The sequence below is a fragment of the Microbacterium sp. MAH-37 genome, assembly GCF_009758255.1.
Taxonomy (GTDB): domain Bacteria; phylum Actinomycetota; class Actinomycetes; order Actinomycetales; family Microbacteriaceae; genus Microbacterium.
This window is the reverse complement of record NZ_WSEN01000009.1, coordinates 341232-423242: the sequence shown is the minus strand read 5'-3', so window position 1 is coordinate 423242 and position 82011 is coordinate 341232. Positions and strand designations below refer to the sequence as shown.

The following is an 82011-nucleotide window of genomic DNA, read 5'->3' as shown; positions in this document are numbered from 1 at the left end:
CCCTACAAGCGGGACGACTCCCGCGGAGGTGACCGTCCTTATCGCAACGACCGCCCGCAGCGTGATGACCGTCGCCGCGACGACCGGGGCGGCGACCGTCGCTCGCACACTCCGCAGCGTGGTGGTGCCGAGCGGGAGTACAACCCGTACGCACCGGTGCGTGAGCGCGTCCCGGAGCCGCCGCTGCCCGACGACGTCACGCCTCGCGACCTGCACCCTGCGGCGCGCAACGAGCTGAAGACCCTCAGCATGGAGAACGCCGAGCGGGTGGCACGCCTCCTCGCCATGTCGGCGCGTCTGATCGACGAGGACCCAGAGCTCGCGCACGAGTACGCCCTCGCCGCGTCGCGCCGCGCCGGCCGCATCCCGGTCGTGCGCGAGTCCGTCGCGATCACGGCCTATGCCATCGGTGACTTCGCCCTGGCGCTGCGTGAACTGCGCACCTACCGCCGCATCTCCGGCCGTGAGGACCAGATCGCTCTGATCGTCGACAGCGAGCGCGGTGTCGGCCGTCCCGATCGCGCGCTCGAGGAGGGGCGCGGAGTGGATCGCTCCGCTCTGCCGACCGAGGTGCGCGTGGCCCTCGCGATCGCGATGTCCGGCGCTCGCATGGACCGTGGCGAGCTCGAGCTCGCTCTCGGCGAGCTGGAGATCCCCGAGCTCGACCCTGATCGCGCCTTCGAGTGGAGCCCCGCGCTGTTCGCTGCTCGCGCCGCGGTGCTCGAAGACCTCGGGCGCATCGACGAGGCCGAGTTCTGGGCCGAGCGCGCCGAGACCGCCGCTGACGCCCTCGTCGCCGCATCCGCGGAGCACGACGAGGTCATCGTCGAGGACGGCCTGATCGAGGACTTCGACGACGAGTACGACGAGGATGCCGCCGGCGAGCTCGACGACGCCGTGGCCGACGTCGATGACGTCGCCGATGAGATCGATGAGGCCGACGTCGATGACGCGGCCGATGAGGTCGACGATGCCGAAAGCGAGATCGACGACGCCGCGGGCGAGCCCGACGCCGCCGACGACTCAGCGGACGACCTCGCGGACGCCCCCGAGCCCAAGGCCGACGACGTCGCCGCCGAGGCCGCGGAGATCCTCGTGGAAGCAGGCATCGACGAGGCCGACCCCGCCGACGAGGGCAAGGCCTGATGGGCTTCTTCCGCAAGTCCGCGCCCGCTCCCGCAACTCCTCTCGACGGCCGTGACGCCGTGCTCGCCGACCTCGACGGTGTCGTGTACGCCGGCCCTGGCCCGCTCCCGCACGCGATCGACAGCCTGAACCGCGCAGCGGCCGGCATCCGACTCGGGTACATCACGAACAACGCGTCCCGCACGGACACGGATGTCGCTGCGCACCTGCGCGACCTCGGTCTCGATGTGCGTCCGGACGACGTCGTCACGAGCCCCCAGGCCGCGATGCGTCTGCTCACGACGATGGTGCCGCCGCCCGCGACGATCCTCATCGTCGGGGGAGAGGGGCTCGTCGTCGAGGCGGAGAAGGCCGGCTACGCGGTCACCCGCAGCGCCGAGGACGCACCGAGCGCGGTCGTGCAGGGGTTCGCCCCCGAGGTGGCGTGGACCGATCTCGCCGAGGCGGCCTTCGCGCTGAAGGTCCCAGAGGACGAGGGCGGCATCCCGTGGATCTCGACGAACACCGACTGGACGATCCCGCGCGAGCGCGGCGTCGCACCGGGCAACGGCACGCTCGTCTCCGCGGTGCACACGGCGATCGGCCGGCTGTCGACTGTCGCCGGCAAGCCCGAGACTCCGATCTTCGAAGAGGCGCTCGCGCGGTTCGGCGCGAGCAACGCGCTGTTCCTTGGCGACCGGCTCGACACCGACATCCTCGGGGCCAACCGTGCCGGCATCGACTCGGCACTGGTCCTCACCGGCATCGACCGCCCCAAGCACGTGCTCGCGGCGCCCGAGGGGTCGCGGCCGACCTTCATCCTCAGCGACCTGCGCGAGCTGCACGAGCCGTACCCGCAGACCGTGCAGAAGGACGGCGTCTTCCACGTGAACGGCGCTGCCGTGCGTGTGGTGGGTGCGAACGTCGAGATCCTCGCCGAGGGCGAGCGCCAGATCGACCTGCTGCGCGCCGGTGCAGCCGCGATCTGGGGCAGCGGCGCGGCGATCTACGTGTTCGAGGTGCCGGAACGCCTTTACGCGGACCCGTTCCACCGTCCCTGACTGTCCACACTTCCGAGCGCCGCCAGTTCGCCGTCCGCGCCCCGCGTTAGGGTGGGGCTATGCAGGATCCCGCCGAGCACCTCCGGTCAGACGAGCCGGCCGACGCGCTCTGGAGCAGGCTGCGTCTGATCGAGGGCCAGCCGCTCGCCGACCGTGCAGAGGCCTACTCCGGCCTGCACAGCGAGCTCATGAAACGGCTCGACAGCGCACCGAAGACCGAGCAGCGGCCGAACCCCGCCGGGGAACGGTGACCCGCCTCGACGCGGCGCTGGCCGCACGAGGACTGGCGCGTTCGCGCTCGCACGCCGCAACGCTCATCAGCGAGGGCAGAGTGCGGATCGACGGGCGCCCCGTCGTGAAGGCGTCGACCCCCGTCCCGGATGAGGCGGAGATCACCGTCGACGGCGCGGACGACTACGTCAGCCGAGGCGCGCACAAGCTCATCGCCGCGCTCGACGGCTTCGGCATCGCGGTGCAGGGCCGGCTCGCGCTCGACATGGGTGCATCGACCGGCGGGTTCACGCAGGTGCTCCGAGAGCGGGGCGCACGTCGCGTGCTGGCAGTCGACGTCGGCCACGGGCAGCTCGCCCCGTCCATCGCCGCCGACCCCGGCGTCACATCGGTCGAGGGCTACAACGTGCGGTACATGACGCGGGAGAACCTCGTCGAGGCGACGGGTGAACCCGATGCCCCCGACCTCATCACCGGTGACCTGTCCTTCATCTCGCTCGAGCACGTGCTTCCCTCCGTCGCCGCGGTCGCTGCGCCTGGAGCCGACATCGTGCTGCTCATCAAGCCGCAGTTCGAGGTCGGTCGCACCGCGGTCCGTGGCGGGCTGGTCACCGACCCCACGACACGCGTCGACGCGGTGGAGCGGACGGCGTGGGACGCCTGGGACGCCGGACTCGGCATCCGCGGCATCCTGCCCTCGCCGATCCTCGGCACGCACGGCAATGCGGAGTACCTCGTGCACCTCGGCGCAGGCGGCGAGGATCCGACACAATGGACGAAGCGCATCGCGGAACTGGCAGGAGGACGATGAACGAGCGGAACATCCTGGTCGTCGCTCACGCGCACCGGGAGGACACGGTCGCCGCCGCGATGCGCGTGATCGAGGCGCTGCGCGACGCGGGTGCCAGGCCCGTCCTCGCGGCGGAGGACCACGGCGAGCTCACCGCCGTCGACCCGAGGTTCGCCGAGGTGGCCACCGTCGGCGCCGACGTCGACGTGAGCGATCTCGAACTCGCGATCGTGCTCGGCGGAGACGGCACCATCCTGCGCGCCGCCGAGCTGGTGCGCGACGCCGGTGCCCCGGTGCTCGGCATCAACATGGGTCACGTCGGCTTCCTCGCCGAGATCGAGCGCGACGACATGGATGACGCCGTGCGCCGAGTGATCGACCGCGATTACCAGGTCGAGGAGCGCCTCGCCCTCTCGGTCCGCGTGAAGGATGCCGCAGGCGAGGTCGTCTACGACACGTGGGCGCTGAACGAGGCGACCGTCGAGAAGGCCAGCCGCGAGCGGATGATCGAGGTCGTCGTCGAGATCGACGGCCGCCCGCTGACGAGTTACGGATGCGACGGCATGGTGGTCGCCACTCCGACCGGATCGACGGCCTACAACTTCTCCGCCGGAGGCCCGGTGATCTGGCCCGGCGTCGAGGCGATCGCCGTCGTACCGCTCTCCGCGCACGCCCTGTTCGCGCGTGCCCTGGTGGTCAGCCCCCAGGCGTCCGTCGCGATCGAGATGCTCGAGTCCACCTCGGGGACCGGGATCCTGTGGTGCGACGGCCGGCGCTCCCACGAGCTTCCGCCCGGTGCGCGCGTCGTCGTCCGCCGGTCCTCCAGGCCGGTGCGCCTCGCCCGCCTGCATCCGATCCCGTTCACCGATCGGCTGGTGCGCAAGTTCCAGCTGCCGGTCGCCGGATGGCGGGGAGGCAGCCGATGATCGAGGAGATGCGCATCCGCGGCCTCGGCGTCATCGACGACGCCGTGCTGCCGCTCGGCCCGGGATTCACCGCGATCACCGGCGAGACCGGCGCCGGAAAGACCATGGTCGTCACCGGGCTGGGTCTGCTGCTCGGCGCCAGGGCCGACTCCGGCGCCGTGCGCGCCGGAGCATCGCAGGCCTCCGTCGCCGGCGTGTGGATCGTGCCGCAGGACGGCCCCGTCGCCGACATCGTCGCGGATGCCGGGGGAGAGCTCGAGCCGGCGGGAGATTCCGCAGAGCTCTACGTGTCGCGCAGCCTGAGCGCGGAGGGTCGCAGCCGTGCCAGCGTCGGCGGCCGGGCCGCTCCTGCGGGCGTGCTGTCCTCGCTGGCCGAGGAGCTCGTCGTCGTGCACGGCCAGTCCGACCAGCTGCGGCTGCGTTCCGCCGCCGCGCAGCGCGACGCGCTGGACCGCTTCGGCGGCGACGCGATCGCCGACGCGCTGAGCACCTACGGCGCGGTCTTCGCCCGCTGGCGGGCGCTGGATGCCGAGATCACCGATCTCACCGAGAACCGCGACCGCCGCGCCGAAGAGGCTGCCCGGCTGCGCGAGGATCTCGCCCAGATCGAGGCTCTGGACCCGCAGCCCGGTGAGGACCGCGAGCTGAACGAGCGCGCCGAGCGCCTCGCGAACGCCGAGGAGCTCCGCGTCGCGGCATCCGTCGCCCGCGGCGCGATCTCCAGCGAGGAGGGCGAAGCGGATGTCTCGGCGCTGATCTCCGAGGCCAGGCGCGCACTCGAGCGCGTGTCGGACCCGCAGCTCGCCGAGATCGGCACGGCGCTCGAGGATCTCGGCTATCGGGCCGCGGATCTCGCGCTGCAGCTGTCCGAGTACCTCGCGGATCTCGACGAGACCGGTCCGCACGAGCTCGCCGCCGTCGAGGAGCGCCGTGCCGCGCTCAGCGCTCTCATCCGCCAGCACGGATCGCTCGACGAGGCGCTGGCGCTGTGGGGGAGCGGCTCCGCGCGGCTCGCCGAACTCGATGACGACGGCGACCGGATCGAACGACTCCAGGCCGAGGCCGCTCAGGCACGCGCAGACGTGGATGCTGCGGCCGACGCACTGACCGGTCTGCGCACCGCCGCGGCGGAGCGGCTGTCCACCGCAGTCAGCGAGGAGCTGCACGCCCTCGCCATGCCCGACGCCCGCCTGGTCGTCGAGGTGGCGCCGGGTGCCGAGAGCACGCATGGCCGTGACGATGTGGGCATCCTGCTCGCCCCTCATCCGGGTGCCGAGCCGCGTCCGGTCTCGAAGGGCGCCTCAGGTGGTGAGCTGTCCCGCGTGATGCTCGCGATCGAGGTCGTGATCGCCGGGGTCGACCCGGTGCCGACGTTCGTCTTCGACGAGGTGGATGCCGGCATCGGCGGCGCCGCTGCGATCGAGGTCGGCCGCCGTCTCGCGCGGCTCGCCGAACGGGCGCAGGTCATCGCGGTCACGCACCTGGCGCAGGTCGCCGCGTTCGCGACGAATCACCTGACGGTCGTGAAGGCGTCCGGCGGTGCTGTCACGGCCTCCAGCGTCCGCCGCTTGGACGGCGGGGAGCGCGAGGCCGAGATGGCCCGGCTGCTGTCGGGCCTGCCCGACTCCGACGCCGCCCTCACTCACGCTCGGGAACTTCTCGGTCTGAGCACCGCACCGAACTGATAGGATAAAAGCCCGTGATGCAGAACTCAGCCGCGCGGTCCGACGACACCACTTTCACGACGAAGCACATCTTCGTGACGGGCGGTGTCGTTTCTTCTTTGGGCAAGGGCCTCACCGCAGCCAGCCTGGGCAATCTCCTCACGGCCCGCGGTCTGCGCGTCGTGATGCAGAAGCTCGACCCCTATCTCAACGTCGACCCGGGCACGATGAACCCGTTCCAGCACGGCGAGGTCTTCGTGACCGACGACGGTGCCGAGACCGACCTCGACATCGGCCACTACGAGCGCTTCCTCGACATCAACCTGTCGCAGGCCGCGAACGTGACCACCGGCCAGATCTACTCCCAGGTGATCGCCCGCGAGCGCCGTGGCGAGTACCTCGGCGACACCGTGCAGGTCATCCCGCACATCACCGACGAGATCAAGCGCCGCATGCGTCTGCAGGCCACCGAGGAGCCGCAGCCCGACGTGATCATCACCGAGGTCGGCGGCACGGTCGGCGACATCGAGTCGCAGCCGTTCCTCGAGGCCGCACGTCAGCTGCGCCACGAGCTCGGTCGCGACAACGTGTTCTTCGTGCACGTCTCGCTGGTGCCGTTCATGGGCGCCTCCGGCGAGCAGAAGACCAAGCCCACCCAGCACTCCGTCGCCGCCCTGCGCCAGCTCGGCGTGCAGCCCGACGCGCTGGTGCTGCGCAGCGACCGCCCGGTCAGCGAGAGCAACCGCAACAAGATCGCGCTGATGTGCGACGTCGATATCGACGGCGTCATCAACACGGTCGACCTGCCCAGCATCTACGACATCCCCTCCACGCTGAACGACCAGGGGCTGGACTCGTACATCGTCCGTCGCCTCGGGCTGCAGGCCGCCGACGTGGACTGGTCGCGCTGGCAGAAGGTGCTCCAGGCGGTGCACAACCCCAAGCACGAGGTCACGATCGGCCTGGTCGGCAAATACATCGACCTGCCCGACGCCTACCTCTCGGTGACCGAGGCGCTGCGCGCCGGCGGCTTCGCCCACGAGGCGCACGTCAACATCCGCTGGATCCCCTCGGACTCCTGCGAGACGCCCGAGGGCGCCGCGAAGGCCCTCGGCGACCTGGACGGCATCTGCATCCCCGGCGGCTTCGGCATCCGCGGCATCGAAGGCAAGGTGGGCGCGCTGAAGTTCGCCCGCGAGCAGGGCATCCCCACGCTCGGCCTGTGCCTCGGCCTGCAGTGCATGGTGATCGAGTTCGGCCGCCACGTCGCCGGCATCCCCGGCGCGTCATCGACCGAGTTCGACCCCGAGACCTCCGAGCCGATCATCGCGACGATGGCCGAGCAGGTCGAGATCCTCGACGGCGGAGACCTCGGCGGCACCATGCGCCTCGGACTCTACAAGGCTGCTCTCGGCGACGGGACGCTGGCCGCGGAGCTGTACGGCTCGGACGAGGCCTCCGAGCGGCACCGCCACCGCTACGAGGTCAACAACTCCTACCGCGACCGCCTCGCCGACGCCGGCCTGGTCTTCTCGGGGCTGAACCCCGAGCTCGACCTCGTCGAGTACGTCGAGCTGCCGCGCGACGTGCACCCGTTCTACATCGCCACCCAGGCGCACCCCGAGCTGCGCTCGCGCCCGACCTCGCCGCATCCGCTGTTCCGCGGTCTGATCGGCGCGGCCATCGAGCGCCACCGCTCGAGCGAGCTGTTCGGCGATGACGACGCCTGACCCGTCCTCCCGTCCGGTTCCTGAGCGCCCTTCGTCTCGCTTCGCTCGCTCAGGACCCGCGGAGCGAGACGAAGGGCTCACCGACGAGCCCTTCGAACCCGAGGTGCTGCAGAGCGACCTCGTGTACGAGGGGTACGTCTGGGACGTGCGCTCCGACCGCGTGCGCTACGGCGACGGTGAGATCGTGCGGCAGTACGTCGCGCACACCGGCGCCGTGGCCGTCGTCGCACTCGACGACCAGGGGCGTGTGCTGCTGATCCAGCAGTACCGGCATCCGATCCGGCACCGCGACTGGGAGCTGCCCGCAGGTCTCCTGGACGTCGCGGGCGAGGAGCCCCTCGCCGCCGCGCAGCGGGAGCTCGCCGAGGAGGCCGACCTCACGGCGGAGCACTGGCAGCACCTCGTGTCGTCGTGGACGACGCCTGGTGGGAACGACGAGATGATCCACGTGTTCCTCGCCACCGGCGTCGAGCGCGCGGCCGCCGCGCATGCCCGCGAGGACGAGGAAGCCGACATCCGCGTCGCCTGGGTCCCGCTGTCGGATGCCGCGAACGCGGTGCTCTCCGGGCGGATGCACAACGGCATCCTGCAGATCGGTGTGCTCGCGGCCGAGCGGATGCTGCGCCGGCAGGAACCCGCCGGGCAGTAGCCGTGCAGCTCGACCGGGCGATCGACGCGTACCTGCGGCACGTGACGATCGAGCGCGGCCTGTCGGAGCATTCGATCGCGGCCTACCGCCGTGATCTCGCCGGTTACCGGGAGTGGCTGGGGGAACAGGGGATCGGCGACACCGCCGAGATCACTCCCGCCGTGGTGCAGGCGTTCGTCGCCGCGCGCGCCGGCGCGGAGCCGCCGCCTGCGGCGACCAGCCTGGCCCGGCTGCAGTCGTCGGTGCGCAGCTGGCACCGCTTCCTCGCCAGGGAGGAGATCGAGCCGGATGACCCGACTGGCCGGCTCCGCCCTCCGAAGATGCCGCGCCGGCTGCCGAAGGCGCTCACGATCGACCAGGTGGAGCGCCTGCTCGGCGCCCCGAGCGCGGACGAGCCGCTCGGCCTGCGTGACCGGGCGCTGCTCGAGCTGCTGTACGCCACCGGCGCCCGCATCTCGGAAGCCGTCTCTCTCGACGTCGACGACCTGTCGCACGGCGATGTGCTGCGCCTGCGCGGCAAGGGCGACAAGGAGCGGATCGTGCCGCTCGGCTCCTACGCGCGTGCTGCCGTCGACGCCTACCTGACCAGGGTCCGCCCTGAGTTGTCGGCCAAGGGACGGGCATCCGCTCGGCTGTTCCTCGGCGCGCGCGGCGCGCCGCTGTCGCGGCAGAGTGCCTGGCTGATCATCCGGGCCGCCGCGCAGGGCGCGCAGATCACCGCCGAGGTGTCGCCGCACACCCTGCGGCACTCCTTCGCCACCCACCTGCTGCAGGGCGGCGCCGACGTGCGCGTCGTGCAGGAGCTGCTCGGGCACGCGTCGGTGGCGACCACGCAGATCTACACGCACGTCTCGGTGGACACCCTGCGCGACATCTACGCGACGTCGCACCCCCGCGCGCGCTGAGCGGCCGCGCGCGGCGGTGCGCGCCGACCTGGGCGCGCCGGGATGAGTGAGGGGAGCGGTATCGATACAATCGACCGAGCACGAGGAGCAGGAGAACCGGTGGCGAAGAAGACCAAGGACGACATCCCGATGGGACCGACCGGTCGTCCCTACCACGGGTTCGACATCCCCGCACCGCTCACCTCGCACGGTCCGGCGCGCATCATCGCCCTCTGCAACCAGAAGGGCGGGGTCGGCAAGACCACCACGTCCATCAACCTCGCTGCGGCACTGGCCGAGTACGGACGCAAGGTGCTCGCGGTCGACTTCGACCCGCAGGGCGCGCTCTCGGCGGGCCTGGGCATCCAGACCCACGACATCCCCACGATCTACGACCTGCTGCTCGACCACAAGCGCGACGCGCACGACGTGATCGTGCACTCGGCCGTCGAGGGGCTCGACGTGCTGCCCGCGAACATCGACCTCTCTGCCGCCGAGGTGCACCTCGTCAACGAGGTCGCCCGTGAGACGATCCTGTCGCGCGTGCTGCGACAGGTCGCGGGGGAGTACGACGTCATCCTCATCGACTGCCAGCCCTCGCTGGGCCTGCTCACCGTGAATGCGCTCACCGCCGCCCACGGAGTGCTCATCCCGCTGGAGTGCGAGTTCTTCGCGCTGCGCGGTGTCGCCCTGCTGATCGAGACGATCGACAAGGTGCGCGACCGGCTGAACCCGGCGATCGAGCTCGACGGTGTGCTGGCGACGATGTACGACCCGCGCACGCTGCACTCCCGCGAGGTGCTGGAGCGCGTCGTGGAGGCGTTCGGCGACGACGTGCTCGAGACCGTGATCGGCCGCACCGTGAAGTTCCCCGACGCGTCGGTGTCGGGCGTCCCCATCACCGAGTTCGCGCCCGAGCATCCCGCCGCCCAGGCGTACCTGCGACTGGCGCGGGAGCTTGTGTCCCGTGGCGCCGTCGCCTGAGGACGTCCAGAATCAGGATGCCGAGGCGTCCGGCTTCAGAGTCTCGCTGTCCAACTTCGACGGACCCTTCGACCTGCTGCTGAACCTCATCTCGCAGCATCAGCTCGACATCACAGAGGTGTCGCTGAGCAAGGTCACGGACGAGTTCATCTCGTATCTGAAGGATCTCGACGGCGACGACGAGCTGGATCAGGCATCCGAGTTCCTCGTCGTCGCAGCGACGCTGCTCGACATGAAGGTCGCGGGGCTCCTGCCGCAGGGCGAACTGGTCGACGCGGAATCCGTCGCGCTGCTCGAGGCGCGGGACCTGCTCTTCGCGCGGCTGCTGCAGTACCGGGCGTTCAAGGAGGTCTCAGCATGGTTCTCGCGCTGCCTGCAGCGCGAGGAGCGCCGTCATGTGCGCGCCGTGCCGATCGAGGAGAAGCACCGGAAGAAGACCCCGGAGCTGGTGTGGACCCTCAGCGCCGACGACTTCGCCGCGCTCGCGCTGCTGGCCTTCGCGCCCAAGGAGATCCCCTCGGTGGGGCTCGATCATCTGCACGCGCCGCTGGTCAGCATCCGTGAGCAGGCGGCTATCGTCGTGACGCTGCTGCGCGGGTCGCCGTCGCTGACGTTCCGCGAACTGGTCGCCGGTTCCACGGAGCCCGGTGTCGTGGTCGCGCGGTTCATCTCGGTGCTGGAGCTGTACCGGCATGCCGCGCTGTCCTTCGAGCAGCTGGAGCCGCTGGGCGAATTGACCCTGCGCTGGTCCGCCGAGAGCTGGTCCGACGAGATGCTGGCGACGTTGGGAGCCGACTATGACCGATGACGTGCGCGAGACCGATGACGTGCGCGAGACCGATGACGTGCGCGAGACCGATGAGATGATCGACGCGGAGAGTGTCCTCGAGACCCCGCTCACCGAGCGCCTGGAGGCGATCCTGCTGATCGTCGACGAGCCGATCGGACTGGTCGCGCTGGCCGCCGCCGTCGGGTCGCCCGTGCCCGCCGTGCGGCAGTCGCTCGAAACGCTCGTCGACGACTACGACGGCCGCGGCGCCGGCCGGCGGCGCGGGTTCGAGCTGCGCGAGGTCGGCGGCGGCTGGCGGATGTACGTGCGTGACGACCACGACGACCTCGTCGCGGAGTTCATCGGCGGTCAGGCGCCGGCCCGCCTGTCGCAGGCGGCGCTCGAGACGCTCGCCGTGATCGCCTACAAGCAGCCGGTCACGCGAGGCCAGGTGGCATCCATCCGCGCGGTGAACGTCGACTCGGTGGTCCGCACGCTGCTGGCTCGCGGGCTCATCACCGAGATGTTCGCCGACTCCGAGACCGGCGCCATCAACTACGGCACCACCGACCAGCTGCTGCAGCACCTCGGCATCAACTCGCTCGACGAGCTGCCGCCGATCTCGCCGCTGCTCGACGACGGTGCAGACGGATTCGACGAAGGAATTGGTTCATGACTGACGAAGCACCCGAGGGCGTCCGCCTGCAGAAGGCTCTCGCGAACGCGGGCGTCGCCTCGCGGCGCGTGATCGAGCAGTACATCGTGGAGGGACGCATCCGGGTGAACGGGCACACCGTCACCGAGCTCGGCAGGCGCATCGACCCCGAGAACGACCTGATCGACGTGGACGGCACGGCCGTGCAGCTCGATGTCTCGAAGCGCTACGTGATGCTCAACAAGCCGACGGGCGTGGTGAGCTCGATGAAGGACGAGAAGGGGCGCCCCGACCTGCGCCGCTTCACGAAGGACTACGACGAGCGGCTGTACAACGTCGGCCGGCTGGATGCCGAGACCAGCGGCCTGCTCGTCCTCACCAATGACGGCGAACTGGCGCACGTGCTCGCGCACCCGTCGTTCGGGGTGACGAAGGTCTACATCGCCAAGGTGCAGGGCGCCGTCACGGCGCAGACCATCGCGAGACTGACCAAGGGCTTCGAGCTCGAGGACGGCTTCATCAAGGCCGACAAGGCGCGGCTTCTGGACACCTCGCGGAACACCAGTCTCGTCGAGCTGACCCTGCACTCCGGGCGCAACCGCATCGTCCGCCGGATGATGGCCGAGGTGGGGCATCCCGTCATCGATCTGGTGCGCCGGCAGTTCGGCCCGCTGCACCTGGGAACGCTCCCTGCCGGGAAGAGCCGCGAACTGACTAAAATCGAACTCGGCGCGCTGTTGACTCTGTCGCGCGAGGAGACCCCTGCCGATCAGGCGCCGGGAGACGTGCAGGAGAAGCAGTGACCGAACCAGGCCATGGTGCCGCGACGCAGTCGCGCGTATCCGGCACCGTGCGCATCGTCGGCTCAGGCCTGCTCGGTGCCAGCATCGGTCACGCGCTGCGCGCGAAGGGCGTGGACGTCGCCCTCGCCGACGCCTCGCCGGCGCAGCTGCGCCTCGCCATCGACTATGGCGCGGGCCGCGCGGCCTCCGTCGACGACCGCCCTGCGCTGATCGTCGTCGCCGTGCCGCCGGACGTCACGGCGGACGTGATCGAGTCCGAGCTGGCGCGCTTCCCGGATGCTGTGGTGACAGATGTCGCGAGCGTGAAGCTCGAGCCCTACCGTGCGCTGCGCGACCGTGGCGTCGACCTGACCCGTTACATCGGCTCCCACCCGCTCGCCGGTCGCGAGCGCGGGGGAGCGATCTCGGCACGCGCCGACCTGTTCATCGGACGCCCCTGGGTGGTGTGCCGCGACGAGGAGACGCGCGCGGCCGACCTGTCGCTGGTCGAGGCGCTCGCGCTCGACGTCGGGGCGATGCCGCTCGAGATGACTCCCGAGGAGCACGACCGCTCGGTCGCGCTGACCTCGCACGTGCCGCAGGTCGTCGCGAGCCTGCTCGCGGCACGCCTGGCGGATGCCGAGGAGGGCGCACTGCGCCTGGCCGGCCCCGGTGTGCGCGACACGACCCGCATCGCGGCATCCGCTCCCGAGCTGTGGGTGCAGATCCTCGGGGCGAATGCGGCGCCGGTGGTCGACATCCTGGACGCCCTCGCCGAGGATCTGCGCGAGGTCTCGTCCGCGCTGCGCGATCCGGATGCCCCCGGCTCGCGGCGCACGGTGGCGGACGCCATCCGGCACGGCAACGAGGGCGTCGAGCGGCTCCCGGGCAAGCACGGTCAGAACCGCCGGTTCGAGCAGCTCGTCGTCATGGTCGACGACACCCCGGGTCAGCTGGGTCGCCTGTTCGGCGAGCTCGGCGAGCTGGAGGTCAACGTCGAGGACCTGCGACTCGAGCACTCGCCCGGTGCGCAGTTCGGTCTGGCCGAGATCAGCGTCGCGCCCGCCGCGCTGCGCGGCGCGATCGAGGGGCTCGAGTCACGCGGATGGCGGATCGCAGGGAGCACGAATGACTGACATCACCTCTACGACGGATGCCGCGAAGTTCATCGCGATCGACGGCCCGGCTGGCTCGGGCAAGTCGAGCGTCTCGAAGGAGATCGCCCGGCGGCAGGGGTTCGGCTACCTCGACACCGGCGCCGCGTACCGGGCACTGGCCTGGTACGTGCTCGAGCGCGGTGCGGACACCGCGGACGAGCAGGCCGTCCTGGCGGCGGCATCCGACTTCCCGCTGCAGCAGGGACTGGACGCCGACGACCGTCGCGTGGCGGTCGGCGACGTGGACGTGACCGATGCGATCCGCGACCCGCGCGTCTCGGCGGCCGTGAGCGGCGTGGCGCGCGTGCCGGCGGTGCGCGCGCAGGTGAACGACGTGTTCCGGCGCCTGGTCGCCGAGGCGCCGTACCCGGCCGTCGTCGTCGAGGGACGCGACATCACGACCGTGGTGGCACCGGATGCGCCGGTGCGCATCCTGCTGACCGCGGCACCAGAAGTGCGCGCCGCCCGGCGCGCCGCAGAGCTCGGCGGCGAGAACGCCGCCGCTGTCGCGGAGGCGCTGCACAAGCGCGACCGCAGCGACAGCGCGGTGGTGGACTTCCTCACCGCCGCACCCGGGGTGGACGTCGTCGACTCCACCGAACTGGACTATCAGCAGACCGTCGACGCCGTGCTCGCGGTGATCGGCGAACGGCTAGGAGAACGAAATGGCTGACCCTACGAACGACTCAGGGCAGGCGGAGTACGAGGGCGCGCCCGACCAGCTCGCCGAGAAGATGGCTGCGCTGGACGAGGAGCTCGCCGACCAGCGTGCCGAGGTGCTGCGCGCCTCGCTGTCGGACTACGAGCTGGAGGACGAGGACGACGCACTGCTCGCCGGCGTCACGCTCGGCGAGGACGGCATCGAGTACCTGCCGGCGCTGCCGGTGGTCGCGATCGTCGGCCGGCCGAACGTCGGCAAGTCGGCGCTTGTGAACCGCATCCTCGGCCGCCGCGAGGCCGTCGTCGAGGACACCCCCGGCGTCACCCGCGACCGCGTCACGTACAAGGCCGAGTGGCTCGACCGCCGCTTCACGCTGGTCGACACCGGCGGCTGGGAACCGGATGCCAAGGGCATCGACCGGTCGGTGGCCGCGCAGGCCGAGGTCGCGATCGATCTCTCCGACGTCGTGCTGTTCGTCGTCGACGCGATGGTCGGCGCCACGTCGACCGACGAGCACGTCGTCCGTCTGCTGCGCAAGAGCGGCAAGCCGGTGTTCCTCGTTGCGAACAAGATCGACGACGCCCGCCAGGAGCCGGAGGCCGCCGCGCTGTGGAACCTCGGTCTCGGCGAGCCGCATCCGGTCTCCGCGATCCACGGCCGCGGTGTGGCTGACCTGCTCGACGCGATCATGGAGAAGCTGCCCGACGTGTCGGCGGTGGCCAAGGCCGAGATCGGCGGACCGCGCCGCGTGGCCATCCTGGGCCGCCCGAACGTGGGCAAGTCCTCGCTGCTGAACAAGGCCGCGGGCGAGGAGCGGGTGGTCGTCAACGACCTCGCCGGCACCACGCGCGACCCGGTGGACGAGATCGTCGAGCTGGGCGGCAAGCTCTGGCGCCTGGTCGACACCGCCGGCATCCGCCGCCGTGTGCACCTGCAGCAGGGCGCGGACTTCTACGCGTCGCTGCGCACCTCGGCCGCGCTGGAGAAGGCCGAGGTCGCGGTGGTCGTCCTCGACGTCAGTCAGCCGATCAGCGTGCAGGACCTGAACATCATCGACATGGTGCTCGAGTCTGGCCGCGCGCTGGTGCTCGCCTTCAACAAGTGGGACCGCCTCTTCGATGACGACATGGAGAACATCGACCGTCGCCGGTACCTGGAGCGGGAGATCGAGCAGGACCTCGCGCACGTCGCGTGGGCTCCGCGCGTGAACATCTCGGCGAAGACCGGACGCCACTTCGACAAGCTCGTGCCCGCGCTCGAGCTGGCACTGGAGAACTGGGACCGCCGCATCCCGACCGGCAAGTTCAACGCGTTCATCACCGAGCTCGTCGCCGCGCACCCGCACCCGCTGCGTGGAGGCAAGCAGCCGCGCATCCTGTTCGGCACCCAGGCATCGACCCGCCCGCCGACATTCGTGCTGTTCACGACCGGATTCCTCGACCCGGGCTACCGCCGGTTCATCCAGCGCCGCCTGCGCGAGCTGTACGAGTTCGAGGGCACGCCGATCGTCATCAACATGCGGGTCAGGGAGCGGCGCCAGAGGTAGTCATGACCGACGGGACCTGTGTCTTCTGCGCGATCGTGCGCGGACAGGAGGCGGCGAGCATCGTCTACGAGGACGAGACGGTCGTCGCCTTCATGGACAGGTTCCCGGTCACGCGCGGGCACCTGCTCGTCGTTCCCCGCGCGCATGCCGTCGGGCTCGAGGATCTCGATGCCGTCGACGGCGTGCGCGTCTGGGAGACCGGGCGGGAGCTCGCCCGCGCGCTGCGGCGCTCCGGCATTCCCTGCGACGGGATCAACCTGCTGCTGTGCGATGGGGAAGCGGCGAATCAGAGCGTCTTCCACGTCCATCTGCACGTCATTCCGCGGTCGGTGGGAGACGGATGGTCCGACCTGACGCATCACGCCCCGGAGCGCGAGCGTGCCCTGCTCGACGCTGACTCCGAGGTGATCAGGCGCGCGCTCGCGATGGACTGCGGCTGAGGCGGAACGCCTACGATGGCAGGTGGATGCCACCACTCCCGGCATCCGCTTGACTGCGCCCACGAGGCCCGCCGAAAGAGGATGCGATGACGCACACCCTGCCCCTGCCAGACTTCACCCACGAGCGCGTGGAGGTGATCACCGGGCCGCGGAGCGGGCTGTTCATCGCCGTCGCGCTGCACTCCTCGGTGCTCGGCTCCGCCCTCGGCGGTGCGCGTCTGTGGACCTACCCGCACTGGAGCGACGCCCTCGGCGACGCGCTGCGGTTGTCTGCCGCGATGACGTTGAAGAACGCCGCGGCGGGCCTGGATGCCGGTGGAGGCAAGTCCGTCATCCGGCTCGAGCCCGGCGAGACGCTGGATGCGGATCGGCGTCGCGCGGCGTTCCTCGACCTCGGCGACGCCGTCGAGCTGCTCGGCGGGGCGTACCGCACGGCCGAGGATGTGGGCTCGACGACCGACGACATGCTGACGGTCAGTGAGCGCACCGCGCACGTGGTCGGTCTGCCCTCGACCGTCGGCGGTTCGGGTGAGCCCGCCGGGCCGACCAGCCTCGGCGTGTACTCGTCGCTGCAGGCCGTGCTGTCCAAGCTCACCGGCTCGCCGTCCGCGGCCGGTCGCCGCGTGACGATCTCGGGCCTCGGCCAGGTCGGCGGGCGCCTCGCGCAGCGGTTGGCCGACGAGGGAGCGGTGCTGACCGTCACCGACATCAACGCCGCGCGCCGTGAGTTCGCGGCGTCGATCGGCGCGACCTGGGCGGAGCCCGGGACCGAGCACCTGGTGCCCGGTGACGTGTTCGTGCCCGCCGGCATCGGCGGCATCCTCACCGACGACGTCATCGACGCACTCGACGTGAAGGCGGTCTGCGGACCTGCGAACAACCCGCTGGCCGACCACTCCGGAGCGGACCGGCTCGCGGGTCGCGGCATCCTGTACGCGCCCGACTTCGTCGTGAACGCGGGCGGCGTGATCTATCTCGACCTCGAGGCGAAGCAGCTCGGCACCAGCGAGGAGATCATGGCGCGGGTGGCCGGCATCGGCGACACCGTGCGCACGATCCTGGACGACGCCGAGGTGCGCGGTATCACGCCGCTGGCCGCCGCGGAGGAGCTCGCGGCGTCGCGGCTGCGCGCGGGAGCGGCGGTCTGACGTGAGCGGCGCGGGCATCGAGGTCGAGATCCTCACGGCGATCGGTGATTCCGAGGCCGAGGATCTGGCTTCGCTGCTCGCGCAGCTCTCGACGACGGCGATCTTCGACCGGGAACGGTTCGACGCGATCATCGCGCACGACGCGACGGACCTGATCGTCGCTCGCGCCGACGGCAGGATCGTCGGCATGGCGACCTTCGTCTCACTGCCGCTGCCCTCCGGGCTGCGCGGGCATGTCGAGGACGTCGCCGTCGACGCATCGATGCGCGGGCGCGGGATCGCCCGGATGCTGCTCACCCGCATGACCTCGATCGCCACGGAGCGCGGGTTGCGGACGCTCGACCTGACGTCGCGCCCGTCGCGCGAGTCCGCGCTGCGGCTGTACGAGTCGGCGGGTTTCGTGCCGCGGGAGACGAACGTGCTGCGGTTCACGCCCGAAGCGCACATCGTGGAGGAAGGACGCAGATGACGGTGACCGTGAAGCCGTATGCGACGGAGTGGCCGGGTTTCTTCGACCGGATCTCTCATGAACTCCGGGCCGCGCTGGCGGAAGTTCCGATCGTGGCGATCGAGCACGTCGGTTCGACCTCGGTGCCGGGCCTGGCGGCGAAACCGACCATCGATGTCGACGTCATCGTGCGGCGCGAGGCGGTGCCCGACGCGATCCGCGCGCTTGAAGCCGCGGGGTACACGCACCGTGGGAACCTCGGGTTGGTCGACCGTGAGGCGTTCCTCGCGCCGGAGGACGGGGTTCCGCGGCACGTGTACGTGTGCGTGGAGGGGACGCTGCAGGTGCGTGCGCACGTCGCGGTGCGGGATGCGCTGCGGGCGGATGCCGGACTGCGCAACAGGTACGCCGCGGTGAAGACCGCGCTGGCGGACGACCCGTCGATGGACATCGACAGGTACATCGCGGGGAAGTCTGAGGTGCTGCAGGAGGTTCTCGCCGTGTCGGCGCTCACGGACGACGAGAAGCGCGAGCTGTACGAACTGAACACCGGGACGTGAGATCGTCACAGACCGTCGCGTCCGTGCCCGGGCGGCCGTGCTGTGAAAGGGTGGACGGGTGACGATCGTTCCTCCTGAGCCCGGCGAACCGCGGCGGCCGCTGGGCCCGCTCAACCCAGGGGATGCCTGGGTCGTGGCCGACTCGGGGGAGCGGTACTGGGGCCGCTTCGGCGCCGCGGGAGTGCTGGCGGTGGATGCGGAGCGCGGCGTGCTGCTGCAGCACCGGGTCGGTTGGAGTCATTTCGGTGGCACCTGGGGGATACCCGGTGGCGCGCGGCATCAGGACGAGTCGGCGCTGGACGGTGCGCTGCGCGAGGCGCGCGAAGAGGCCGGCATCCCGTACGGGGCGCTGCGCCCGAGGTTCTCGAATGTGCTGGATCTGTCGATCTGGACGTACACGACGGTCGTCGCGGATGTCGTGGAGCCCTTCGACCCTGTGATCAGCGACCCCGAGAGCGTGGCGCTGGAGTGGGTTCCGGTCGCGGAGGTGGCGCAGCGCGAGCTGCATCCGGGATTCGCGGATTCGTGGGGGCGTCTGTCGGCGTTGCTGGACGTGCGTCCGGCGATCGTGGTGGATGCCGCGAACGTGGTGGGTTCTGTGCCCGACGGATGGTGGAAGGACCGGGTGGGCGCGGCCGAGAGGCTGCACGCCCGTGTGTCGGCATGGGCCGCGGACGGCGTCGCGGCGTCGGCTCTCGGACTTCCGGCGGAGCGCTGGCATCCGGTGGTGTCTTTCGTCGTCGAGGGCGAGGCCCGGGCGATGGCTGACGGCGACGGCGTGGTGGCTGTCGTGCGTGCACCGGGCAGCGGCGATGACGCGATCGTCGCAGAGGCGACGCGCCTGGTCGAGACCGGCATGGCGGTGACGGTCGTGACGAGCGACCGCGGACTGCGGGAGCGCGCCGAGGCCGCAGGCGCCCGCCTCGAGTCGGCAGGGTGGCTGCTGGGCCAGCTTCCCGAACCCTGAGCAAGGCGGCTCGCTCTACCCTCCGGGTCCTGAGCGAGCGAAGCGAGACGAAGGGCGCTCCGGCTTCTTCGACCCCTCGGGAGAGCGGCGCACTCCACCCTCCGGGTCCTGAGCGAGCGAAGCGAGACGAAGGGCGCTCTCGCGGTACCTCAGCAGCCAGGTGCGGTGGGAGTCTCGTTACACGTGTGTGCGACCAGCGCCGTGTGTGCTTCGAAGATGCGGATCTGCTGGTCGGCGCCGGTGGTGTTGAGCGTCCCCGTGATCGGGAACCACCCGGCGCCGAGGTCGATCTCGGCGGTGTAGGCGACGTCGACCCGAGCGGTGTAGGTGCCGCGCGCCGCGTAGGTGTGGCTGGTGTCGGTGGGCGTGAACTGCGCCTGGCGGAGGTCGGCCCAGCTGGCCCCTCCGGTGGTCGCTTTGGTGGTGCTGTCGTCGCCGTTGACGAAGGTGAAGGTGGCGGGCGTGAAACGGACGGCGATGGGGAAGTTGAAGAGCGTGCCCGTTTCGGTGTGGACGGCGGCGTCGGTGACCATGTTGGTTGGCAGCCCCGCGACACCGAGGTTCTCAGGCTCGCCGGTGAGCGTGGCTGCTGCAGGGGCGAAGCTGGCGAGATCGGTGATCGTGATGGCGGGGATGCCAGGCGTCGGGACCGGAGTGGTCGGCGCTTCGGCCTCAGCGGGATCGTGCTCGCAACCGTGATAGTTCGTCCAGTTGAGTCTGCACTTGGTCATCGGATCGGGGACCGGCGCTTCCGGAACGCCCTTATCATCCGAAGCATGACCGGGGCGATGATGTTTGGGTTGGGATTCACTCGTGCCTGGCTTGGTCTGGTTTGACGTGACCTCTACGTGGTTGCCAGAGATTCCCTGCTTTGGACATCCCATTTCGGCGGCGGCGCCGCAGGAGGTGCCAGTGCGCTCGACCGCGTGAGCAGCGCCGGAGCCGGCAAATAGGAACACGGCTAAGAGGACGACTGTGATGATCAGGCGTCGCATGAGTCAAGATCCTCGGTCGGCGAAGATTCTGTGACCAGAATCCTGTCCTCATCGATCTCGAAGACCACCGCCATTCTGTATGCGTTCGGTCGATCCGGAGAGACCACGGAAGCGCCGTCTTCGTCCACGATGTCTACATCGCTGACATCGATGCATGTGGTTGCGTGGATGGTGCCCTCGCTGGCGGCGTAGCTGTCACCTTCGAACGATCCGACCACGGTGGAACCCGTTCTCGAGTAACTTTCTGCGTGCATGCTTGAAAGGTATTCACGGTCCGAAGCATTGAGTTCGCCTCGGGAAAGCTCGAAAGCGTGAGTAAACGTCGTGGGGTCCTCGAACTTTACGTTGTTTAGTGCCCCGATGTAATCCTGGTAGGTCTCCTCCGCCGCCGCGAATGCCTCCTCGTCCGACGCGAACGCCGCCGTCTTGGTCGGCTTCGGCTCGGGCGTGGGCGCGCATCCTGCGAGCAGGCCGAGGGCGAGTACGCCGGTGGCGAGGACGGGAAGGATGCGAGAGGACGTCACCCGGCTACGGTAACCGAGATCCCGCAACAGCCGCGGAAGTTATCCACAGGGCTCAGTCGAGGGGTTCCCGCCCGCGCAGTCGATCGATGTCACGGCGCTCCCGCTTCGTCGGGCGTCCTGCACCGCGGTCGCGGACTGCGTTCATCGCCATCGGCTCGCGCGGGGGAGTGCGGTCGTCATACGCCGCGGCTGCGAGGGGTGCGCCGACGCGCTTGGTCAGTGTCTGCCGCACCACGAGGATGCGGTCGAACCCGGAGATCCGAACGCGCAGCTCGTCACCAGGCTTCACGGACTGCGCGGCCTTGACCTTGTCGCCGTTCAGCCGGACATGCCCCGCACGGCATGCAGTCGTCGCCGCCGAGCGGGTCTTGTAGATCCGGACCGCCCAGAGCCAGCTGTCTACGCGTGCCGTGCCCTCGCTCATGATTCCCTCCGAGAGCGTGCGGCGATGAGTGCGCCGGCGACGATCAGACCTTGGCCGAGCGTGTAGGTGAGCATGACGGCCGGGCTGGTCCACTGCGGCATCGCGTCGGGCAGGAAGAGTCGGAACGCGAGGATCGAGTCGCTGGTGAGGAAGAACACTCCGCCGACGGTGATCAGACGATGGCAGCGCGCCGCCATCGTCGCGGTCCCGGCGAGCACCAGTCCGTAGGCCGCGACCGCGAAGATGAGCGCGCCGATCGACGGGCCGAGGATCACGAGCATCCCGACCCACCAGACCGCGTAGATCAGCGTCCACCACGGGATGCGACGGACTCGCAGATACTTCGCAAACAGCACGATGTAGGCCACGTGTGCGATGCCGAAGAACAGCAGCATCAGCGGCAGCTCGGGCCCCCACGGGAAGAAGGCACCGGCCTCGTCACCGAACCACGAGAACAGCAGAGCTGCCAGCAGAAGGGCCAGCACCGATCGCGGTCGCAGCCGCGGGGCCTCGAACAGCACGGGCAGTGCGAGAAGAGGCATCAGCGTCATCTTCGTCGGAGCGGCGAGGTCGCTCTCCGTCGCCAGCGCGATCACGTGGATGACGGAGAGAGCGATGTAGGGCACCCAGATCAGCAGGCGGGCGGCGGTGCGTCGCGGCATCCTTCCATCGTATTGCCGTGCCGTCAGTGCGAGAACTCGCGCGTGACCAGCGGGCGGCCGGGTTTCAGCTCACCTACCTGGTGGAATCCTGCGTCGAGGAACGTCGTCAGCACGCCGTGGAAGAGGTCGTTGCTGCGTCCCTTCGCTCCGCCGGTGTCGACCGGGTACGCCTCGACCAGGCGTGCGCCGGATTCCTTGGCGTATGTGACGGCCGCGTCGAGCAGCGCGGCGTTCACGCCCTTGTTGCGATGCTCGCGGCGCACGACGAAGCAGCTCACCGCCCAGACACTGTCATCGTCGAACGGCTCGGATGTCGCGGCGACGATCGCCTTCGTATGGGCCAGGCGCACCTGGCGAGTGCGCGGGCCGATGCGGATCCATCCGGCCGGTTCTCCGTCGACATAGGCGACGATGCCGGGCGGCGGGCCATCCGCGATCTCGTCGTGGAGCATGTCGCGGCGCTGATCGAGGTTCGTCGCGTCCCAGTCCTTGTTGCGCAGCATCGGCCAGATGCACTGACAGGATGCTCCGTCGCCGCCGCCCGTGAGGGAGTGCTGCACGTCGTCCCACCGTTCGACCGTCGCGCGTTCCGTGGTGATCGTGACCATGTCAGCACGCTACGCCGGGTCACGGACATCGGCCACCACGCCCGGGCCGGCGGTGGTTCGCGATGGCCGTTCGGGTCGGCTAGGATAATGGAGTTGCCCGCGCGGAAGCGCGGTCGTCCACGGGCTGTGGCGCAGCTTGGTAGCGCACTTGACTGGGGGTCAAGGGGTCGCAGGTTCAAATCCTGTCAGCCCGACCACTACAGGCTTATTCGAACCTTTGGACTGAGTAAGTCGGTACAGGTCTGAAGAGAGCCTTCCGCGAGATCGCGGGAGGCTCTCTTCGTTTTGGTGGGCGTGGGTCTGGGCGCTGAGCCGATTGTGCGTGCGCCAGTCATGTAGGACTTCGTTGAGTTCAGTGCGTTGCGAGTCGACCGTGACGTCGCGATCGGTGACACGGACATCCAATCGGCCGAAGAACGCTGAGCGAAGTTGGCTGGGGATGTTGTCGGGCGGCTGCATGTAGAGCGCGCACGGGTCTTCGAGCAGATAGACGAAGGCGTACGCCTCGTCGACGCCTTGCTGGTTGGTCGCGTACTGTTCGAACGCCCAAATAGTCAGCGTGCACGGGCCGGATCGACATCGATGGTGTTGACCAGACGTCCGCCGAAGTCCTTGCGCACATTGAGGTAGCCGAGCTCGGCGCGTCCGACGCTCCCGCCTCGTTCCTCATTGTGCTTCCATTGCGTCGCCCAGCTGCTTCTTCTTGGGGGCGTCAACGCCTGAGGAGACGGCTCAAGGCGGAGACATTGGATTCCGCTCATCTTGTTGCTGTGGTTGAGTTCCAGGTCGGCTACTGATTGATCCTGTTCACTGTCTGCGCGCGTACGCTCGGGGGATGCGGACACAGCGTGCGGCGGTCGTGTACAACCCGGTCAAAGTGCCTCTTGACCAGATCCGCCGCGCCGTTGGCGAGCAGGAGCGTGCGCACGGCTGGGAGCCGTCTCGCTGGTATGAGACGAGCAGCGAGGATTCCGGGGTTCGTGCTGCCGAGGACGCGCTTGCCGGCGACCCGACGTTGATGATCGTCGCCGGCGGAGACGGCACCGTGCGGACGGTCGCCGAGGTTGTGCACGGGACTGGTACGCCGATGGCGCTGCTGCCCGCCGGAACCGGGAATCTCCTGGCCCGAAACCTCGGACTTCCGTTGAATGACGTCGATGACGCAGTCGCTGCGGCGTTCTCGGGAGCGACCAGAGCGATAGACGTCGGCGTGGTCGAGCTCGAGAAGGAGACCGGAGAGCGGCGCACGCATCTGTTCCTGGTCATGGCCGGTATCGGACTCGATGCGGAGATGGCTGAGAACACGACCGTGCTGGCGAAGAAACGCCTGGGATGGATGGCGTATGTGGCGCCGATTGCACGATCGGTCATCGCGAACCGTCTGTTCCAGCTGGACTATCGCGTCGACGCTGGACATGTGCGGTCGACGCGTGCGCATACGGTGATCGTCGGCAACTGCGGGACTCTTACGGGCAACATGCTGTTGATCCCGAATGCGAAGGTCGATGACGGACTGTTGGATGTGGTGATGTTCCGTCCGAAGGGTCGACTGGGGTGGGCGGGGATCGGAACCCGCCTGACCCTTCACGGCCTCGCGGGCCGATCTCGGTTCGGACGGAACATGCTCGGCCTCGCACCGGACCTGAGGGCGCTGGAGTACGCGCAAGGCACGCGGTTCGACGCCCGGTTCGAGGCTCCGCGGGGGATCGAACTGGACGGCGATAGTTTCGGGCTGGTCAAGCGCGCGCGGATCACCGTCAGAGCAGCAGCTCTCGACATCTGCACTCTGGCAGATGCTGCCTGACGAGACTCAGGCTGCCGTGCGCTTGGCCCGTTGACGGAGGATTCCGAAGATGAGCGTGCCGACGAAGAGCACGATTCCGATGATGGCCAGCCACAGCAGACCCTGGAAAACGAATCCGACGACTGACAGCACCACCCATGCCACAAGCAGGATCACGAGTACTGTCCACATGGTCCCCACCATACGCGTCATCCCAGGCGAACGGCGAGAACCGGACAGATTCACGGCAAGAGGGTCTCCGCCCGTCTCGAACCTGTGAGCGCGTACATGTCGGACGCGTACGGTCAGCAAATGAACAGTAAGAGTTTGTCTGAAGAGGATGCCGACCGCGAAACGACCACACACACGAGCGACGGCGGAGTCGAGCGCCGTCCGCGCGCCCCCAGTGAGGGGGACACCAGCTGGGATCATGCCGTGGGGTTGCACTGGCACCCGTACTCGGCAACCGCGGAGACCGCGGCGCGCGCGGATCTCGAGGATCGGGTACGGGCGTCAAAACCGAAACACATCGCCTCGCAGCGCCCTGATGAGCGCGGCTGAGAGAAAGACTATCGGCGAAGCAGCGACCGGTGTAGTGTCGCGAATGAGCCACCGATTCTCGCGAGGATCTGGTGGCTCATTGTGGAGTGAGAGCTCTCACCGTGATGACGGTCAATGGGGACGCGCGCGATCCGGTGAGGGCTCTTCGACATCTCCCGCCGGTAATGCTGCCTGTGAGCGCACACATGTTCGAGGCGTACCGTCGGTTCATGAACACACAAGTGAAGATCGCAGGGAAAGACCCTGGACTGCTGGGACTGGGTTCCGTCCTCGTCGGCTCGCTCCCGGCGACGCTTCTCACAGACGAGGCGCCGGACCGCTACACCGTGGAAGCGGTGTTCACGCGCAAGACGGATCGAGACGAGGTCGCGGCGATCCAAGGAAACGAGACGCGCGCGTACCTGGCAGCGAACGGATTCCCGACCGTCGAACTGCACGTCGCTGATCGGCGACTTGAGATCGCGAATACCAACCTGGAAGAACTCCGGGACGGGCTCGGCGCGGTGCTCGCCACTCTGCTCGGCGAGATCAGCGCCGGCCTTCAATCCGAGCGGATGATCGCAGCCCACCGGCACCAGGACGCCTCGGACCGCGAACAGGAGCGCGCGGCGGCCGTCGCCGCCCTCGCCGATTCCATCACTTTCGCCAGTCGCTCGGTTGAGGCTCCGTCCGATGACGACGCGCGCATCGCCGATTGGTTCGAAGAAGGAGGCGCCGTCCGCACTTAGGACGACGCCGGAGAGAAGCCATCATGGACGGCATCCGTCCGACGATCCGCACGCGACCCCGCGAAAGCGGGACGCGCGGATCGAGCACGTTCACCGAGCTGGCCCAGCAGATCCGCGCCCGCGGGCTGCTGCGCCGGCGCTACGGCTACTACTGGTCGAAACTCGTCGGCGCACCACTCGTGCTCGCCATCTGCCTCGGCGCCTTCGTGTGGATCGGGGACACCTGGTGGCAGCTCTTCACCGCCGCGGTCCTCGCCATCGTCTTCACGCAGATCGCGTTCCTCGGCCACGACGCCGCGCATCGACAGATCTTCGTGTCCGGCCGCTGGAACGATTGGATCAGCCTGGTCCTCGGTGACTTGCTGGTCGGCATGAGCTACGGATGGTGGCAGCACAAGCACACAAGGCACCATGCCAATCCCAACAAGCTCGGATCCGATCCCGACATCGAGCTGCCCGTCATCGCCGTCACTGCTGAGACAGCGGCCCGTCAGCACAACCCGGCGATCACATGGCTGCGTGCGCATCAGGGGCTGCTGTTCTTCCCGATCCTGTTCTTCGAAGGGATCTCGCTTCACGCGTCGAGCGTGCGCCGTGTCTTCGCCCGCGGACGCCTGGAGCGGCGCTGGGTGGAGATCACGTTCCTCGCGCTGAGGATGGGCGGCTACCTGGTGCTGGTGGTCATCGTGCTCTCGCCGGGAATCGCCTTCGTCTTCCTGGCGGTGCAGCTGGGGCTGTTCGGGTTCTACATGGGCGTGTCCTTCGCGCCCAACCACAAAGGAATGCCCGTCGTACCACGTGAGATGAAGCTGGACTTCCTGCGGCGGCAGGTGATGATGAGCAGGAACATCCGAGGCGCCCGGTTCCTCGACATCGCCATGGGCGGGCTGAACTACCAAATCGAGCATCATTTGTTCCCCTCGATGCCCCGCCCGCACCTGCGCCGCGCGGCGCCGATCATCGCGGACTACTGCCATGCCCACGACGTGCCGTACACCGAGACCGGACTGTTCGCCTCCTACGCAATCGTCATCAGATACATCAACCGCGTCGGACTCGGAGAACGGGACGTCTTCACCTGCCCGCTCATCGAACAACGCGCACACCTCACCACGAACTGACTGAGCTCCGAAGCCGCAGTGAGAGGACGCGCTCGCCCACCTGGTCGACCCTGAGCCGAGCAGGCGCTGCGCAACCCGCGCGACGGGTTCGTCGTCTCCATCGGCATGCGTCATGCCTAGACGATGGCGTTTCCTGCTGATGGTCGCCGGATCGGCGCCGCCATGCTGAAGCTGTCGTTCAAACACGGCTATGAGGTCGCTCGTCGACATCAGTTCCTTGGCGCCGCGACCGCAGGTTCGATCCCCCGGACACGCCACCGGCAGTTCGATGGCTAGGCTCGGTCTACCGCGATCGTTGTCAATCGATCGAGACAGCTGCTTGCGGAGGATCCTCCCGCTCAAGCGATCCGCGCGACCATCGCGAGCGCCGCGGCGAGGAGCAGAGCCAGGTAGGCCCATGCATGGAGACGATCAGGGATGCGCGGCGGCCAGTGCCGCAGCATCAGGATCGCCGGCACAGCGCCCAGCAGCAGAAGTCCGGCGGCACCCGCATCCACGACGCCGATCATCAGCACGCCGCCGGATGAAGCGTGGCCGCTGGCGGTGAGGAAGACGAGGGTTGCGGGGATGCTGATGGCGAGCGTCATCGGGTTGGCCAGTGTGGCGGCGACGCCCATCGGAAGTCCTGAGCGTCGCAGCAGGGGAACGGTCATGATGCTGCCCCCGACGCCGAGAAGCGCGGCGATGGCGCCGATCGGGGCACCCAGCAGGTCCGGGATCGGTGGTCCTGAGCCGAGGGCTGCCCGTGAGGGCCGCAGGAAGCCCGGCCGTACGAGCACATCCACGATCGTGGCAGCCAGGTAGACCACGAAGCCCCAGGAGGCGACGTCTGGAGGCAGACCGAGCGTGATCACCGCGCCCATCGCTCCGCCGCCTGCGAGGAGCGCGAGGAGGCGGCCGCGCCCGCGCAGCAGGACGAGGACGTCGCGACGAGCGGCGGACGTGGCGATCGCGGCGTTCACGACCATCACCACGGCCGAAGTGGCCACCGCGACTCGGCCGGCGTCCTCCCCGCCGTTCGCGGCCACGACCCAGACGATCACCGGCACGGTCACGAACCCGCCGCCGAATCCGAACAGCACCGTGGTGACCCCGGTGAGAACGCCGATGAGGACGAGGAGGAATATCACTCAACCCAGTACAGCGACGGCAGTGTTGTCCTGCATTCGAATAGAGGGCACATCAGTGCGAGTTCCAGCCAATAGCATTGTTCCGTGCGAAACGTGTCGCTGGCGGCGGTAGACGAGCTACCGGTGCCTGTGCTGCCCATCGCCACCGACTACCCGCCTGGGTATCTTCTGCGCTGGCATGAGCATCGACGGGCGCAGTTCCTGTACGCAGCTACTGGGACGATGCTGGTGGAGACCGATGACGGTGCGTGGACGGTCCCGGGCGAGCGCGGCGTGCTGATCCCGCCGCGGACGCGACACCAGGTGCGCATGCTCGACGTGCAGACCTCGAGTCTCTACATCGAGCCGGCGGCCGTGCCATGGTGGCCGGCGTCCTGCCGTGTGGTGGGTGTGGGGCCGATGCTGCGTGAGCTGCTGCTCGCCGCCTCCGACATCGAGGGGGAGTACTCTGCCGTGGATCGGGAGGGTGCACTCGTCGCGCTGATCCTGCACGAGCTTGCGGCGCTGCCCGAGACGCCTTTGCATGTGCCGCTCCCGATCCAGGCGCCGTTCGCCGCCCTGTGCCGGTCTTTCCTGGCCGCTCCCGATGCGTCGGTGAGCAACGCGGCCTGGGCACGGACCGTCGGCATGAGCGAGCGCACACTGACCCGCCACTTCAGCGCTGAGGTGGGAATGAGCCCAGCGTCATGGCGCGTTCGCGCGCTGCTGCTCGCCGCCATCCCGATGCTGCGCCATCGTTCCGTGTCCCAGGTGGCGACCGATCTCGGCTATTCATCGCCCTCAGCGTTCTCCGTCGCGTTCGCTCGGGAGTTCGGCATGCCCCCGTCACGACTGAGCACTCGCAACGATTCGCCCTCGGTGGCGTGATCGACGCTGCCGGGCTAGCGCTCGGCCTTCTCCGCCGCTCCGCGAAGGGCCCGCTGAAGCGCCATCTCCGCTTCGGCGTGTCGATCGTCGGCAGCTCGCTGTCGCTCAGTCAACGCCTCGGCAGATGCCCGCTCTCTCTCCGCTTCCGCGTGCACCCGCTCGAGCTCCTTGGCCAACTCCGCAGCCCGCGCCTCGAGCCGCTCCACCCGCTCCTCGGCCTCGGCCCGCGAAGCCGCGACCCGCGACAGCTCCTTCTCCGCCCGGTCCCTCTCCTTCTCGGCCTCGCGCACCGCCTTCTCGGCCTCCTTGCGCTCGCGCCGAGCGCGCACCTCGTCGGCGGGCACCTCCTTGACGGCAGCGGGTGCCGGCGCCCCACCACCGACGACCGCCTCCAGATCGACGGGGTCGCTGGACAGCTCGCGCACCAGCCGGCCGGATGCCACCGCCGCGGCGGCATCCGGATCGAAGAACGCCGCCGAGATCGTCCGCTGCACAGCCTCCGCCGTCGACGCCGTGACCCGCTCACCGCGATCGGAGGCCAGCCCCACCGCCTCCTGCGCGAGCTGGCGGGTCAGCGCGCGCCGGTCTCGCCCCAGCTTCGCGAGCGCCGCGGCATCGAGATCGTCCTGCGCCTCACGCAGCTCCTCGGCGAGCAGCAGCACCTGGGCGAGCCGGTCCGCCCGCTCGTGCGCGAACACGTTCACCACCCACGCGGCGACCGACGGCTTCGGGAGCGTGCGGATCCGCTTCGCCAGCGCAGCATCCGCCTCATCGGAGGCGCGCGCATTGCGCGCGGCGATGAAGGCAGCCGGAGCGAGGGCGTACAAATCGCTCGCGATCGTCGTGAAATCGGCCATGGCCGCGAGCCTACGCTCCCCGGCATCCGCCCTGTCGGCACCGGCGCGCCGCTGACATACTGTCGGGTATGAAGCGGATCGACGGACGCGCGCTCGGCACCTGGAGCCTCCGCCTCGACGCGATCTACTGTGCACTGCTCGGCGGCGCGGTCGCGCTGCGCGCATCATCGATCGCTGCGGTCGTCGCGATCCCGCAGCCGCTCATCGCCGCCGCCGGAGTCGCGGTCGTGCTGTGGGCGGGCCTCGTGCTCTGGATGCTGGCGCGGCTGCGCATCCGCACCGCGCTGCGCACCGTGATGGGCGTGAACGTGCTCGCCGCGCTTCTCGTCGCGCTCTGCGCGATCGCCGCAGGAACGCTCCTCGCCGTCGTCGCCGTGTTCGCCGTCGCGATCGACATCGCGATCTTCGCCGCCAGCCAGGCGCTCGCGCTGCGCACCCTCCCGACCGTGCGCACGGCGTGACCGAACGCAGCGTCGACCTCGCCTACCCGTTCATCGGCCGCTGGCTGGTGCAGAACAGCCCTGCCGATCGTGTGCCCAGCCACGGCACCTCGCTGTTCGCGACGTCGTACGCGATCGACTTCGTGCCGGTGGATGCCGCAGGGCGCACAGCCCGGTTCACGACCGCCTCCCTGCTCCGTCCGGAGCCGCCGGAGCACTTCCCGGGGTTCGGCCGTCCCATCCTCGCCCCGGCCGACGGAAGGGTGATCGCCGCGCACGACGGCGAGCCCGACCACCACGCACATCGCGGCTTCCCGTCGATCGGCTACGCCCTCACCCAGCGCCGCCGCAGCTCCGAAGGGTGGGTCGCCCTCGCCGGCAACCACGTCCTGCTCGAGACCGGAGACGTCATCGTCGCCCTGTGCCACCTGCAGCGGGGGAGCATCGACGTCCGCCGTGGGGACACCGTGCGTGACGGGGTTCCGCTCGCGCGCTGCGGCAACTCCGGCAACAGCACCGAGCCGCACCTGCACGTCCAGGCGATCAGCACCGCCGACATCGACCGCGCCGACGCCGTCCCGATCACCTTCCACGGCGGGCTCCCGCGCAACGGGACCGTCGTCGACGTCTGAAGTCCCCTTCCCACCGTCCTCCGACGGTGGGACCATGGATCATGGCGACCGGGGACGACGCCGAACTCGCCCGCAGGTTGCAGATCCTCGCGACCGAGCACTGGGGCCTCCTCGCCGCGCGCAGCACCGCCCAGAGCGAGGTGCTCACTCGGATCTCGATCTATCTCACCTTGGTGTCCGCAGGCCTCGTCACGATCGGACTCCTCGGCCAGGCCACCCACTTCGCCACCTGGTTCCCGGTCGCGGCGCTCGGCATCCTCGCCTTCCTCTCGCTCGTCGGCATCCTCACCCTCATCCGCGTCCTCGCCGTGTCGGAGGAGGACTTCATGTTCGTCACCGCCATGAACCGCATCCGCGGCGCCTACGCCGAGATCGACCCGGAGGCCGCTGACGCGTTCCTCGCATCCGTCCACGACGACGAGCGTGGGATGCGGGTGACCTACTCGTTCCTCCGCGAGCGCGGCTCGCTCGAACAGGTGCTCGGGTCGTCCCTGATGCTCAGCGTGCTCGTCACCGCCTCGGTGGGCGGGATGTTCGCGGGCGGGCTCTGCGCGACCCTCGGGATGCCCGTCGGTGGCGCCGTCGCGATCGGCGTGATCATCGGTCTGTGCGTCACCGGCGTCGCCGTCGGGTACGGCGGTCGCCGCTACCTCACGGCGTGGAGGACCTACCGCCCGCGTCGTCCGAGCGCCGGGCCGCCGGACTACTGGCGAGCGCGCACACCGCACTGAACGTCGTCACGACTCCGACAGCACGAGCCGACAGCGGTGCGCGGTCACGAACGGCTCGAGCCGGCGCAGCGCGAGCGGTCCCTCGGCCTGCCGGAGCACGTCCTGCACGAGACGTGCATGCACCCCGCAGACCAGCGCGCGCTCCTCGTCGATCATGTCGTGATAGCGGCAGGGCGCCAGGTCGAAGGTCAGCGCGCCCTCGTCCACCGAGGGCTCCAGTCCGGCGTCATCCAGGTGCTCGTAGAGCACGTCGACCTGACGCTGCGCGTCCGCGGCGAGGGGCGTGGAGGCCGCCGTCCGCGTCACGGCGCGCAGCAGTCTCCCGCGCTCGACGGCCCCGGACACCCGAGCGGACGCCGTCGCGCTCGACGACGTGTCCTGCACCGGATGGAAGATCACCGGCGGCCTGCCGCGGGTCCCGACCTGCACCGTCTCGGAGCGGATCAGCCCCTCGTCCTCGAGCACGCGAAGGTGGTCGCGCACGGTGTTCAGCGGGATGCCGCACTCCGATGCCAGCTCGCCGGCTCGGCGGCCCGGCACCCGCTGCACGGCGTGCAGCAGCTGCATCCGGCGCGGCTGGGTCAGGCCGCGGAAGTCGTGCGCGCGTCGGGGCATGCCCCGAACGTACCCGCGGGCACGAACACGGCGCCCGAGAGCGAGCCGGATAAAAACGGTGCAACCACCGGTGCAGCGAACGCGGCTTCGCGAGAGTCGGAGCAGCCGTGATCCGCCCCGGGAAAGGAACCACCTTGCAGCTCACACCGGAGTCCGAAGCCATCGTCCGCGCCACCGCCGGCGTCGTCGCCGAGCACGCGGAGGAGATCACCAGGGTGTTCTATCCGGCCATGTTCGCCGCGCACCCCGAACTGCTGAACGTCTTCAACCGCGCCAATCAGGCGATCGGCGAGCAGCCCAAGGCCCTCGCGGCATCGGTGGTCGCCTTCGCCGTGCAGCTCATCGATCCGGATGCCCCGGACTTCACCCCTGTGATGCGCCGCATCGCCCACAAGCACGTGTCGCTCGGCATCCAGGCCCGGCAGTACACGATCGTCGGCCGTCATCTGCTCGACGCGGTCGGCACCGTGCTCGGCGACGCCGTGACACCGGAGGTGCGCGCCGCGTGGGACGAGGTCTACTGGCTGTTCGGGTGCTCGCTGATCGCCGAGGAGGGCAAGCTGTACGCCCTCGGCGGCACCGATCCCGAACAGCCTTGGCGGCAGTACCGGGTGGTCGAGCGTCTCGAGGAGTCCGAGGAGGCGTTCTCGCTGGTGCTCGCGCCGATCGAAGGTGAGACGCCGTCGCACCGCACCGGTCAGTACGTCGCGATCGCCGTCGATCTGCCAGACGGATCGCGGCAGCCGCGGCAGTACACGATCTCGTCCGGACCGCGCGGCGACGCGCTGCGCGTCACGATCAAGCGTGTCCGCGGGGTGGCCGGCGCCCCGGACGGACAGGTCTCCACCTGGCTGTTCGAGAACGCGCAGCCGGGCACCGTGCTCGACGTCTCGCAGCCCTCCGGCGATGTCGTGCTCGACGACACCGACCGCCCCCTCGTGCTCGTCTCGGCCGGCATCGGCATCACCCCGGTCGCCGCCATCCTCGAGGATCTGTCCCGGCGCCAGCCGCAGCGCACCGTGCGCCTGTTCCACGCCGATCGCGCGCACGACACGCACGCGCTGTACGCGTCGCTGCGCCGGCAGGTGCTCGCCATGGACGACGCGCGGGCGCAGAACTGGTACGAGAAGGACGCCGAGCTCGCGCCCACGCTGCATCCGGCGCTGTCCGGTTACATGGATCTCGCCGACGTCGACGTGCCGGACGACGCCACGGTCTTCATGTGCGGCCCGCTGCCGTTCATGCGCGCGTCGCGCGCGACGCTGCTGTCGCGGGGGATCCCGAGTGAGCGCATCCACTACGAGGTCTTCGGGCCGGACCTGTGGGCCCAGCAGCCGGATGCCGCCTGAGCAGCCGGCCATGAGCAGTTCCGGGTGGGGCCGCCGCGGTGCCGCCGGCCGCCATCTCGGATGAGCGGCAGACGAGGCTAGCGCCGGTACAGGCGCGCATCAACCCCCTCGCCCGCGGGAGGGAGTGGCCGCAGAGTGGTGTGCGAAGAGAGGAGCACACCATGGAGGACAGCGGTTCGATGCACGGCGGGGAGGAGATCCGCCCGTTGCGCGATGCGGATGCCACGACGCGGAGCGACCCCGAGTCCGATCCCGCCCAGCGCGAGTGGGAGGACGCGGGGAGCGCGGAAGATGAGGCCGCCACCGCAACCGGACGGGATCCGGACGAGATCCCCGATCCGGAGGACGAGATCCCGGCCGAGGACCTGCCCCGTCCGGAAGCCCAGCCGGAGACGCAGGGGGCCGATCCGGAAGTCGCCGAGCTCGGCGAGGACGGCCAGGGGGACATCTCTCCGGAGGACCTCTGAGCCGCCACCGTATGTCGCCCGGATTCCCGAGCGTTGTCCGTTCATCGAGATCGGGCGATCATAGGGTCATGCGCTGCTCCGCGTCGCACCACCCGAACGACGAATCCGAACAACCGCTGTGATCCTCGTGATGACGACGACCCGGCGGGCGCTGGTGCGCGCGCCGAGGCCGACGTGGGTGCTCTGCGCGGCGGTTCTGCTCTGCCTGTCGATCGCCATGTCGGCGGCGGGTACCCCTGATCACGGATGGTGGCGGCTGTATTTCAGCCGTCTCGGCATGACGGGGGATCTCTCCAGCGGCTTCTTCAACGGCGGGCTCATCGTCAGCGGCATGATCATCGCGGCATCGGCGGTTCCGCTGCGCGCCGTCCTGACCGCGTCCGCGACGCTCACCGGCCGGATCCCCGCGCTGCTGTCGCTGGCGGTGGCCGGCCTCGGCGCCAGTCTGAGCGGCATCGGGCTGTTCCCGCTGTCGGTGGATCCGCTCGCGCACGATCGCGCGACCAACGGCGTCGTGCTCTCGTTCGCGATCCTCCTGATCGTGCATCGCGTCGGGCTGTGGCAGGTGTCTCGGACGCTGCGGATCGCGACCCTGATCGTGGCACCCGCGATCCTCGTCGGCATGGGGCTGCTGATCGTGGGCTGGATCACGCTGACGGTGTTCGAGATCGTCGCCTTCGGCGCGATACTCGCCTGGGTTCACCTCTTCGAGCGGGCCGTGGGCGTGCGGCCGCGAGGGATGCGGAACAATGAAGTCGTCTGGGAGGGCACGGGGGAGCAGGAGACGGAGGGAGAACCATGTTCGAAGCCGACGTTCTCGATGTCGCGCAGCGCACGTCGACGGGTGACCTGCCTGCCGCCGATCTGGTCGACGAGCTCTTGCGCACTGCGCATGATCGGTACGCCGGGCATGACGAGGGCACCGTCGCCGACTACATCCCGGCGCTGGCCAGAGCGAATCCGGAGTGGTTCGGTCTGAGCCTGGTCGGGGCCACCGGTACCGTGCACGAAGTGGGCGACGTCGACGTCGCGTTCACCATCCAGTCGATCTCGAAGGCCTTCGTCTTCGCACTGGCGTGCACGGCGATCGGGCACGAACGCGTGCACCAGCGGGTCGGCGTGAACAACACCGGACTCGCCTTCAACTCCGTCGTCGCCGTCGAACTGAACGGCGGCAGCCCGATGAACCCGATGGTCAACGCCGGGGCGATCGCCACGACGGCGCTGCTGCCCGGAGCGGATGCCGAGGAGCGCTGGGCTCACCTGCACGACGGACTCTCGCGCTTCGCCGGCCGCACGCTCGAGGTCGACGAAGAGGTGTACCGCTCCGAATCCGAGACGAACCACCGCAACCGTGCGATCGCGCAGCTGCTGCAGAGCTACGACCGGCTGGACGGCGACCCCGCCGAGACCGTCGACGTCTACACGCGACAGTGCTCGCTGTCGGTCACCGCACATGATCTCGCGGTCATGGGCGCGACCCTCGCCGACGGCGGGATGAACCCGCTCACCGGCGAGCAGGTCGTGTCGGCGGAGGTCTGCCGGGACACGCTCTCGGTGCTCGCCTCCTGCGGGTTGTACGAGCGATCGGGGGAGTGGCTCTTCGAGATCGGGCTGCCGGCGAAGTCCGGGGTGTCCGGCGGCATGGTCGCGATCTCACCGGGCAAGGGCGCCGTCGGCGCCTTCTCGCCGCTGCTCGACGGAGCGGGCAACAGCATCCGTGCGCAGCGTGCCTGCGCGTACCTGTCCCGCGCGCTCGGGCTCAATCTCTTCGCCTCCGCGCGATGGAACGGAACCGAGAACGGAGTCGCACGATGACCGCTCCCTCAGAGACCACCCCCTCGACCGAGGAGCGCCGCTCCTGGGTGCCGATGATCGGCCTGTTCCTCGCACAGGTGCTCATGTCGTTCAACGTGGCCGCACTGCCGATCTCGCTCGGCGGGATGGTGCAGGACTTCGAGGTCCCGCCGACCGTCGCGAGCTCCACCATCGTGGTCTACGGCCTCGCGGTCGCCGCGCTGGTGATGACCGGGGCGAAGCTCGGCCAGCGCATCGGCTGGGTGCTCATCTTCCGCATGGTGCTCGTCGTCTTCGCGGCATCCTCGCTGATCATGATCCTCTCGCCCACCATGGGCTGGGCGATCGCGGGGCAGGTGCTCGCGGGTGCCGCCGCCGCGATCATCGTGCCGGCGCTCGTCGCGCTGATCGCGGAGAACTACCGGGGCGACCAGCAGGCCACCGCGGTCGGATCGCTCGGCTCGGCGCGCGCCATCTCGGGCGTCACCGCCTTCTTCCTCGGTGGCACGCTGGGTACCCTCGTCGGCTGGCGGCCGATCTTCATGATCACGCTGGGCATCGCCGTCGCGGTCTTCCTGCTGAGCTTCAAGCTGCGATCCGACAGGGGCGACTCCGACGTCAAGATCGACCTCGTCGCCTCGCTGCTGATCGGTGCGGCCATCGTGCTGCTGACTGTCGGGTTCAACAACCTGAACGGCTGGGGCATCCTGTACGCCCGCGACGGCGCGCCGTTCAGCGTCGGCGGCATGTCACCCGCGCCGATCCTCGTGGTGCTCGGCATCGTGCTCGGTCAGTGCTTCTTCCTGTGGACCAGGCGCCGGATGCGCCGGGGACTGGTGCCCCTCGTCGACCTCGGCGTGCTCGGGCACAAGCGCGAGCGTGCGGCCGTGTACGCGATGTTCATCATCGTGGCGATGGAGGCGGCCGTGAACTTCACCGTGCCGACCTACATCCAGGTCGTGCAGGGTCGCACGCCCTTCGACACCTCGCTGGCGATGATGCCGTTCAACCTCACCGTCTTCGTCACCGCGACGCTCATCGTGCGGTTCTACAAGCGGTACACCCCGCGCGCGATCGCGCTGTTCTCGTTCGGGCTCACCACCGCCGCGCTGATCTGGCTGTCGTTCGTCGTGACGAACAACTGGGAGACCGTCCCGACGATCCTCGGCCTGATCGTGTTCGGCATCGGCCAGGGCGCCCTGGTCACGCTGGTGTTCAACGTGCTGGTCACCGCGGCACCCAAGGAGCTCGCCGGAGATGTGGGGTCGATCCGCGGCACCACGCAGAACCTCGCCTCCGCAGTCGGCACCGCCGTCATGGGCGCCGTGCTGGTGACCACGCTGAGCTTCGGCATCGGGAGCGCCGTCGCCGAGCATCCGGAGCTGCCGCCGGAACTGGTCGCGCAGGTGCCCCTCGACAATGTGAACTTCATCAGCAACGACGACCTGCGCACCGCACTGGAGCGCACGGATGCGGACGAGGCGCAGGTCGAGGCGGCCGTCGCCCTGAACGAGGAGCAGCGTCTGCGCACGCTCCGGCTCGGGTTCCTCATCCTCGCCGGCATCAGCCTTCTGGCGGCCATCCCTGCGTCCCGCCTGCCCAGGTACCGGCCGGGCGAGATCCCGGCTCCGGACGAGCACGAGGAGCCGAAGGGCGCCTGACCGGCCGTCGCGGCCGCGGGAATCAGACCGAGTCGGGCGGCGTGAGCGGCGGCAGAGCCTCCGCGCTGCTCACGGTCGCCGCTCGCTTCTCCGCGTGGAACGCATCCGCGAGTGCGCGGACGACATCCGACGTGGCCGGGACGCCGTCGGCCGGCGGATGCCAGAACCTGACGGTCGCGATCACACGCTCGGGCGACACCGCCTGGACTGTCGCCACGGGGTCGGAGACCGACGGGGATGCCGTGCCGGTGACCCCGGTGAGCCTCGCGAGCAGCGCCTCGACGGTGTCGTCGTCGCGGCGCTCCATCCGCACCTGCACCTGACCGCGGCCCTTCCCGTGCGAGGAGAGGTTGACGACCGAGTCCGAGAGCAGCTTGGAATTGGGCACGTGGACGGTCGCGCCGTCCGCGGTCACCAGGATGATCGCGCGGGCGTTGAGCTCGGTGACGGTGCCGGTCATCGCGCCGTCCGGAGTGTCCACCTGCACGATGTCGCCGACCTCGACGGTGCGCCGCGACTGGATCATCACGCTCGAGGCGAAGTTGTCGGCCGTGCCCCGCAGCACCAGCACGATGACGACGCCGACGAGGATGACGACGGCGAGCACGGGCTGGATGTTCGCGCCGAGGATCGCGAGCGCGAGACCGATGCCGAACGCGATCACGAGGTACTCGGCGCCACGGGCGACCGGCTGGACGTAGCCCTCCGGCATGTTCGGCACCCTGCCCAGGAGCGCCGCCGTCCCCTTGTGCACGAAATGTGCGGCCACCCAACCGAGGATGACGATGATCACGGCGACCAGCAGCTGCCACCACTGGATGCCGGCGAACTGTGCGGAGAGATCGGGCATGGCGTCAGTCTTTCAGGCGATCCCCAGGGCGGTCGGGATGAGCTGGACGATCAGCTGGCCCACGAGCACATCCTCTCCACCCCAGGGATCATCGTCTCGTCCTAGCCGAGCAGCTTCGCCTTGGCGGCGTCGAACTCCGCGTCGCTGAGCAGACCCTGCTGCTTGAGGGTCGCGAGCTTCTGCAGCTCGGCGACGACGTCGGTGCCGCCGGCGGGAGCCGCGGGGGCAGCCGGCGCGGCGGGGACCGGAGCCGCGTACTGCGCGGCGGCGGCCTGGGCCGCAGCATCCACCTGCGCCTGCTGCTGAGCGGCCTCGTACTGCTCCTGCTCGTACTGCTCCTGCGCCTTGCGCTGCTGGTGGTTGGCCATCGCGCCGGTCACGGCACCGGCGGTGCCGGCGACGACGGCGGTGCGGGCGGCGAGGCCGACCAGGCCGGGGCGTCCGATCCTGCGGAACATCGGCATGTCAGGCTCCTTCGTTCTCGATGTGGTCGATGAGCGCGTTCACGACGGGCGCGGGGATGCGCTCGTGCCGCAGCACGACTCCTCCGGATGCCGCGAAGCGGCGTGCCAGCTCGCGCTGGTAGGTCATCTCCAGCGCGACCAGCGCGGCGGAGGTGCCCGGCGGCACCAGCTCGGCGAACTCGGCGATGTCCTCCTCGCCGGTGATGCCGGAGGCGGCCAGGGCGAGGTCACCGAGATCCAGACCGTCCGGGTCGTCCTCGACCTCGACGACGGTCACATCGCCGGCGTCGGATTTCGAGATCAGCAGGAAATCGACCAGGCGCACCAGACCGGTGCTGAGCATCTCGGTGAGAGCGTCGATCACCGACGCATCCGGCTTTTCGCCTTCGAATCCCACGAGCGTGTACTCGAGGGGACCGTAACGGAATTCAGTCACGCTTTCTTCCTTTCGACAGAAGGGGGTGCCGGACGCCGTCCGACACCCCCTTCGGATGCACTGCTATCGGAGGATGCCGATCAGGCGAGGGCCTTGGCCTTCAGCTTCTCGTACTCCTCGGTGGTGATGGTGCCGGCCGCGAGCAGCTTGGCCGCGTCCGCGATCTCGTCCGAAGCGCTCTTGCCCGCAGTGTTGCGGATGTAGGCGTCGGTGGCGTCCTTCGCCTGCTGCGCCTGCTCTGCACTGCGCTCGGCCATGCCCTGGCCGCGCGCGATCAGGTAGACCAGCGCGGTGAGGAACGGCACGAAGATCAGGAAGATGATCCAGACCGCCTTGAGCCAGCCGTTGAGCTTACGGTCGCGGAAGATGTCCCCGATGATCGAGAACAGCACCATGAGGTAGGCGATGAAGAAGAACGCCCAGATCATGTACCAGAAGAAATCCCAGAATCCCATTGTTTGTCTCCCTGTTTGAGGTTGTTGTTCGGTCGTTCCGAAATCAGAAGCTGCCGATGCCCTTGCCGATGAGGTTCACACCGATGACAAGGAGCAATACTGCCATGATGACGGCGTTCTCCTGCACCAGCCACTCCCGGACTTTGTCGAGCGTTTCGCGCAGGCGGTCGGCGGCGAGCAGGTAGCCGACGACGGGGATCAGCACGGTGGATGCGCCGAGGAGCACGAAGATGACGATCACGGCGGTCTGCTCTCCGCCTGCGAGTCCTGCTGAGCCGATCGTCACTCCCGCGCTCACGGCGAGCAGCAGGTTCTTCGGGTTGACGGCGGAGAGCAGCAGCGCCAGACCCGCCGCCTTGCCGAAGTTCATGGTGTCGATGGCCTTCATCCAGCCGGGCATTGTCGGCTCGACACCGGCTTTGGGGCGTCCGCGCCACTGGCGGACGGCGAGGAGGAGCAGCCCTGCACCCAGGACGATCTGGATGACGCCCTGGATCGGCTTGGACGCACCTTCGTCGTCCTGCGGGAGCACGGCGGACAGCAGCGTGAAGATCGTGACGGCCAGGGCGATGCCCACGACCCAGCCGAGCAGGAACCCGACGCTGGTCGTGCGGGCCTTCGGCGAGAGCAGCATCAGGATCGCGGCGATGATCGGGATCGGGCTGACTGCCACACCGATCGCGAGGGGGAGGATGTCGCCGATGACGGAACCCATGTCGTGTCCTTTCAGCTGCCGGCCAGCGCCGTGACCGCGGCGCGGTTGGTCGGGTACGTGTCGTGATCGCCGAGCAGGCCGAGCTTCACGAGCCGGTCGTGGGTCTGCGGCCGCATCCGGCTGAACGACAGCGACACCTGCTGCTGCTCGAGCCAGCCCTGCAACGACTCGAACGCCTCGGCGCCCGTGACGTCGACGTCGGTGACGGCCTCCATGTCGAGCACGACGTGCTTCACCGGTCCGTTGCCTGCGTCATCCGCCGACGTGACGGCCTTCTTGACGGCATCACTGAACACGGAGCCGTTGGCGAAGAACAACGGAGCGGCCATCCGGACCACGACCACGCCCGGCGCGGTGACGGTGCCCTCGGGCGCCTCGTCCAGCAGCGACCGCGAGACCTGGTCGTCGACCTTGAGCACGTCGATCGCCGGGGCGGCCGCGCGCTTGGCCATGTTGATCAGCGCGAGCACGAAGGCGACCACGATGCCGGGGATCGACCCGACGAACAGGGTGACCAGGAAGCAGACGGCGCCGATGGTGAACTCGAACCGGTCGGTCGCCCAGAGCTGGCGGAACTCCTTGACGCCCAGCAGCGGCAGCACCGCGACGCCGACGATGGCGCCGATGGCCGGGCTCGGGATGTCGGCCAGCAGCGCTGTGCCGAAGAGCAGCAGGAGCAGGGTGCCGACGGCGAGCACCAGCGACGGGAGCTGGGTGCGGGAGCCGGCCTGATCCATCGCCGCGGTGCGGCTGGTGGAGGAGCCCATCATGAACGAGCCGCTCGCGCCGGCGGCGACGTTCGCGGCGCCGAAGGCGAGCAGGTCGCGGTTGGGGCTGGTCGAGTAGCCGCGCTTCTCGCCGTACGACCGGGAGACGAGCAGGCCCTCGGCCACGGTGACCATGGTCAGGGCGATCGCGGACGGGATCAGCGCGAACCAGGTGCTCCAGTCGAGGATCGGCCAGGTGAGGGTCGGCGGACCTGCCGGCACCTCGCCGAGCACGGAGACCCCCGCCTTGTCGGCGTGCGTGAGGAGCACCACGACCGTGGCGACCACCATCACGACGAGTGCCCAGGGCACGACCGGGGCGATCCGCCGGCCGAGCAGCAGGATGAGCACACCGCAGACCGAGATGAGCAGCGACCACACATTGACGGTGCCCAGTCCCTGCACGAGTCCGGTGAGCTTCTCGACGAACTCGCCACCGGAGTCGATCTTCACGCCGAGCATCTTGGCGATCTGCGAGACCAGGATGTCGAGCGCCAGTCCGCCGACGAAGCCGACCAGGATCGGCTTGGAGAGGAAGTTCGCCAGGAAGCCGAGCTTGAACACCGACATCAGCATGAGCATGACGCCGCAGATGACGGCCTGCGCCATCGCCATGACCAGGTAGTTCTGCGATCCCGCGGTGGCGAGCCCGCCGATCGACGACGCGACCAGGGCGGCGGCCGCGGCATCCGGCGAGGCGACCAGCTGACGGCTCGAGACGATCAGCGCCCAGACGATGGTGGGCACGACGAGGGCGTAGAGCCCCGCGGTCGCCGGGAGACCCGCGATCTGCGCGTACCCGATGTTCAGGGGGATCGCGATGGCGATGAGGGTGACCCCGGCGAGGACTTCACGGGCGAAGTTCTTGCGGGTGAGTCCGGCAAGGGGGCGTTGCACCGGGGACCTCCTGAATCGTCGGTGTGACGTTAGCAGGAGAGTATCGTGCGCCGGTCGCCGCGCGTGCGCCATTCATCCCGATCGGGTGAAACCGCCGTGGGCATGCGGGGGCGTTCTACTCTGGAGACATGGAGATGAAGGACGAGCGCAGCGACGCGGATCGCGCGGCCGATGCCGAGGAGGCGCTGCGCGAGGCCGACGCCGCGGTCGCCGCTGCGAAGGCCGAGGCGGAGCGCTGGGGAGGCGCGGACAAGCGTCCGGCCGAGCCCCGGGACCGGCACTGGTGAGCTCGCCGGAGCGATCACGGCCTCCGGCGCATCATCTGATCGGCTGAGCCGGTCGATCCTGTCGGCCGATGTCGTGGGCCGAGGCGTGACGGGAGACTGGACGTCCCGTCCCCGTCAGGAGCCCCCATGCGTCATCTCGCGCGCAGAGTCCTCGCCGTCACCGGCCTCGCCGTCGCCGCGGCATCCGCCCTCGCCGCGTGCGCGCCGGCCGCCGCACCGCGGCATCCGCCCTCGTCGTCCGCGCCGACGCCGAGCGCGCAGGACCTGCTGGATGCTGCACTGCGCGACGCCGCCTGGCAGAACGACGTCACTGCAGCGACGGAACTCGTCGCGCAGGGCGCCGATGTGAACGCGAAGGACGACACCGCGCAGTCGGCATATCTCGTGTCGACCAGCGAGGGGTATCTCGACCTGCTGCGGCTCGCGCTCGCGAACGAGGCGCTGATCGACGACAAGGACAGCTGGAACGGCACGGGCCTGATCCGGGCGGCCGAGCGCGGCCACGGGTACATCGTCGGGCAGCTGCTGCAGGCAGGCATCGATCGTGACCACGTGAACCGGATCGGGTATCAGGCGATCCACGAGGCCGTGATCTTCGGACAGGACAGCGAGACCTACCACCTGACCGTCCGCGCACTCGTCGCCGGCGGCGCGGAGCTCGACCGGCCGTCCGGCACCGAAGGGCGCACGCCGCTGCAGATGGCCGAGCAGCAGGGGCTGGACGGCACCCGCTCGATCCTCGAGGCGGCTGCGGACGGTGCGGCCCCAGCCGACCCCGATACCGCGCTGCTGGCCGCCGCGGACGACGGCGATGCGGATGCCGCGATGCTGGCGCTCCGCGCAGGCGCCGACCTCGAGGCGCGCGATGCCGAGCTGCAGCGCACGCCGCTGATGCACGCGGTGATGGCCGACCGGGTCGAGGTCGCGCAGCTGCTCGTCGCGCTGGGCGCCGACCCCGACGCGTTCGACCACCGCAAGGACACCCCGTGGGTGATGACGGGCGTGACCGGCAGTGTGCGGATGCTGGAGGCGCTGCTGCCGGGCGAGCCCGATCTCGCGATCCTCAACCGCCGCGGAGGGACGCCGGCGAACCCGGCCGCCGAGCGCGGGCACGCCGACTACATCGATCGTGTGGTGCAGCTGGACATCGATCTGAACCACGTGAACACCAACGGATGGACCGCGATCCAGGAGGCCGTCGTCTTCGGCGGCGGCGACGGGAACGCACAGCGGATCGTGAAGACGCTGCTCGCGGCCGGCGCCGATCCCGGCATCCGCGACGCCCAGGGGCGCACGGCGCTCGACAACGCCCGCCGGCTGGGGTTCGGCGAGATCGTGGCGATCCTCGGCGGCTGATCGCTGCTCAGGCGGCGGACGCGCGCAGCATCCGGAGCACCTCCTCGGCGGTCACCTCCCGGCCGGTTTCATCGGTGTGGCGCTGCACCCGTCGTGCGATCTCGATCTGCTCGTCCCTGGTCAGCACGATGCCGTAGGCGCTCTCGAGCAGGTGCGCGACGCCGCCTTTCCCGGACTGGGAGTTGACCCGGATGACCTCCTCGTAGCCGCGTCCGATGTCGGCCGGGTCGATCGGCAGGTACGGCACCTTCCAGGAGATCTCGCGCTCGTCGCGGCCCTCGGCCGCGGCTCGGGCACGATGCTCGGCGAGGCCCTTCCGGATCGCGTCCTGGTGCGTGCCGCTGAAGGCGGTGTGCACCAGCGAGCCGACGTAGGGGTGCCGCGGGTGCACTTCGATGCGGTTGCAGTGCTCGACCGTGCGGCGGATCTCGTCGATGTCGGAGAAGTCGATCATCGGGTCGACGCCCTGCGCATGCAGGTTCAGCGCGAGGGTGGCGAGATCGACGTTCCCGGTGCGCTCGCCGTTGCCGAAGACGCACCCCTCGACGCGCTGCGCGCCGGCGAGGACGGCCAGTTCGGCGCACGCGACGCCCGTCCCGCGGTCGTTGTGCGGATGGACGGAGAGGATGACGGCCTCTCGGCGTGCGAGATGGCGGTGCATGTACTCGATCTGGTCGGCGTACACGTTCGGGGTCGCGATCTCGACCGTGGCCGGCAGATTGAGGATGGCCGGCCGGTCGGGGGAGGCGTCCCAGAGCCCCGTCATGGCATTGCAGATCTCCAGCGCGAAGTCCGGTTCGGTCTGGTTGAACACCTCGGGGGAGAACTCGAACCGCACGTTCGGCAGGTCTCCCGCCAGGCGCAGCACGTCGCGCCCGCCGGCCAGGATCAGTTCGCGCAATTCGCTCCTGTCCCGTCCGAGCACGACGTCTCGCCAGATCGGCGCCGTCGCGGTGTAGAGGTGGATGACGACGGGGTTCCGGATGCCGGCGATCGAGGCGACCGTCCGCTCGATGAGGTCGCGTCGTGCCGGGGTGAAGACGACGATCGTCACGTCGTCCGGGGCGATGTCCGTCTCTGCGATCAGGCGCACGAAGTCGAAGTCGGTCTGCGATGCCGAGGGATATCCGACCTCGATCTCCTTGTACCCCATCGCGACGAGGAGCTCGAAGAAGCGGCGCTTGCGCGCCGGATCCATCGGCTCGGCGAGAGCCTGGTTGCCGTCACGCAGATCGACCGGCACCCAGAGCGGCGCGACGGTGAACCGGGTCGACGGCCACAGGCGGTCCTGCAGGGGCACGTCGACGCGGGAGAAGACATCGCGATAGCGGTGCGCCGGCATCTGCGAGTGCCGCTGGGGATTCCAGTGCGGTGCGCCGTGCGGGATCGGTCCGGACGGTGTGGACAGAGTGGGGAACGTGCTCATGGATCTCTTCCTTCGGTCGATGCTGTCGACCGGCGACGACGAACCCCCACGGCGGGGGAGCCGGTCGTGTCAGGCCCCGCCGTGGCGGTGAAGGAGAAGGGATCCCTGGGGAAGCATGGCTAGACTGTAACACAACTCCTCAGACAAGCAGAGAGGTTTGGTTTATGGCGCAAGTGGTGCGGGAGACGTTGGCCGAACGGGCGGCGCAGCTGCTGCTCGAGCGCATCGGGGCCGGGGAATGGGCGCTCGGCGAGCGGCTGCCAGGCGAGACGACCCTGGCGCCGCAGCTCGGCGTCGGGCGCTCCACGGTTCGCGAGGCGATCCGTCAGCTCGCGGGCCGGGGCGTGCTCGTGACCCGGCAGGGCGCGGGCGTGTTCGTCTCGGCGCTCGAGCCGCGTGACGACTGGGACGAGGTGCTCCGCCGCGCCGACATCCTCGCGGTCATCGAGACGCGCACGGCGATCGAGAGCGAGGCCGCCGCGCTCGCCGCGCGTCGGCGCACCCCGGCGGATGTGCGCGTGCTGCGCCGCGCGCTGTCGGCCAGGGATCTCTCCCGCCCGCAGGAGGGCGACGGGAGCCCGCGGGCGATGATCGAGGCGCACGTGGATGCCGATCTTGCGCTGCACAGGGCGATCGTCGTGGCCGCGCACAATCCGGTGCTCACCGAGTTGTTCGACACTCTCACACCGCGCCTCCGCATGGCGATGACGGACATGCTGAGGATGCGGTCCTCCTACGGAGACGCGCCGGACCACGACGCGCACGCGCTGCTCGTGGAAGCGGTCGCGGGCGGCGACGCGGATGCCGCGGCGGCTCTCAGCCGCGCTCATCTGGCCGGTCTGGCCGAGGCGCTGGCATGACGGCGGCCGACCCGTTGGTGGCGACGGCGGCGCAACCGGTATCCATGACGAAGCCGACCTTCGAATCCGCATCCGCGGCTTCTCCCGTCCTCGAGCTGCGTGACGTGCACTTCCGCCGCGGCGGTCGTGCGATCCTCCGCGACATCACCTTCCGCGTGCAGGCGGGCGAGAGATGGGCGCTGCTCGGGCCGAACGGCGCGGGCAAGAGCACGATCCTGGGGTTCTGCGGGGCGCTGACGCATCCGAGCGAGGGGACCGTCGACGTGCTGGGCAGCAGGATCGGCCGAGTCGACCTGCAGGCGCTGCGCCGGCGGATCGGGCACGTGAATCCGCGGCATCCGCTGGACTCGCCGCTGTCGGCGACCGAGGTGGTGCTCACCGGCATCACCGGGACGGTGGAGACGCCGATGCGCTGGGTGCCGCAGGGCGACGAGGTGGAGCGCGCACAGGCGATGCTCGACGTCGTAGGGCTCGGCGCCCGTCGAGAGGCGAACTGGTTCACGATGTCGCAGGGTGAGCGGGGCCGGGTGCTGATCGCCCGCGCGCTCGTGATCCGGCCCGACCTGCTGCTGCTCGACGAGCCGACGACCGGACTCGACGTCGCCGCCAGGGAGCAGTTCCTCGAGACCGTGGACGGACTCGTCCGGCACGATCCGGAGATGACCAGCATCCTGGTGACGCATCACCTCGAGGAGCTGCCGGAGACGACCACGCACGCCCTGGTCATCTCCGACGGCGCGGTGGTCGCGGCGGGAGCGGTCGACCAGGTGCTGACCACCGACACGATCACGCGCGCGTTCCGGCATCCGATCGACGTCGCGAAGCATCGCGGCCGCTGGTCGGCGCGGGCGCGGCGGGGATGATCGTCGCTCAGCGGAAGTCCCGGGAGCGGTGCTCCAGTCCGGTGCGCAGATCCTCGAAGGCGTCGGCCAGCAGGTTGGCGACGCCCTCGGGGGAGCGCTCCAGGATGCCGCGCACGATGAGCGCGGGGGAGTCGCGGGCGATCCGGCGGTAACGGCCCCAGACACCGGCTGAGCAGATCACGTTCACCAGGCCGTGCTCGTCCTCGAGGTTCAGGAACGTGATGCCGCTGGCTGTCGCCGGTCGCTGCCGGTGCGTGACGATGCCGGCCACCTCGATCCGACGGCCCTGATCGTGGGTGCGCAGCCGTTCGGAGGTCAGCACTCCGCGCTCGGTCAGCGCGGCGCGGAAGTGCGCCATCGGATGGTCGTCGGTGGACACCCCGGTCGCCCAGAGATCCGCCGACAGCCGCTCGTACCCGGTCTGGTCGGGGAACAGCGGCGGCTGCACGGCGATCGTCGTGCCCGGCAGATAGCGGGCGCGGTCCTCGGCGGCCGTGCCCGCCGTCCAGATCGCCTCGCGCCGGCTCAGCCCCAGGCATTCGAACGCGCCTGCCGTGGCGAGCGCCTCGAGCTGGGCGGCGGTGGCATCCGTGCGTCGTACGAGGTCATGCAGATCGCGGAACGGACCGTCCTGTTCGCGGGAGGCGACGATCCGCTCGGCCAGGGGCGTGCCGATCCCTCGGACCCCGGAAAGGCCGAGGCGCACTGCGAAGCGGCCGTCCCGCCGATGCGCGGCGGACTCGTCGGGCGCTGTGCGGTCGAAGGGGGCGATCGCGGGCTGAGGGGCCGCGAGGCAGGCATCAAGGCCGGTGGGGGCGGTGCCGTCCTCGATCCGCTCCAGCGTCTCGGTGGCACCGGAGAGGTGCAGGTCGGGGCGCAGCACCGTGACGCCGTGTCTGCGGGCGTCGGAGGTCAGCGTCGAGGCCGAGTAGAACCCCATCGGCTGCGACCGCAGGAGCCCCGCGAGGAACGCTGCCGGGTAGTGCAGCTTCAGCCACGAGCTGGCGTACACGAGCAGGGCGAAGGACAGGGAGTGCGACTCGGCGAAGCCGAAGTTCGAGAACGCCTGGATCTGCGCGTAGATGCGATCGGAGGCCTCCTTGCTGAGGCCCCGTCGTGCCATCCCCGCGTACAGCGACTCACTGATGCGCTCGATCTTCTCCATCCCGCGCTTGGAGCCCATCGCACGCCGCAGCAGATCGGCCTCGTCGGCTGTGCAGTCGCCGAGCGTCGTGGCCATCTGGATCAGCTGCTCCTGGAACACCGGGATGCCCAGGGTGCGCTTCAGGACGGGCTCGAGATCGGGATGGGCGTAGGTCACTTCGTCCTGACCCATCTTCCGCCGCACGAAGGGGTGCACGGCGCCGCCCTGGATGGGCCCGGGCCGGATGAGGGCGATCTGCACAGCCAGCTCGTAGAACTCCCGGGGCTGCAGCCGGGGGAGCAGTCCCATCTGCGCCCTGGACTCCACCTGGAACACGCCGATCGAGTCGGCCCGGCAGAGCATGTCGTACACCGCCGGCTCCTCCTTGGGGAGCGAGGCGAGCGTCCAGACCTCTCCGGTGGCCTCCTCGACGAGGTCGAAGCAGTGCCGCAGCGCGGCCAGCATCCCCAGACCCAGCAGGTCGAACTTCACCAGCCCCATCGAGGCGGCGTCGTCCTTGTCCCACTGGATGACGGTGCGGTCCTCCATCCGCGCGTGCTCGACGGGCACCACCTCGCCGACCGGCTGCGCGGTCAGCACCATCCCGCCGGAGTGGATGCCGAGATGCCGGGGAGCCTTCAGCAGCTCACCGGCGTAGGCGAGGACGTCATCGGGGATGTCGTTGCCCTCGGCCACTTCGATCCCCGCGCTCCACCCGTCGACCTGCTTCGACCAGGCGTCCTGCTGGCCGGGGGAGTGCCCGAGCGCGCGTGCCATGTCGCGCACCGCGTTCTTCGGCCGGTACTGGATGACGTTGGCCACCTGCGCGGCGCGATCACGGCCGTAGGTCTGGAACACCCACTGGATGATCTCCTCGCGCCGGCCGGAGTCGAAGTCCACATCGATGTCGGGCTCCTCGGTGCGCGTGGTGGCGAGGAACCGCTCGAAGGGGAGACGGTACAGGATCGGATCGACCGCGGTGATGCCCAGCAGATAGCAGACCGCGCTCGCTGCGGCCGACCCCCGGCCCTGGCAGAGGATGCCCCGGCGCCGTGCCTCTTCGACGATGCCGTGCACGATGAGGAAGTACCCGGGGAAGTCCTTCTCCTCGATGACGTTCAGTTCCCGCTCGATGCGCGAGCGGCCGTCGGCGTCGAGCCTGGGATACCGCTCCGGCACCGCCGCCCACACGAGATCGCGCAGATGCTGCATCGGAGGGACGCCGCCGGGGGTGTCCAGCCGGGGCAGATCGGGCTTCGCCCGGCGCAGCGGGAAGGCGCAGTCCTCCGCGATCCGCAGGCTCTGCGCGATCGCGCCGGGGTACCGGCGGAAACGCGCCGTCATCTCCGCCCCGCTGCGCAGATGCGCGGAGCCGTGCACCGGCAGCCAGCCGTCCAGGTCGTCCATGCTGCGGGTGGCGCGCACGGATGCCACGGCCTCGGCGAGCCCGGCCTGCGCGGGGGCGGCGTAGTGCACGTTGTTGGTCGCCACGATCGGCAGACGCAGTTCGGAGGCCAGGGAGGCCAGGGCGTCGTTGCGGCCGGTGTCGCCGGGATCGCCGTGGTCGATGAGCTCGACGACGACCTGGTCCCTGCCGAACAGGTCAACCAGGCGCCGCAGCGGTGTCTGCGCATCGCCCCGGGCGAGTCCTCGGCGCACCCCGCCCTTGCGGCATCCGGTGAGGATGGTCCAGTGGCCCTCCGCGCTCGCCGCGAGCTCGTCCAGGTCGTAGACGGGGCGCCCCTTCTCGCCGCCGCGCAGCTGCGCCTGCGTGATGGACCAGGAGAGCCTCCGATAGCCCTCCAGGCCACGCGCGAGCACGAGCAGGTGGTCGCCGACGGGATCGGGGATGCCGTTCTGCGGGGTGGGCAGGTCGAGGGAGAGCTCGGCGCCGTACACCGTCTGCACGCCGGTCAGCTCGGCGACCTCGGCGAACCGCGCGGCGCCGTAGAACCCGTCGTGGTCGGTGATCGCGAGGGCCGTGAGCCCCAGGCGCTCGGCCTCGGCGAGCAGATCGTCGGGGGAGGAGGCGCCGTCGAGGAAGGAGAACGACGAGTGCGCGTGCAGTTCGGCGTAGGGGACGGCGTCGTCGGGGCGGTCCACCGGCGGCGGGGTGATGGGTGCACGGTGCCGGCTGAGCGGGCCGGGGTCGACGCGGGTGCCGAGGGGCTCGGCGGACGGCGGGGCGGTGGGGTCGCTGAGCGTTCGCTCCAGCTCCGCCCAGGTGAGATCGGGGTTGTGCCAGCCCATCAGCGGTACCGTCCCTCCGCGAGCCACCCCTCATCCGAGAGCACGACCAGCCAGGCCCGCTGGCGCTCGTCGACCAGCTGGAAGCGATGCCCGCTGCGGGAGCGAGCGGCATCCCAGCGGTGCTCCCGCACCGGCCACGGCCCCGCCCAGGAGGCCACCGCAGCGTCCTCGACGAAGGCGGGCGGGGCCGAGAGCGTGCCCCGCTCGTCGACCTCGATGGCGTCGTCTCCGGCCGCGCGCACCCGGATCGGCCGCGGCGGGTCGAACACCTCGGCCGGATGCGGACCGGGAATGCTCCCCGGCCAGGAGAGGGCAGGGTCGCGCGGGGCGACGGAACGTTCGCCCCAGGGGGTGAGCACCTGCCGGTCGGTCAGCCAGCGGCCGCCGGCCAGTGTCGCGGTGACGACGCCGCGATGCCCCACGATCGTCTGCACCCGGGAGAGGGCGTGGTGCAGACGCTCATCGCTCGCCTGGCCGAACAGCGCAGGCTGGTGATGCGCGGCGTCGTCGATCGCCACCGGGGTGATGCGCACCCCCACGATCCCGCGGAACGCATGAGCGGCGTCATGGTCGTCGTCGCGGCCCTCTGCGGCGAGAGCCTCGAGCTGCCAGCGCACCCGGTCGACGAGGTCGGCGGCTTCGAAACAGGTCGGATGCAGCCAGGTGCGCGAGTTCACCCTGCCGTCGTCGTCGGTCAGATCGATGCGCACCTCGGTGCATACCGCGGAGGCGTCGGCCAGCGCCAGCATCACGGCATCCGCTGTCTGCCGCACGGCGAAGGCGATCTGATCGGCCTGCCCGAGCGGGGTGTCGAACGAGATCTCCCCGGCGAGTTCGGGATCGGGCGGACGGTGCTGGATCGGGCGGGAGTCCGATCCCTGCGCGAGGGCGTGCAGCCGCGCGCCGTGCTCGCCGAACCGATCGCGCACCGCTCCTTCGCCCAGCGCGGCGAACTCGCTCAGAGTGTGCACTCCGAGACGGGCCAGCAGGCTGGCCAGCTCTTCGTCGCCGAGGGCGGTCACGGGAACGGGGGCGAGGAAGTCACGCGACCCGCCGGCGGGCACGATCACCCGGCGGGCGGATTCCCCTTCGGCGCGCAGTGCCGCGAGCTCGGCGGTGAACGCGCCGTCGGCGACGCCGATCAGTGCTTCGGGATACCCCTCCTCGGCGAGCACTGCGAGCAGCGCGTCGGCGGCCTCGGCTTCGCCGCCGTGGAACCTGGACACGCCCCGCGAGCGCAGCGCTGCCGCGCCGGGGCGCAGCAGCAGCACCCCGGGGGCGTGCTGCTCGATGAGGCGCAGCACCGGGACGAACGCCCTTTCGTCCTGAGCGGGATCGTGCGGCAGCATCCGCAGTGCAGGGGCGCGCCCCTGGGCGAGCCGCCGGCGCTGGCCGACGCGCACGCCCAGCGCGCGTGCCGAGGCTGTGCACGCGACGACGGTGTTCTGCCGCACCAGGGCGACCGGCGGATGCGGCGGCGGCTCGCCCAGCACCGCTCGCAGCGGCCAGTCGGGGAACCGCAGCACGTGCATCCTGCTCGGGGGGATCATCCCGCCGCCGCCCATCTCGTGTCGAGGGGGATCGGAGCCGGTGCCGTCTGCTCGACCTGCTCCACGGCGCCGAGCCGCCCTGGCAGGCGCACCCGCACGCTCTGCGGCCGCGGGCGGGTGCGGGTCTGCGCCGTGACGGTCACCGTGCGGTCCTCGAGCAGTCCCCATCCCTCGCCCAGGCCCTCCCACTGCGGGTCGTGCAGGCTGATCAGACCCTCGCTCTGCGGCCAGGGCGAGGTGGCCAGCACCGTGCAGCCACGGTCGCGCAGCCGCGCGGCGAGGCGGGCCGCCTCGGCATCCTGCGGCAGCGATCCTGGGTGCACTGCGATGAGCGGGACGATCTCGGCCAGTGCCGACACCACGGCCAGCCAGCGCGGACCGGGCTCGGGGACGAGCACCAGGCGCTCGAGGTCGATCCCCGCGGCGGCTGCGGCCTCGACGCCGAGGTCGGGCAGGCCGACCGCCGCGCACCACGAGCCGCGCTGGGAGGAGGCGCTGAGCAGGGCGAAGAGCAGGCTCAGTGAGGGCGAGACCGAGTACACCGTTCCTGCGGCGAGGCCTCCGCCGGGCAGGATCTGCTCCAGCGCGGGCGGCACCGGCAGCACCTTCTCGTCGCTGCGCACCCGCTGCATCCGCCCGATCTCGCGGCGCAGACGCAGGATCTCTCCCGCCCGCTCATCGGCGGGGGAGAGTGCTCGCAGAGTGCCGATCCCCATGCATCCATCCTCGAAGAGATATTCGAAAAGAACAAGTTCATCTCAGATCGTAAGTAGGACATCCGACATCGCTCTTCGAAGACTCCGGACTACTCTGGGGGCATGCGGATCGAGTACGAGAGCGACGTCGTCCGATGGGACGCCAGGGCCGAGGCCTGGTTCTTCGCGGTCATGCCTGAGGAGCTCTCGCGGGAGATCAGGGAGCTGCCCTCACCGCCGCGCGGGTTCGGATCGCTGCGGGTGCGCGCACGGATCGGCGGCACAGAATGGGCCACCTCGATCTTCCCCGGTCGCGACGGGTACGTGCTGCCCCTGAAGAAGCAGGTGCGCAGCGCAGAGGCGATCGAGGAGGGCGGCACCGTGCTCGTCGAGCTCGAGATCCTCGACCTCTGAACGCCGGTTATCCACATGGCGTTCCCGCCCGCCGTCCGTCTCGCCTAGCCTGCGAGGATGACCCTCCACGACCTCATCGCCGTCCTGGTGCACGTCGCCCTGGCCGGTGTCGGGGCGTGGCTGCTCGTCATCGATGCCCGCACCCACCGGCTGCCGAACCGCATCGTGCTGCCGACGCTCGGCGCGCTGCTGGTGCTCGTCGGCGTGGAGGCGCTCCTGACCGGCGACGTCGCGCGGATCGTGCGATCGCTGCTCGGGATGCTGCTGCTCGCAGGGTTCTACGCGGTGATGCGGCTGACCAGCAGGCAGGGGGTCGGCGGCGGCGACGTGAAGCTCGCGGCGGTCATCGGCCTCGTGCTGGGCTGGCACGGCTGGCAGGCGCTCGCGATCGGCGCGGCCTCCGCCTTCGTGCTCGGCGCGCTGTACGCCCTCGTACTCATGGCTCTGCGCAGAGCCGACCGCAGCACCCGCATCGCCTTCGGGCCGTGGATGATCGTCGGCGCGGCGCTCGGCATCGCGATCGGATGACGTCGCCAGGGGCTATGGTGTGCTCATGGCACTCGCGCGACTTCACGGTGGCCCGCTGGACGGGCAGATCATCCCCCTCGGCGACGATGTGGACGACAAGCTGATCGTCCCCTACAGCGAGACGCAGATCGTCTACAACCGCCGCGGTGAGCCGCAGAACACCGGCGCTAACGACGGCCCCGCCGAGCTCGACTTCTGGTACGACGAGTCCCTCGAGGACATCAATCCCGCCGATGTCTGATTCCGCGCCGTCCCGATCGGTCGAGGTCGAGCGCAAGTACGACGTCGACGCGGAGACCCCGCTTCCGGACTGGGCGTCGGTCGACGGCGTGCTCTCGGCGTCGCCGGGCGAGCTGCGAGAGCTCGACGCGCAGTACCTCGACACCGCGGAGTTCGCCCTCGCTGTCTCCGGCCACGCGCTGCGCCGACGTACCGGTGGGCCGGATGCCGGGTGGCACCTGAAGGGTCCGCGCACCGGCGACGGCCGGGTGGAGCTCGGCTGGCCGCTGGGCGAGGAGGGCGTGATCCCGGATGCGGTCGCCGAGGCGATCGCGCCGGTGCAGGTATCCGCGCTGCGGCCGATCGCACGGATCGAGAACTCCCGCACCGCCGTTCACCTGATGGGGCCCGACGGCGTGCTCGCCGAGTTCGTGGACGATCACGTGCACGCGACCGATCTGCGTGACGGATCGCGCCGCGAATGGCGGGAATGGGAGCTCGAGCTGGGCCCCGCCGCTCCCGCCGACGAGGCAGGACGGCAGGCGTTCTTCGCCGCGGCCGAGAAGGCGATCTTCGCCGCCGGCGCCCGCGACGCCTCCTCGGGGTCGAAACTCGCCCGCGCGCTCGGTCGCTGAACGGACCCTGCAGACGCAGAGAGGGCCGAGCGGAATTCCGCTCGGCCCTCTCTGCGTCTGTCGATCAGAGGTTGATCATGTGACCCGCAAGGCCGTGGAAGGCCTCCTGCAGCGCCTCCGACAGCGTCGGGTGGGTGTGCACGTTGCGGGCGGCCTCGAGGGCGGTGAGGTCCCACTTCTGCGCGAGGGTCAGCTCGGGCAGCAGCTCGGACACGTCGGGGCCGATCAGGTGGCCGCCGATGAGCTCGAGGTGCTCGGCGTCGGCGATCAGCTTGACGAAGCCGACCGGCTCGCCGAGGCCGTTGGCCTTGCCGTTCGCGCTGAACGGGAACTTCGCGACCTTGATCTCGCGACCCTCGGCACGCGCCTGCTCCTCCGTGAGGCCGAAGCTGGCGACCTGCGGCTGGCAGAACGTCGCTCGCGGCATCATGCGGTAGTCGCCCAGAGTCATGGTCTCGGCCTTGCCGATGGTCTCGGCGGCCACGACGGCCTGCGCCTCAGCGACGTGCGCGAGCTGCAGCTTGGCGGTGACGTCGCCGATCGCGTAGATGCCCTCGACGTTGGTGCGCATGTGGTCGTCGATGTCGATCGCGCCGCGCTCGGTGAGGGCGACGCCGGTGTTCTCGAGGCCGTAGCCGTTCACGTTCGGTGCGAAGCCGACCGACATGAGCACCTTGCCCGCGGTGATCTCACCGGGCTGGCCGTCGCGGGTCTCGTAGGTGACGTGCACGGAGGAGCCGTTGTCGGTGACGGTCTTCACCGCGGTGGAGGTGAGGATGTCGACGCCGAGCTTCTTGTACTGCTTCTGGATCTCCTTCGAGACCTCGACGTCCTCGTTGGGGAGGGCGCGGTCGAGGAACTCGATGATGGTGACCTTCACGCCGTAGTTCGTCAGCACGTAGGCGAACTCCATGCCGATCGCACCCGCGCCGACGATGACGATCGACTCCGGCAGCTCGCGGGAGAGGATCTGCTCCTCGAAGGTCACGATGTTGTCGCTGAGCTGCACACCAGGCAGCAGGCGCACGGTCGAGCCGGTCGCGATGATGACGTTGTCGAAGGTGACCTCTTCGGTCGTGCCGTCCGACTTGGCGACCGAGATCGCCTTCGGCCCCGTGAACGTGCCGCGGCCGTCGTACTCGGTGACCTTGTTCTTCTTCATCAGGAAGTGGATGCCCTTGACGTGGGTGTCCGCGACCTTGCGGCTGCGGTCGAACGCCGCACCGAAGTCGAACTGCACGTCACCGGAGATGCCGAAGAACTCGGCCTTGTGGGTGAAGGTGTGCGCGATCTCCGCGTTCTTCAGGAGCGACTTCGAGGGGATGCAGCCCACGTTGAGGCAGACCCCTCCCCAGTACTTCTCCTCGATGATGGCGGTGGACAGTCCGAGCTGTGCGCTGCGGACGGCGGCGACGTAGCCGCCAGGGCCCGCGCCGAGGATGACGACATCGTAATGTGGCATGCTCTCAGCCTATCGTTCCGAGGGGTCGGTGGAGGCGGCGGCATCGTCGGATGACGCAGCGGGCTCGCCGTCGGCCGGCCTGCGGCGCATGCCCAGCCAGACGGTGATGCCGGCGACGACGAGGACGGCCACGATCAGCAGCACCCACAGCCAGATCGGCGATGCGGTGCTCGGGGCGGGCGCCGGCGTCGCGGTGACGGTCACCGTGGGAGCGGGGCTCGCTTCGGGCGTCGTCTGCTCCGGCGTCGGCGCGGTGGTCGGAGTGGGTGTGGTCACGGCCGACCCGGTGGCCGTGGTGAAGGCGTACTCCCCGGCGATCGGATGGCCGTCGGCCGAGACGACCTTCCACGCCACGTGGTAGACGCCGGCAGGGCCGCCCGCCGCGAGGGGCTGGGTGACGGTCGTCCCGTCCACGGTCGGTGCGCCGTCGGTGACGGGGCTGCCCGCGGGATCGGTCACCTGGATCATGGTGGCGCCCTCGGCATCGAGCACGTCGCCGCTGAAGGTGAGCACGAGCTGCGCGGGCAGGGTCTCGACAGTCGTGTCGGCGGCCGGGTCCGCGGAGACGAGTTCGTCGTGTGCGGAGGCCGACAGCGGGGCCACCAAGAGGAACGCGGCGGTCAGCAGCGCGGCGAACAGGGCGGCGAGCGGGATTCTTCGAGAGGACCAGGTTGTCTGCACGTCCCCAGCCTAGGTGCGCCCCGTGCGCCCATCCCCTCCCGATGCAGTGCTCGGATCCGTTAGTCTGGAGAGAAGGAGGGCCACCCGTGACTGACCGCCAGAGCCGATACGGCGACGACGCTATCCACCGCAGCGGAGAGCAGCGCCACGACGTGACGCAGACTTTCGGACACGACTCCGATCTGTCGTTCGTCCCATTCGGAGCCGAACTGACCGAAGCCGAACAGACGGCGATCTCCGCGCTGCCCTCGGGGTCGGCGCTGCTGCTGGTGCGCTCAGGCGCCCTGGCCGGTGCCCGATACCTCCTGGACGCCGATGTCACGACGGTCGGCCGCCACCCCGAAGCGGACATCTTCTTCGACGATGTGACCGTGTCGCGTCGTCATGCAGAGATCACCCGCACCGGCACGTCGTTCGAGATCATCGATCAGCGCTCGCTGAACGGCACCTACGTCAACGGCGAGCGAGCCGACCGCAGTCTTCTGCAGAACGGCTACGAGGTGCGCGTCGGCAAGTTCCGGCTGAACTTCTTCGCCTCTCCGGTCGACATCGCGGCTGCGAACGCCTGATGGCGGCATCGTCCCCGGCCCGTGAGCGCGCAGCGCCCGCGGGCCTGCTGAGCATCGGCCAGGTGCTGTCGCGGCTGACCCCGGACTTCCCGGAGATCACCGCCAGCAAGCTGCGCTTCCTCGAGGGACGAGGGATCGTCACACCGTCGCGCACCGACTCCGGCTACCGGAAGTTCTCGGCAGCGGACGTCGAGCGCCTGCGCACGGCGCTCACCCTGCAGCGCGACCACTACATGCCGCTCGATGTGATCCGCGAGCAGCTGGACGAGGCCGTCGAGGGACAGCCGGTCTCGCCGCCGCCCTCGATCACACCTCCCGCCCGCCGGTACCGGCGCGAGGAGCTGCTGCAGGCCGCCGGCGCCGCCCCGCAGCTGCTGAACGACGCCGTCAGCACCGGGCTGATCGCGGCCGCCGACACGTACAGCGATCAGACCGTGTCGCTGCTGCGCAGCCTGGTCGCCCTCGACCGCCACGGCATCGAGCCGCGTCATCTTCGGTCGCTGCGCCAGGGTGCCGAGCGGGAGGTGGCGCTGATCGAATCCGCGCTGCAGACGATGCTGCGCCGCACGGATGCCGCGTCCCGCGGCCGCGCCGGAGAGCTGGCTCCTGAGCTCGCCGCGCGCATCGACGAGGTGCGCAGCATCCTGGTGTCCGCGGCTCTCTCGCGGATGCTCTCATAACGAACAGGTTGCGACACACCTCCGGCGCACACCGGATGTCGTTGCCCGACCACCACCCCTGCTCTACCGTGGAGATAGCTGCTCCGGGGGGAGCGGCACCGGTCTTGAGGAGGACACATGATGAATGCGGATGAGCTCTCCGGAGACCCGCGATTCGTGACCGAACTCCTCTTCACGGACGGTCTGCCCGCCATGGACGACGAGGTCGGCTACCGCGGTGCGGTCGCCGCTCGCGCGGCGGGCATCACCTACCGCCAGCTGGACTACTGGGCGCGCACCGAACTGGTCGTCCCCACCGTCCGCGGTGCGAGCGGATCCGGTTCGCAGCGCCTCTACGGCTTCCGCGACATCCTCGTGCTCAAGCTGGTCAAGCGACTGCTGGACACCGGCATCTCGCTGCAGCAGATCAGGATCGCCGTCGAGCAGCTCCGCGCCGCCGGCATCCGTGATCTGGCCGGCACCACGCTGATGAGCGACGGCGCATCCGTCTATCTGTGCACGTCGAACGACGAGGTCATCGACCTGGTCAGCCGCGGTCAGGGCGTGTTCGGCATCGCCGTCGGCAAGGTGCTCCGTGAGGTCGAGTCGACGCTCGTCGAGCTCGATCCCACTGCGCCTGACCCTGTCGACGAGCTCGCGCAGCGGCGCGCCAAGCGCACCGCCTGACGCGGACCGCCTGTACATACGAGAACGCCCGGCCGGAGCCGGGCGTTTCTTGGTATGTGCGAGAGGCGCGTCAGGCCTGAGCGCCGGTCTCCGGCACGGGCACCCGGCCGGCCCGGACGATGCGGTCCAGCAGCTGGTCGAAGTCGGCGGCGAGCTCCTGCGCGGAGTCACCGGGCCAGATGTGCAGCGGTTTCGCGGCACCCTGCGCCTGCTGCAGCGAGGTGCGCTCGGGCAGCTGGGGCGAGAGCACCAGCGGGCCGAACATGTCGCGCAGCTCCTTGATGCGGAACTGGTGCTCGATCGACTGCGGGCGGACGCGATTCACGACGATGCCGAGCGGCTGCAGGCGCGGGGAGAGTCCGCGGCGGATCTCCTCGATGGCGCGCAGCGCGCGATCGGCGGCGGCGACGGAGAACAGACCGGGCTCGGTGACGACCATGACGCGGTCGCTCGCCGCCCAGGCGGTGCGGGTGAGGGCGTTCAGCGAGGGCGCGCAGTCGATGAGGACGAGGTCGTACTCGCTCTCGACGGTGGCGAGGGCCTCCTCGAGCTTCCACACGTCGCGCACGCTGGGGTGCGGCCCGTCGAAGTTGATGGCGGACGGGCTGCCGATCAGCACGTCGATGGTGCCGGGATGCACCTTCGCCCACCCGCTGGTGGTGATGGCCTGACGGACCACCTTCTCCTTGGGGTTGGCGAGCACGTCGGCGATGTTCAGCCTGCCGGCGATCTGGATGTCCATTCCGGTGGAGACGTCCGACTGCGGGTCGAGGTCGACCACGAGGGTACGGATGCCACGGGCGAAGGCGGCGCTGGCGAGACCGAGGGTGACGGTCGTCTTGCCTACGCCTCCTTTGAGGGAGCTGACGCTGAGTACGTGCACATCCTCCAACTTACAGTGCCGACCCTGTGACTCTCCTTCACCCGGCTGCAACGCGGCGATTCCGGGCACTGCGCACGGGTTAGTCTGAGGGCACACTCAGCCCCGCTCCTGTGCGCCTCGGTGCGCACTGATCCAGAGGTGTGCATGTTCCAGAAGATCCTTGTGGCCAATCGCGGAGAGATCGCCATCCGTGCGTTCCGGGCGGCGTTCGAAGTGGGGGCGCGCACCGTCGCGGTGTTCCCCTACGAGGATCGCGGCTCGATGCACCGGCTTAAGGCCGATGAGGCGTACGAGATCGGCGAGCGCGGACATCCGGTGCGCGCCTACCTCGATGTGGACGAGATCGTCCGGGTCGCCGTGGAGTCCGGTGCCGACGCGATCTACCCCGGCTACGGCTTCCTCTCCGAGAATCCGGAGCTGGCCGAGAAGGCGGCCGCCGCCGGCATCGCGTTCATCGGCCCGCCGGCGCACGTGCTGGAGATGGCCGGGAACAAGGTCGAGGCCAAGCGACATGCGATCGACGCGGGGGTGCCGGTGCTCCGCTCGACCGAGGCATCAGACGACGTGGACGATCTCGTCGGCCAGTCGGACGGGATCGGATTCCCGCTGTTCGCGAAGGCCGTCGCCGGCGGCGGTGGGCGAGGGATGCGGCGGGTCGAGACGAAGGCCGAACTGGGCCCGGCCCTCGCCGAGGCGATGCGCGAGGCGCAGAGCGCCTTCGGCGATCCGCGGATGTTCCTGGAGCAGGCCGTCCTGCGCCCCCGGCACATCGAGGTGCAGGTGCTGGCGGATGCCACGGGTGAGACCGTGCACCTGTTCGAGCGGGACTGCTCCGTGCAGCGCAGGCACCAGAAGGTCGTCGAGATCGCGCCGGCGCCGAACCTGGACGATGCCGTCCGGCAGGAGCTGCACCGGCATGCCGTCGCGTTCGCGCGTTCGATCGGCTACGTGAACGCGGGCACCGTCGAGTTCCTGCTGGAGACGGCGGGGGAGCGCACCGGCGAGGTCGTCTTCATCGAGATGAACCCGCGCATCCAGGTGGAGCACACGGTCACCGAGGAGATCACCGACGTCGACCTCGTCCAGGCGCAGATCCGCATCGCGTCCGGCGCCACCCTGGCGGAGCTCGGACTCGAGCAGGGGGACGTCCGGCTGCGCGGTGCCGCGCTGCAGTGCCGGATCACCACGGAGGACCCCGCGCAGGGCTTCCGCCCTGACACCGGCAAGATCACCACCTACCGCTCTCCGGGCGGCGCAGGCATCCGCCTCGACGGCGGCACCGTGCATCAGGGCGCGCAGATCAGCCCGCACTTCGACTCGATGCTGTCGAAGCTCACCTGCCGTGGACGGGACTTCCCCGCCGCGGTGTCCCGGGCGCGTCGTGCCCTGGCCGAGTTCCGCATCCGCGGGGTGTCCACGAACATCCCGTTCCTGCAGGCGCTGCTCGACGATCCGGCCTTCGTCGCCGGCGACATCAGCACCGCGTTCATCGACGAGCGCCCGGAACTGCTGCAGGGCCGCGTGTCGAAGGATCGTGGATCGAAGATCCTGAACTGGCTGGTGGACGTCACCGTCAACCGGCCGAACGGCTCGCACCCCGGCACCGCCGACCCGAGCACCAAGCTGCCGGCGATCGACCTGAGCACCGAACCGCCGGCCGGAACGAGGCAGCGGCTGCTCGAACTCGGACCGGACGGCTTCGCCAGGGAACTGCGCGCGCAGACCGCCCTCGCCATCACCGACACCACCTTCCGCGATGCGCACCAGTCGCTCCTGGCGACGCGGGTGCGCACCCGCGACCTGGTCGCGGCCTCGCCGTATCTCGCCCGCCTGACGCCTGGGCTGCTCTCCGTCGAGGCCTGGGGCGGCGCGACCTACGACGTCGCCCTCCGCTTCCTCGGCGAGGACCCGTGGGAACGACTCGACAAGCTGCGCACGGCGCTGCCGAACGTGGCGATCCAGATGCTGCTGCGCGGCCGCAACACGGTCGGGTACACGCCGTACCCGACGGCGGTCACGGATGCGTTCGTGCAGGAGGCCGCGGCATCCGGAATCGACATCTTCCGCATCTTCGACGCGCTGAACGACGTCGCCCAGATGCGTCCGGCGATCGACGCCGTGCGTGCCACGGGGACCTCGGTCGCGGAGGTCGCACTCTGCTATACCGGCGACCTGCTGAACCCCGCAGAAGACCTGTACACCCTGGACTACTATCTGCGGCTGGCGGAGCAGATCGTCGAGGCCGGCGCGCATGTGCTGGCGATCAAGGACATGGCGGGCCTGCTGCGCCCTGCGGCGGCGGCGAAGCTGGTCACCGCACTGCGCGAGCGGTTCGACCTGCCGGTGCACCTGCACACGCACGACACGGCGGGCGGTCAGCTCGCGACGCTGCTCGCGGCATCGGCCGCCGGCGTGGACGCGGTGGATGCCGCATCCGCGCCGCTGTCCGGCACCACGAGTCAGCCGTCGCTGTCGGCACTGGTCGCCGCGCTCGCGCACACCGAGCGGGACAGCGGCATCGACCTGGCCGGCGTCTCGGATCTGGAGCCCTACTGGGAGGCGGTGCGAGGCCAGTACGCGCCGTTCGAATCTGGACTGCCAGGCCCCACCGGGCGCGTGTACCACCACGAGATCCCGGGCGGACAGCTCTCCAACCTGCGTCAGCAGGCGAAGGCGCTGGGTCTCGCCGAGGACTTCGAACTCATCGAGGACATGTACGCCGCCGCGGACGCGATCCTCGGACGGGTGCCGAAGGTCACGCCGTCGTCGAAGGTCGTCGGCGACCTCGCTCTGCACCTGGCAGCCGTCAAGGCTGACCCCGCCGATTTCGAGCAGAACCCGCAGAACTACGACGTGCCGGACTCCGTGGTCGGGTTCATGGCGGGCGAGCTGGGGGATCTGCCGGGTGGATGGCCCGAGCCGTTCCGCACCAAGGTGCTCGCCGGTCGCGCGGTGCGCCCGGCAGTCGGCGAGATCACGGCGGACGACGAGCGGGCGCTCGCGGGCGACAGCGCAGGGCGGCGTGCTCGGCTGAACGAACTGCTCTTCCCCGCACCGACCCGTGAGCTGGCGCGGATGCGTGAGCAGTACGGCGACCTCTCAGTGCTCGAGACCGGCGACTACCTGTACGGGCTGGTACCAGGGCAGGAGCATCTCATCGAGATCGATCGCGGCGTGCAGCTCTACGTCGGCCTGGAGGCCGTCGGCGAGGCTGACGAGCGCGGCATGCGCACCGTGATGACCACCCTGAACGGGCAGCTGCGGCCGGTGTCGGTGCGCGACCGGTCGGTCGTCGTCGATGCGCACGAGGCCGAGAAGGCCGACGCCTCACGACCCGGCCAGGTGGCCGCGCCGTTCTCCGGCGTCGTCACCCTTCAGGTCGCCGTGGGGGATGCGGTTCGCGCCGGCGATCCGGTCGCGTCGATCGAGGCGATGAAGATGGAGGCGGCCATCACTGCGACGGTCTCCGGCGTCGTGGAGCGCCTCGCGATCGGTCCGACGCAGCAGGTGGATGCGGGAGATCTTTTGGTCGTGGTCAGTCCAGGCCAGTAATCTTGGGCGGGCGACGTGCTCGCACAAGCTTTCAGGGAGAACCGTGACGCCGAAGAAGACCGACGACCAGGACGGCGACGACGACCTGGGCGTCCTCGACGACTCCGCATCACTCGACGACTCCGGGATCGGCTTTCTCGGGGCCACCGCGCAGGTGAGCGTCGTCATGCCGACCGGCGGCGACGAGGAGGACCTCGAGGACGACGATGAGGTGCTCGGCGACGAGATCGCCGTGGAGCCGATCGTCTCCGACCTGGTCATCGACCGGTCCGGCGTCGCCGACCAGGAGACGGTCGAGCGGCTGGATCGCGACACCACCGAGATCATCATCGAGCTGCCGGCTGAGACCGAGCCGCCGGTGATCGCCGACCTCGTCGAACCGGATCCCGAGGAGGCGCCGCACCTCGTCGTGGACGAGCCCGACGCCGTGACTGCGGAAGTGGTCATCGAGGACGTCGTGCCGTCGGAAGGCGGCGAAGCCGCTGGCGTTGAGGTGGATGACCCTGAGGACTCGGATGCCGGGACAGCCGCGGACGATGAGGACGCGGACGAACGACCCGACGAGGCCGAGCGTACCTCTCCGGTGGAGGACCGGCTCGATGAGGAATCCGACGAAGAAGACGACGCTCTCGACGCCGAGAACTCCCGCGACGACGCCCGCGACCTCGAGGAGGAGGATCTCGAGGACTTCGACGCTGACGACTCCGCCGACGCGGCGGGGAAGCACGACGTCGAGGACGTCGGGGCAGGCATCAAGCCGGAGCTGATGATCCGCCCCGAACCGGCCGACGTCACCGACGCTGCAGAGGGACCCGAAGGCGGGACTGAGCTTGTCGACGAGGTTGAGCCGGTCGATGAGGTCGAGCCGGCCGATGAGGCTGAACCGGCTGATGAGGCCGGGCCCGACGAGGCGTCGGCCGATGAGGCTGAGCCGGCCGATGCGTCCGCACCGACCGACGAGGTACCGGCAGGCGAAGCCGAGCCGGTTGTCGAGGACTCCGCCGTGGACGCGGATCCCGCCGACGAGGCTGAGCCCGCCGAGGAGCAGACCGTCACGGGTGGGCGCACCGCGCCCGAGTCGGTGGAGGAGCCGCCTTCCGAGGCCGGCGCCGAACTCGCGTCCGTGACCAGCACCGATCCGGTCGAGGCGAGCTCCGCCGAGGAGCAGGACATCGCCGAGAATCAGCCCGCCGACGAGGCCGCTGACCCGATCGACGAAGACGAAGCCCTGGACGCCGGGACGGCCGACGGGCAGGATCGTGAGGACGACGCGACCGCCGGCGCATCCGTCCCGGCAGCGGCGACCGGCGCGCTGACCGCTCCCGAGGAGGAGACGACCGTGGACACTGACGACCAGCGCGACCTCGCGCCCCGCCCTGCGGCCGCGCCGCCGCGCACTCGCGCGGAGGCGCACCGCACCGCCGAGATCGCCCTCGCCTCCAAGCGAATCGGAGACGCCTCCCGCGAGTCCTCGCGGGAGAGCGCCGACCTGCTGACGGCCGAGCGCCTGCTCGACCCGAGCCGCATGGTCAAGCCCGAGCCGGAGGGCACCTGGAGCCACCTCGTCTACACGGTGTCCGGTCGCCGCATCAACCTCGGCGACAGCAAGAAGGCGCGCGCACGCAAGGAGCTCTCCGGCCGCATCGCCGGCGCTCTGCAGGGCAACGCGCGTTTCGTTCCTGTGCTGTCCCGCAAGGGCGGCGTCGGCAAGACGACGGTCACGGCCCTGCTGGGCATGGCACTGGCGGATGCTCGTGACGACCGCGTGATCGCAGTCGACGCGAACCCCGACCGCGGTACGCTCGCCGACCGGATCATCGGCGAGACGACGCACTCCGTCCGTGACCTCGTGCGCGCCAAGGACGAGGTGCAGGGCTTCCACGACGTCTCGGCGCTCGTCGCCCGCGACCACACCCGGCTGGACGTGCTGGCGTCCGACAGCGACCCGCGGGTGGCTGAGGCGTTCAGCGACACCGACTACCGTGACGTCGCCGGGGTTGCGGCGCACTACTACTCGCTGGTGCTCACAGACACGGGCACGGGGATCGTGCACGACGTCATGGGGGCGACCCTCGACCTTGCCGATCAGATCGTGATCGTCTCCGGGCTGAGCGTCGATGAGGCGCGGCTCGCATCCGAGACACTGACCTGGCTGGAGACGAACGGCTACGCAGACAAGGCGCGCGACGCCATCGTGGTGCTGAACCAGTCCACGTCCGGTACACCGTTGGTGCGGCTGAACGAGCTGCAGGCGCACTTCTCCACGCGCGTCGGTCACGTCGTGCGCATCCCTTACGACGCGCAGATCGCCGGCGGCGGGGCGATCGTCTGGTCGAGCCTCGCACCGGAGACGCGCCTGGCCGCTCGCGAGCTCGCCGCGCAGCTCGTCGAGGGTCTGCGCACCCGGGTCCCGGTCCGATGAGTGTTCGCGAGATCCGGCTGTACGGCGACCCCGTGCTCCGCACCGTCTGCGCGCCAATCGAGACCATCGACGACGGCGTGCGCGCGCTCGTCGACGATCTCGTCGACACCGTGGAGCTGCCCGGCCGCGCGGGCGTCGCCGCGCCGCAGATCGGCGTCGCCGTGCGTGCGTTCAGCTACAACATCGACGGCGAAATCGGATACGTGCTCAACCCGGTCCTCACTGAAGTCCGTGGCGAGCCGCAGCCGACGGGGGAGGGCTGCCTGTCCGTGCCGGGGCTCTGGCACGACACGCCGAGGTACCCGTGGGCGCGCGTGGAGGGCATCGATCTCGACGGTGCGCCGGTCGTGCTCGAGGGCGAGGGCCTGCTGGCGCAGGCGTTGCAGCACGAGACGGACCACCTCGACGGCATGGTCTACCTCGGCCGCCTCGATCCCGAGACCCGCAAGGTCGCGATGCGCCAGGTGCGCGAGAGCACCTGGTTCTGACCCGCTGACATACGAAGAACGGCCCGCGCACTGCGCGGGCCGTTCTTCGTGCGGGCGTCAGCCCAGCGAGACGTTGGTGGTCTGCACCGGCTGCGTGTAGATCTGCTCGACGTCGCCGGCGAAGTCCTTCAGGATCACGTTGCGCTTGATCGACATCTTCGGCGTGAGATGGCCGCTGTCCTCGGTCCACTCCGTGGGCAGGATCGTGAACTTGCGGATCGACTCGGCGCGCGAGACCAGCGTGTTCGCGTGGTCGATGGCTCGCTGCACCTCCTCGCGGACGGCGTCGTTCTGCGCGGCATCCGCAAGGGACAGATCAGCGGGAAGGCCGTTGTTCGCGAGCCAGGTCGGCAGCATCTCGGTGTCGAGGGTGACCAGCGCGGCGATGAACGGCTTCTGATCGCCGACCACGACGACCTGTCCGACGATCGGATTGGCGCGGATCGGGTCCTCGAGCATGGCCGGGGCGACGTTCTTGCCGCCGGCGGTCACGATGATCTCCTTCTTGCGACCGGTGATCGTCAGGAACCCGTCCGAGTCGAACGAGCCCAGGTCGCCGGTGCGGAACCAGCCGTCGTCGAACGCGGCGGCGGTCGCCTCCGGGTTGTTCCAGTACTCCTTGAACACGCAGATGCCGCGCACCTCGATCTCGCCGTCCTCGGCGAGACGGATGCCGACGCCGGGTAGGACCGGCCCGACGGTGCCGATCTTGAAGCCGTCCTCACGGTTCACGGTCGCCGGTGCGGTGGTCTCGGTGAGACCGTAGCCCTCGAGGATCACCACGCCGAGGCTGCGGAAGAAGTGCCCGAGACGGTCGCCGAGCGGTGCCGAACCCGACACGGCGTAGACGACCTTGCCGCCCATGGCCGCGCGCAGCTTCGCGTAGACCAGCTTGTCGAACAGCGCGAACCGCATCCGCAGACCGAACGGGATCTTCTCGCCGCGCTCCTGCAGCCGCGAGTGCTCCACGGCCGCAGCGGCGGCGGCGCGGAAGATCTTGCCCTTGCCGCCGGCCTCGGCCTTCTGCTCGGCGGAGTTGTACACCTTCTCGAACACGCGCGGGACGGCCAGCAGCAGCGTGGGCTGGAACGATCCGAGCGAGGCGAGCAGCTGCTTCGTGTCTGGCTGGTGCCCGACACGCACACCGGCGTGGATGTAGAGCATCGACATGAACCGGGCGAACACATGTGCGAGCGTGATGAACAGCACCGTCGAGGCGCCGGGGGTGTTCACCACGTCCTTGAGCGATTCGGAGGCGTTGCGAGAGAGCTCGACGAAGTTGCTGTGCGTGAGCACGCAGCCCTTGGGGCGCCCGGTCGACCCGGACGTGTAGATCAGGGTCGCGATGTCGTCGCCGTTCGCGAGGGAGCGACGGCGCTCGATCTCCGCGTCCTCGACACCCGTGCCCTGTGCGGTGAGCGTGTCGATGGCGCCGAGGTGCAGCTGCCAGACCTCGCGGACGAGGGGGAGGTCGCCGCGGACCTCGTCGATGCGGGTGAAGTGGTCGGGCGACTCCGCGATCAGCGCGATGGCGCCGGAGTCCTCCATGATCCACTGGATCTGGGCGGGCGAGCTGGTCTCGTAGATCGGCACCATGACGGCCCCGGCGTAGAACAGCGCGAAGTCGACCAGCGTCCACTCGTAGGTGGTGCGGGCGATGAAGCCGACTTTCTCGCCGGGCTGGATGCCTGCAGCGACGAATCCCTTGGCGAGCGCGACGACGGCGGTGCGGAAGTCGGCGGCGGTGATGTCCCGCCAGCCCTCACCTTCCGGGACGGAGAACAGCGCGCGGTCGGGAGTGGCCTCCACGCGTTTCTCAAGCAGATCCGTGACGTTCGCCTGGGGGTCGGCGGGGACGATCGCGGGGACTTCGAACTGAACCACGGCAGCTCCTTCGATACCAGGCGGGCGGGTTTCTCCGAGTCTACGTCATGGGATTGAGTCGCGGTAAATACGGAACTCAGTCGCGTCTGCTTCCGGGCTCCCGTGCGCCGCCCCGGGCACGCACTAGACTGCGAGACGATGTTCTACTGGCTGATGAAGTACGTCGTGATCGGGCCGCTGGTCAAAGCGATCTTCCGACCCTGGATCGTGGGGCGCGACAACATCCCCACCTCCGGCGCCGCCATCCTGGCCAGCAACCATCTGTCCTTCGCGGACTCGATCTTCCTCCCACTCATGCTGGACCGCAGGATGTCGTTCCTGGCGAAGAGCGACTACTTCACCGGGCGCGGCATCAAGGGGTGGGCGACGAAGTTCTTCATGAGCGCGACCGGCCAGCTGCCGATCGACCGCTCCGGAGGAAAAGCCTCCGAGGCATCGCTGAACACCGGGCTGCAGGTACTGGGCGGGGGAGACCTGCTCGGAATCTACCCGGAGGGCACCCGCAGCCCCGACGGTCGGCTGTATCGCGGACGCACCGGCATCGCCCGCATGGCGCTCGAGGCGAAGGTGCCCGTCATCCCTGTGGTGATGATCGACACCGACACCGCGATGCCCATCGGCCGGCGGGTGCCGCGCGTGGTGCGCGTCGGGATGGTGATCGGCGAACCGCTGGACTTCTCCCGCTACGCGGGGATGGAGAACGACCGCTACATCCTGCGCTCCGTGACGGACGAGATCATGGTCGCGCTGCAGCGTCTCGGCGCCCAGCGCTACGACGACGTGTACGCGTCGTCCGTCAAGGATCGGATGCCGGCACCCGTCCGCTGACGGACGACGTCATCGACGTCCGAGGCGCCCGTCACCACGACTAGGCTGAGGGGATGCCACAGCCGCTGTCTGCCGCCCCCTTCGCCGCGTTCGACACCCGCGCCCTCGACGAGTGGCGTGACCTGCCGATCAAGCAGCAGCCGCAGTGGCCGGATGCGGGCCGCGTCGCCGAGGTCTCCGCGCAGATCGCGGCGCTTCCGCCGCTGGTGTTCGCGGGTGAGGTCGACAACCTGCGCGAGCGGCTCGCTCGCGCGGCATCCGGCCGGGCGTTCCTGCTGCAGGGCGGTGACTGCGCCGAGACGTTCGCCGGCGCGACGGCCGATCAGATCCGCAACCGCATCAAGACGGTGCTGCAGATGGCCGTGGTGCTCACCTACGGCGCCTCCATGCCGGTCGTGAAGATGGGCCGCATGGCGGGCCAGTTCGCCAAGCCGCGCTCCAGCGACACCGAGACCCGCGGTGACGTCACGCTGCCGGCATACCGCGGCGACATCGTGAACGGCTACGACTTCACCGAGGGGTCCCGCACCGCGGACCCGTCGCGCCTGCTGCAGGGCTACCACATGGCGGCATCCACGCTGAACCTCATCCGCGCGTTCACGCAGGGCGGTTTCGCAGACCTGCGCGAGGTGCACTCCTGGAACACCGGCTTCGCGAAGAACCCGGCGAACCAGCGCTACGAGCGCATGGCCTCGGAGATCGATCGCGCCATCAAGTTCATGGAGGCGGCCGGCGCCGACTTCGACGAGCTCAAGCGCGTGGAGTTCTTCACCGGCCACGAGGGGCTGCTGATGGACTACGAGCGGCCGATGACGCGTATCGATTCGCGCACCGACACGCCCTACAACACCTCGGCGCACTTCCTCTGGATCGGGGAGCGCACCCGCGACCTCGACGGTGCACACGTCGACTACTTCTCGAAGATCCGCAACCCCATCGGTGTGAAGCTGGGCCCGACCACGTCGCCCGAGACGGCGCTGGAGCTCATCGACAAGCTCGACCCGAACCGCGAGCCGGGACGCCTGACGTTCATCACGCGGATGGGTGCGGGCAAGATCCGCGACGCGCTGCCTCCGCTGCTCGAGGCCGTGAAGGACTCCGGCGCGACTCCGCTCTGGGTCACCGACCCGATGCACGGCAACGGCATCACCACTCCGACCGGGTACAAGACGCGTCGCTTCGACGACGTCGTCGACGAGGTGCGCGGGTTCTTCGAGGCGCACCGCGCAGTGGGCACGTTCCCCGGGGGCATCCACGTCGAGCTCACCGGCGACGACGTCACGGAGTGCCTGGGCGGTTCGGAGCACATCGATGAGGCGGCACTGGCCACGCGCTACGAGTCGCTGTGCGACCCGCGCCTGAACCACATGCAGTCGCTGGAGCTGGCGTTCCTCGTGGCCGAGGAGCTCGAGAAGCGCTGAGACGACAAGGGGTTCGGTGGCGACACGCGCCGCCGAACCCCTTTGCTGTCCGCGTTCGAATGCGTCAGCTGACGGACGCCCCGACCCGCACCTCCGTGCCGCGGTCCACGGTCTTCCCCGCCTTGGGAGTGGTCTCGGTCGCCGTGAACAGTCCCCACAGCCCCTTCGGGACGGCGGTGGTCGGCTTCAGCCCGGCCTCGGTCAGCAGCTCCATGGCGTCGGCGAGGTTCTTGCCCTCGACCTCGGGCACCTCGACGGGCTGAGGACCCTTCGACACCGTCAGGGTGATGACGTCGCCCGGACGCCAGAGGCCGGGGCTGGTGCGCTCCGAATGCCGGATCACGCTGCCCTTCTTCACCTCGTCGCTCCACTCGCCGGGGTGGTCCCCGGAGACTTCCAGTCCCGCGTCGGTGAGGGTCTTGGTCGCCTTGTCCAGCGGCTGCCCGATGACGTCCGGCAGAGCGCCGAGCGAGACCTGTACGGTCGCCGCATCGCCCTCGTGCACCGTGCATCCGCCGGCGCAGCCGAACGGCTCGCCACCGCTGCGCGGAGTGATCCGCACGTTGATGACCTTGTCGCGGGCGGCCTCGGGAGTGAAGTACTCCTCGGCCTTGTCGTCGACGGTGAGCTTGGCGTTCGTCAGGGTCGTGCGCACGTCGGATTCGCTCTGCCCTCCGAGCGCAGGCAGATCATGCGAGGCGGGGCCGCTCGACACGATCACGCGCACCTTGGCGCCCTGTTCGAGACGCTCGCCCTTTCCGGGCTTGGTCTCGATCACGGTTCCCGCTTCGACGTCGATCGAGTTCTGGTCGCGCTGGATGGGTACGAAACCGTCCGCCGTCAGCGCGGCCGCCGCGGCCTCGTAGGTCATACCGGCGACCTGCGGCACCGCCACCAGCGATCCCGGGCCGGAGCCGAACCACCAGCCGACGCCGCCGGCGAGCACCGCCAGCAGCAGCACGAGAGTCATCAGGAAGGCCCCACGTGCCTTGCGGTGCGAGACGCGGCGTCGCAGCACCGTCGCATTGTCCAGCGGCGCGCTCGGCGACGAGATGGGCTCGGCGGCAACGGTCGGCCCGGTGAGGATGCGGGTCACCGACCCGGTGTCGGCGGCGCTGCCGCGCGGAGTGACCAGGCCCGCCGTCACCAGCGGCTTGATGTCGAGCTCGCGCTCGATGTCGCGCAGCCGGTCGAGCATCTCCTGCGCGTCGACCGGACGCTCGTCCGGCGACTTCTCAGTGGCCCACAGCACCAGCTCGTCGAGCTGCTCTGGTACGGCGGAGTTGCGCGCGCTCGGGCGCGGCACCTGCTCGGTGGCGTGCTGGAACGCGATCTGCATGGGCTGCTCGCCCTTGTACGGCTGCTCGCCGACGAGCATCTCGTAGAGCATGATGCCCAGAGCGTAGATGTCGCTCCGGGCGTCGGCCGTGCCACGGGTGACCAGCTCAGGGGCCAGGTACGCGATGGTGCCCAGCAGCTGGGCGCCGGTCGCCGTGTTCGCCGTGGTGGCGCGCGCCAGGCCGAAGTCGCCGATCTTGATCCGGCCGTCCTCGGCCAGCAGTACGTTCTCGGGCTTGACGTCGCGGTGCACGATTCCGGCGCGGTGCGCTGCGGCGAGTCCGGAGAGGACGGCATCCATGATCGTGATCGTCTGCGGGATGCTGAGCCGCTTCTGCTCCTTGAGCAGCTCGCGCAGCGTGATGCCCGGCAGGTACTCCATCACCAGGTAGGCGAGTTCGCCGTCCTGCCCCTGGTCGAAGACGTTCACCACATGCGGGTCGGCGAGGCGGGCGGCAGCCCGCGCCTCCTGGATGAAACGGCTCTGGAACGCCGAGTCGTCACTGAGGTGCGCGTGCATCACCTTCAGCGCGATGCGCCGCTCGAGGCGCAGATCCGTCGCGACGTAGACGGTGGCCATGCCGCCGCGCGCGATGCGTGCGCGCACCCGGTATCTGCCGTCGACAAGCCGCCCGATGAGAGGGTCGGCCTGCTGAGTGGTCACGAAGAAAGTCTAGGGAAGGCTGCCTGTATGACCCGGCAACGGCTCACCTCTGAGGCCGTCCTGTTACCCCAGGGCCGACAGCCACTGACGGGCCTGATGCTCCCACTGGCCGTAGCGGTGCGCGTAGTCCGAGATCTGCACCGTCTGCGCTGCTGCGCCGAAGCCCCGGCTCTGCCAGCCGCTGACGTCGAGCAGGCCGCGCGACTGCTTGCCGTTCGGATCCGAGGAGCCGCCGTAGAACACGCGGGTGCTGCGCTCGGCATTCAGGATCTGCGCCTCGGTGCCCCAGCCCTGGCTGGGGCGCTGCTGGAAGAGGCCGAGCGAGTCGCGGTCGCCGCCGTTGAGGTTGCGCAGCGAGGACTCGACCATGGCGGTCGCGAGGGCGATCTGGATCCCGCGATCCGGCACGCCGAGCTGCCGTCCGACGCGGATGATGAGCTGGGCGTTCGCGGTCTGCTCGGCGTCCAGCTTCGCGGAGCGCTGGGTGTTCGCCGGAAGGGTGAGCTTCAGCGTCTGCCCCGGGTAGATGATCGAGGAGGCGCCGAGATCGTTGGCCTCGAGGATCACGGCGACGGAGGTGCCGTACTTGTTCGCGATCGCATACAGGCTGTCACCGGCGGCGACGGTGTGCGTCTTGGCTGCGGCGGCCGGCGCAGGCGCGGGCGCGACGGAGGCTGCTGCGACGGGGGCGGCGGCGGAGACGATGAGCTTCTGCCCGGGGTAGATGACGGCGGAGGACCCGAGGCGATTCGCTGTCATGATCGCGGAGACCGTGGTGCCGTACTTGCGGGCGATGCGGTAGACGGTGTCACCGGCCGCGACGGTGTGCGTCGCGGCCGCTGCCCGTGCCGCGGCGGGGGCGGCAGGTGCGGCAGCGGCGGCCGCGGGAACGCTCCCCGACNCCGCGGCGGGGGCGGCAGGTGCGGCAGCGGCGGCCGCGGGAACGCTCCCCGACACGATGAGCTTCTGCCCGGGGTAGATGACGGCGGAGGACCCGAGGCGGTTCGCTGTCATGATCGCGGATACGGAGGTGCCGTACTTGCGGGCGATGCGGTAGACGGTGTCACCGGCCGCGACGGTGTGCGTCGCGGCCGCTGTCGGTGCCGGCGCGGCAGCTGCTGCCGGCGCGGCGGCACCCGAGAGGACGAGCTTCTGCCCAGGGTGGATCACGGAGCGCGCGGTCAGGCCGTTCCAGGCGAGGATGTCCGCGGTGCGCAGGCCGTTCCGCTTCGCGATCGACCAGATCGTGTCACCGGGGCGCACGGTGTAGGTCGCGGCCGGTGCCGTGGACGGCGCGACGCGCGTCGTGACGGGCAGCGCCCGGAGGCGAGCGTCGGCGTGCTGGGGGAGAGGACCCTGTGGGGTCTTGGCCGATACGGTCTCGGCGGATGCCGGTGCGACGGTGAGAGTCGCGGCGAGGGCGCCGACGACGGCGGCGGAGACGCCGACTCTCAGCCCATGTTCGCGTGCGGTGAAGGTGCGCATTGTCAAGGACCCCCCTTGTTCTCGGCTTCTGACACGCTGACACGGTTGTAAACGGTTGTCAACAGAAGTGATCAATGTGGCAGAAGTGAAAGCTGTTCACCATGCAGGCCGCGCGGCGGCGCAGGCGCGAGCGTGAGATAGTGGGCACGTGTCCGAGATTTCCCCTGAGAACGCTGCCTGGCTGACCATCCCCGACCTCGCCGAGGTGCTCGGCGAGACTCCGGGTCGAGTGCGGCGCCTGCTCGACGAGCACTATCTGATCGGTTCGCGTCGCAACGGGCCGGTGCAGGTGCCCGCGGTCTTCATCGTCGACGGACACCCGCTGCCCTCGTTGCGCGGCACCGTCATCGCCCTGCGGGATGCCGGGTTCAGCGACGACGAGGCGATCGACTGGCTGCTCGCCGAGGAGGAGACGCTCGGACGCACTCCTATCGCCGCTCTGCTGGCCGGGCACAAGAGCGAGGTGCGACGCATCGCGCGCACGCTCGCCTGAGCAGTCCGCCTTCTGAGTCCGGCGCGCTAGCGGGTGCGTGTGGTCGCTGCTCTGGCCAGATCGCGCAGTTCGCCGACAGCGGCGTTGTCCAGCGGCGTCGCGGTCAGAGCGCGGTCGGCGCGAGACGCGTGATCGGCGATCATCTCCTCTACCGCGGCAAGGGCACCGGTGTCGGTGATCGTCGCCTGCAGGAAGGCGATCTGGGTGTCGTCCAGGTCGGGATCGCCGAGCATCTCGTCGAACACCGTCCGTGCGGACGGGGAGAGCGCGGCGCGGGTGCGCGCGACCAGCACGGTGCGCTTGCCCTCGCGCAGGTCGTCGCCGGCGGGCTTGCCGGTGACCGCGGAGTCTCCGAACACTCCGAGCACGTCGTCGCGGAGCTGGAAGGCGATGCCGACGGGATGCCCGAACGCGCGCAGAGCGGCCACCTGGTCGGTGCTCGCCCCCGCGAAGGTCGCACCGAGCACGAGCGGCTGCTCCACGCTGTACCTGGCCGACTTCAGCGACGCCACGCGCAGCGCGCGCCCGGCGTGCTCCTCCGCAGCGTGCACGCTCCACGCCGATTCCTCGGCGATGTCGAGCAGCTGACCCACCGTCACGTCGCGACGCATCCGCGCGTACTCGGCGCGCACGATCCTCGCGTGCGGATGCCCGTCGAGGGCCTGCTCGGCGAGGTCGTCGCTCCACGCGACGAGGAGGTCTCCGAGGAGGATCGCGGCGGATCGGCCGTATGCCGCGGCGTCGCCGCTCCATCCGGCGCCGTGGTGCGCGCTCTCGAGAGCGCGATGGGCGGCCGGCATGCCGCGCCGCACATCGGAGTTGTCGATGAGGTCGTCGTGCACGAGAGCTGCGGACTGGAAGATCTCGAGCGCCGCGCACAGATCCCACAGCGCGTCGCTCTCCGCGGCGCGGGCATCGGCTCGGCGTGCGACCGCCGCCCATCCGGTGCGGCAGAAGCTCGCACGCAGTCGTTTTCCGCCGACCAGCGTCGCCGCGGCCGCGTCGAGGAAGGCGGCGCCGTCCGGACCGTATTCGGCGGCATCGGTCCTCCGGTCCTCGAGGAAGAGCTCCAGGCGAGCGGCGACGGCTTCGGACACGGACTGGGAGGCGGACACGTTCACAGCCTATGGTGCATACAGACACAGTCGATACGCAGCTGGTTGTGGGCGAACGCTGGCCCGAGCGCGCTGCGCGAGAGTAAGATGAGAAGACGAACCCGAGGGGGATGGAAATGCCTCTTTCCGAACAGGAGCAGCGTCTGCTCGACGAGATGGAACGCCATCTCCTTCAGAATGACGCCGATGTCGTCACCGCGCCCTCGGGGGACCGATCGCTCAGCTATCGCAACCTCATCTACGGCGCTCTGCTGCTGCTCGCCGGCGTCGGCGGTCTCATCGCCGCCGTCGCGCTCGGCCCGCAGCTGGGTGGTGTGTTCAGCATCGTCGTCGGAGTCATCGCGTTCCTCGCGATGCTCGCCGGGGTGATGCTCGCCTTCACCCCCGTGCGCCGCACCGGCCCCGCGCCCCACGAAGAGCGATCCCCCCGCGGCAACGATTCCTCGTCCTTCATGGATCGCATGAACGACCGCTGGGATCGCCGCCAGGAAGGGCGCTGATCCGCGAAGGCTGATCCACACCGGATCCCTCCACTTTTCCTCCACTTCACTCCACGGCCCCGGAATCCTTGAGATTCCGGGGTTTTTTCATGCCCGGACGATGGTGGAGACGGGGGTGTGGAGGGGATTGCGACGGGAATGTCGTAGGAAAGTGGAGACAAGTGGAGTAAAGTGGGGCGCACCTCGAGTTGGCCGGATTCAGAGGGGGTGAAGGCCGATGCTGCTGGGTACCCACACGCCGAAACTGGACGACAAGGGAAGGGTGATCCTTCCTGCGAAGTTCCGCGAGGATCTCGCCGGCGGCGTCGTGGTCACCCGTGGACAGGAGCGCTGCCTCTACGTCTTCAGCACCGCCGAGTTCGAGGAGTTGCACGAGAAGATCCGCCAGGCTCCGCTCAGCAACAAGCAGGCCCGTGACTTCCTGCGCATGTTCCTCTCCGGCGCCAGCGCCGAGATGCCGGACAGCCAGAACCGCATCACTCTTCCTGCGCACCTGCGGCAGTACGCCGGGCTCGGCAAGGAGCTCGTCGTCACCGGTGTCGGCGCCCACGCCGAGATCTGGGACGCAGCCGCATGGAACGACTACCTCACCTCCAACGAGGAGAGCTACGCAGACCTCGAACAGGAGGTGATTCCCGGCCTGTTCTGACCACGGCTGTGATGCCTCGCCGCTCCGCCCCGACACACTTCCCCGGTGCCGGGTCGAGCGGAGGGGAATCAGAGCCGGAGGTCACCCCACACGACAGGACCCAGAGATCATGAACCTCCGAGACATCCACATCCCCGTCATGCTCGACCGCTGCGTCGAACTCCTGGCGCCCGCACTCGAACGCGACGGCGCGGTACTCGTCGACGCCACCCTCGGCATGGGCGGGCACTCCGAGGCGTTCCTCGAACGGTTCCCGAACATCCGCCTGATCGGGCTGGATCGCGACACCGACGCGCTGCGCATCGCGGGGGAGCGGCTCGCCCCGTTCGGCGACCGCGTCACGCTGGTGCACACCGTCTACGACGAGATCGGTCTGCACGCGCAGGGTGCCTCGGCGATGCTGTTCGACCTCGGCGTCTCGTCGCTGCAGCTGGACGAGGCCGACCGAGGCTTCGCGTATTCGAAGGACGCTCCGCTGGACATGCGGATGGACCAGACGAAGGGCGTCACAGCCGCCGAGGTGCTCGCCACGTACAGCGAGGGCAACCTCCGCCGGATCTTCGAGCGCTACGGCGAGGAGAAGCTCGCCGCGCGCTACGCCCGTTTCATCGTCACCTCCCGCGACGAGCATCCGCTGACCCGCTCCGGCGACCTCGTCGACCTGCTCATCGAGGCGACGCCGGCCGCCGCCCAGCGCGCGGGGCACCCCGCCAAGCGGGTCTTCCAGGCGCTGCGCATCGAGGTCAACGCCGAGCTGAACGTGCTCGCCGACGCGATCCCGGCAGCGATGGATGCGCTGGCCGTTGGCGGCCGGATCGCCGTCATGTCGTACCAGTCCCTGGAGGACCGCCTGGTGAAGCAGGCCTTCGCCGCCGCCGCGGCCTCCACGGCACCCGCCGGCCTGCCGGTGGAGCTGCCGGAACACGCGCCGCGCTTCCGCATCCTCACCAAGGGCGCGGAGCAGGCCACCGAAGAAGAACGCGCTCGCAACCCGCGGGCGATCCCCGTGCGTCTGCGTGCGGCCGAGAAGATCAGGGAGGCGACATGAGCCTGAACGCGCTCCGCGCCGAACCCCGCGAGAAGCCGGAATCCGCATCCGAACGCCGACTGCACGCCCTGAGCGCGCCCGGTCGCAGACGTCGCCCGCGGCTCGCGTACGCGATGCTCGCCGTCGGCGGTGTGGCGCTGATCGGCATCCTGCAGATGGGGCTGTCACTGGCCTCGACCCAGGACTCGTTCGTCCTCGCCGATCTGAACGCCAAGCAGCGCGCGCTCAGCCTCGAGAAGCAGGCCATGCAGGACGAGCTCGTCGGTCTCAGCTCACCGCAGTCGCTCGCCAGCAAGGCGGCATCCCTCGGCCTCGTCGTCGCGGGCAGCGCGTCTTATCTGCGGCTGAGCGACGGCGCGGTCCTCGGAGTGGCGGATGCGCCGGGCTGGATCTCGACGGTCGATCCGAACGGGCCGACCAAGGTCGGCAACGCCCTGCTCGACGCGCCGAAGACCGAGGAACCCGCGGCGAAGGACGGAGCGGCATCTGATGCCGCCGGGACCGAAGCCGCGGAGAAGAAGACCGATCCCGCACTCCCGCCGTCGCTGGACGACGGCCTGCCCATCCCGCAGACGCACTGAAGAAACGAACCGGACGGAGCCGCAGATGACCACCCGCGCAACCCGCAGCCCGCGTCGCCGCACGGTGGTCGCCCTCGCCGTGGTGCTCGCCGTGCTCGGTGCCTTCGTGGTGCGCCTCGTCGACATCCAGGTGGTGCGTGCGGACGAGCATGTCGAGGAGTCCCGCAAGACCGGGAACCTCGGCAGCACGCAGCCGGTCGCAGGCAACCGCGGTGACATCGTCGACGAGAACGGCACGGTCCTCGCATCCAGCAAGCTGGTCTACGACGCGCAGCTGGACCCGTGGCTGATCACCGAGCTCGAGAAGAAGGACAAGGCACCGATGCCGTGGGCCGAGGCGAGCACGAAGATCGCCGACATCACCGGGCTGGATGCCGATGAGCTGCGTGCCGAGGTCGCCGCCAACCTCGCGGACAACGCCGGGTCCCGGTACTACCTGCTGAAGAAGAAGGGCCTGTCGACCGACCAGTACCTCGAGCTGCGCGAGCTCGAGCTGCCGTATCTGGCGATGAAGTCACGGGCGGTGCGGGTGTACCCGAACGGCGCCGTCGGAGGCAACCTGGTCGGCTTCGTGAACAGCAACGGCGAGGGCTACGGCGTCGAGAAGATGGAGGCGCAGTGCCTCGCGCCTGAGAACGGCGAACGCACCTATCTGCGCGGGAAGAACGGGGTGATCGTCCCCGGCAGCGATCGGGAGACCCCCGCCGTCGACGGCGGCACCGTGAAGCTCACGATCGACAGCGACCTGGAGTGGTACCTGTCGCAGATGATCGCCGAGGAGGCGCAGCGGCAGGGCGCGAAGTCCGCCACCGCGACCGTGGTCGAGGTGAAGACGGGCAAGATCCGTGCCGCGGCGCAGTACCCGGCCCTGGACCCGAACAACATCGACGGCACGGAGCCGACCTACTGGCGCTCACAGATCTTCTCGCACAGCTACGAGCCCGGCTCGACGTTCAAGCCGGTCACCGCGGCGACGGTGATCGAAGAGGGCGCGGCGACACCGCTGAGCGTCGTCTCGGCGAAGGGCCGGGAGCGCTTCCCGAACGGCGCGAACATCGGCGACTCGTTCGGACACCCGGAGTACGACTACACCCTCGCCGGCGCGCTGATCGACTCGTCGAACGTGGCACTGTCCAAGTTCGGCTCGAAGGTCACTCCCGAGGTGCGCTACGACTACCTGAAGAAGTTCGGCGTCGGCACCCCGACCGCCATCGGCTTCCCGGACGAGGAGTCGGGTGGTGTGCGCGACCCCAGGAAGAAGCCGTGGGACAACCAGACGTACTACACCACCACCTTCGGCCAGGCCTTCACCGTCACGCCGATCCAGGTGGCCAGTGCGTACCAGACGCTCGCAAACGGCGGGGAGCACATCGATCTGAGCCTGATCGAGTCGTGCACGGACCGCGAGGGCGTCGAGCACACCACCGAGGTGAAGAAGAACCGGGTGGTCTCCGAGGACACCGCCGCGCAGGTTCGCCGGATGCTCGAGAACGTCGCCGTGCAGGGCGGCCTCGCGAACACCGTCAAGGTCCCCGGGTACCGGATCGGCATCAAGACGGGAACCGCGGAGGTCGCGAACGGCAACGGCGGGTACAAGTCCGGGCTGTACTACACCTCGATCCTCGGCGTCGCCCCGATCGAGGACCCGCAGTACGTGGTGATGATCACGATGGAGGAGCCGACTAGGATTACCTCGTCGGCAGCAACCGCGCCCGCTCTGCAGAAGGCGCTGACCCAGGTGCTGAAGACCTACCGCGTCGCTCCGTCGTCCACTCCGATGGAGGCGCCCCTCCCCAAGTTCGGCGAATGACCCGCCGCACGCCCAGCCGGTACTGGAGTTCGTCATGATCGCCCTGTCCCTCTCCGAGATCGCCTCCGTCCTGGGGGGTGAGCTGCGGCTGCACGGATCAGACACCGCCGAGACCCTCGTCTCCGGCGTGGTCGACACCGACTCTCGCAAGATGGTGCCCGGCGCCGTCTTCGTCGCGAAGCCGGGGGAGGTCACCGACGGGCATCGCTTCGTCGGTGCCGCCGTCGCCTCCGGCGCGGTGCTCGCGATCGTCGAGCACCCCGTGGACGAGGCCGTCAGCCAGATCGTCGTCGCCGACGTGATCGAGGCTCTCGCCGCGCTCGCGAAGGAGGTCGTCGCCCGCGTGCGCGCGAAGGGCGACCTGCGCGTCGTGGGGATCACCGGCTCCAACGGCAAGACGACGACCAAGAACTTCGTCGCCCGCATCCTGCAGGCCGAGGGCGAGACGGTCGCGCCGATCAACTCGTACAACAACGAGGTCGGCGCCCCCGTTACCATGCTGCGGGTGACCGAGAGCACCAAGTACCTGGTGAGCGAGTTCGGCGCCTCCGGCGCGGGCAGCATCGCCCGGCTCGCCGGGCTCGTCGAGCCGGATGTCGTCGTCGTGCTGATGGTCGGTCTGGCGCATGCCGGGGGCTTCGGCGGCATCGAGAAGACCGCTCAGGCGAAGGCGGAACTGATCGAGGCCGCCCGCCCCGGCGGCACCGCCGTGCTCAACGTCGACGACCCGCGGGTGGCCGCGATGCGTCCCCTCGCCGAATCGCGCGGTATGCGTGTGGTCGGGTTCGGCCGGACGGATGCCGCGGACCTGCGGGCCTCGGATGTCGAGGTCTCGGCCTCGGGCACGACCTGCGTCGTGCACGAGGGCGACCAGACGCTTCCGCTGCGGATGCAGGTGCTCGGCGAGCATCATGTGTCGAACGCCCTCGCTGCAATCGCCGCCACGGGCGCCCTCGGTGTCCCGGCGGCCACGGCCATCGAACGCCTCGAGACCGTCGAGATCGCCGAACGCTGGCGGATGCAGCCGATGGGCGGCGACCGCGTGCGGATCATCAACGACGCCTACAACGCCAGCCCGGACGCGATGGCGGCCGCTCTGCGGACGCTGGCACAGATCGCCGCGCCCGGTCAGCGCACGGTCGCGGTGCTCGGTGCGATGAGCGAACTGGGCGAGGTCGACGGCGAGGAGCACGACCGGATCGGCCTGCTCGCGGTCCGGCTGAACATCCAGCGCATAGTCGTCGTGGGCGCGGAGGCTCGCCGGCTGTTCCTCGCCGCCGTGGGCGAGGGGTCCTGGGACGGCGAGGCCGTGCATCTGCCAGATCAGGACGCCGCCTTCGACTACCTCACCGGTGAGCTGCGCGACGGCGACCTGGTGCTCGTGAAATCATCCAACTCCGCGGGACTGAGGTTTCTCGGCGATCGTCTGGGAGAATCGTTCTCGTGAGGTCTCTGCTAATGGCGGCGGCGGTATCGCTCGCCTTCTCGCTCTTCCTGACCCCCGTCTTCCTCCGCCTGTTCCGGAGACTCGGCTGGGGACAGGTCATCCGCACCCCAGAGGACATCAGCAACCCGAGCCATGGCCACAAGCGCGGCACGCCGAGCATGGGCGGCCTGATCTTCATCTCGGGCACGATCGTCGGGTACTTCACGGGCGTCTACATCGGCGGCAGCGAGCCGGCGCTCTCCGCGATCCTCGTGCTCTGGCTCATGGTCGGCTTCGGGGTCGTGGGCTTTATCGACGACTACATGAAGGTGCGCAGCCAGCGCAGCCTCGGCCTCTCCGGCTGGCGCAAGGTGATCGGCCAGCTGCTGGTTCTCATCCCGTTCGGCATCGTCGCACTCGCGCCGGCGTTCCAGAACAGCTATGGCCAGACCTCCGCCAGCAGCTACGTCTCGCTGTTCCGTGACATCCCGTGGCTGAACCTGATGGCGTTCGGCACCGTGCTGGGCTGGATCCTGTACCTGGTGTGGGTCTCGCTGATCGGGGTCGCGACCTCGAACAGCGTGAACCTCACCGACGGACTGGACGGGCTCGCCGCCGGTTCCGGCATCTTCGTCGTCGGCTCCTACGGGCTGATCGCGTTCTGGCAGTACAAGCAGTCCTGCATCGGCGTCGCGGTGGCCGGATGTTACGAGGTGCGCGAGCCCCTCAACCTCGCCACCGTAGCCGCGGCGTTCACCGGGGGTCTGATCGGCTTCCTCTGGTGGAACGCGCCCAAGGCGAAGGTGTTCATGGGCGACGTCGGGTCGATGGCGATCGGCGGCGTGGTCGCCGCGATGGCGATCCTCACCCGCACCGAGCTGCTTCTTCTGCTCATCGCCGGCGTCTTCGTGCTCTCCAGCGGCTCGGTCATCCTGCAGCGCCTGTACTTCAAGATCACGCGCGGCAAGCGGCTGTTCCTGATGAGTCCGTTCCATCACCATCTCGAGATGCGCGGCTGGCAGGAGGTCACGATCGTCGTGCGCCTCTGGATCATCGCCGGCCTGCTCGCGGCATCCGCCGTCGGTGTGTTCTACGTCGACTGGCTGACACACGTATGAGCGCGCGTCTGAAGGGTCTGACCAGCTGGAATGCCGACTGGGCGGGGCTCAGGGTGGCGGTGCTCGGGTTGTCGACGACGGGATTCTCGGTCGCCGACACGCTCACCGAGCTCGGAGCAGAGGTGCTCGTGCTCTCCGAGTCGGCATCGGAGGAGTATCAGCGTCTGCTGCCGGTGATCGGCGCGCGACTGGAGCTCGGCTCGCTCGCGGAGCCCCCGGCGTCGCTGATCGAGTTCACGCCGGACGTGGTGATCGCCTCGCCCGGGTTCCCGCCCGCGCATCCGGTGATCCGCTGGACGCAGGATGCC

83 protein-coding genes, 1 tRNA gene and 1 pseudogene (1 of these 85 cut by a window edge) are annotated in these 82011 nt (G+C 69.6%); 60 read left to right on the top strand and 25 right to left on the bottom strand.

From position 1 onward, the window contains the following. The 21 genes from GON06_RS14275 to GON06_RS14175 all read left to right on the top strand — a co-directional run. Nucleotides 1-1146 (top strand): hypothetical protein (locus GON06_RS14275; RefSeq protein ID WP_232528474.1); only part of this gene is annotated, 1146 nt, incomplete at its 5' end. After that, nucleotides 1146-2186 carry an HAD-IIA family hydrolase gene (locus tag GON06_RS14270; RefSeq protein WP_157312891.1) on the top strand — a complete coding sequence of 347 codons (1041 nt, stop codon included), beginning with the start codon at nt 1146-1148 and terminating at the stop codon, nt 2184-2186. The genes GON06_RS14275 and GON06_RS14270, both read left to right, overlap by 1 nt. Before the next feature lie 59 nt (nt 2187-2245). Beyond that, nucleotides 2246-2437 (top strand): hypothetical protein, encoded by a 192-nt coding sequence (locus GON06_RS14265; RefSeq protein WP_157312890.1) that lies wholly within the window; start codon nt 2246-2248, stop codon nt 2435-2437. Continuing rightward, nucleotides 2434-3228, top strand: coding sequence for a TlyA family RNA methyltransferase (locus tag GON06_RS14260; protein ID WP_332837578.1), 795 nt, complete (start codon nt 2434-2436; stop codon nt 3226-3228). Before GON06_RS14265 ends, GON06_RS14260 begins: the two co-directional genes overlap by 4 nt. Beyond that, nucleotides 3225-4133, top strand: a complete 909-nt coding sequence (locus GON06_RS14255) for an NAD kinase (RefSeq protein ID WP_157312889.1) — start codon at nt 3225-3227, stop codon at nt 4131-4133. Before GON06_RS14260 ends, GON06_RS14255 begins: the two co-directional genes overlap by 4 nt. Continuing rightward, the gene (gene recN / locus GON06_RS14250) at nt 4130-5818 is read left to right on the top strand and encodes a DNA repair protein RecN (RefSeq protein ID WP_157312888.1); all 1689 of its coding nucleotides are present in this window, start codon (nt 4130-4132) and stop codon (nt 5816-5818) included. Before GON06_RS14255 ends, recN begins: the two co-directional genes overlap by 4 nt. 17 nt (nt 5819-5835) lie before the next feature. Further along, nucleotides 5836-7527, top strand: a complete 1692-nt coding sequence (locus GON06_RS14245; RefSeq protein WP_157313006.1) for a CTP synthase — start codon at nt 5836-5838, stop codon at nt 7525-7527. After that, on the top strand, nt 7514-8176 hold the full coding sequence (locus tag GON06_RS14240; protein WP_232528473.1) for an NUDIX domain-containing protein: 663 nt from the start codon (nt 7514-7516) through the stop codon (nt 8174-8176). The genes GON06_RS14245 and GON06_RS14240 overlap by 14 nt, the downstream gene beginning before the upstream one ends. A gap of 2 nt (nt 8177-8178) precedes the next feature. Continuing rightward, nucleotides 8179-9081: a site-specific tyrosine recombinase XerD gene (xerD, locus tag GON06_RS14235; RefSeq protein ID WP_332837575.1), complete on the top strand. Its 903-nt coding sequence runs from the start codon at nt 8179-8181 to the stop codon at nt 9079-9081. 129 nt (nt 9082-9210) lie between these two features. Continuing rightward, entirely contained in the window at nt 9211-10044 is an 834-nt protein-coding gene (locus GON06_RS14230) for a ParA family protein (protein ID WP_157313004.1), read from the top strand. Next, entirely contained in the window at nt 10028-10852 is an 825-nt protein-coding gene (locus GON06_RS14225; protein WP_332837574.1) for a segregation and condensation protein A, read from the top strand. The genes GON06_RS14230 and GON06_RS14225 overlap by 17 nt, the downstream gene beginning before the upstream one ends. Nucleotides 10853-10907: 55 nt before the next feature. Continuing rightward, complete coding sequence (gene scpB, locus GON06_RS14220) at nt 10908-11489, top strand: SMC-Scp complex subunit ScpB (RefSeq protein ID WP_198346710.1); 582 nt, start codon at nt 10908-10910, stop codon at nt 11487-11489. Then, nucleotides 11486-12271, top strand: coding sequence for a pseudouridine synthase (locus GON06_RS14215; protein ID WP_157312885.1), 786 nt, complete (start codon nt 11486-11488; stop codon nt 12269-12271). The genes scpB and GON06_RS14215 overlap by 4 nt, the downstream gene beginning before the upstream one ends. After that, nucleotides 12268-13386, top strand: a complete 1119-nt coding sequence (locus GON06_RS14210) for a prephenate dehydrogenase (protein WP_332837573.1) — start codon at nt 12268-12270, stop codon at nt 13384-13386. Before GON06_RS14215 ends, GON06_RS14210 begins: the two co-directional genes overlap by 4 nt. Then, entirely contained in the window at nt 13379-14080 is a 702-nt protein-coding gene (gene cmk, locus GON06_RS14205) for a (d)CMP kinase (protein WP_157312884.1), read from the top strand. The genes GON06_RS14210 and cmk overlap by 8 nt, the downstream gene beginning before the upstream one ends. A 61-nt stretch (nt 14081-14141) precedes the next feature. Beyond that, the gene (gene der, locus GON06_RS14200; protein WP_157313003.1) at nt 14142-15614 is read left to right on the top strand and encodes a ribosome biogenesis GTPase Der; all 1473 of its coding nucleotides are present in this window, start codon (nt 14142-14144) and stop codon (nt 15612-15614) included. Between the two features lie 2 nt (nt 15615-15616). Further along, the gene (locus tag GON06_RS14195; RefSeq protein ID WP_157312883.1) at nt 15617-16054 is read left to right on the top strand and encodes an HIT family protein; all 438 of its coding nucleotides are present in this window, start codon (nt 15617-15619) and stop codon (nt 16052-16054) included. Between the two features lie 86 nt (nt 16055-16140). Further along, nucleotides 16141-17202, top strand: a complete 1062-nt coding sequence (locus tag GON06_RS14190; protein ID WP_157312882.1) for a Glu/Leu/Phe/Val dehydrogenase family protein — start codon at nt 16141-16143, stop codon at nt 17200-17202. Nucleotide 17203: 1 nt separating this feature from the next. Continuing rightward, complete coding sequence (locus GON06_RS14185) at nt 17204-17671, top strand: GNAT family N-acetyltransferase (protein WP_332837572.1); 468 nt, start codon at nt 17204-17206, stop codon at nt 17669-17671. Continuing rightward, on the top strand, nt 17668-18210 hold the full coding sequence (locus GON06_RS14180; RefSeq protein WP_157312881.1) for a GrpB family protein: 543 nt from the start codon (nt 17668-17670) through the stop codon (nt 18208-18210). Before GON06_RS14185 ends, GON06_RS14180 begins: the two co-directional genes overlap by 4 nt. 58 nt (nt 18211-18268) lie before the next feature. Next, the gene (locus GON06_RS14175) at nt 18269-19177 is read left to right on the top strand and encodes an NUDIX hydrolase (RefSeq protein ID WP_332837571.1); all 909 of its coding nucleotides are present in this window, start codon (nt 18269-18271) and stop codon (nt 19175-19177) included. 149 nt (nt 19178-19326) lie between these two features. Here GON06_RS14175 and GON06_RS14170 read toward each other — a convergent pair whose 3' ends face one another. The 5 genes from GON06_RS14170 to GON06_RS14150 are packed head-to-tail and all read right to left on the bottom strand — an operon-like array spanning nt 19327 to nt 22390. Further along, complete coding sequence (locus GON06_RS14170; protein WP_157312880.1) at nt 19327-20172, bottom strand: hypothetical protein; 846 nt, start codon at nt 20170-20172, stop codon at nt 19327-19329. Beyond that, entirely contained in the window at nt 20160-20696 is a 537-nt protein-coding gene (locus tag GON06_RS14165) for a hypothetical protein (RefSeq protein ID WP_157312879.1), read from the bottom strand. The genes GON06_RS14170 and GON06_RS14165 overlap by 13 nt, the downstream gene beginning before the upstream one ends. 52 nt (nt 20697-20748) lie before the next feature. Then, a complete protein-coding gene (locus GON06_RS14160; protein WP_157312878.1) occupies nt 20749-21120 on the bottom strand; it encodes an RNA-binding S4 domain-containing protein in 372 nt (123 codons plus the stop codon). Then, on the bottom strand, nt 21117-21782 hold the full coding sequence (locus GON06_RS14155) for a lysoplasmalogenase (RefSeq protein ID WP_157312877.1): 666 nt from the start codon (nt 21780-21782) through the stop codon (nt 21117-21119). The genes GON06_RS14160 and GON06_RS14155 overlap by 4 nt, the downstream gene beginning before the upstream one ends. A gap of 23 nt (nt 21783-21805) precedes the next feature. Further along, nucleotides 21806-22390: a GNAT family N-acetyltransferase gene (locus tag GON06_RS14150; RefSeq protein WP_157312876.1), complete on the bottom strand. Its 585-nt coding sequence runs from the start codon at nt 22388-22390 to the stop codon at nt 21806-21808. A gap of 120 nt (nt 22391-22510) precedes the next feature. Between GON06_RS14150 and GON06_RS14145 the strand changes: the two genes are divergently transcribed. Together GON06_RS14145 and GON06_RS14140 are read left to right on the top strand one after the other, a co-directional pair. Continuing rightward, nucleotides 22511-22587 (top strand) — tRNA-Pro (locus tag GON06_RS14145). Nucleotides 22588-23249: 662 nt separating this feature from the next. Beyond that, nucleotides 23250-24194 (top strand): diacylglycerol/lipid kinase family protein, encoded by a 945-nt coding sequence (locus tag GON06_RS14140; protein ID WP_332837570.1) that lies wholly within the window; start codon nt 23250-23252, stop codon nt 24192-24194. Between the two features lie 6 nt (nt 24195-24200). Here the strand turns inward: GON06_RS14140 and GON06_RS18545 are convergent, their stop codons facing one another. Continuing rightward, entirely contained in the window at nt 24201-24365 is a 165-nt protein-coding gene (locus GON06_RS18545) for a hypothetical protein (protein ID WP_181905862.1), read from the bottom strand. A 120-nt stretch (nt 24366-24485) separates the two neighbouring features. Here GON06_RS18545 and GON06_RS14135 point away from each other — a divergent pair, with 120 nt between their 5' ends. The 3 genes from GON06_RS14135 to GON06_RS14125 all read left to right on the top strand — a co-directional run bounded on the left by GON06_RS14135 (nt 24486) and on the right by GON06_RS14125 (nt 26583). Then, nucleotides 24486-24734: a hypothetical protein gene (locus GON06_RS14135; protein WP_157312874.1), complete on the top strand. Its 249-nt coding sequence runs from the start codon at nt 24486-24488 to the stop codon at nt 24732-24734. A gap of 185 nt (nt 24735-24919) precedes the next feature. Further along, nucleotides 24920-25462, top strand: a complete 543-nt coding sequence (locus tag GON06_RS14130; RefSeq protein WP_232528472.1) for a hypothetical protein — start codon at nt 24920-24922, stop codon at nt 25460-25462. Nucleotides 25463-25485: 23 nt separating this feature from the next. Further along, the gene (locus GON06_RS14125) at nt 25486-26583 is read left to right on the top strand and encodes a fatty acid desaturase family protein (protein WP_157312873.1); all 1098 of its coding nucleotides are present in this window, start codon (nt 25486-25488) and stop codon (nt 26581-26583) included. A gap of 338 nt (nt 26584-26921) precedes the next feature. On the opposite strand, the gene GON06_RS14120 is transcribed toward GON06_RS14125, so the two are convergent. Next, entirely contained in the window at nt 26922-27713 is a 792-nt protein-coding gene (locus tag GON06_RS14120) for a sulfite exporter TauE/SafE family protein (RefSeq protein ID WP_332837568.1), read from the bottom strand. 84 nt (nt 27714-27797) lie between these two features. Between GON06_RS14120 and GON06_RS14115 the strand changes: the two genes are divergently transcribed. Continuing rightward, nucleotides 27798-28580 (top strand): AraC family transcriptional regulator, encoded by a 783-nt coding sequence (locus GON06_RS14115; protein ID WP_332837567.1) that lies wholly within the window; start codon nt 27798-27800, stop codon nt 28578-28580. Nucleotides 28581-28594: 14 nt separating this feature from the next. On the opposite strand, the gene GON06_RS14110 is transcribed toward GON06_RS14115, so the two are convergent. Further along, a complete protein-coding gene (locus GON06_RS14110) occupies nt 28595-29437 on the bottom strand; it encodes a transposase (protein ID WP_157312872.1) in 843 nt (280 codons plus the stop codon). Between the two features lie 68 nt (nt 29438-29505). Here GON06_RS14110 and GON06_RS14105 point away from each other — a divergent pair, with 68 nt between their 5' ends. Genes GON06_RS14105 through GON06_RS14095 form a run of 3 tightly spaced genes read left to right on the top strand, consistent with a single transcriptional unit; the run spans nt 29506 to nt 31240 of the window. Next, nucleotides 29506-29898, top strand: a complete 393-nt coding sequence (locus GON06_RS14105; protein WP_157312871.1) for a hypothetical protein — start codon at nt 29506-29508, stop codon at nt 29896-29898. Continuing rightward, on the top strand, nt 29895-30509 hold the full coding sequence (locus GON06_RS14100; protein WP_332837566.1) for a M23 family metallopeptidase: 615 nt from the start codon (nt 29895-29897) through the stop codon (nt 30507-30509). Before GON06_RS14105 ends, GON06_RS14100 begins: the two co-directional genes overlap by 4 nt. 41 nt (nt 30510-30550) lie before the next feature. Then, entirely contained in the window at nt 30551-31240 is a 690-nt protein-coding gene (locus GON06_RS14095) for a hypothetical protein (protein ID WP_157312870.1), read from the top strand. 6 nt (nt 31241-31246) lie between these two features. Here the strand turns inward: GON06_RS14095 and GON06_RS14090 are convergent, their stop codons facing one another. Then, nucleotides 31247-31855, bottom strand: coding sequence for a helix-turn-helix domain-containing protein (locus GON06_RS14090; protein ID WP_157312869.1), 609 nt, complete (start codon nt 31853-31855; stop codon nt 31247-31249). 134 nt (nt 31856-31989) lie between these two features. On the opposite strand from GON06_RS14090, the gene GON06_RS14085 reads away from it, so the two are divergent. From GON06_RS14085 to GON06_RS14065, 5 genes are all read left to right on the top strand, one after another. Further along, entirely contained in the window at nt 31990-33204 is a 1215-nt protein-coding gene (locus GON06_RS14085; protein WP_157312868.1) for a globin domain-containing protein, read from the top strand. A gap of 161 nt (nt 33205-33365) precedes the next feature. Beyond that, the gene (locus GON06_RS14080; protein ID WP_157312867.1) at nt 33366-33671 is read left to right on the top strand and encodes a sugar ABC transporter ATPase; all 306 of its coding nucleotides are present in this window, start codon (nt 33366-33368) and stop codon (nt 33669-33671) included. Nucleotides 33672-33801: 130 nt separating this feature from the next. Next, on the top strand, nt 33802-34650 hold the full coding sequence (locus GON06_RS18830) for a DUF998 domain-containing protein (RefSeq protein ID WP_157312866.1): 849 nt from the start codon (nt 33802-33804) through the stop codon (nt 34648-34650). Continuing rightward, nucleotides 34551-35489 (top strand): glutaminase A, encoded by a 939-nt coding sequence (glsA, locus tag GON06_RS14070; RefSeq protein ID WP_232528493.1) that lies wholly within the window; start codon nt 34551-34553, stop codon nt 35487-35489. Before GON06_RS18830 ends, glsA begins: the two co-directional genes overlap by 100 nt. Beyond that, nucleotides 35486-37129 carry an MFS transporter gene (locus GON06_RS14065; RefSeq protein WP_232528471.1) on the top strand — a complete coding sequence of 548 codons (1644 nt, stop codon included), beginning with the start codon at nt 35486-35488 and terminating at the stop codon, nt 37127-37129. Before glsA ends, GON06_RS14065 begins: the two co-directional genes overlap by 4 nt. Before the next feature lie 22 nt (nt 37130-37151). Here GON06_RS14065 and GON06_RS14060 read toward each other — a convergent pair whose 3' ends face one another. From GON06_RS14060 to GON06_RS14035, 6 genes are all read right to left on the bottom strand, one after another. Then, entirely contained in the window at nt 37152-37979 is an 828-nt protein-coding gene (locus GON06_RS14060) for a mechanosensitive ion channel family protein (protein ID WP_157312864.1), read from the bottom strand. Nucleotides 37980-38080: 101 nt separating this feature from the next. Beyond that, on the bottom strand, nt 38081-38443 hold the full coding sequence (locus tag GON06_RS14055; RefSeq protein ID WP_157312863.1) for an SHOCT domain-containing protein: 363 nt from the start codon (nt 38441-38443) through the stop codon (nt 38081-38083). A 1-nt stretch (nt 38444) separates the two neighbouring features. Continuing rightward, complete coding sequence (locus GON06_RS14050) at nt 38445-38879, bottom strand: DUF6325 family protein (RefSeq protein WP_198346704.1); 435 nt, start codon at nt 38877-38879, stop codon at nt 38445-38447. Nucleotides 38880-38959: 80 nt separating this feature from the next. Next, on the bottom strand, nt 38960-39334 hold the full coding sequence (locus tag GON06_RS14045; protein WP_157312862.1) for an SHOCT domain-containing protein: 375 nt from the start codon (nt 39332-39334) through the stop codon (nt 38960-38962). Between the two features lie 43 nt (nt 39335-39377). Continuing rightward, entirely contained in the window at nt 39378-40049 is a 672-nt protein-coding gene (locus tag GON06_RS14040; RefSeq protein ID WP_157312861.1) for a GAP family protein, read from the bottom strand. Between the two features lie 11 nt (nt 40050-40060). Beyond that, nucleotides 40061-41713 carry a SulP family inorganic anion transporter gene (locus GON06_RS14035; RefSeq protein ID WP_332837564.1) on the bottom strand — a complete coding sequence of 551 codons (1653 nt, stop codon included), beginning with the start codon at nt 41711-41713 and terminating at the stop codon, nt 40061-40063. A 128-nt stretch (nt 41714-41841) separates the two neighbouring features. Here GON06_RS14035 and GON06_RS14030 point away from each other — a divergent pair, with 128 nt between their 5' ends. Further along, entirely contained in the window at nt 41842-42000 is a 159-nt protein-coding gene (locus GON06_RS14030) for a hypothetical protein (protein WP_157312859.1), read from the top strand. A 126-nt stretch (nt 42001-42126) separates the two neighbouring features. Next, nucleotides 42127-43356: an ankyrin repeat domain-containing protein gene (locus GON06_RS14025; RefSeq protein WP_157312858.1), complete on the top strand. Its 1230-nt coding sequence runs from the start codon at nt 42127-42129 to the stop codon at nt 43354-43356. Between the two features lie 7 nt (nt 43357-43363). On the opposite strand, the gene GON06_RS14020 is transcribed toward GON06_RS14025, so the two are convergent. Then, nucleotides 43364-44782, bottom strand: coding sequence for a 2-isopropylmalate synthase (locus GON06_RS14020; protein ID WP_157312857.1), 1419 nt, complete (start codon nt 44780-44782; stop codon nt 43364-43366). 164 nt (nt 44783-44946) lie between these two features. On the opposite strand from GON06_RS14020, the gene GON06_RS14015 reads away from it, so the two are divergent. Together GON06_RS14015 and GON06_RS14010 are read left to right on the top strand one after the other, a co-directional pair. Next, complete coding sequence (locus GON06_RS14015; RefSeq protein WP_157312856.1) at nt 44947-45642, top strand: FadR/GntR family transcriptional regulator; 696 nt, start codon at nt 44947-44949, stop codon at nt 45640-45642. Further along, a complete protein-coding gene (locus GON06_RS14010; protein WP_232528470.1) occupies nt 45639-46505 on the top strand; it encodes an ABC transporter ATP-binding protein in 867 nt (288 codons plus the stop codon). Before GON06_RS14015 ends, GON06_RS14010 begins: the two co-directional genes overlap by 4 nt. 7 nt (nt 46506-46512) lie before the next feature. Here the strand turns inward: GON06_RS14010 and GON06_RS14005 are convergent, their stop codons facing one another. The 3 genes and pseudogenes from GON06_RS14005 to GON06_RS13995 all read right to left on the bottom strand — a co-directional run bounded on the left by GON06_RS14005 (nt 46513) and on the right by GON06_RS13995 (nt 52165). Next, nucleotides 46513-49899, bottom strand: a complete 3387-nt coding sequence (locus GON06_RS14005; RefSeq protein ID WP_157312995.1) for an error-prone DNA polymerase — start codon at nt 49897-49899, stop codon at nt 46513-46515. A 1112-nt stretch (nt 49900-51011) separates the two neighbouring features. Then, nucleotides 51012-51431 (bottom strand): annotated as a pseudogene (locus tag GON06_RS19175) (Y-family DNA polymerase); the annotation flags it as partial. Nucleotides 51432-51445: 14 nt separating this feature from the next. After that, entirely contained in the window at nt 51446-52165 is a 720-nt protein-coding gene (locus tag GON06_RS13995) for a hypothetical protein (RefSeq protein ID WP_157312854.1), read from the bottom strand. A gap of 102 nt (nt 52166-52267) precedes the next feature. On the opposite strand from GON06_RS13995, the gene GON06_RS13990 reads away from it, so the two are divergent. The 4 genes from GON06_RS13990 to GON06_RS13975 are packed head-to-tail and all read left to right on the top strand — an operon-like array spanning nt 52268 to nt 53940. Continuing rightward, nucleotides 52268-52558 carry a DUF1905 domain-containing protein gene (locus GON06_RS13990; RefSeq protein ID WP_157312853.1) on the top strand — a complete coding sequence of 97 codons (291 nt, stop codon included), beginning with the start codon at nt 52268-52270 and terminating at the stop codon, nt 52556-52558. Nucleotides 52559-52615: 57 nt separating this feature from the next. Further along, nucleotides 52616-53086 (top strand): prepilin peptidase, encoded by a 471-nt coding sequence (locus GON06_RS13985; RefSeq protein ID WP_157312852.1) that lies wholly within the window; start codon nt 52616-52618, stop codon nt 53084-53086. Nucleotides 53087-53111: 25 nt separating this feature from the next. Beyond that, nucleotides 53112-53327: a response regulator gene (locus GON06_RS13980; protein ID WP_157312851.1), complete on the top strand. Its 216-nt coding sequence runs from the start codon at nt 53112-53114 to the stop codon at nt 53325-53327. Continuing rightward, nucleotides 53320-53940, top strand: a complete 621-nt coding sequence (locus GON06_RS13975; RefSeq protein WP_157312850.1) for a CYTH domain-containing protein — start codon at nt 53320-53322, stop codon at nt 53938-53940. The genes GON06_RS13980 and GON06_RS13975 overlap by 8 nt, the downstream gene beginning before the upstream one ends. A 64-nt stretch (nt 53941-54004) precedes the next feature. Here the strand turns inward: GON06_RS13975 and lpdA are convergent, their stop codons facing one another. After that, nucleotides 54005-55402 carry a dihydrolipoyl dehydrogenase gene (gene lpdA / locus GON06_RS13970; RefSeq protein ID WP_157312849.1) on the bottom strand — a complete coding sequence of 466 codons (1398 nt, stop codon included), beginning with the start codon at nt 55400-55402 and terminating at the stop codon, nt 54005-54007. A 9-nt stretch (nt 55403-55411) separates the two neighbouring features. Continuing rightward, entirely contained in the window at nt 55412-56083 is a 672-nt protein-coding gene (locus tag GON06_RS13965) for a copper resistance CopC family protein (protein ID WP_332837562.1), read from the bottom strand. Nucleotides 56084-56169: 86 nt separating this feature from the next. Between GON06_RS13965 and GON06_RS13960 the strand changes: the two genes are divergently transcribed. From GON06_RS13960 to GON06_RS13950, 3 genes are all read left to right on the top strand, one after another. Beyond that, the gene (locus GON06_RS13960) at nt 56170-56652 is read left to right on the top strand and encodes an FHA domain-containing protein (protein ID WP_332837561.1); all 483 of its coding nucleotides are present in this window, start codon (nt 56170-56172) and stop codon (nt 56650-56652) included. After that, a complete protein-coding gene (gene ftsR / locus GON06_RS13955; protein WP_157312847.1) occupies nt 56652-57332 on the top strand; it encodes a transcriptional regulator FtsR in 681 nt (226 codons plus the stop codon). Before GON06_RS13960 ends, ftsR begins: the two co-directional genes overlap by 1 nt. Before the next feature lie 120 nt (nt 57333-57452). Further along, entirely contained in the window at nt 57453-57998 is a 546-nt protein-coding gene (locus tag GON06_RS13950; protein WP_116243114.1) for a MerR family transcriptional regulator, read from the top strand. A gap of 70 nt (nt 57999-58068) precedes the next feature. Here the strand turns inward: GON06_RS13950 and GON06_RS13945 are convergent, their stop codons facing one another. After that, nucleotides 58069-58881 (bottom strand): ParA family protein, encoded by an 813-nt coding sequence (locus tag GON06_RS13945; protein ID WP_116243039.1) that lies wholly within the window; start codon nt 58879-58881, stop codon nt 58069-58071. 144 nt (nt 58882-59025) lie between these two features. Between GON06_RS13945 and GON06_RS13940 the strand changes: the two genes are divergently transcribed. Genes GON06_RS13940 through GON06_RS13930 form a run of 3 tightly spaced genes read left to right on the top strand, consistent with a single transcriptional unit; the run spans nt 59026 to nt 65343 of the window. After that, nucleotides 59026-62433: a pyruvate carboxylase gene (locus tag GON06_RS13940; protein WP_157312845.1), complete on the top strand. Its 3408-nt coding sequence runs from the start codon at nt 59026-59028 to the stop codon at nt 62431-62433. Between the two features lie 43 nt (nt 62434-62476). Further along, nucleotides 62477-64855, top strand: a complete 2379-nt coding sequence (locus tag GON06_RS19105) for a nucleotide-binding protein (RefSeq protein WP_332837560.1) — start codon at nt 62477-62479, stop codon at nt 64853-64855. Then, nucleotides 64852-65343, top strand: coding sequence for a peptide deformylase (locus GON06_RS13930; protein WP_157312844.1), 492 nt, complete (start codon nt 64852-64854; stop codon nt 65341-65343). The genes GON06_RS19105 and GON06_RS13930 overlap by 4 nt, the downstream gene beginning before the upstream one ends. 57 nt (nt 65344-65400) lie before the next feature. Here the strand turns inward: GON06_RS13930 and GON06_RS13925 are convergent, their stop codons facing one another. Further along, nucleotides 65401-67227: an AMP-dependent synthetase/ligase gene (locus GON06_RS13925; protein ID WP_332837559.1), complete on the bottom strand. Its 1827-nt coding sequence runs from the start codon at nt 67225-67227 to the stop codon at nt 65401-65403. 138 nt (nt 67228-67365) lie between these two features. Between GON06_RS13925 and GON06_RS13920 the strand changes: the two genes are divergently transcribed. Continuing rightward, nucleotides 67366-68055, top strand: a complete 690-nt coding sequence (locus tag GON06_RS13920; RefSeq protein ID WP_116243035.1) for a lysophospholipid acyltransferase family protein — start codon at nt 67366-67368, stop codon at nt 68053-68055. A 53-nt stretch (nt 68056-68108) separates the two neighbouring features. Then, nucleotides 68109-69476 (top strand): class II 3-deoxy-7-phosphoheptulonate synthase, encoded by a 1368-nt coding sequence (locus tag GON06_RS13915; RefSeq protein WP_157312843.1) that lies wholly within the window; start codon nt 68109-68111, stop codon nt 69474-69476. A gap of 64 nt (nt 69477-69540) precedes the next feature. Here the strand turns inward: GON06_RS13915 and pknB are convergent, their stop codons facing one another. Continuing rightward, a complete protein-coding gene (gene pknB, locus GON06_RS13910) occupies nt 69541-71478 on the bottom strand; it encodes a Stk1 family PASTA domain-containing Ser/Thr kinase (protein ID WP_332837557.1) in 1938 nt (645 codons plus the stop codon). A gap of 1633 nt (nt 71479-73111) precedes the next feature. On the opposite strand from pknB, the gene GON06_RS13900 reads away from it, so the two are divergent. Next, nucleotides 73112-73456 (top strand): Rv2175c family DNA-binding protein, encoded by a 345-nt coding sequence (locus GON06_RS13900; RefSeq protein ID WP_378734776.1) that lies wholly within the window; start codon nt 73112-73114, stop codon nt 73454-73456. Between the two features lie 26 nt (nt 73457-73482). Here the strand turns inward: GON06_RS13900 and GON06_RS13895 are convergent, their stop codons facing one another. Continuing rightward, nucleotides 73483-74571 carry a polyprenyl synthetase family protein gene (locus GON06_RS13895; RefSeq protein ID WP_332837556.1) on the bottom strand — a complete coding sequence of 363 codons (1089 nt, stop codon included), beginning with the start codon at nt 74569-74571 and terminating at the stop codon, nt 73483-73485. A gap of 116 nt (nt 74572-74687) precedes the next feature. Here GON06_RS13895 and GON06_RS13890 point away from each other — a divergent pair, with 116 nt between their 5' ends. The 8 genes from GON06_RS13890 to murD all read left to right on the top strand — a co-directional run. Further along, nucleotides 74688-75071 carry a DUF3040 domain-containing protein gene (locus GON06_RS13890; protein ID WP_157312842.1) on the top strand — a complete coding sequence of 128 codons (384 nt, stop codon included), beginning with the start codon at nt 74688-74690 and terminating at the stop codon, nt 75069-75071. A 217-nt stretch (nt 75072-75288) separates the two neighbouring features. Continuing rightward, on the top strand, nt 75289-75720 hold the full coding sequence (gene mraZ / locus GON06_RS13885) for a division/cell wall cluster transcriptional repressor MraZ (protein WP_157312841.1): 432 nt from the start codon (nt 75289-75291) through the stop codon (nt 75718-75720). Between the two features lie 109 nt (nt 75721-75829). After that, nucleotides 75830-76768, top strand: coding sequence for a 16S rRNA (cytosine(1402)-N(4))-methyltransferase RsmH (gene rsmH / locus GON06_RS13880; RefSeq protein ID WP_157312840.1), 939 nt, complete (start codon nt 75830-75832; stop codon nt 76766-76768). Then, nucleotides 76765-77349: a hypothetical protein gene (locus tag GON06_RS13875; protein WP_157312839.1), complete on the top strand. Its 585-nt coding sequence runs from the start codon at nt 76765-76767 to the stop codon at nt 77347-77349. The genes rsmH and GON06_RS13875 overlap by 4 nt, the downstream gene beginning before the upstream one ends. Nucleotides 77350-77374: 25 nt before the next feature. Further along, nucleotides 77375-79159 (top strand): peptidoglycan D,D-transpeptidase FtsI family protein, encoded by a 1785-nt coding sequence (locus GON06_RS13870; RefSeq protein ID WP_157312838.1) that lies wholly within the window; start codon nt 77375-77377, stop codon nt 79157-79159. A gap of 34 nt (nt 79160-79193) precedes the next feature. Next, nucleotides 79194-80606, top strand: coding sequence for a UDP-N-acetylmuramoyl-tripeptide--D-alanyl-D-alanine ligase (locus GON06_RS13865; RefSeq protein WP_157312837.1), 1413 nt, complete (start codon nt 79194-79196; stop codon nt 80604-80606). Beyond that, a complete protein-coding gene (gene mraY / locus GON06_RS13860; RefSeq protein WP_332837555.1) occupies nt 80603-81703 on the top strand; it encodes a phospho-N-acetylmuramoyl-pentapeptide-transferase in 1101 nt (366 codons plus the stop codon). The genes GON06_RS13865 and mraY overlap by 4 nt, the downstream gene beginning before the upstream one ends. Beyond that, nucleotides 81700-82011, top strand: the 5' portion of a protein-coding gene (gene murD / locus GON06_RS13855; RefSeq protein ID WP_157312836.1) for a UDP-N-acetylmuramoyl-L-alanine--D-glutamate ligase. 1221 nt of this gene lie beyond the right edge of the window; only the first 312 of its 1533 coding nucleotides appear in the window; the start codon lies at nt 81700-81702; the stop codon falls past the right edge of the window. The genes mraY and murD overlap by 4 nt, the downstream gene beginning before the upstream one ends.

What these genes read in the sequence shown, in the direction of transcription:
- GON06_RS14270 (WP_157312891.1), top strand. Translation starts at nt 1,146, where the DNA reads ATGGGCTTCTTCCGCAAGTCCGCGCCCGCTCCCGCAACTCCTCTCGAC.
- GON06_RS14265 (WP_157312890.1), top strand. Translation starts at nt 2,246, where the DNA reads ATGCAGGATCCCGCCGAGCACCTCCGGTCAGACGAGCCGGCCGACGCG.
- GON06_RS14255 (WP_157312889.1), top strand. Translation starts at nt 3,225, where the DNA reads ATGAACGAGCGGAACATCCTGGTCGTCGCTCACGCGCACCGGGAGGAC.
- recN (WP_157312888.1), top strand. Translation starts at nt 4,130, where the DNA reads ATGATCGAGGAGATGCGCATCCGCGGCCTCGGCGTCATCGACGACGCC.
- GON06_RS14245 (WP_157313006.1), top strand. Translation starts at nt 5,836, where the DNA reads ATGCAGAACTCAGCCGCGCGGTCCGACGACACCACTTTCACGACGAAG.
- GON06_RS14240 (WP_232528473.1), top strand. Translation starts at nt 7,514, where the DNA reads ATGACGACGCCTGACCCGTCCTCCCGTCCGGTTCCTGAGCGCCCTTCG.
- GON06_RS14230 (WP_157313004.1), top strand. Translation starts at nt 9,211, where the DNA reads ATGGGACCGACCGGTCGTCCCTACCACGGGTTCGACATCCCCGCACCG.
- scpB (WP_198346710.1), top strand. Translation starts at nt 10,908, where the DNA reads ATGATCGACGCGGAGAGTGTCCTCGAGACCCCGCTCACCGAGCGCCTG.
- GON06_RS14215 (WP_157312885.1), top strand. Translation starts at nt 11,486, where the DNA reads ATGACTGACGAAGCACCCGAGGGCGTCCGCCTGCAGAAGGCTCTCGCG.
- cmk (WP_157312884.1), top strand. Translation starts at nt 13,379, where the DNA reads ATGACTGACATCACCTCTACGACGGATGCCGCGAAGTTCATCGCGATC.
- der (WP_157313003.1), top strand. Translation starts at nt 14,142, where the DNA reads ATGGCTGCGCTGGACGAGGAGCTCGCCGACCAGCGTGCCGAGGTGCTG.
- GON06_RS14195 (WP_157312883.1), top strand. Translation starts at nt 15,617, where the DNA reads ATGACCGACGGGACCTGTGTCTTCTGCGCGATCGTGCGCGGACAGGAG.
- GON06_RS14190 (WP_157312882.1), top strand. Translation starts at nt 16,141, where the DNA reads ATGACGCACACCCTGCCCCTGCCAGACTTCACCCACGAGCGCGTGGAG.
- GON06_RS14180 (WP_157312881.1), top strand. Translation starts at nt 17,668, where the DNA reads ATGACGGTGACCGTGAAGCCGTATGCGACGGAGTGGCCGGGTTTCTTC.
- GON06_RS14170 (WP_157312880.1), bottom strand. Translation starts at nt 20,172, where the DNA reads ATGCGACGCCTGATCATCACAGTCGTCCTCTTAGCCGTGTTCCTATTT.
- GON06_RS14160 (WP_157312878.1), bottom strand. Translation starts at nt 21,120, where the DNA reads ATGAGCGAGGGCACGGCACGCGTAGACAGCTGGCTCTGGGCGGTCCGG.
- GON06_RS14155 (WP_157312877.1), bottom strand. Translation starts at nt 21,782, where the DNA reads ATGCCGCGACGCACCGCCGCCCGCCTGCTGATCTGGGTGCCCTACATC.
- GON06_RS14150 (WP_157312876.1), bottom strand. Translation starts at nt 22,390, where the DNA reads ATGGTCACGATCACCACGGAACGCGCGACGGTCGAACGGTGGGACGAC.
- GON06_RS18545 (WP_181905862.1), bottom strand. Translation starts at nt 24,365, where the DNA reads ATGTGGACAGTACTCGTGATCCTGCTTGTGGCATGGGTGGTGCTGTCA.
- GON06_RS14135 (WP_157312874.1), top strand. Translation starts at nt 24,486, where the DNA reads ATGAACAGTAAGAGTTTGTCTGAAGAGGATGCCGACCGCGAAACGACC.
- GON06_RS14130 (WP_232528472.1), top strand. Translation starts at nt 24,920, where the DNA reads ATGTTCGAGGCGTACCGTCGGTTCATGAACACACAAGTGAAGATCGCA.
- GON06_RS14125 (WP_157312873.1), top strand. Translation starts at nt 25,486, where the DNA reads ATGGACGGCATCCGTCCGACGATCCGCACGCGACCCCGCGAAAGCGGG.
- GON06_RS14110 (WP_157312872.1), bottom strand. Translation starts at nt 29,437, where the DNA reads ATGGCCGATTTCACGACGATCGCGAGCGATTTGTACGCCCTCGCTCCG.
- GON06_RS14105 (WP_157312871.1), top strand. Translation starts at nt 29,506, where the DNA reads ATGAAGCGGATCGACGGACGCGCGCTCGGCACCTGGAGCCTCCGCCTC.
- GON06_RS14095 (WP_157312870.1), top strand. Translation starts at nt 30,551, where the DNA reads ATGGCGACCGGGGACGACGCCGAACTCGCCCGCAGGTTGCAGATCCTC.
- GON06_RS14090 (WP_157312869.1), bottom strand. Translation starts at nt 31,855, where the DNA reads ATGCCCCGACGCGCGCACGACTTCCGCGGCCTGACCCAGCCGCGCCGG.
- GON06_RS14080 (WP_157312867.1), top strand. Translation starts at nt 33,366, where the DNA reads ATGGAGGACAGCGGTTCGATGCACGGCGGGGAGGAGATCCGCCCGTTG.
- GON06_RS18830 (WP_157312866.1), top strand. Translation starts at nt 33,802, where the DNA reads ATGACGACGACCCGGCGGGCGCTGGTGCGCGCGCCGAGGCCGACGTGG.
- GON06_RS14065 (WP_232528471.1), top strand. Translation starts at nt 35,486, where the DNA reads ATGACCGCTCCCTCAGAGACCACCCCCTCGACCGAGGAGCGCCGCTCC.
- GON06_RS14060 (WP_157312864.1), bottom strand. Translation starts at nt 37,979, where the DNA reads ATGCCCGATCTCTCCGCACAGTTCGCCGGCATCCAGTGGTGGCAGCTG.
- GON06_RS14055 (WP_157312863.1), bottom strand. Translation starts at nt 38,443, where the DNA reads ATGCCGATGTTCCGCAGGATCGGACGCCCCGGCCTGGTCGGCCTCGCC.
- GON06_RS14045 (WP_157312862.1), bottom strand. Translation starts at nt 39,334, where the DNA reads ATGGGATTCTGGGATTTCTTCTGGTACATGATCTGGGCGTTCTTCTTC.
- GON06_RS14040 (WP_157312861.1), bottom strand. Translation starts at nt 40,049, where the DNA reads ATGGGTTCCGTCATCGGCGACATCCTCCCCCTCGCGATCGGTGTGGCA.
- GON06_RS14030 (WP_157312859.1), top strand. Translation starts at nt 41,842, where the DNA reads ATGGAGATGAAGGACGAGCGCAGCGACGCGGATCGCGCGGCCGATGCC.
- GON06_RS14025 (WP_157312858.1), top strand. Translation starts at nt 42,127, where the DNA reads ATGCGTCATCTCGCGCGCAGAGTCCTCGCCGTCACCGGCCTCGCCGTC.
- GON06_RS14020 (WP_157312857.1), bottom strand. Translation starts at nt 44,782, where the DNA reads ATGAGCACGTTCCCCACTCTGTCCACACCGTCCGGACCGATCCCGCAC.
- GON06_RS14015 (WP_157312856.1), top strand. Translation starts at nt 44,947, where the DNA reads ATGGCGCAAGTGGTGCGGGAGACGTTGGCCGAACGGGCGGCGCAGCTG.
- GON06_RS14010 (WP_232528470.1), top strand. Translation starts at nt 45,639, where the DNA reads ATGACGGCGGCCGACCCGTTGGTGGCGACGGCGGCGCAACCGGTATCC.
- GON06_RS14005 (WP_157312995.1), bottom strand. Translation starts at nt 49,899, where the DNA reads ATGGGCTGGCACAACCCCGATCTCACCTGGGCGGAGCTGGAGCGAACG.
- GON06_RS13995 (WP_157312854.1), bottom strand. Translation starts at nt 52,165, where the DNA reads ATGGGGATCGGCACTCTGCGAGCACTCTCCCCCGCCGATGAGCGGGCG.
- GON06_RS13990 (WP_157312853.1), top strand. Translation starts at nt 52,268, where the DNA reads ATGCGGATCGAGTACGAGAGCGACGTCGTCCGATGGGACGCCAGGGCC.
- GON06_RS13985 (WP_157312852.1), top strand. Translation starts at nt 52,616, where the DNA reads ATGACCCTCCACGACCTCATCGCCGTCCTGGTGCACGTCGCCCTGGCC.
- GON06_RS13980 (WP_157312851.1), top strand. Translation starts at nt 53,112, where the DNA reads ATGGCACTCGCGCGACTTCACGGTGGCCCGCTGGACGGGCAGATCATC.
- GON06_RS13975 (WP_157312850.1), top strand. Translation starts at nt 53,320, where the DNA reads ATGTCTGATTCCGCGCCGTCCCGATCGGTCGAGGTCGAGCGCAAGTAC.
- lpdA (WP_157312849.1), bottom strand. Translation starts at nt 55,402, where the DNA reads ATGCCACATTACGATGTCGTCATCCTCGGCGCGGGCCCTGGCGGCTAC.
- ftsR (WP_157312847.1), top strand. Translation starts at nt 56,652, where the DNA reads ATGGCGGCATCGTCCCCGGCCCGTGAGCGCGCAGCGCCCGCGGGCCTG.
- GON06_RS13950 (WP_116243114.1), top strand. Translation starts at nt 57,453, where the DNA reads ATGAATGCGGATGAGCTCTCCGGAGACCCGCGATTCGTGACCGAACTC.
- GON06_RS13940 (WP_157312845.1), top strand. Translation starts at nt 59,026, where the DNA reads ATGTTCCAGAAGATCCTTGTGGCCAATCGCGGAGAGATCGCCATCCGT.
- GON06_RS13930 (WP_157312844.1), top strand. Translation starts at nt 64,852, where the DNA reads ATGAGTGTTCGCGAGATCCGGCTGTACGGCGACCCCGTGCTCCGCACC.
- GON06_RS13920 (WP_116243035.1), top strand. Translation starts at nt 67,366, where the DNA reads ATGTTCTACTGGCTGATGAAGTACGTCGTGATCGGGCCGCTGGTCAAA.
- GON06_RS13915 (WP_157312843.1), top strand. Translation starts at nt 68,109, where the DNA reads ATGCCACAGCCGCTGTCTGCCGCCCCCTTCGCCGCGTTCGACACCCGC.
- GON06_RS13890 (WP_157312842.1), top strand. Translation starts at nt 74,688, where the DNA reads ATGCCTCTTTCCGAACAGGAGCAGCGTCTGCTCGACGAGATGGAACGC.
- mraZ (WP_157312841.1), top strand. Translation starts at nt 75,289, where the DNA reads ATGCTGCTGGGTACCCACACGCCGAAACTGGACGACAAGGGAAGGGTG.
- rsmH (WP_157312840.1), top strand. Translation starts at nt 75,830, where the DNA reads ATGAACCTCCGAGACATCCACATCCCCGTCATGCTCGACCGCTGCGTC.
- GON06_RS13875 (WP_157312839.1), top strand. Translation starts at nt 76,765, where the DNA reads ATGAGCCTGAACGCGCTCCGCGCCGAACCCCGCGAGAAGCCGGAATCC.
- GON06_RS13870 (WP_157312838.1), top strand. Translation starts at nt 77,375, where the DNA reads ATGACCACCCGCGCAACCCGCAGCCCGCGTCGCCGCACGGTGGTCGCC.
- GON06_RS13865 (WP_157312837.1), top strand. Translation starts at nt 79,194, where the DNA reads ATGATCGCCCTGTCCCTCTCCGAGATCGCCTCCGTCCTGGGGGGTGAG.